The organism is Janthinobacterium aquaticum (assembly GCF_009208565.1).
Taxonomy (GTDB): Bacteria; Pseudomonadota; Gammaproteobacteria; order Burkholderiales; family Burkholderiaceae_D; genus Janthinobacterium.
The window spans coordinates 57,672-173,014 of record NZ_WFLK01000013.1; the positions used below are offsets into that span (position 1 = coordinate 57,672).

Sequence of the window (115,343 nt, forward strand, 5' to 3'; positions counted from 1 at the left end):
ACTTTATTGCCGCACCGATGCTGGCCTCGCTGCCGCCAGGCGCGAAGCTGATTGCCACCGGCGTGGTGTCGCCTTTCCTGATCCCGATGAAGGTCACCTTGCTGGTGGCGTTTATCGTGTCCTTGCCGTGGGTGCTGTACCAGCTGTGGGCGTTTGTTGCCCCTGGCCTGTATACGCATGAAAAGCGGCTGGTGGCGCCGCTGGTGATTTCCTCGTCGCTGCTGTTTATTGCCGGCGTAGCCTTCTGCTATTTCTTTGTTTTTGGCCGGGTGTTTCACTTTATCAGCAACTTTGCGCCCGATTCGATTTCAGTCATGCCCGATATCGAGAACTATCTCGATTTCGTGATGTCGATGTGCCTGGCCTTTGGCGCCACGTTCGAGGTGCCGGTGGTGGTGGTGATCCTGGTGCGCATGGGCATCGTCAGCGTGGCCAAGCTCAAGGAAGTGCGCCCGTATGTCATCGTGGGCGCCTTTGTGATTGCCGCCATCGTCACGCCACCCGATGTGGTCAGCCAGTTCTCGCTGGCGCTGCCGATGTGGTTCCTGTTCGAACTGGGCCTGCTGGTCGCGCCGGTCTTTGTGAAAGCCACGCAGGCGCCTGAAGAAGCATCCTGAGCCACATCCTGCCTGCTGAACAGTAAAAAGCCGCAATACCCGACCGGGATTGCGGCTTTTTTTGCTGCTTGTTGCCGGGCAGCGTGCTCAGTGCAGGATCATTCTGGTCAGTATGCCCAGGTTCAGCAGCAGCACCGTGGCCATCATCCATTGCAGATGCCGTATGTCAGCGCCATGGCGTGCCTCGGAGCGTTCCAGGCGGGCATCGGTTTTCTGTTCCAGGGTATCGAATTTGCTGCTCAGCATGACTGCCAGGTTGTTGAGGCGATCAGTGATCGTTGCCGTGCCATGTTCCACTTGCTGCGCCAGCTGCCTGGCTTTTTGCTCGGCAAGCTGGAATTGCGACATCATATGACGTTCAATGGCGGCCAGTTCGCCTTGCACCACCACGGCAGGCCCCAATACATCATCAAGCACATCGCCCAGCGCTGCCGCGTGGGCTTCGGCCTGCGGCACGGGCACACCTGCCGAAGACAGCTTTTTCGCATAATCGAGCGTATCGAAAGGAATGGGCATATGCATGTGATCTCCTTGTTCTCAGGCTAGCAGAAAAACCGGCAATTGCCAGAAAATTGCGGTCTGCCGTGGTCTGTTCAACAAGCTTATGCCACGTGTGGCGTATCACTTTGATATGGCGCAAGTGCGCGACAGGCAGCAAAAAGGGCGCTTGCGCGCCCTTTCAAGCCAATCGCCGGTTGGCTTTATTGCATCAGTTCCCTGATCACCTTGACCGGGGCGCTGCCATAGCTGAGGAATTGCTCATGGAAGTTTTTCAGAACGAAGCGGTTGCCCAGCGCCTGCTTGCGCTCTTCGCGCAGATCCATGATTTCGCTGTAGCCACTGAAGTAGCTGGTCAGCTGCACCGAACTCAACTGCACGCGGCGCCATTTTTCGGTCGCTTCGCGTTTGGTCTGGAAGGCCTGGCGCGTCAGCAGGTCAATCGCCTGTTCCTGCGTCATGCCCAGCACGTGCACGCTGTAGTCGAGGATGGTATTGGTGACACTGCGCAAATTCCACTTCGAATACATCAGCCACATTTCCGGCTCATTGTTGCCGTAGCCCGATTCAAGCATCATGCGCTCGCCATACACGGCCCAGCCTTCGATCATCGCGCCATTGCCGAAGATCGACTTGATCAGCGACGGCGACTTGTTGGCGTATACCAGTTGCGTGTAGTGGCCGGGAATGGCCTCATGGATATTGAGAATCTGCAAAATCCAGTGATTGTATTCACGCAGGCTGCTTTCCTGCTGCTCCGGCGACTCGCCATCCAATGGCGTCACATTGTAGTAAGTGCGGTCCTGCGGACGATACGGGCCGGGCGCTTCGATGCTGGCACCGGCCACGCCGCGCTGGTAAGGCGGCGTCTCGCGCACCACCAGCGGCTTTTTCGGATCCATCGTCAGCAGGTCGTGGCTGGTGACCCACTCCTGCAGTTGCGGAATCTGATGGCGGATTTCCGAGACAAAGTCAGCCGGCGCCACATGGTTGCTCGACAGCTTGTCGATCACCATGCCGATCTTCTCGTTGCGGTCCTGCGGCTTGGCCGCATTGCCCATGGTTTTCGTCCACAGCTCGTCTGACAGGCGATCCATGTTTTCCAGCAGCTTTTCACGCGCCGCCAGCGCTTTCTGGTACATCTGCTCGGCGCTGACGCCGGCCTGAATATCGTAGTTGAATTTCTGCTCGTACAGCTCCTTGCCGATACGGAAGGAGCGCGCGCCGTTTTGCGCCAGCAGCGCATCCTGCTCGGTCAGCCAGGCGGCATAACCTTGCACGGCAGTGCGGGCGGCAGCGATGCGGGCGTTGTACAGCTGTTTTTCGGTCGGCGACAGGATCGACGCCTGCGCCGTCTTGTTCAGGTCGTCGAGCACCGTCAGCACGCCGGCGCTTTGCGCAATGGCCAGCTGGGTGTGTTCGCGGGTGGGCTGGCTGATGCTGGCGCGCGCGGCCTGGTAATACTGTGGCACGCTGGCGATACGCTTGAGCAAGGTGCGCAGGCGCTGCGGCTGCGAGGCGTATTCGGTATTAAGGATAAAGTCGATCGAGCTGGCCACGTTGTACTGCGCCGGATTCCATTCGAAGTCGCGGAAGGTGGTCAGGTACCAGCGGTCCGACTGCAGCTTGTTGGTCAGCAGGGCCAGGTCGGTACGCTGTTTGTCGGACAGTTTGCTCGCGTCGAGCTTGCTGAACTTGTCGAGCCATTCGTCGATAAAGGCCAGCTGCGCCTGGCGGTGTGCGGCGTCGGGGATGGTCAGATTGGCGGCCCCATCATATTTGCCGGCAGAAATGGCGCCTTCCGGATCGATGCGCCACAGTGCTGTCAGGAACTGGCTCGACAGCGTGTTCATACGGCGGTCATAGCTGTTTTCACCCGCCACGGCGGCTACCGCAGCGGCGGTGGCCGCCGTGGCAACCACGGCTTTCTTGCCGACCGTTTTCTTCTTGCTGCTGCTGGTGTTCGCCTTGCCATTCTTGACCGGTTTTTTGGCGGCCTGGGCCGGGCTCAGCGTGAATGCCATCATCAAGGCGGCCAGCACAACTTTGTTCCTTAGCATCATGAATATTCTCTTGATTATTTGGTTATCGATAAAAATCAGTAAATAATAATCTGATAATTTGCGCGGTAAGCAAGCAATATTGCTTCAACGGCCCAAAGGGTAGCATCAATCATCGCTGCTGCACAGATTTTTAAGTCCCGCTTACAGCACCAGGGCGCGGCTTTGGATCAGTTCCTGCAAGCGAATATTGATGGCGTCGGCGGCTGCCTTGCCATGCGCCATGCCGGTGGCAACGATGGCGGTTTGGCGGGCGCCGTGCGGCTGCACGCGCACCGTATAGGAGCGGCACAGCCAGCTCCAGAAGGTACTGTCGTGCTCGGCCTGCTGCAGGTCGCGCCAGGCGATACCCGTCAATTTCTTCTTCCACGGCAAGATGCCGGCCGCCAGCCAGACGCCGGCTTCGTCGTAATACAGCTGCACGCTGCGGGTGGTCATCACGCGGTAGCCGATAATCAGCGCCGAGCCGACCAGCACCACCAGCGCGGCGCGCGTGTTGTAGCGAAAAGCCAGCGGCAGCGCGGCAAAAAACAGCAGCACCGCAATGACCAGGGTACCGGCATAGGCGGTCCAGGACTTGGCGCACAAAAAGACGGCGCGTGGGGCGGCGTTGCTGGCAAGGTAGTCGGTCATGGTGGCTGGCAATCAAAGCAAACGCTGATCATCGCATGGAAAAACCGGGCAGCGCTATTTTTTCAGGCCCTCCTGCAGCATGCCCAGCATATCGTCGGCCGACATGCGCGCGGCCGCATCGCTGCCTTCGAGCAGGCTGTCGGCCAGGTCGCGCTTGTGCTGGTGCAACTGCACGATGCCTTCCTCGATCGTATGGCGCGCCACCAGGCGATAAATCGTCACCGGGCGCAACTGTCCCATGCGGTGGGCGCGGTCCGAGGCCTGGTCTTCCACCGCCGGATTCCACCACGGATCCATATGGATCACATAGTCGGCCGCCGTCAGGTTGATGCCCATGCCGCCCGCTTTCAGGCTGATCAGGAACACCTCGCCTTGGCCGGCCTGGAACGCGTCGACGCGGCGCTTGCGCTCCTGCATGCTGGTGGCGCCGTCGAGATACTGATACGACACGCCATGCTCTTCCAGGTGCGCGCGGATCAGGCTCAGGTGGTCGACAAACTGGCTGAATACCAGCACCTTGTGGCGGTTTTCCAGCAGCCCCGACAGGAGCTGCGCAAACGCTGCCAGCTTGCTGCTGGCCAGCCCCAGCTCGGGCGCCACCAGCTGCGGATTGCAGCAGGCGCGGCGCAGCTTCATGATCTCGGCCAGGATCTGGATGGCTTTTTTCGAAGCCGGTCCTTCCACCATCGCCAGCTTTTCCAGCGCTTCGCGGCGCAAGGACTCATACAGTGCCGTTTCCTGTGGCGACAGGTCCACTTCCAGCGTGATCTCGGTGCGCGATGGCAATTCGGACAGCACCTGCGTCTTGGTGCGGCGCAAGATAAACGGCGCGATCAGGCGCCGCAGACGCAGCCGGGCGCCGCTGGCCGCGCGCGGGTCCTGGTCTTTCTCGATCGGGCCGGCAAAGCGCAGGTTGAACTGGTCGAGCGTGCCCAGCAGCCCCGGGTTAATGAAGCGGAACAGATTCCACAATTCGCCCAGGTGGTTTTCCAGCGGCGTGCCGCTGGCCACCAGGCGAAAGTCGCCATGCAGGCCCATCACCGCCTGCGAACGCTTGGTGGCGCCATTCTTGATCGCCTGCGCTTCATCGAGCACGATGGTATGCCAGTGCACATCGGCAAACAGCGACGCTTCCTGCTGCAGCAGGCCGTAGCTGGCCACCACCACGTCAAATGGCTGCAGATGCGCGAGCATGCCGGCGCGGTCGCCGCTGCCGAACAGCTTCATGTTCAGGGTTGGTGCGAAGCGCTGCGCCTCGGCCAGCCAGTTCATGCACACCGAGGTGGGGGCGATCACCAGCGTCGGCCCTTGGGGTGCGCGCGACAGCATCAGCGCCAGTGCCTGCAAGGTCTTGCCCAGACCCATGTCGTCGGCCAGGCAGGCGCCCACGCCCCAGTGCGCCAGGCGGGCCAGCCATTCAAAGCCGGCCAGCTGGTAGTCGCGCAGCTCGGCTTGCAGCGTGCTGGGCAGCTGCGGCTGGAAATCGTCGAGCGCACGCAGGCGCTGCAGATGTTCGCGCCACAGTTTGTCGGCTTTCACGCCGCCCACATCATTGGCCAGTTCTTCCAGCGCAAAGGCGGCCAGCGGATGCACGCGCACGCCATCGCCATCGGCTTCGCCATACGCCGCCAGTTCGGACAGGCGGCGATGCAGCTCGTCGCTCAGCGCCAAAAACTGGTTGTCGCCCAGCGCCACGAAGCGGCTCTTGTTGTGTTGCATCAGATCGAGCAGGGCGCGCAGATCGAGCACCTTGTTTTCATCGATCTGCAGTTCGCCGCTGGCGGCAAACCAGTCTTTTTCGCTGCGGATATTGAGGCGCATCTGGCTGCTCTCGATGCGCTTCGAGACGCGCATCGATTCGCCTTCCGGCCAGGCCAGCACCATCGCTTGCTGATCGCATTCCTGCAGTTCGGCCAGCAGCTGCAGCGCCAGCGCCGGCTGGCCCAGCAGCCATTCGCCATGCTCCTCTTCGGCCTGCTCCAGCACCAGGCAGCGCCCGACCAGCTGGCGCTGTGCTTCGCGCTCGGCGTTAAGGTTGCGGCGCGTTTGCACCGCGCGCCCGGCCAGGTCGGCAAACACGCTTTCGGCGCCGCTGCCGGGCGCGTAATAGGCGCCATGATCGGTCAGCGGGCGCACCAGGATTTGCATTTTCAGGCCTTGGTTATACGGCAGCAGATGCACATGCAGGCGCGTGTCGGCAGCGATCATTTCGGCCGCGCTGACGCCACCGATATCGGACTGCACCGTGACGATCGAGGAGATGGCGCCAATCGCCTGCAGCACCTGTTTTTCCGCATGCAGCGGCACCGTCAGGCCGCTGCCGATAATGGCGTTGATGCGCCGGTGTTCATCCTTGATTTCCACCACGCGCAGCCGGCTCGGGGTTTCCTTGACCACGATCACTTCGGTTGCATTGTCCGGCAGCGGCGGTTGCAGGCCCAGCCACAACTGGCCCTTGTGCGACTTGATCAGCAGTTCCGGCGCGCCGCCGATCAGCTCGACGCGCGACTCGGGCGCGTCGAGCCAGAATACCAGCGGGTGGCCGACCAGCAGCAGCGCCGCCTGATCGAGCACCACTTCGTAGCGCAAGGACGAATGGTAATACTGCTTGAAGGCGCTGATGCAGGCCGCCGCGCGCACATCGTGCGGCGACAGGAAATCGATTGCATTGCTCTCTTCGGCCAGGCGCTTGAGGCCCATTGCGCGGCCCTTGCTCCAACTGCCGCGCGCGTCGCGCTTCTGCTCGCGCACTTCCACCTCGGTCAGACCGTAGCGCGGATCAAACGCCACCAGCCACACCAGGCGCGAACCCTTGCCGGTTTCTTCGACCGGGGCGTCTTGCTGCAGCTTGATCAGCGCGCCCAGCTGGCGCTGCCACGCTTCCTGGCGCTCGAACCAGGGCGTCATGTCGGGCAGGCCTGGCGCGTCCACTGCAGTGCCCTGCAGAGACGCAGCCTGCGCGGCAAGCAGCGCGTAGCCACCGGCTTCGGCCTGTTGCTGCAGCGTCTGCAACTGGGCCTTGCGCTGCCCGCCCTGCGGCAGTGACAGCCAGTATTGCACCAGCGCCTGGAACAGCTGCGCCAGCAAGCCCGTTTCCCAGTTGCGCGAAGCCAGCACGTCGGCCTGCATGACGCCGGCGCGTACCATGCGCAGCGCGCTCAGTTGCTGGTAGACCGCGCTGTCGCCATTGGTTTGCGCATTGACGGCAATGTCGAGATACGTTTCAGCACTTTTTGCCTGTTTGGCGTCGTCGCTGCGCAGCATGGCCAGCGCATACAGATAGCCGCCCATGCCGGTAAAAATCTGCTTGCGCTTGCCGCTGGCCTTGCGCAGGGCTTTCAAGGCCGTCTCAAAGCCGGCCAGTGCCTGGCTCGTTTCGCCACGCAGCACGGCCAGAGCGCTGTGCACCAGCAGCGCCGGCGCGCCGTCGACGCTGGCCAGGTACTGCGTGGCGGCGTCGAGTTCGCCGCACAGCAGCGCGTCTTCGGCCAGCGCCAGCGGCAACGCCGGTTCGATAAAGTCGCCGGCCGCCAGTTGCGCCGCATGGTGCGCGCGCGCATAGGTGCGGATGGCCGGCGCGGTGGCCGGTTCGCGCGGCGCGTTATTGAGCAGCACAGCGAGAATTTCATCTTGCAACTGCGGTATGACAAAGGCCAGCATGTCCGGCTCGAACGGCCGGCCAAACAGCTCGATGTAGGGATGCAGTTGCTGCGCTTCATAGCAGGCCAGGCAGGCCAGCAGGATGGCATGCACGGCGCTGGGCTGGTCGGTGCGCAGCAAGGCAATGCGCAGGCGCGTCAGTCCCTGCCGGTAGCTGCGCAATTCCATATAGCCTTGCCAGTTATGGCGCACCGGATTGCGCGTTTCAATCACCTGGCACAGGCGGCGAAATTCCAGCTGCTCGAATGACGCCTGGATGGCCGGCCAGCGCAGTTTGGACTCGCAGCTGTAGCCGCGTCCGACCACTTCGCTGGCCAGCGCCCGGCGCGCCAGCGACTGCAGCATGGCCGTGATACCAGCCTGCTTGAACGGCGCGCCATCGGGATCGAGCAGGCCGGCCTGTTGCACATGCTCCAGCACGGCTTGCTTGCCCAGCGGTTCGCCATGAATCGCCAGCAGCGCCAGCAGCATTTTTTCGGCGTTGGGCAGGGCGTGAAATTCGTCAAGCAGTAACTGATGGCTCATGCAGCTTCCAGGTAAAAATTCTTAAAAAATCAGGCCGGCAGGTTGGCTATCTGTACCGGTGCGGCGGCGGTGGGCGTACCCAGGCCCAGGCCCAGCACGCGCTGGTAGAAATACAGCTCCGCTTCAAGCGTGCGCACGATATTTTCGGCCTTGCGAAAGCCGTGGCCTTCGCCTTCGAGCGGCACGTAAGCCACCGGCACGCCGCGCGCCTTCAAGGCATCGACCATCAGCTCGGACTGCTGCGGCGGCACCACCTTGTCGTCCAGGCCCTGGAAGAAAATCATCGGGCGCGACAGTTTGTCGGTGTGATGAATCGGCGAGCGCTCACGGTACAGTGCTTCGGCCTCGGGCTGCGAGGCGATCAGGTAGTCGGTGTAGCGCGCCTCGAACTTGTGCGAATCGAGGTCGAGTCCCTTCAGGTCGGACACGCCGTAGTAGCTGGCGCCGGCCTTGAATACATCGTGGAAGGTCAGCGCGCACAGGGTGGTCAGGCCACCGGCGCTGCCGCCGCGGATAATCAGGCGCTCGCCGTCGGCCAGCCCTTGCGCCACCAGGTAACGCGCGCCGGCAATGCAGTCCTCCACGTCGACGATGCCCCACTGGCCGCGCAAGGCGTCGCGGTAAGCGCGGCCAAAGCCGCTGCTGCCGCCGTAGTTGACGTCAAGCACGCCGAAGCCGCGGCTGGTCCAGTATTGCGTGGCCAGTTTCAGGGTGTTGCTGGCCATGCTGGTCGGCCCGCCGTGGCCGATCACGATCACCGGCGGCAGCGTGCCGGGCGGCGCCTGCACATCGTCATTGTGCGGCGGGTAAAAGAAGGCCTGCGAGATGCGCCCGTTGACGCTCGGATAGCTGATGCTGCGCGGTACCGACAGATACGCGGCGTCGGGCAGGTCGGCAATCGAGCGGGCCAGTACCTCAAGTTCATTGTTCGACAGGTCGATGCGCGCCAGTTCCAGCGCAATGGTGGGGCTGCCACCGAGCAATACCACGAAGCCGGGGCCAACGCGCAGTTCGCGGATTTCCTGATAAGGGTGGGCAATCGCTTCGAGCTTGGCGCCAGCCACGTTCAGCAGGCCGAGCTGGCTGACACCTTCAGTGATCCAGGTGCAGACGAGCTCGTTATCGGACAGGAAGCCATACATCGAACCGCCAAAAGTCCAGTGCGGCGTGGCGAACTCGGCCTCCATCGGGCACAGCGCTTCAATGGCGGCGCCTTGCAGGCGGTACAGATTCCACCAGCCGCTGCGGTCGGAAACAAAGTGCAGCACGCCGTTGGGCGACCATTCAGGCTGGCAGATCGATTCATGCGCGCTGCCCGCGACCAGGCGCGGCGCACCCAAGCTGCCGTCAGCCAGTACCTCGGCCAGCCACAGCTCGGTACCCTGCCATGGCAGGCGCGGGTGATCCCAGGTGATCCAGGCCAGCTGGCTGCCGTCCGGCGACAGGCGTGGCGCTGCATAAAAGTCGTGGCCGCTGGCCAGCACGGTTTCGCTGCCATCGAATCCCACTGCGCCCAGGGTATTGTCCGGATGCGCATGGCCTTCCTGCGGGTGCTGTTCGCGTACCGTGATCAGGCGTGCATGGGCGTTGTCGACAATAAAGTCGGCATGGCGCGTGGTGCCGCCGGCGCTGATGGCCTGCGCCACGCCGTCGCTGTGCAGCTTGTACAGGCGGTTATCGGCAAAATTGGAGAAATACACGCTCTCGCCATCGACCACATAGGCGCCGCCGCCATACTCATGCACGCGCGTGCGCACATTGAACGGCGCCGGCGTGAGTTCATCGACGCGTGCGCCGCGCTGGCGCAGCAGCGTGTTGCGCCCGGCCTCGCTGGCGCGCCCGGCCAGCCAGCAGATATCGTTGCCATCGGCGCCGGCAATGGCCAGCTGCGTCAGCGGCGAGGCGCCGGCAGCAACGATGGCGGCGCTGAGCGGCGAAGGCCAGGTGCCGTAAGCGATCTCGGCGGTAGTCGGGGAAGTGGTCGATGTCATGTGGAACTCCATGGTGGGTGGGGCAAGCCGGCAGGCGACATGATAAAGGATGGCTCCTGCCGCGCCAAATCATGCAAAGCGGCACCAGAATCAATGAACCGGCAGCGATTGGGTGCGATAATACCCGCTTCATCAAGCTATTGACTGCCTTCCATGCCCCAATTTGCTCCGCTACAGAACGACACCTTCCTGCGCGCGCTGCTGCGCCAGCCGACCGAGCATACCCCTGTCTGGCTGATGCGCCAGGCCGGCCGCTACCTGCCCGAATACCGCGCCACGCGCGAGCGGGCCGGCTCCTTCCTGGGCCTGGCAAAAAATCCCGACTACGCCACCGAAGTGACGCTGCAGCCGCTGGAACGTTTTCCGCTCGACGCCGCCATCCTGTTTTCCGACATCCTGACCGTGCCTGACGCGATGGGCCTGGGCCTGTACTTTGCCGATGGCGAAGGTCCGAAATTCGAGCGCCCGCTGCGTACCGAACAGGACGTGATGGCGCTGCAAGTGCCGGACATGGCGTCGCTCGACTACGTATTCAAGGCCGTCACGCAGATTCGCACCGAACTGAACGGCCGCGTGCCGCTGATCGGCTTTTCCGGCAGCCCGTGGACGCTGGCCTGCTACATGGTCGAAGGCGGCGGCTCGAAAGAGTTCCACACTATCAAGAAGATGCTGTACAACCGCCCCGAACTGATGCACCACATCCTATCGGTCAATGCTACTTCGGTGGCGCAATACCTGAATGCGCAGATCGATGCCGGCGCGCAAGCCGTGATGATCTTCGATTCCTGGGGCGGTGCGCTGGCCGACGGCGCCTACCAGGCGTTTTCGCTGGCCTATATGCAGCAGGTGGTGGCGCAACTGAAGCGCGACAAGGACGGCGTAAAAATTCCGGCGATTGTCTTTACCAAGGGCGGCGGGCAGTGGATCGAGCAGATCGCCGATATCGGCGCCGATGCCGTCGGCCTGGACTGGACCGTCAACCTGACGCGCGCGCGCGAACTGGTCGGCCACAAGGTAGGTCTGCAGGGCAACCTGGACCCGGCCATCCTGTTTGCCAGCCCGGACCAGATCCGCGCCGAAGTGGCCAAGGTGCTCAATGCCTTTGGCGCGCCATCGGCAGGCACCGGCCATGTGTTTAACCTGGGACACGGCATTTCCCAGTTCACGCCGCCGGAGTCGGTGGCGGCGATGGTCGAAGCGGTGCACAGCATGAGCCGCGCCATGCGTGCTGGCTGAACACCATAGCGAGCGAACGTTCGGCGTTCGTGATTGAAAGGCAGGTTTTCCACATGGAGCCTGCCTTTTTTGTTTGCCACGCTGCAGCAAAAAAGCGACTTATGCACATTTTTTTTTGCTGCGGAAATAACAGGCAGCCTGTTTGCGTAGCCCCGCAGCTTGTCGCAAGTATTTGATTTTTAAGTATTAAAAAAGGCATTGGGGACGTGCCTGAAAACGCTTCGGTAAACTTGTTCCCCAGTACGCCAAGTTGCCCATCTCATTGTCCACAAAGTTATCAACAGGATCTGTGGATAAAAAAGAAAAGTATTTTGTTAACCGATACTTAGCGCTGTGCTGCAGGTTTTACCTGAGCTTTGTGTTGCAGTGCATGCTGAAAACAACAATGCTTCAAGCCTGAATTTGTCAAAATGTCAAAGAGAAAATTTGACTCAATTGCCAGCGTCTGGCGAGCGTCATGGCTCAGTTATGCACAGTTGTCGAGAGAAGCCAGCCATTTGTGCCGCCCGGGCAAGCGATTTTTAAGTGATTGATTTAAAACATTTAATTTTCTTTATTTGCGCTACTTGACGACAATGCGGTTTGTGTGCCAGCGCCCAATCGCAAGTTAATTTTTCTTTGTCCACAAAGTTATCCACAGAATTATCTTTCGTTCGCAGGGGTCTGCCAGCGCGCTGACGGCGCTGAGCAAGTATCATTTGCGCTGGCCGGCAGGCATCAGCAGCCTGGCAATTTTCTACAAGGATAGGCAACACCGATGGCGCAGTGTATTTTAAAGATCGCGCTCGATACGCCGCTCAATGCGCTGTTCGATTACCGCTGGCACGACGATACCCAGGACGAGCTGCCGCAAGTGGGGCAGCTGGCGCTGGTGCCGTTTGGCCGGCGTGAAATTACCGGACTGATCGTCGGCGTCAGCGACAGCTCCGATGTGCCTGAAGAGAAGATGAAGCAGGTGCTGGTCGTGCGCAGCCAGCTGGCGCCGTTGTTGCCGCAGTGGCTGGCGCTGGCCGGTTTTGCCGCCGATTACTATCAACGCCCACTGGGCGAGGTGGCGCTGCCGGGCCTGCCCAAGAACCTGCGCGTCTCGACTACGGTGGCGCTCGACCGCGCCATCAAAAAGCTGGCCAAGCTGCCCGAGGCGCACGACGCCAGGCCGCACAATATGCCGCGCCTGAACGCCTCGCAGCAGGAAGCGGCCGACGCGATTGGCGGCGTGCAAGGCTTCAAGCCGACCTTGCTGTATGGCGTGACCGGCAGCGGCAAGACCGAGGTGTATCTGCAATCGTGCGCGCAGGTGCTGGCGCGCGACGACGACGCGCAGATCCTGATCCTGGTGCCGGAAATTAATCTCACGCCCCAGCTGGAAGGCAATATCCGCGCACGGTTTCCCGGCATCATGCTGGCTACCCTGCACAGCAGCCTGTCCGAGGGCGAGCGCATGCTGCACTGGCTGGCGGCCCACCAGGGCCGCGCGCGCATCGTGCTGGGCACGCGCCTGGCGGTGCTGGCGTCCTTGCCGCGCCTCAAGCTGATCGTGATCGACGAAGAGCACGACCCTTCCTACAAGCAGCAGGAAGGCTTGCGCTATTCGGCGCGCGATCTCGCTGTCTGGCGCGCCTGGCAATTGCAGATACCGATTGTGCTCGGATCGGCCACGCCCTCACTGGAAAGCTGGCACCACGCGCAGAGCGGACGCTACCGCAAGCTTGAACTGCGCGAACGCGCTGTCAAGAATGCTGTGCTGCCGCGCGTGACGCTGGTCGACATGGAGCGCGACAAGCCTGTCGATGGCCTCACTGCGCATCTGATTGCAGCATTAAAGCTGCGCATGGAACGCGGCGAGCAGTCGCTGCTGTTCCTGAACCGGCGCGGCTATTCACCGGTGATCTGCTGCGAGTCGTGCGGCTGGATCAGTAACTGCACGCGCTGTACCTCGTTCATGGTGCTGCACAAACCCGAGCACCGGCTGCGTTGTCATCATTGCAGCCTGGAATTGCGCATTCCGCGCCATTGCCCCACTTGCGGCAATGTCGACCTGCAGCCGCTGGGGCGCGGCACGCAGCGCGTGGAAGAGGGCTTGCAGCAGCTGTTTCCCGAGGCGCGCATCCTGCGCATCGATGCTGATTCGACCCGCAGAAAGGGCAGTGCGCAGGAGGCGTTTGACAGCGTGCACCGCGGCGAGGTCGATATCCTGATCGGCACGCAGATGGTGGCCAAGGGACACGACTTCAAAAAGCTCACGCTGGTCGGTATCCTCAATCCCGATACAGCCCTGTTTTCGCAGGATTATCGGGCCAGCGAACGGCTGTTTGCCCAGCTGATGCAGGTGGCGGGGCGCGCCGGGCGCGCTGCGCGCACCGAAGGCGGCAGCGCCAGCGAAGTGCTGATCCAGACGCGCTATGCGCGCCACCCGCTGTACGATGCGGTAGTCAACCATGACTATGATCACTTTGCCACGGCCTTGCTGGAAGAACGTGCGCAGGCGGCCTTGCCGCCTTACCTGTTCCAGGCGCTGCTGCGCGCCGAGGCGCCCGAGCTGGCCACGGCGATTGCGTTTTTGCAGGCGGCCAAGGACAGCCTGGCGCATCCGGCCATTACCATCAACGACCCGATACCGATGAGCATGACGCGCGTGCATAACGTCGACCGCGCCCAGTTGCTGCTCGAATCGGCTTCGCGCCCGGCGCTGCAGGCGTTTCTGAAGGAATGGCTGGCAGCGTTACGGGCCATGAAAAGCCGCGTCAAATGGTCGCTGGAAGTCGACCCGCTCGATATCTGATCAGCGCAGATATTGCTGCGCGGTGCGGATAATCTGTTCCGACAACAGCCTGGTGTAGGGCGTGTCGAGCGTCCAGGCATGCCAGCTCAACGGTAACTCCAGTGTGTGGCCGGGCGCCAGGTCGACCAGCCGGTCACTGGCCAGTGCCTGCGCCGCCAGGCGCTGCGGCAGCAGCCCGTAGGCCAGGCCATCGGTGATGCAGCTGCGGTGCGCCGTTTGCTCGGGCAGCGTATGGTGCGGAAACGTTTCATTAAAGGCCAGCTGCTCGCGCAGAAACCGCGCCAGCAAGCCATGCTGGCTGATTACGGCCGGCGCCAGTTGCAGCGCTTCGCGGCGCAAACCGTCGCCAAACCAGTGTCCGGCAAACTGCGGCGTGGCCACGCACACATAGTGCAGGCTGCCCAGCGCGGTCACGCTGGCAGCAGTAGCAGTATCAGCAGCGGCGTCATCGCTGGCGATACAGCCGAACACGGCGCCGTCGCGCACCAGCTGCAGCGCGGTCTGGCTGTCGGCCAGGCGCACGTCGAGCTGGCAGCGCGGAGGCGCCAGCAGCGCCGGCAAGGCGTCGGCAAACCAGGTGGCCAGGCTGTCGGCATCGACCGCAATCGCGATCTCCGGCAGGCTGACGCTATTGCCCAGGTCGATATCGAGCGACGCTTCCATCAGCTTGACGTTGCGGTGGTGCACGATCAGGCGCTGGCCCAGGCCCGTCGGCACGGCCGGCTGGCCGCGGATGATCAGCAGGCGGCCGCTGGCGTCTTCCAGCGCCTTGATGCGCTGCGATACGGCCGACTGGGTAATGCCCAGCGCCAGCGCGGCCTTGTCAAAGCTGCCATGGCTGGCCACGGCGTCCAGCACTGCCAGCGCCCGATAGTCGAGTGATCCCATTAGCTTGGCTTATAAAAATAGAAAGAAATTAGTTCTACTAATATTGCAGTTTAGTCTAAGAGTTGCCTCTATGTAAAACCTTATTTGCCGCAAGAGAGTAGTATCTGGGACAGCCAATAATTGAGGATACTCAGCACCATGAAAACCTTGCAAGTAGATGTGGCCGTGATCGGCAGTGGAACCGCAGGCCTGACGGCGCACAAGGCAGCGCGCCTGCAGGGCAAGCGCGTGGTGATGATCGAAAGCGGCCCTTACGGCACCACTTGCGCACGCGTCGGCTGCATGCCCAGCAAGCTGCTTATTTCTGCGGCCGAGGCGGCCCACGCGGTAGCGGCGGCACCCGGCTTTGGCGTGCATCCGGGACCGGTGCGCATCGATGGCCAGCAAGTGATGGCGCGCGTGCGCAGCGAGCGCGACCGTTTTGTCGGTTTCGTGCTCGACGGCGTCGAGGCGATTGCCGATGAGGAAAAACTGCGTGGCCATGCGCGCTTTATCGCGCCCGGCAAATTGCAGGTCGACGAGCACACCATCGTCGAAGCGACCAGCGTGGTGATCGCTACCGGCTCCTCGCCCATTGTGCCGCCTGAATGGCGCGCTGCCGGCGAGCGCGTGATCACCAGCGAGGCCGTGTTTGACTGGACCGACCTGCCGCAATCGGTGGCGGTGGTCGGCAGCGGCGTGATCGGCCTGGAACTGGGCCAGGCGCTGGCGCGCCTCGGCGTGCGCGTGACCTTGTTCGCGCGCGGCAACAAGGTAGCGCAACTGACTGATCCGCTGGTGCTGCAGTCGGCCGACGAGGTACTGGCGCGCGAGCTCGATATCCGCTTCCAGACCAGTGTGGCAAAGCTGGCCCGCAGCGAGGCCGGCGACGCCATTGCGCTGACCAGCCGCAATGGCGAAGGCGAGGAAAAAACCGAGCAGTTCGAGTATGTGCTGGTGGCCATCGGCCGCAGTGCGAATGTGGACAAGATCGGCCTGGAAAAAGCGCAGATCGAGCTCGACCGTCATGGCGTGCCGCTGCATGACCGCCACACCATGCAATGCGGCAAAAGCGCGGTGTTTATTGCTGGCGACGCCAGCGATGAAATTCCGCTGCTGCCCGAAGCGGCCGACCAGGGCCGTATTGCCGGCGAGAACGCAGCGCGCTTTCCCGATGTGCAGCCGGGACTGCGCCGCACGGCGCTGGGCGTGGCGTTTACCGATCCGCAGATCGTCACCCTGGGCGCGAGCTACCAGCAACTGTGCGTGACGCATCCGGGACGCTTTGCCATCGGCGCCGTGTCGTTTGACAACCAGGGCCGCAGCCGCGTGATGCTGCAGAACCAGGGGCTGCTGCGCGTGTATGCCGAGTTCGGCAGCCGGCGCTTCCTGGGTGCGGAAATGATCGGCCCGCGCGCCGAGCACCTGGGCCACCTGCTGGCCTGGGCCTGCCAGGCGCAGCTGACGGTGGACGCCATGCTCGACATGCCGTTCTACCATCCGGTGATCGAGGAGGGTGTGCGCACCGCACTGCGCGAGCTGGCGCTGCACCTGGAAAAAAATCCGGACGACGTGCCCGAGTGCGCCGACTGTTCGCCGGGTGTCTAAGGCGGTAGGTTGGATTAGCCGGAACGGCGTAATCCAACAAGATCCTGACGCTTAGTTCAGCAGGCCGCCGTCAAGCCGGCCTGCAGCGGCCAGTTCACGCACGATGCGGATGGTGTCGATGTCCGACTCCTGGTAGGCCGAGCGGCGGAAGTCGTCATACATGGCGTTGGCCGCATCGGTGGCGGCGTCGTGGCCGTCGTCGTACTGGAAGCGCACCCACAGGCTGTTGGCATCGGGCGTCTCGATGGTCATTACCAGCGAGGACGCGCTAATGTCTTTCTGCGCCGCCACTTCATAGCGTACCTGGATTTGTGGCACCAGCACCACCGTGTCGTTGATGACCAGTTCGCCATAGCGCAGGCTGCGCGCAAAACCGTTGTCGCTGCGATCACTGATGGTGCATTCGTCCAGGTGCGGCACGAACAGTTTCGGCGATTCGGCGCGCAGCACCAGGCCGCGCCAGACCTGTTCCACCGACAAGGCGTCGATCAGGGGATTGAGCGGATCGTTGATTTCAATCAGATGTTCAAATTTCATAAGGCAGCCATTTTCCAGAGTGAAGCACGCGAATCAAGGCGCCATGTTACTCCAGGCCAGTACTCGCGATGCGTTTGCAATTGTCCAAGATGGCGCCATTGCTGCAATTATCAATGCCAGGCGATTTTTCGACGCTGGTACAATGGGCTGCTGTTCCCAGCGGAAGTACCTGATGTCCAAAGCACCACAATTCGGTCTGAATGTCCCCCAAAGCGAAGCGGTGACCTACCTCGACGGCCCGTGCCTGGTGCTCGCTGGAGCCGGCTCGGGCAAGACGCGCGTGATCACGCAAAAGATCGCCCATCTGATCGAAGACCGTGGCTACGATCCTCGCACCATTGCCGCGCTGACATTTACCAACAAGGCCGCGCTGGAAATGCAGGAGCGCATCGCCAAGCTGCTCAAGCAGCCGCGCCAGGCCAAGCAGCTGACGGTGTCGACCTTCCATTCGCTGGGCGTCAAAATCCTGCGCCAGGAAGCCAATGGCGTGGGCCTGAAAGACCGCTTTTCCATCATGGACAGCGACGATTGTTTTTCGCTGGTGCAGGACCTGGCCATTACCACCGACAAGCAGATCATCCGCCAGATCCAGACCGCCATGTCGTTGTGGAAAAACGGCCTGATCGATCCCGATACCGCGCTGGCGCAGGCCAAGGATGAAGATGAGGCGAACGCGGCGCGCATCTACCGCAGCTATGTGGCCACGCTGTCGGCCTACCAGGCGGTGGACTTTGACGACCTGATCCGCCTGCCAGTGGAACTGTTTCGCAACAATGACGCCATCCGCGACAAGTGGCAGCGCCGCCTGCGCTATCTGCTGGTCGACGAATACCAGGATACCAACACCTGCCAGTACGAACTGGTGAAACTGATGGTAACGGGCATCGGCAAGAAGCCGATGTTTACTGCTGTGGGCGACGACGACCAGGCCATCTACGCCTGGCGCGGCGCTACGGTGGAGAACCTGAAAACGCTGGAAACGGACTTTCCCGACCTGCGCGTGATCAAGCTCGAGCAGAATTACCGCTCCACCATGCGTGTGCTCAATGCGGCCAACGCCGTTATCAGCAACAACCCCAAGCTGTTTGAAAAGTCGCTGTGGTCCGAGCACGGCCTGGGCGAGCCGATCAAGGTGCTGGGCATGCAGACCGACGAGCAGGAGGCCGAGCAGGTGGCCATCATGATCTCGGCCGACCATTTCGAGCGCAAGAACAAGTTTTCCGATTATGCGATTTTGTACCGGGGCAATCACCAGGCGCGCATTATCGAGCAGTGCCTGCGCAAGGAGCGCATTCCGTACACCATCTCCGGCGGCCAGAGCTTCTTTGACAAGGCTGAAATCAAGGACATCATCAGCTATCTGCGCCTGTTGGCCAACGAGGATGACGACCCGGCCTTTATCCGCGCCGTGACCACCCCGCGCCGTGGCGTGGGCCAGTCGACGCTGGAAGTGCTGGGCGCGTTTTCAGGCCAGTGGCAGTGTTCGCTGTTCCAGGCCGTGTTCAAGGGCGGCATCGAAGCCAAGCTGACCGACCGGCAACTGGGTCCGCTGCGCGACTTCTGCAACTTCATCAACGACCTCGAAGCGCGCGCCAGCCGGCCGGGCCCGGCCGGCAGCGGCGACAATGCCGCTGCCGTGCTGGACGACATGATGAAGGAAATCCACTACGAATCGTATCTGTACGACGCGTTTGAAGAACGCCAGGCCCAGAGCAAATGGCAGAACGTGATGGAATTCGTCAACTGGCTCAAAGAGCGCGGCCGTGGCGGCAAGGAGCGCGATGGCGAAGAAAAGAACGTGCTGGAACTGACGCAGATGGTGGCCCTGATGACCATGCTGGAGGGCAAGGACGAAGAGCAGGACGCGGTGCGCATGTCGACCCTGCATGCGTCCAAGGGCCTGGAGTTTCCGCACGTGTTCCTGGTGGGCGTGGAAGAGGGCATCTTGCCGCACAAAGGCGACGTCGATGCACCGGCCGAAACGCTGGGCGCGCGCATCGAGGAGGAGCGCCGCTTGATGTATGTGGGCATTACGCGTGCCCAGCGCACCTTGCATGTGTCGTGGTGCAAGAAGCGCAAGCGGGCCGGTGAGCAGGTGCACTGCGATCCGTCGCGCTTTATCAAGGAAATGCAGCTCGACGTGGGCGACGCCGTGCCGACCGAGGCCGAAGTGATTTCACCGAAGGAGCGGCTGGCGCGCATGAAGGCGCTGCTGGCCACGCCCAAAGCGTAGTATCAGGCGCCTGCGCAGCAGTCGTCGCTAGATTTTTTGGGCACGATGGCCAGTTGCATATCGAGCGCATCGAGCATTTTCAAAATGGTTTCAAAGCGCGGTTTGCTGCCTTCGCGCAAGGCTTTATAGGCGCCCTCGCGCGTAATATCGGCCCGCGCCGCCACCTTGCCCATGCCGTAAGCACGTACCACATCGCCCATGGCAGCCTGGAACAGCTCGGCGTCGCCAGTCGCCACCACTTCACTCATGTAGGCGGCCACCGCTGCTTTGCTGGTCAGGTGCAAGGTGGGGTCAAAAGGGGCAAGTCCCAGTGCATCGAGGTCGTCGAGATCGAATGATTCGTCGTGTTGATTCATTTTATAGACTCCATGTGAATTACCGCCGCGCAGTTTTGTCCTGCGCCAGGCGCTGCTGTTTTTTCAGCGTTGTCTGCGCCGCCTTCAGTTCATGCAGGATCGCTTGCGCCTGCTTGATGTCGTTTTTCTGGCTTGATTTGTCGCCGCCCAGTAACAGCAAAACCAGGTTGCCCAGATTGGTCTCATGAAAGTAAATGCGCCAGCCGGGATCGGTACGCAGCAGGCGCAACTCGCATACGCCTTCGCCAACAGGGCGCCAATCGCCCTTTTTACCTAATTGCAGATGCCTGATGCGCGCATCGATGGCAGCGGCTGCAACATCGTTCGGGCGTGCTTCCCAGCGCTGGTACTCGACCGTTTTACGGATATCGATCAAACACGGCTGGTTCGAAGTAGATATGTCCATTGTAATCGTTTGTTCTCATTTTTCAAGCGGTTTATGAATCGATTTGAAGCGCGCTCCAGCCATGGCGAAAGACAGTGATGCTTTTTGCATTGCCTATGACTGAAATTAGTCCCGCTGAAAAAACCTGTCTTGATTGTCATCACACCAAGGCGGCCAGGATACCGAGGGCTGAGGCACTGCGGCGGCTGGCGCGTTAAAATGCCGCCCTTAGTCACCAATTACCGGGCATCATGGAAAATGCAGAACAGATGGAAACGCGCTTTGTCGATATCGAGATCAAGCTGGCGCAGCAGGAAGACCTGGTCGAATCGCTGAACCAGATGGTGTACCAGCAGGGCCGCCGTATCGACCAGCTTGAAGCGATGCTGCACAAGCTCGGTGAACACGTGCGCGACGGCGCCCAGCAGGCCAATGCCGGCCAGGTCAATGAACGTCCACCGCATTACTGAGATCAAGCTTGCTGGCAAGCGGACATGAAAACCATGCATCATGCGGCTTGCCTTACCGATAGTCGTTGCGGGTGACGCAACTATGTCATGCTGTTATTATTTCAGGCTGGTCCGCGACACAATCGCGGTTCTCTAGCGCTTTCTGAAAGAAGTCATGACCCGTCCAACCATGCTCGTCATCGCCGCCAGCCTGATGCTGGCCCCAGCGGTCGCCACCTTTGCCGCGACCACTGCGCCCACCACGGCTGCCGCCGCAGCTGCCCTGCCAGCAAGCAATCCGTTTGCCCAGGCCAGCAGCCTGCCTTTCCAGTATCCGCCGTTCGACAAGATCCAGGACGCCGACTATGCACCAGCCTTTACGGCCGGCATGGCAGCTCACCTGGCCGAGATCAACGCGATCGCCAATAACAAAAAGCCGGCCACGTTTGACAACACCATCGTGGCGATGGAGCGCGCGGGTGAATTGCTGGGTCGTGTGCGCACCGTGTTTTCGGTGATGTCGGGTTCGAACACCAACGAGACCATCCAGGGCCTGGAGCGCGAACTGGCGCCGAAAATGGCAGCGCACAGCGATGCGATCATGCTCAACGACAAACTGTACCAGCGCATCAGCACGCTGTACGCCAAGCGCGACAAGCTCGGTCTCGATGCCGAATCGAAACGCCTGCTCGAGCGCTACAACACCGATTTCGTGCGCGCCGGCGCCAAGCTGTCGGCGGCAGACAAGGAAAAGCTGCGCAGCTACAACGCCCAGCTGGCCGCGCTGTCGACCAAGTTTGCCCAGAATGTACTGAAAGAAATGAACGCCTCGGCGGTAGTGGTCGATACGCGTGAAGAGCTTGACGGCTTGAGCCCGGCGGCAATCGAGGTGGCGGCCGGCCTGGCCAAGCAGCGCGGGCAGGACGGCAAATACATGATTGCGCTGGTCAACACCACCGGCCAGGCACCGCTGTCGCAGCTGACCAACCGCGCCGTGCGCGAACGCATCATGGCCGCCTCGCAGGCGCGCGGCAGCCACGGCGGCGAGTTCGACAACCGCCAGGTGGTGCTGGATCTGGCCAAACTGCGCGCCGAACGCGCCGCGCTGATGGGTTACCCGAATTACGCGGCCTATTCGCTGGAAGACCAGACCGCCAAGACCACCACCGCCGTCAATGCGCTGCTGGGCGAACTGGCCAAGCCGGCCGTGCTCAACGCACGCCATGAAGCCGACGATATCCAGAAAGTCATCGACGCGGAAAAAGGCGGCTTCAAAGTGGGCGCTGCCGATTGGGCCTTTTACAGCGACAAAGTGCGCGCCGAGCGCTACAACTTCGACCAGAACCAGTTGAAGCCGTATTTCGAGATGAACAGCGTATTGACCAAGGGCGTATTTTTTGCTGCCGGCAAGCTCTATGGCCTCTCCTTCAAGCAGCGCACCGACCTGCCGGTCTATAACGCTGACATGCAGGTGTATGACGTCTTTAATGAAGACGGCACGCAACTGGCCATCTTTACGCTCGACCCGTATGCGCGCAGCAACAAGCGCGGCGGCGCCTGGGCCAATGCCTATGTCGGCCAGTCGGGCTTGCTCAACCGCAAACCGGTGATTGCCAACAACCTCAATATTCCAAAACCGGAAGCGGGCCAGCCGACCCTGATGACGTTTGACGAAGTGACCACCATGTTCCATGAATTCGGTCACGCGCTGCACGGCATGTTCTCGAACGTGAAATACCCGCGCTTTGCCGGCACCAGCGTGCCGCGCGACTTTGTCGAATACCCGTCGCAAGTCAATGAAATGTGGTCGCTGTGGCCGGAAGTGCTGCAAAACTACGCCAGACACTACCAGACCGGCGCGCCGATTCCGGCCGAACTGCTGGCCAAGGTGACGGCGGCAGACAACTTCAACCAAGGCTACAAGACCACCGAATACCTGGCTTCGGCCCTGCTGGACCAGCGCTGGCACCAGTTGTCGCCGCAGCAGATTCCAACCGACGTGCTGGCGTTTGAAAAAACTGCCCTGAGCGAGGCCGGCGTGGACTTTGCACCGGCGCCGCCGCGCTACCGCACCACCTACTTCTCGCATGCGTTTGCGGGTGGCTATTCGACTGGCTACTACGCCTACTTGTGGTCGGAAAAGCTCGATGCCGATACGGTCGAGTGGTTCAAGGAAAACGGCGGCCTGACGCGCAAGAACGGCGACTGGTTCCGCGCCAAGCTGCTCTCGCGCGGCGGCAGCGCCGATGCGCTGGAGATTTACCGCAACTTCCGCGGCCGCGATGCGAAGATCGAGCCGCTGCTGGAGCGCCGTGGCTTGACGGGCAAGTAAAGCAGATTTTGCCGTAGTGTAAAAAATGGCCGCCAGCTTCTGGCGGCCATTTTTATTTGGATAATTATTTGATTTTCCATGTGAAAGAATGCATTTCCCGCATGCTGCCGTGTTTGATGACGTCTGTATGACAGCCCTGCTATGATCTGCAACTGGTCCGCGACATCGATCGCGGTTCTTCCCCGCGCTTCCTGAAAGATGTCATGATCCGTCCTCAACTGCTCGTCATCGCCGCCAGCGTCATGCTGGCCCACGCCGTACCTTCCGCCATCGCCGCCACCGCAGCGCCAGCGGCTGCCGTTTCGGCCCAGAACCCGTTGCTCAAAGCCAGCCCGCTGCCATTCCAGATGCCGCAGTTCGGCCTGATCAAGGATGCGCACTACGCACCGGCCTTTACCGAAGGCATGAAGCGCCAGCTGGCCGAAGTCAACGCGATTGCCAACAACCGCCAGGCGCCCACGTTCGAGAACACCATCGTGGCCATGGAGCGTACCGGCCAGTTGCTGCACCGCGTACAAAGCATCTTCAGCAACATGACTTCGACCAATACCAACGCGACGCTCGAAGCGGTGGAAGTGGAGATGTCGCCCAAGCTCGCTGCGCATGCTGACGCGATCAGCATGAATCCCAAGCTGTTTGCCCGCATCGACACCTTGTTCCAGCAGCGCGACAAACTCAAGCTGGACGCCGAATCGTTGCGCCTGCTTGAGCGCTACCATACCGACTTCGTGCGCGCCGGCGCGCAGCTGTCGGATGCCGACAAGGAAAAACTGAAGGCCTACAACGCCGAACAGGCCGGCCTGGAAACAGCGTTTGCGCAAAACGTGCTCAAAGAAACCAATGCCCAGGGTCTGGTGGTCGACACGCGCGCCGAACTGGCCGGCATGACCGACAGCGATATTGAAACGGCTGCTGCCGCCGCCAAGGAACGCGGCCTGGATGGCAAGTTCGTCATTGCGCTGGTCAACACCAGCGGTCAGCCGCCGCTGGCGGTATTGACCGATCGCAAGACGCGCCAGCGCCTGATGGACGCGTCGCTCAATCGCGGCAGCCACGGCGGCGAATTCGACAACCGCGCCAATGTACTGAAACTGGCCAAGCTGCGCGCTGAGCGCGCCACTTTGCTCGGCTACCCGAACTACGCAGCCTACTCGCTGGCCGACCAGACCGCCAAGACCACCACGGCGGTCAACAGCCTGCTGTCGGACCTGGCCAAGCCGGCCGTCGCCAATGCTCACCGTGAAGCGGCCGACCTGCAAAAAGTGGTGGATGCTGAAAACGGGGGCTTCCAGGTCGGCGCGGCCGACTGGGCCATCTATACCGACAAGCTGCGCGCCCAGCGCTTCAACTTCGACGAGAACCAGCTCAAGCCTTACCTGGAACTCAACAGCGTACTGAACAATGGCGTGTTTTATGCCGCCAACAAGCTGTACGGCATCAGCTTCAAGGAGCGCAAGGACCTGCCGGTCTATAACCCGGACGTGCGCGTGTATGACGTGATCGACGCCAACGGCAAGCCGCTGGCGCTGTTTATCGCCGACTTCTATGCGCGTGGCAACAAGCACGGCGGCGCCTGGATGAACGAATACGTGTCGCAGTCGAGCCTGATGGGCACCCATCCGGTGGTGGCCAACCAGCTCAATATTCCGAAGCCGCCAGCCGGCCAGCCGACCTTGCTGACGTTTGATGAAGTCACCACCATGTTCCATGAATTCGGCCATGCGCTGCACGGCATGTTCTCGAACGTGAAATACCCGCGCTTTGCCGGTACTGCCGTGCCGAGCGACTTCGTGGAGTATCCATCGCAGGTCAATGAGATGTGGGCCGTGTGGCCGGAAGTGCTGCAAAACTACGCCAAACACTATCAGAGCGGCGCGGCGATGCCGCAGGACCTGCTCGACAAGGTCATGGCAGCGAAGAAATTCAACCAGGGCTTCATGACCACCGAATATATCGCTGCAGCCCTGCTCGACCAGCGCTGGCACCAGCTGACCCCAAGCCAGGTGCCAACCGACGTGCTGGCCTTTGAAGCGCAGTCGCTCAAAGACGTGGGCGTCGACTATGCGCCGGTGCCGCCGCGATACCGCACCACGTATTTCTCGCACAGTTTTTCGGGCGGCTACTCGGCAGCGTATTACGCCTACCTGTGGTCGGAAAAACTCGATGCTGAATCGGTGGACTGGTTCAAGGAAAACGGCGGCCTGACGCGCAAGAATGGCGACTGGTTCCGCACCAAGCTGCTGTCGCGCGGCGGCAGCGTCGATGCACTGCAACTGTTCCGCGATTTCCGTGGCCGCGATGCGACCGTCGAGCCGCTGCTGGAACGCCGTGGCCTGAAAACGCAATAAAGCTCGATTTCCCGCTTGCGCCGTGTCATGACGATACAGCGCAAGCGGGGCGTCGAGCGTGTAAGATAGTTACTGTACAAGCAAAGATGCAAGCGGCAGAGAGAGAGCAATGAGTCAGCACGATTTGAATGGCGTTACCCTGGAAGCGATCGTGACACGGTTGCAAGCCCATTACGGCTGGGATGGTTTGGGCAAGCGCATCGATATCAATTGCTTTATCAGCGACCCCAGCGTCAAGTCGAGCCTGAAATTCTTGCGCAAGACCCCGTGGGCCAGGAGCAAGGTCGAACAGCTGTACCTGGACACGCAATTTACCGACTGACAGGAAGAGACATGGATAGCAAACTCAAGGAATCGTTGCAACAACTGCAAACGAAAATCGAATCGAGCGGTCCCGTCGATCCGGAACTGCAGCTGTTGCTGCAAAAACTCGATGGCGACATCCAGTTGTTGCTGCAAAAACGCGCTGCCCAGGAGCCGGAAGAAGAGTCAACCACCTACGGCTTGGCCGAAAGCAGCCAGGAACTGGCCGCCAAGTTTGCTGTCAAGCATCCGAAGCTGGAGCCGGCACTGCGCGAGCTGGGCGAGATTCTCGCCAATATGGGCATTTGAGGGTTGGGGTCCGGCCCTGCGGGTCGTACCCTACTCCCCAAGTGGTTGAAAAATAAACGTTTTTTGTTCTGAAATCCAACAGTCAAAATCGGGCTGTCAGGTTTGAATACGCCAATTCCGGTACAATCCGGGCCATGAACTCCCCCACCAATTTATTTGCGACCGTCCCCAAGCGGTCTGCCCGCGCTGCTGTTGCGCCTTTCCTGCCGATGTCGCGCGCCGAGATGGATGCGCTCGGCTGGGACCAGTGCGACGTCATTCTCGTTACCGGCGACGCCTATATCGACCATCCGAGTTTCGGCATGGCACTGGTCGGCCGCCTGCTCGAAGCGCAAGGTTACCGGGTCGGCATTATCAGCCAGCCGGACTGGCTGTCGGCCGATGCGTTTCGCGTGCTGGGCAAACCACGGCTGTACTACGGCATTACCGCCGGCAATATGGATTCCATGGTCAACCAGTACACGGCCGACCGCAAGATCCGCTCCGACGACGCGTATACCGCCAATGGCGAGCCGAACAAGCGACCTGACCGCGCCGTGACCGTGTATGCGCAGCGTGCGCGCGAAGCGTATCCGGATGTGCCGATCGTGATCGGCAGTATCGAGGCCTCGCTGCGCCGCATCGCGCACTATGATTACTGGTCCGACAAGGTGCGCCGTTCGGTGTTGCCGGACTCCAAGGCTGACCTGCTGATTTTCGGCAATGCCGAGCGCGCGCTGGTCGATTTGACCCACCGCCTGGCCGCTGGCGAGTCGATCAAGGATATCCGCGACCTGCGCGGTACCGGCTTTATGGTGCCGTCGGGCTGGCTGCCGGGCGCCGACTGGGGCGAGCACAATTCTACCCGCGTCGATGTGCCGGGCAAGATCGACCCGCATTACAGCCCGTATGAAATGGTGCAGGAAGACAAAACCGCCTGCGCCACCGAGAACGCCGCCAAGTCGGCCGAGGTGGTCAAGCCGATCCGCATCATGACGCGCGAAGAGCGCCAGGCGATGGCCAAGGAAAAGCACAACAAGACCGTGGTGCGCCTGCCTGCCTACGAGGTGGTCAAGGACGATCCGGTCATGTATGCGCATGCTTCGCGCGTGTTCCATCTGGAGTCGAACCCTGGCAATGCGCGCGCGATGGTGCAGGCGCATGGCGAGCGCGACGTGTGGCTCAACCCGCCGCCGCTGCCGCTGGCGATGGATGAAATGGACGGCGTGTACGACATGAATTACGCGCGCGCGCCGCATCCAAGCTATGGCAAGGCGCATATTCCGGCCTGGGAAATGATCCGTTTCTCCGTCAATATCATGCGCGGCTGCTTTGGCGGCTGCACCTTCTGCTCGATTACCGAGCATGAAGGTCGGATTATCCAGAGCCGTTCGGAGCCATCGATCCTGCGCGAGATCGAGCATATCCGCGACAAGACCAAGGGCTTTACCGGCACCATTTCCGATATGGGTGGCCCGACTGCCAATATGTACCGTCTGTCGTGCCGCGACAAGGAAATCGAAACCTCGTGCCGCCGTCTGTCGTGCGTCTATCCGTCGATCTGCGTGAACCTCGGTACCGACCACAGCAAGTTGATTTCGCTGTACCGCAAGGCACGCGCGATTCCTGGCATCAAGAAGGTATTGATCAGCTCGGGCCTGCGCTACGACCTGGCCGTGCGTTCGCCTGAATATGTAAAGGAACTGGTCACGCATCACGTGGGCGGCCTGCTGAAGATTGCACCTGAACATACGGAAGAGGGCACGCTGTCGAAGATGATGAAGCCGGGCATCGGCGCCTATGATGAATTCAAGGAAATGTTCGACCGCTTCTCGCTCGAAGCGGGCAAGAAGCAGTACCTGATTCCTTACTTTATCGCCGCCCACCCGGGCACCACCGACCTGGACATGCTGAACCTGGCGCTGTGGCTGAAGAAAAACAACTTCAAGCTCGACCAGGTGCAGACCTTTATGCCGACGCCGATGGCGATGGCCACCACCATGTATCACTCGCGCAAGAATCCGTTGCGCAAGGTGACGGAAGACTCGGAAGTGGTGGAAACGGCGCGCAGCGGCAAGATCCGCCGCACCCACAAGGCCTTCCTGCGCTATCAGGACCCGGCCAACTGGCCGATCCTGCGCGAGGCGCTGGTCAATATGGGCCGTGGCGACCTGATCGGTAATGGCGACAAGCATCTGATCCCGGCCTGGACCTCGTCCGAATCGGGCGGCCTGGCCGCAGGCGAGCGCAGCCGCCAGACCCACGGCGCCGGCACGCCCGACAAGTTCAAGGTCACACCGGGCAAGAACCGTATTGCCCTGGGAGGCACGGCGGCTGCACCGAAAGCCACCGCAGTCGAATCGAAAGTGCGTCCGTCGATCCTGTCGACCATCAAGACCAAGGCCAAGCCGGCTGCAGCACCTGTAGGTCGCGGTGGCAAGCCAGCGGCCAAGGGCGCGGCGCCTGCACGTGGCCGCCGGTAATGACGTCGGATGAGGTCGTAGGTCGGATTAGGCCCTTCGGGCCGTAATCCGACAACATTGTTGGCGCCTGCAGTGTTGTCGGATTACGGCGCTGCGCGCCTAATCCGACCTACCAACCGGCCATTTTGCTGCACCGCACATACAGTTTTGCTTGCACTCGGATAGGGCATTCAGGCACACTTCGCTACGCGCAAACGTTTGCGCATCGAGGATTTTCAAAAAAGCATTGCTCAGACGTGCTTGCCAACCCATTCTGGAGACTGTCATGACTTCCCGTATTCGCCTCAAAATGATCGCCGCTGCCGCCCTGGTATGCGCCCTGCCTGCAGTGCCAGCCATGGCGCAAACGGCTGCCAAGCCAAAAGTTGCACTGGTCATGAAGTCGCTGGCCAACGAGTTTTTCCTGACCATGGAAAACGGCGCCAAGGCCCACCAGAAAGCCAATGCGGCCAAGTACGAACTGCTGTCGAACGGCATCAAGGATGAAACCGACACCTCGAGCCAGATCAAGCTGGTCGAGCAGATGATCGTCTCGCGCGTCAACGCGCTGGTGATTGCGCCAGCCGATTCGAAAGCGTTGGTACCGGTGTTGAAAAAAGCCGTTGATGCCGGCATCCTGGTGGTCAATATCGACAACAAGCTCGATGCCGCCGCTTTGAAAGAAAAAGGCATCAGCGTGCCATTCGTCGGCCCGGACAACCGCAAGGGCGCCAAGCTGGTCGGCGACTACGTGGGCAAGCAGATCAAGAAGGGCGACCAGGTTGCCATTATCGAAGGCGTGTCGACCACCTATAACGCACAGCAACGCACCCTGGGCTTCCAGGACGCGATGGCAGCAGTGGGCGCAAAAGTGGTCAGCCTGCAATCGGGCCAGTGGGAAATCGCCCCGGCCAACACGGTTGCCGCCGCCATGCTGAACGCCAATCCGAATATCACCGCCATCCTGGCTGGCAATGACAATATGGCCATCGGCGCCGTATCGGCCATCAAGGCTGCAGGCAAGACCGGCAAGGTGAAAGTAGTTGGCTACGACAACATCAACGCCATCAAGCCGATGCTGGCTGACGGCCGCGTGCTGGCAACTGCCGACCAGTTCGGTTCGCAGCAAGCCGTGTTCGGTATCGAAGCCGTGCTGAAAGCCCTGGCCGAGAAGAAAAAACAAGCTGAACTCGGTGGCACCATCGAGACCAAAGTCGAGCTGGTCACCAAGGGCACCAAGTCCTGATCGTTTGAACCCCGCCGGAGCCTGCCGGTCGCCTGGCGCGACGGGCAGGCTCCGTTTGTCCTTTATTGCGGAGCTTCCCCATGTCCACCGAGATCCCTCCGGCGCAGTCTGCCGCTACCCCCCTGTTAACGCTCGATAATATCGGCAAATCCTATGTCGGCCCCGTGCTGGGCGGCGTGGCCTTGCGTTTCTACCCCGGCCAGGTGATGGCGCTGACAGGCGAAAACGGCGCGGGCAAGAGCACGCTGTCAAAGATCATCTGTGGCCTGGAGCAGGCGACCACCGGCACCATGTTGCTCGACGGCAAGTCTTACCAGCCAGCTTCGCGCGGCGCGGCCGAGGCGCTCGGTATCCGCATGGTGATGCAGGAACTGAACCTGATTCCGACCCTGTCGATTGCCGAAAACCTGTACCTGAAAAACCTGCCGCAACGTTTCGGCTTTATCGACCGCAGCAAACTCGAGCGTGATGCGCGCGAACAGATGGAAAAAGTCGGCCTGGGCGGCCTGGACCCGTGGACACTGGTGGGCGAGCTCGGTATCGGTCACCAGCAGATGATCGAAATCGCGCGCAACCTGATCGGCACCTGCCGCCTGCTGGTGCTGGACGAGCCGACCGCCATGCTGACGCATCGCGAGGTCGAGCTGCTGTTCCTGCAAATTGAACGCCTGAAAGCCGAAGGCGTCTGCATTATTTATATTTCGCACCGCCTGGAAGAACTCAAGCGCGTGTCCGACCGCATTGCCGTGCTGCGCGATGGCCAGCTGGTATGCGACGACGATATTGCCGGCCATAGCGCGGCCGACCTGGTCAGCCTGATGGTGGGCCGCTCGGCCGATGATGCCGTTGACCTCAGCGGCCGCACCATCGGCGCGCCATTGCTGCGCGTGCGCGGCCTGGCGCGTGGCGAGGTGGTTCATCCGACCTCGTTCGACCTGCGCGCCGGTGAAATCCTCGGCATTGCCGGCCTGATCGGTTCGGGCCGCACCGAGTTGCTGCGCCTGATCTTTGGCGCCGACCAGGCTGACGCCGGCGAGATTTTCCTTGGCGACAGCCAGACGCCGGCGAAGCTGAACTCGCCGCAGGCCGCCGTCAAGGCCGGCATTGCCATGATTACCGAAGACCGCAAGGGCCAGGGCCTGCTGCTGCGCCAGTCGATTGCCATCAATACCACGCTGGCCTCGCTCGATACCGTCAACCGCGCCGGCTGGATGGATCACGGCGCCGAAGCGGCCGTGGCCAACGACTATATCGGCCAGCTCGGCGTGCGTTCGCGCAACTGCGAGCAGGCTGTTGGAGAATTGTCCGGCGGTAACCAGCAAAAAGTCGTGATCGCGCGCTGGCTGTACCGCGATTGCCCTGTGATGCTGTTTGACGAGCCGACCCGCGGCATCGATATCGGCGCCAAGTTCGATATCTACCAGGTGCTGGCCGAACAGGCGCGCCAGGGTAAAGGCCTGGTGATCGTTTCAAGCGACTTGCGCGAACTGATGCTGATCTGCGACCGCATCGCCGTAATGAGCGCGGGCAAGATCGTCGACACCTTCGAGCGTGGCGCCTGGAGCCAGGACGCGCTGCTGTCGGCCGCCTTCTCCGGCTATCTCAATTCTTCTACTGATAACTCCGCCGCTGCGGCCTGATGGAAAGACACCCATGACGACTACAACTTCTCCTTCGTATCTGCAGCGCAGCCTGGCGGATCTGAAAAACTATGCCGGCCTGATCGGCGCGCTGGTGGCCATGTGCGTGCTGTTCTCGTTTGCCAGCGAAAACTTCTTTACGCTCGCTACCCTCAGCACCCTGTCGAACAATATTCCGACGCTGGTGGTGATGGCCGTCGGCATGACCTTTATCCTGATTATCGGCGGCATCGACCTGTCGGTCGGCTCGGTGATGGCGCTGGCCGCCTCGGTGCTGTCGCTGGCCGTGGTGCACTGGGGCTGGCCGGTGTGGAGCGCGGCCATGTTGGGCATGGCGGTAGCTGCCACCTGCGGCGCCATTACCGGCTTTATTTCCGTCGGCTGGCGCATTCCGTCGTTTATCGTGTCGCTGGGCGTGCTGGAAATGGCGCGCGGCCTGGCCTATCAGGTCACCAACTCGCGCACCGAATATATCGGCAGCGCGGTGGAAGGCATCAGCTCGCCGATCGTGCTGGGCCTGTCGCCAGCGTTTATCGCCTCGATCGCCATCGTGATCATCGGCCACCTGGTGCTGACGCGCACCGTGCTGGGCCGCCACTGGATCGGCATCGGCACCAATGAAGAAGCGGTGCGTTTGTCGGGCATCAATACCAAGCCGTCGAAAATCCTGGTGTTCGCACTGATGGGCCTGCTGGCTGGCGTGGGCGCGCTGTTCCAGGTGTCGCGCCTGGAAGCGGCCGACCCGAACGGCGGCGTGGGCATGGAGCTGCAAGTGATTGCGGCCGTGGTGATCGGCGGCACCAGCCTGATGGGCGGGCGCGGCTCGGTCATCAGCACCTTTATCGGCGTGCTGATCATTTCCGTGCTGGAAGCGGGCCTGGCGCAAGTGGGCGTGTCCGAGCCGGTCAAGCGCATCGTGACCGGCCTGGTGATCGTCGCTGCCGTGGTGCTCGACACCTATCGCCGCCGCGGCGAACGCGCTTAAGGCAAGTGCCGAGCTCATGGCCACCATCAAACAGGTAGCGCAGGCGGCCGGGGTATCGTTTACCACCGTGTCGCACGTGCTCAACAAGACGCGCCCCGTCAGCGATGAGGCGCGCCAGGCCGTGCTCAAGGCGGTGGAAGAGCTGCACTATGTGCCCAGCGCACTGGCGCGCTCGCTCAAGAGCCGCAGTACGGCCACCATCGGCCTGATCATTCCCAACAACACCAATCCCTATTTTTCGGAAGTGGCGCGCGGCATCGAAGACAGCTGCTATGCGGCTGGCTACAGCGTGATTTTGTGCAATTCCGACGATGATCCGGTCAAGCAGCGCGACTATCTGAACGTGCTGCTGACCAAGCGCTGCGATGGCCTGATTTTGTCGGCACTGGCCGACAGCGATGGCGAACTGCTGCGCAAGATGAATGTGCCGGCCGTGCTGCTCGACCGCGCGCCCAATGATCTGTCGCTCGATGCGGTGGCGGTCGACAATCGCGCCGGCGGCATGCTGGCGGCCCGGCACCTGCTGGAACTGGGACGCCGGCGTATTGCCTGCATCGCCGGTCCGCGCGAAGTGAGCATTTCCAACGAACGCATCGATGGCGTGCGCGCCGCCATGGGCGAGGCCGGCGTCGCGCTGGCCGATGGCCTGTGCCGGCATGCCGACTTTACCAGCGCCGGCGGCTATGCAGCCGCGCTGGTGCTGCTGGCGCTGCCGGCCATCGAGCGGCCCGACGCCCTGTTCTGCTGCAACGACCTGATGGCGTTTGGCGCGCTGCGCGCCGCCGCCGAGCTGGGCGTGCAGGTACCGGGGCAACTGGCCGTGGTCGGCTTTGACGATATCGACCTGGCCAGTTTCGTGCATCCGCCGCTGTCGAGCGTGGCGCAAAATACGCGCGAGCTGGGCCATATTACGGCCGCCTGTTTGCTGGCGCGCATCGCCGATCCGGCCCTGCCGCGCCAGCAGCGCAGCGTGGCGCCGGAACTGCATGTGCGCGGCAGCACGGGGGTGGCGGCCTCTTCTTCTTTACCTTCATCTCAATTAGCGGGAACTACACCATGATCGTGGTTATCGGCAGTATCAATATGGACCTGGTCTTGCGCGTGCCGCGCATGCCGCTTCCCGGCGAAACCCTGACGGGCGGCGCCTTCCGTACCATTCCTGGCGGCAAAGGCGCCAATCAAGCCGTGGCCTGCGCACGGATGAGCGGCAAGGTTAGCGCCGGCGGCAAGCAGGTGGCGATGGTTGGCTGCGTCGGTGACGATGAGTTCGGCGCCACTCTGCGCGCCGCGCTGGTGGCTGACGGCATTGTCGACAGCCACCTGAGCACCATGTCGGGCGTGGCCTCGGGCATCGCCTCGATCCTGGTCGACGACCAGGGCCAGAACAGCATCGTGCTGGCTGGCGGCGCCAATGACCTGCTGAGCCCGGCGCATATCGATGCCGCCAAAGAGCTGATCGAGCAGGCCGATATCGTCGTGCTGCAGCTGGAAGTGCCGATGGCCACCGTGGTGCATGCCATCAAGCTGGCCCGTTCGCTGGGCAAGACGGTGGTACTGAATCCGGCGCCGGCGGCCAGCGTGCCGGCCGAAGCGCTGGCGCTGGTCGACTACCTGATCCCCAACGAGATCGAAGCGGCCATGCTGACGGGCAACACCGTTGACAGCAGCGACGCCACCGCGCTGGCCGCCGCTCTGCAGGCGCAAGGCAGCGACAACGTTATCATCACGCTCGGTTCAAAAGGCGTGCATGCGGCGCTGTACGGCGGCAACTTCGACTTCCCGGCGCAAGTGGTGCAGGCGGTCGATACCACCGCCGCCGGCGACACCTTTATCGGCGGCTTCGTCGCCGGTCTGGCTTCGGGTCTCGATGAGGCCGAAGCGATTGCCCAGGGCCAGCGTGCTGCAGCCTGGAGTGTGACCAAGCCCGGCGCACAGACGTCGATCCCGCACTTGCACGAATTGTTCTGAGACCATGAAAAAGACTCCCTTATTGAATATCGCGCTGTCGCAACTGGTGGCTTCGCTGGGCCATGGCGACATGGTGGTGATCGGCGACGCCGGCCTGCCATCGCAGCCTGGCGTGCCGCTGATCGACCTGGCCCTGACGCATGGCGTGCCGGGCTTTATCCAGACCGTGCAGACGGTGCTCAGTGAAATGCAGGTCGAGCATCATGTCGTGGCCAGCGAACTGCAGGCCAACAATCCGGCCATGGCGCAGCAGGTGGCTGCGCTGGGCCTGCCGGACGCACGCCAGCTCAGCCATGAAGAATTCAAGCAGCTGAGCAAGCGCGCCCGCGCCATCGTGCGCACCGGCGAGTGCAGCCCGTATGCCAATGTGATTTTGGTGGCCGGCGTCGTATTCTGAGCGTCCGCCACGCCATGATCGCCTGAACATGGCCCTGCTGCAACGGCAGGGCCACCCAGTCTGGATTTCTCTCCACGTTTTTCTCTTGAAAATGCTGTCGTGCAGCCGCAGTTGCGCATGGTCAGCGGTACGCCGCCTGTGCGGCCGGCCGGCTTATACTGCCTTGCCGGAGCCAGGCTCCGCTTTCGCGTCGCCAGTTGTGCAAAACTGGTGCACAGACACTATCCATCCATTTCATGAGGTGTATCCATGGGCATTTTCAGCAATATCTATAACAAGATCTTCCATCATGGTTCGGCTGCCGCCACGCCAGCAACCCCGGCGCCTACCACCGCGCCAGCAGCCCCTGCCGCACCAACCGCCCCGGCCGCTCCCGCTGCACCAGCACCGGCGGCTGCGCCCGTTGCCACCGTTGACGTGGAAGCCGTGCTGACCGATCTGGCCAGCAAGAATCCGGAAAAACTCAACTGGCGCACCTCGATTGTCGACCTGATGAAGCTGCTGCAACTCGACAGCAGCCTGGCCGCGCGCAAGGAGCTGGCGCAGGAGCTGCATTTCAGCGGCGACACCAATGACTCGGCCAGCATGAATATCTGGCTGCACCGCCAGGTGATGACCAAGCTGGCGCAGAACGGCGGCAAGGTGCCGCAAGAACTGCGCGACTAATTGCTATTCAAGCCAGTGGGAACTGCTTATGATGGAGTTCCCATGGCGTCGTGATAGGTAAAAGCAATTGAAACTATTGCGACAATCAATTTTGCATATGGAATGAAACCCTTTACACTAGGGTCTTACTGATTCACCACTCAAAGGAAATGACCATGTCGATCATCAATACTCAAGTCAAACCATTCAAGGCAACTGCTTACCATGCTGGCAAATTCATCGATCTGACCGAAGAGTCGCTGAAAGGCAAGTGGTCGGTCCTGATGTTCTACCCAGCCGACTTCACCTTCGTCTGCCCAACCGAACTGGAAGACCTGGCCGAACAGCAACCAGAATTCGCCAAGCTGGGCGTGGAAGTGTACGGCGTGTCGACCGACACCCACTTCGCGCACAAAGCATGGCATGACACCTCGGACGCGATCAAGAAAGTGAACTACCCACTGATCGGCGACCCAACCGGCGTGCTGTCGCGCAACTTTGAAGTCATGATCGAAGAAGAAGGTCTGGCACTGCGCGGTACCTTCGTGATCAATCCAGACGGCTTCATCAAAGTGATGGAAGTGCATGACAACGGCATCGGCCGCGACGCAACCGAACTGCTGCGCAAAGTCAAAGCAGCAAAATATGTTGCAGAGCATCCAGGCCAGGTTTGCCCAGCCAAATGGACCGAAGGCGCAGCCACGCTGACCCCTTCGCTGGACCTGGTTGGCAAGATCTAAGTCTTGACGCTTTGAAGCAGCAAGCAGCAAACAAGTAGTTACCGCGATGCCGGACCGGGCGTCCGGCCCGGCATACGCCTAAATATTTGTAAAGGAAATACACCATGTTGGACGCCAATCTCCAAGCTCAGTTGAAAACCTACCTGGAAAAGGTAGTGCAGCCCATCGAGATCGTCGCTGCCCTCGATGACAGCGCCAAAGCGCGTGAAATGGAAGAACTGCTCCAGGAAATCGTCCTGTTGAGCGACAAGATTACGCTGGTCAAACGCGTTGACAGCGGTGTGCGCACGCCATCGTTCAGCATCAACCGCCCGGGCACCGATATCGGCGTACGCTTCGCCGGCATCCCGCTGGGCCATGAATTTACTTCGCTGGTACTGGCACTGCTGCAAGTGGGCGGCCATACCATCCGCTTCGACGACGCGGTGATCGAACAGATCCGCAACCTCGACGGCGACTTTGAGTTTGAAACCTTTATTTCGCTGTCCTGCCATAACTGCCCGGAAGTGGTGCAGGCGCTCAACGCCATGGCAGTGATCAACCCGCGCATCAAGGTCACCACCATCGATGGCGGCGTGTTCCCGAAAGAAGTCGAGGAACGCCAGATCATGGCCGTGCCGATGATGTTCCTGAACGGCCAGCACTTCGGCCAGGGCCGCACCAACGTCGAGGAAATCCTCGCCAAGCTCGACACCAACGCCGGCGCCCGCCAGGCCGCCGCGCTGAGCAACAAAGACGTGTTTGACGTGCTGATCGTGGGCGGTGGCCCTGCTGGCGCCGCTTCGGCCATCTATGCAGCGCGCAAGGGCATCAAGACCGGTGTGCTGGCCGAGCGTTTCGGCGGCCAGGTGCTCGACACCATGGCGATCGAGAACTTTATCTCGATCAAGGAAACCGACGGTCCGAAGTTTGCCGTGGCGCTCGAGCAGCACGTCAAGACCTATGAAGTCGACATCATGAACACCCAGCGCGCCGCCAAGCTGACGCCAGGCAAGCTGATTGAAATTGAAACGGCAACCGGTGCGGTGCTGAAAGCGAAAACCGTGATCCTGGCCACTGGCGCCCGCTGGCGCGAAATCAATGTGCCGGGCGAGAAAGAGTACCGCAACAAGGGCGTGGCGTACTGCCCGCATTGCGACGGTCCGCTGTTCAAGGGCAAGCGCGTAGCCGTGATCGGTGGCGGCAATTCGGGCGTGGAAGCGGCAATTGACCTGGCTGGTTTGGTCAAACACGTAACCCTGATCGAATTTGGCACAGAGTTGCGCGCCGACGCCGTGCTGCAGCGCAAGCTGCGCAGCCTGGCCAACGTCACCGTGATTACCTCGGCGCAAACCACCGAGATCCACGGCGACGGCAAGATCGTCAATGGCCTGAGCTATACCGACCGCGTCAGCGGCAGCAACAACAAGGTGGAACTGGAAGGCGTGTTCGTGCAGATCGGCCTGGTGCCGAACACCGAATGGCTGAAAGGCACGATTGCCCTGTCGCGCCACGGCGAGATCGAAGTCGATGCGCGTGGCCAGACCTCGATTCCTGGCGTATTTGCAGCCGGCGACGTGACCACGGTGCCGTACAAGCAGATCATTATCGCCACCGGCGAAGGCGCCAAGGCGGCACTGTCGGCCTTTGATCACCTGATCCGTTCGGGTGACGAGGAAGTGGTCGAGGAATCGGCTGCCAAGGAAGCGTTGCAGGCATAAATCATTGCCCTGTAAAAAAACCGGAACCGCCGCAAGGCTGTTCCGGTTTTTTTTATGGCATGGCGCTTATCCTGCGTAGAGCGGATTGCCGGCGATATAGACCTTGATGCCGTCGGCCTGCATCGACTTCGGTGCGATCTCGGCCAGGGCAAACACGCTGCGGTTGCTGTAAGTGTCGACCTGCCAGGTAAAGCGCTGGCCATCGCGCACGATGGTAATGGTTTCACCGCGCGTGACATTGATATGGCGGGTGCTGCTGTCGATGGTGATCGAGCGCGCGGCAGCGCTGTGGGTGGCTGGCACGCCGTAGTCGGCGGCGCTGCCGCTGGGGCCGGCTGCCTGGGCGTTGAAAGCAAAGGTGGCGCAAAGCACGGCCAGCGCGCTGCGTGGGATAAACAACATGGGTGTCTCCGTCTGTCGGCGTGGTGATACCGCGCCGTGTGTTATTCAAGCGGGCCGGGATCGCCGGCGCACCGGCATCCTAAGCTGTGACAGCTGATCTGCAAAGGGCTATTTCACAATTCGACCGTCGCCGCCAGTGGCAACTGCGGTTCCAGATGGCTGGTCAGCACAATGCACTGGCGCGCCAGGCGGGCCGGGTCGGACAGGCGCTCGCGCAAATACTGCATGGCGGCGGCATCGAGTCCGTTGAACGGTTCATCGATCAGCAGCAGGCGCACCGGCAAGGCCAGCGCCAGTGCCAGTTGCAGCTTTTTGTGCTGGCCCAGCGACAGCGCAGTGACCGACTGGCGCATGCTGTGCGCCAGGCCCAAGGCTTGCAGTTCGCGCTGCAGCAGGGCGTGGTCGCTGCCAGGGTACAGCGCCAGATGCAGCGCGAGAAATTCACTGACGCTCAGCCAGGGCAGGGCCGGCGCCTCGCCGCCGCAATAGAAAACCTGTGCCCGGTAGGCCAGCGGCTCGCTGGCGCTGTCGAGCGTATCAAGGCGGATTGTGCCGTGCAGCGGCTGCAGCGCGCCGCCCGCCAGTTTCAGCAAGGTGGTCTTGCCGGCGCCATTCACACCGCGCAGCCAGCTGATGCCGGGTCCGAACTGCTGATGGTAGGACTGGAATACGCTATGGGTGGCAAAGTGAAAATCGATGCCGTCCAGCTGCAGGACGGGTGAGGCAGGAATCAGGTCCATAGTTCGCTTCCGATGGCGCTCAAGACAAAAATGGAAAACACCACCAGCGCCACGCGTGCGCGGGCAGCGAGGCGCGGCAGGCCGACGATAGCCAGCAGGCAGGTGCCGGCGGTGATGGCATACACCAGGGTGACGCGCTGTTGCAGCACTGCCGGCGCCACGGCGGCCAGCAGCGCGCCGGCGGTGACCAGTAAGCTCAAGGCCGGCAACAGGCTCAGGCCACAGGCAAGGCGGATCAGGCTGCTCGCGCTGATCGGCCAGGCAGCGAATGAAGGGCGCAGCACGGCGATCTGTTCGCGCACCGCCTTGTCGCCACGGTCGGTGATGATCACCAGGCAGGCGCTGGCCAGCAGAGCGAGTAGCGGCGCTGGTATGAAAGGCGTGCGCAGCAGCCAGGCCGCCATGCTGGCCAGCGCGCCTGCCAGCAGCAGCGTTTGCTGCAGCCCGATAACATTATCGTTGCGCCAGAACGGTAGCCAGAACAGATGGCGCCATAGAAACAGCGTGCGCCAGCGTGGCATATGTGGCGTGAATGCATCATGTGCCTGCGTGCTGGCGCGTCGCGCGGGCCGCGGCGGCGCCATGCGCAGCGCCAGGATCCCGATGGTTGCCAGCCATGCCAGCAGGCAGGCCAGCAAGGTTGCACCGATGCCTTGCGCGGCAACCGGGCGTAGCCACAACGGCCATTGATATAGCCAGATGCCAGCCGACAAAGCATAAGCGGCAACCAGCGGCAGCATCAGCATGGCGGCCACGGCCGCATCGGTCCCCCAGCGCAGGCGCGGTGAGATCGGCAGCGAGCGCAGCCAGGCCGACAACGGCGCCGGCAACACGCGCTTGCGCAGCAGCCAGACGGGCAGGCAGGTGGCCAGCGCCTGGGCCAGCACGATGGCCAGCGCGTTCGGCCACGGCAGGCTGGCCGCATACAGGCTGGGCAGGGCAATCATGCTGAGCAGGCCAAACAGGATCGGCCCTGCCAGCAGCAAGGTGATTTCCGCCGAACTGGCCAGGCTGGCCACGAATTGCCGCAATGCGTGCTGGGTCAGGCGCAAGCGCAAGGCAAGATAAGGATGGGTATTGCCAGGCAGGCGCATCGGATGGGCAGGGCAGTTGCGGTGGCGCTGATTTTAACAGGCCCGCTGTGGGCGCGAAGCGATGGCAGTTCGGGTTGGCTGCTGAAAAAATCGGGCCTGGAATGGGAAAAGCCCTTCGGTTCAGAGAACCAAAGGGCTTTTCTTTTATTGGCGGAGCGGACGGGACTCGAACCCGCGACCCCCGACGTGACAGGCCGGTATTCTAACCAACTGAACTACCACTCCAAGCTCGTATGATCTGTGTTGCTGATCCATGAAGCACTGGATAATTTTCTGTATTTGGTGGGTGCTGAGAGGGTCGAACTCCCGACCTACGCCTTGTAAGGGCGCCGCTCTACCAACTGAGCTAAGCACCCAATATGCTTACTTCAGAAAACTATCCCGACGTTTGTCACCACGTCTGGAAGAGGCACTATTATAGGTGCCGTCTGCGCGCTTGTGCAAGGGCTGTGGCAAGAAAAGTGAAAATTATTTCAAAACAGGAATTTTGACGCTGAAATGGGAAAAGCCCTTCGGTTCAGAGAACCAAAGGGCTTTTCTTTTATTGGCGGAGCGGACGGGACTCGAACCCGCGACCCCCGACGTGACAGGCCGGTATTCTAACCAACTGAACTACCACTCCAAGCTCGTATGATCTGTGTTGCTGATCCATGAAGCACTGGACAGTTTTCTGATTTTGGTGGGTGCTGAGAGGGTCGAACTCCCGACCTACGCCTTGTAAGGGCGCCGCTCTACCAACTGAGCTAAGCACCCGATATCTGCTTGTCTCAGAAAACTATCCTGACGTTTGTCACCACGTCTGGAAGAGGCGCTATTATAGGATGGCAAAAATCCTGATGCAAGCGTTTTTCCGGTTTTTTTAGATTTATTCCCTGATGCCCCATTGATCGAGCATCCAGGCCATATTGAAAGCGCCTTCGGCAATCGCATTGTAGCGGCCGGACGCACCGCCATGGCCGGCGCCCATATTGGTTTTCAGCAGCAGCGGGTTATGGTCGGTTTTATAGGCGCGCAGCTTGGCCACATACTTGGCCGGCTCCCAGTACATCACCTGGCTGTCGTTCAGGCCGGTGGTGACCAGCATCGCCGGATAGTCCTTGCGCGCGATATTGTCGTATGGCGAATAGCTGAGCATGTAGTCATACGCTGCTTTCTGGTTCGGGTCGCCCCACTCCAGGTATTCGCCGGTGGTCAACGGCAGGCTGGCGTCCATCATGGTATTCATCACGTCGACAAACGGCACCGCCGCATGCACCGCGTGGAACAGCTCGGGGCGCTGGTTGACGACTGCGCCCATCAGCAGGCCGCCGGCGCTGCCGCCCTGGATAATCAACCGGTTCGGGCTGGTCCATTTTTCGCTGATCAGATATTCGGCGCTGTCGATAAAGTCGTTGAAGGTGTTTTTCTTCTTCATCAGCATGCCGTCTTCATGCCAGGCTTCGCCCATGTCGGTGCCGCCGCGGATATGCGCCTGGGCATAGATCACGCCACGCTCGAGCAGGCTGATGCGGCTCAGGCCGAAACTCGCTTCCGTCGAAATGCCATACGAACCATACGAATACAGCAGCAGCGGCGCCTTGCCGTCGCGCTTGACGTCTTTCTTGTAGACGATCCACAGCGGCACCTTGACGCCGTCGCGCGCCGTCGCCCACAGGCGTTCGGTGGCGTAGCGGCTGGGGTCATAGCCGCCGACGACTTCCTGCTGCTTGAGCACCGTGCGCTTGCCGTCGGCCATCGCCACGTCGATGACGGTTGGTGGCGTCACCGGCGACTGATAGGCCATGCGAAATTGCGTGGCGGTAAATTCAGGCGTGCCGGCTGCCGTGGCCAGATAGACCGGATCGTCGAACTGCACGGTTTTCCAGTTCTTTTTGGCAAAGTCGTAGATGCGCGCCCGGTTCAGTGCCTGCGATTTTTCCATCACCACCAGGTAGTTCTGGAATACGTCCAGTGACTTGATCACCGCTTCCGGGTTGTGCGCCACCAGCGGCTGCCAGTTCTTCGGCTGCGCCGCATTCAGGGGCGCCGTCACGATGCGGAAATTTTTGGCGTCCTTGTTGGTCAGGATATACAGCTGGCCATCGCGGTGCTCGACGCTGTAGCGGTGGCCTTTTTCACGCACCAGCACCGGCTTGAACTGGCCTTTGGGCTTGCTGGTGGACAGCAGCCGGACTTCTCTGGTATCGGTGCTGCCGATATCGAGCGTGAAAAATTGCTTGTCCTGCGTGCGGCTGATGCCGATGGAAAACTGCTCGACCGGTTCGTGATAGACCTGCACCGGCGTCTGGCCCAGGGCAAGGCGGAACAATCGGTCCGAACGCTTGGTGGTGGCGTCTTCCTGCGCCAGCATCAGCGTGGCGTTGTCGGCAGCCCAGGCCAGCGAAGTCACGCGCGGCATGGCGTCCGTCAGCAGCTTGCCGGTTTTCAAGTCCTTGATATGCAGTTCATACTGGCGAAAGCCGGTGGTGTCGGTGGTGTAGGCCAGCAGCTGCTCGTTCGGGCTGACGGCAAACGCGCGCACGGAGAAAAACTTGTGGCCTTCGGCCAACTGGTTCTGGTCGAGCAGGATTTCTTCGGTCAGCGTGGCGTCGTAGACGCCATCGGCGCCCAGCGGACGGCGGCAATGAATCGGGTACTGCTTGCCCGCTTCGGTGCGCGTGTAATAGTAGAAGTTGCCATTGCGTGCAGGCACCGACAGATCGACCTCCTGCATGCGGCCCTTGACCTCGGCAAACAGCTTGTCGGCCAGCGGCTGGATCGGCGCGGTCACGGCGGCCGTATAGGCGTTTTCGGCATTGAGATAATCGATCACGGCCGGGTCGGTCTTTTTCTGCAGCCAGCGGTAGTCGTCGGTGACGACTGTGCCATGGCGGGTTTCCTGCCACGCTGTCTTGGCAGCAACAGGTGGGATCGGCAGATCAGCAGCCAGCGCGAAGGGCGCCGCAGCAGACAAAAGCAAGGCAGCCAGATGGCGTGCCGTTGGGGAAGCAATAGACAAGGCAACTCCTTTGTAGTGTTGTAGCAAGAGTGTAATCTTGCTATGAAGAAAAGCAACTGCCTTGCAACTTGCGGAAATCGTTATTTGCAGTAATACTGTACGCATTTACAGTATTTGCGCCGCGAGGTGTTCTTGACTCCATCAGCTACTCCGCCGACTACGCCAACTGCGCCGCGCCGCCATATTGCCCATCTCGATATGGATGCGTTTTTTGCGTCCGTCGAGCTGCTCAAGTATCCCGAGCTGCGCGGCGAAGCGGTGGTGATCGGTGGCGGGCGCCTGCAACAGCCCGAGTTGCAGCCTGACGGCACGCGCAAGTTTGCCCGCATGCGCGACTATGTGGGGCGTGGCGTGGTCACCACTTCGACCTATGCGGCGCGCGCGTTTGGCGTGTTTTCCGCCATGGGCATCATGAAGGCGGCCAAGCTGGCGCCCGACAGCATCTTGTTGCCAGCCAACTTTGACGCGTATCGCGAGTATTCAGGCCGCTTCAAGCAGGCCGTGGCGGCAATTGCGCCGATTATCCAGAACGTGGGCATCGATGAAATCTATATCGACCTGAGCGAATACGGTGACGCAGCACCGGCGGTGGCGGCGCAGCTCAGGGCGGCGGTATTCGAGGCAACCGGGCTGACCTGTTCGGTGGGCCTGGCGCCCAACAAGCTGCTGGCAAAGATCTGTTCCGACCTGGAAAAGCCCAATGGCCTGACCATTTTGCAGCCGGACGAAGTTGCTACGCGTGTCTGGCCGCTGCCGGCGAAAAAGATCAACGGCATCGGCCCCAAGGCCACCGCCAAGCTCGAAGCGATGGGCATCCATACCATCGGCGACCTGGCTGCTGCCGATGTGGGCCTGCTGCGCAGCCAGTTTGGCGACCTGTACACCAGCTGGCTGCACCAGGTGGCGCACGGCATCGATGACCGGCCGGTGCAGACCAGCCGTGAAATCAAGTCGGTCAGCCGCGAAACCACGTTCGAGCGCGACCTGCAGGTGGTGCGCGACCGCGCCATCCTGTCGGAAAAACTCGAAAGCCTGTGCACGCGGGTGGCGGCCGACCTGGAAAAGCATGGCATTGCGGGCCGCACGGTGGGCATCAAGTTGCGCTTCGAGGACTTCAGCACGGTGACGCGCGATATCACCTTGCCCGGCGCCACCGCAGACGCGGCCGCCATCCTGCGCGCCAGCCGCGATTGCCTGAAGCGGGTGCCGTTTGAAAAGCGCATCCGCCTGCTCGGTGTGCGCATGTCCACCCTGTGCGACCCGCATGCCAGCGTGCTGCAACAGCCTGTGCAGGCCGAATTATTCCCGGCTTTGTAACGGGCGCAAAACTGTCATACCGCCGCGCGCCTTTGACCGATACAGCGTGTCAAAAGTGTAGAATGGCATCCTATTGGCCTTACTGAAATTACCGGAAGACAAAAATTATGTGGTTCAAGAATCTTCAGATTTACCGCCTGCCCGCACCTTGGGCTTACACGCCAGAACAACTGGAAGAGGCGCTGTCGTCGAACAAATTTACACCGGCCACCAGCATGGACCTGATGCGCCAGGGCTGGGATACGCCGCGCCCGAACGGCGGTCTGGTGCATGTCGTCAACAAGCAGATGCTGATCGTGCTGGGCACGGAAAAGAAACTGCTGCCAGCGTCGGTGATCAACCAGGTGGCCAAGGCCCGCGCTGCCGAAATGGAAGAAGCGCAAGGTTTTGCACCAGGCAAGAAAGCCATGAAGGAACTGAAAGAGCGCGTCGCCGACGAACTGCTGCCGCGCGCCTTCAGCATCCGCAGCAATATCTGGACCTGGATCGATCCGGTCAACGGCTGGCTGGTGGTCGATGCGGCCAGCCCGGCCAAGGCCGATGAAGTGATCAAGCTGCTGCTGAAGGCGGTTGACAAGCTGCCGCTGGAAAGCCTGCGCGTACAGCGTTCGCCGGTGGCCGTGATGACCGAATGGCTGCAGGCCGACGATGCGCCGGCCGGCTTTACGGTCGACATGGATACCGAACTGCGCGCCACCGGCGAGAGCAAGGCCACCGTGCGCTATGTGCGCCATACGCTCGAGGCGGACGATGTACGTCGCCATATCGCGGCCGGCAAGCAATGCACGCGCCTGGCCATGACCTGGAACGACAAGATCTCGTTCGTGCTGACCGAGTCGCTGGCCATCAAGAGCGTCAAGCCGCTCGACGTGATCAAGGAAACCGAATCGAGCACCAAGAACGACGACGAGCGTTTCGATGGCGACCTGATGCTGATGACGGGCGAACTGTCCAAGCTGATGGCCGATGTGGTCGAAGCGCTGGGTGGCGAAGCGACGGCATAAGCGCCGCGTATTGCTAAAAAAAGAGCCGCATGCGGCTCTTTTTTTACGCCCGCGTTGTGCTGGAATAAAAAAAGCGCCTTGCACGGTGAAGTGCAAGGCGCTTTTGCCAGCTAGTTCAGAGCGTCAGCTTAGAACTTGTAGTTGCCGGTGATATAGAAAGAACGCATCATCGGATCGGCGTAGCGTGGGTCGAAACCAATCTGGTGACCCGACGAAGCGCGCAGCGACAGAGGCGGCTCGCGGTCGAACAGGTTTTTGATGCCAGCGCGGATGGTGGTCGACTTGCTGTAGGCAAAACGTGCTTGCCAGTCCACCGTGGTGTACGACGGTACTTCCAGACGGATCTTTTCGTTCAGGCCGGTGCCCAGGTTTCGCACGGTGCCTTCAGCATCGGTGTAGCCATTGCGGTAGCTGACGATGAAGCTGTTGGTCAGGCGGCCGCTTTCAAAGCTCACATTCAGCTTCATCAGGTTGCGGAACGTTACGGCATCGGTGATGCCGTAGTAGTTCATGTTGCTGGTCCACTGATTGCTGGTGCCTGGCACGGTGTAGTCAGCCTTGAGCATATGGGTGCCGCTCAGGTTGGCCGTCAGCTTGCCGGTCGAGAACTTGTGGTTCGCCGTCATGTCCCAGTCGATACCGCGGTTATGCGTTTTGCCGATGTTCATCGACAGCGACTTGAATGCATAGTAGGTATTGCCGGTCGATGGCTCGGTGTACAGGCCGAACAGCGAGCTGTACAGGGCTGGGTTGCCGAACGCCTGCGCTTCGCTGACTGCCGAAACAGCATCGGTAATCTTCACATCCCACAGGTCGGCGCCGAACGAGAACGCTGGCACTGGCTCAACGCGGAAGCCCACGGTGAACTGTTTCGATTTTTCCGATTTCAGGTTTTCGTTACCACCCGACAGTTCGTTGTACTGGGTCGACGACGAACGGCAGTATTGCGTGCCTGGGAACGGGCAGTCATACGACTTGGCGGTAAAGCCGGCATTGACCAGCGGCTGGCCGATGTCGAGCATGTCCGGTGCCTTGAAGCCGGTGCCGTAGGAACCGCGGATCAGCACGGTCTGCACTGGCTGCCAGCGTGCCGATACTTTATAGGTGTTGGCGCTGTCGCTCTTGCCGACTTTCGTGTGGGTGATGCCATTGTCGATTTCCGACACGTTGTCATAGCGGCCGCCGACGGTCACTTCCAGGTTCTTGGTGACAGGCGCCAGCAACTCGACGAATACGCCGTAGGTGTCACGACTCATGTCGTAAGCGGCTTTTTCGTTGAAGTTGTAGATGGTGCTGTCGTTGGCGGTGCTGCCTGGCGACTGCTCATAGCTGTAGTTGCGGAAGTCGCCGCCCACGCCGATGCTGGCCTTGCCGCCTGGCAGGTCGAACAGTTCGCGCGAACCATGGGTATCGATGCCGCGCATGGTGGTCGACGCGGTGCGTACCGAACCGACGTATTGCGACGCGTCGATTTGCGACTGCAGCGCTGCCGATTGCTGGGCAGCAAACGGGTTGAACAGCGGACTGGCGACGATGGCGCGGAAGTCCGCGTTCTTCGCGTAGCCACCGGTGTAGCGCTCGTCGATCGCGTTTTGCGACCAGGTCAGGCCACTTTCAAAGTTCCAGGCGCCGAGTTCACCTTCGACACCAACCACCAGATGCTTGGTCTCGGTAATGGTGTTGCTGGCGCGCAGGCCCCAGTCGATGCTGCGGTAGTTGGCCGTGACCGATTTGACGTCGGCTTGCTGGGCTGGCGTCAGGTAAGGCTTGACGTAGGTGTTGTACAGCGCGCTGTCTTTGGCGATCGCGATCGGTACTGGATTGGCGGCGATACGTGCGGTCAGGTCAAAACGCGACAGTGCCATTTCGGCAAACGCGTTCATGTTGTCGTTGAGCTTGTAGGTACCCTTGACGAACAGGCTGTCGCGTTTCGATTGCGGCACGATCTCCACGGTCGAACCGGTATCGAAACCGCAGGCGCGCGAATTGGCCAGCGTGACGTAATTGTTCGGTGCGCAATTGCCGTTTGCCAGCAGGTAAGGGCTGAAAGCGGTCGATGGGGTGTTGACGTTTTTGTAGGCAACCGTTGCGCCGGCAGGCGATGCCGAGGTGCTGGTGCGGTCCCAGACATAGTTCTTGCCATTGCGGCTGAACGGCAGGAACGAGCTTTTTGCAAACGAGCGGTCGGTTGCGCGCACTTTTTCCTGCTCGTCGTGACGATACGAGAACAGCACGTTGTAGCGGTCTTCGTCCAGGTCGCCGAAACCGGCGGTAACGTTGGTGTTCCAGGCGCTGCCGCCCTTGTCTTCAGGACCACCGTAGGTCGCTTCCAGGGTTACGCCCTGGACATTTTTCTTCAGGATGAAGTTGATCACGCCGGCAATCGCGTCCGAGCCGTACAGGGCCGAAGCGCCGTCGGTCAGGATTTCCACGCGCTCGATGGCGCTCATTGGAATGGCGTTCAGGTTGACCGAGGTACCCGAGCCTTGTGGCGCAATGCGGCGGCCGTTCAGCAGGACCAGGGTATAGCTCTCGCCGATATCGTGGATCGAGGCGCTGGTGCGGCCGCCCGAGTCGGAACCGGCAGCAACGGCGCCGATGGTGAAGCCTTGCATCGCTGGCAGTGCCTGCATCAGGTCAGCCACGGTGGTGGCGCCGGTCTTGGCGATGGCTTCTTGCGACAGGCGCTGCACTGGCAGGGCGCCTTCAACGGCGATACGTTTGATACTCGAGCCGGTAATTTCGACTTTCTGGATCGCTTCTTGTTCCTGTGCCATGGATTGGCCAGCGAACATCATGCTGCCTGCCAGGACGGTCAGGGCCAGGCGCACGCTGCGTACGCCGATTTTTTCTTGAAATGCCATTCTAACAATTACTCCGTAGTAGTTTTAATAACGACAAGCGGCATACGAACACCTGTCTGGCCAACCGGTAAGCGGCCTTCGGTGATGTATGCGGTAGACACGCCAGCCTCTGAGACGAGGGGAAGAGACCACGTCGCGCAATATTGTTATAAATGCACTTTTTTGCTTGTCGAGACAAACATTATGTCGTCTCACCAATAAAAAATGGACGATAACCATGTCATATTTGGCAATAAAATCAAGATGACGGAGATTGTTTTGATAAAAATGTTAAATAAGGATTTAAATTTACAAATTTAAATATTTGTAAAAATTATCAATGGCGTTTTTTTACAACAAAAAATGAAAATCTTGATAACTTGCAGTTTTTCTTGCAAAAATTCGTCAGTTTTTGTTGTTGACTCGAATATTTAACGGCGAAAAAAAAGCCCGCTGGGCGGGCTTTGGTGGGAAAGCGTGAGATTTTACAAAGGCTGGAACACGCCGGCTGCGCGGTTTTTCTGTACATTGTCCCAGGCAAAGATCTGCCCGTTCATGGCCACATACACGCCAGCGGGCAGCGTTTGCGCCACGCCGCAGGCAAAACCCAGGTTGAACAGGGCGTCGGAGTTGTCGATCTCGTAGGGAATCATGGCGCCGGTGAGTATCACCGTTTGCTGCAGATTGGCTGCACCGAGCACTTGCGCCGTTTCGCGCATGGTGTCGGTGCCGTGAATAATGACGATGGCTTTTTCCTGCGCGGCGCGGCACGAGGCCAGCACGCGCTGGCGGTCGGCGTCCTGCATGTCGAGTGAGTCGAGCAGCGGCAGTTGCTCCAGCGCCACTGGCGCCGTCATGCGCGCGCGCGCAATCGCAGCGGGCAAATGACTATCCGAAAAGCCCAGGGTGCCGTTCAATTCGTTGTAGTGTTTGTCGAATGTGCCGCCGGTGGCGAGTATGCGCAAGGTCATGGTGTGGTCACGATGTCAGTGGAGAATGACGCGCATGATAGCGTGGATTGGCGCCGCTGTGGCTGGCCCGGATGGCATGCTTGTTTTTCTGTCAGTCTGGAAAAATTGCATATCTGTGCGTACACTTGTTTCTTTGTTTGCTGTCCAGTTCCCATGAAAGCGCTCGCTCCCGGTACCGTTATTTTTCATCGCCATCGCGGTTATGGCGTGATTACGGCCGTCAATCTGCTGACGGGCTGGATCGCTGCGCGTTTCGGCAGCGAGTCGCGCACGCTGGACCTGAACCTGTCGACTGACGACGTACAGTTTGCCGATGGCGAAGCGATCCTGTTCCGGCGCGCACCACCGGATCGCATGCCGCATGCGCGGCTGATGGCGATGGTGCGCGAACTGCATGCGGCCGGCTACCAGAAGCTGTATCTGTACGCATGGCCCAAGGCGTCGGGCCTGCACTGGCGCTGGCATTTGTTTACCGGCGCGCGCGACTGGATGCAGCGGCCCTGGCGCGAAGGCTGGTATGGCTCGGGTGCCGATTACAACGTCAATCCGGTCATGGGCTGGGGCGATACGCCAGGCGCCTCGACGGGCGAACTGATCGATGCCCTGGCGCGCTTCGATCCGCAAGGGCTGGCGCAGGCGCTGGGGCGCGATGAGGATCATACGGCCTGGTTTGCGCGCGTGTGCGAGCATCTGCTGCCCAACTATATGTACAGCCTGGACATGCCGCGCGAGCCCGGTGCCCCGCTGCAGGAGAAGCCGCCGGTGCCGGTGGTCGCTGTGCGCGCCGGCCTGCCGGCCTATGCCGGGCCGGCCATCGACTGGCCGCCCGGCTGGTCAGGCCTTTGGCTGCATGAGCATGTGCTGCCCGCGCCCGCCATCCGCATTACCGGTGAAGCGGAGCTGGTCAAAGGGTATCAACCGCCCTGACTGCCGCCCTGGCGTGCATGCGCCAGCACTTCCGGGTTCAGCAGGCGCGTGCAGTTACCCTGCGCAAAGTCGACGATATTTTGCAGCGCATAGCGGAAATACAGCTCGTAGCTGTCCTGCTCGACATAGCCCAGGTGCGGCGTGGCCAGCACATTGGGCAGCTTGAGCAAAATCGAAGTGGGCGGCAATGGCTCTTCGGCAAATACGTCGAGCGCGGCCGCGCCCGGACGACCCTGCTGCAGGGCTGCCTCCAGCGCACCGTCCGCTACCAGTTCGGCGCGGCTGGTATTGACGAACAGGGCGCCTGGCTTCATGCGCGCCAGGTCTTCGGCAGTCACCAGCCCTCGTGTCGCCGGGGCCAGGCGCAAATGCAGGCTCAACACATCGGCTGCTTCAAAAAACTCCTCGCGCGAGGCCGCAGCCTTGTCGCCGGCAGCCACCGCTGCAGCGCGGCTCGCTTCGCTGCCCCACACCAGGATCTGCATGCCGAACGCCCGGCCATAGCCGGCAATCATCTGGCCGATCTTGCCATAGCCCCAGATCGCCAGCGTGCGGCCCTTGAGTACGCTGCCGAGCGTATTGCGCGCCGGCTCGATCGACGAGGTCTGCCACAAGCCTTCCTGCAGATGCTGTGCATACGGCAAAATCTTGCGCTGCGCCGCCATGATCAGCGCCCAGGTCAGCTCGGCCGGCGCGACAGGCGAACCGACACCTTCGGCAATGGCAATGCCCAGCTCGCTGGCCGCCACCACATCGATATGCCCGGCCACCTTGCCCGTTTGGGAAATCAGTTTCAGGTTGGGCAGTTTGGCCAGCAGTGCGCGATTGAAGGCAGTGCGCTCGCGGATCAGCACCAGCGCATCGAAGGGCGCAAGCCGGATGGCCAGCTGCCCGAGCCCGCGCGCGCTGTTATTGAATACTTTGACCTCGTGATCTGAGACTAATTTGAAACAGTCGAGCCCACGCACGGCATCCTGATAATCATCGAGTATGGCAATTTTCATGGTAGTTAAGCGATCTTGTGAAGAATCTGGTAGGTAAATAACACGATATGGGGATTGCTGAATAGCCTACTACATTAGTCGGATTAATCTCCTACATTTTTGACGAAACCACTGTTTTCCGGGTGTACAATCGCCGACACTTCGACGCTTTACCCGGCGCGTAATGGTGGTCAATCCCATGTTGCGCCTGTGTAAGAAGTGGTCGCATGACACGATCAGCCTGCTTGCGCGAGTACACCGCAGCAGTGATTTGCAGCCTCGTCAACGACGCTGCCCAGTCTTGCCGGAGCCAACCGAATTCTTATTGGTATTGGAGGTAACATGAATCAGCCCGTCATGGGTGGCATCGCCACACTGAACGTCCCAGCGTACATTAAACAACAGAAACTGATCAATTGGGTGGCAGAAGTTGCCGCACTGACCAAGCCTGATCGTATCTACTGGTGTGATGGTTCGCAGGAAGAGTACGAGCGCCTGTGCGCCGAGATGGTGGCCAGCGGCACCATGAAAAAACTCAATCCGGAAAAACGCCCGAATTCCTACCTGGCCTGCTCCGATCCGAGCGATGTGGCGCGGGTTGAAGACCGTACTTATATCTGCTCGGCAACCAAGGAAGGCGCCGGCCCGACCAATAACTGGACCGAACCTGGCGAAATGCGCCAGACCCTGAACGGCCTGTTCGACGGCTGCATGCAGGGCCGTACCATGTACGTGGTGCCGTTCTCGATGGGCCCACTCGGCTCGCCGATCGCCCATATCGGCGTGGAACTGTCCGACTCGCCTTATGTCGCCGTCAACATGAAAATCATGACGCGCATGGGCCGCGCCGTGTATGACGTGCTGGGTACCGATGGCGAATTCGTGCCGTGCGTGCACAGCGTGGGCGCGCCGCTCGCTGCCGGCCAGGCCGACGTCAAATGGCCATGCAACAACACCAAGTACATCGTGCATTTCCCGGAAACGCGTGAAATCTGGTCCTACGGTTCGGGCTACGGCGGCAACGCGCTGCTGGGCAAGAAGTGCTTTGCACTGCGCATCGCCTCGAACATGGGCTACCAGGAAGCGCAAGAAGCTGGCGACAAGCCGGGCTGGCTGGCCGAACACATGCTGATTCTTGGCGTCGAGTCGCCGGAAGGCAAAAAGCATTATGTGGCAGCGGCCTTCCCGTCGGCCTGCGGCAAGACCAATTTTGCCATGCTGATTCCGCCGGCCAGCTTCAACGGCTGGAAAGTCACCACCATCGGTGACGATATCGCCTGGATCAAACCGGGCGCCGACGGCCGCCTGTACGCGATCAACCCGGAAGCGGGCTACTTTGGCGTGGCCCCCGGCACCAACGAAAAAACCAACTTCAATTGCATGGCCTCGATGCGTGAAAACACCATCTTCACCAACGTCGCGCTGACCGACGATGGCGATGTCTGGTGGGAAGGTTTGAGCAAGGAAGCACCGAGCCATCTGATCGACTGGCAAGGCAAGGACTGGACCCCGCAGTCAGGCACCAAGGCTGCCCATCCGAACGCGCGCTTCACGGTTGCCGCTACGCAAAACCCGGTGATCGATGCAGCCTGGGACGACCCGGCCGGCGTGCCGATCTCGGCCTTCATCTTCGGCGGCCGCCGCTCGACCACCGTACCGCTGGTGACCGAAGCGCGCAACTGGGTCGAAGGCGTCTACATGGCTGCCACCATGGGCTCGGAAACCACTGCTGCTGCCGTCGGCCAGATGGGCGTGGTGCGCCGCGATCCATTTGCCATGCTGCCATTTATCGGCTATAACATGAGCGACTATTTCCAGCACTGGCTGGACATGGGCGTGAAAGTGGGCAAGCTCAACGGCGCTGCACTGCCGAAGATCTACTGCGTCAACTGGTTCCGTACCGACGAGGCGGGCAAGTTTGTCTGGCCCGGCTTCGGCGACAATATGCGCGTGCTCAAATGGATGCTCGAGCGTATCGAAGGCAAGACCGGTGGCGTGGAAAACCTGTTTGGCACCACTCCGGAATATGGCGACCTGAACTGGGACGGCCTGCCGTTCACGCAAGAGCAATTCGACACCATCACCTCGATCGACAAGGCTGCGTGGATGGAAGAATTGCAATTACATGCACAATTGTTTGACAAGCTCGCGTATCATCTGCCCAAAGAATTGGCAGACCATAAAGCCACGCTGGAAAAGCGCCTGGCTGACTAAAGAGTAATGTGGGGGAGAAACACGCCGGCGCAGACTGGCGTGCTATAAATGACACGCCGGCAATGACTGGCGTGCTTTAAAAAGAGGAACGGCGTGGATTGCATGAGCAGTCCGCGCCGTTTTTTATTGCCTGATGGTTTTACTGTTTAAGCAGTGGCCCCAGGTATTTACCCGTCACGCTGGCCGGATTGGTGGCCACTTCCTCGGGCGAACCGGTGGCGATGATCTGCCCGCCGCCGGCGCCGCCTTCGGGGCCCAGATCGACGATCCAGTCGGCCGTCTTGATCACGTCGAGGTTGTGCTCGATGATCACCAGCGTATTGCCCTGGTCGCGCAGGCGGTGGATGACTTTGAGCAGCAGGTCGATATCGTGGAAGTGCAGGCCGGTGGTCGGCTCGTCCAGGATATACAGGGTGCGTCCCGTATCGCGCTTGGATAGTTCCAGCGACAGCTTGACGCGCTGCGCTTCGCCACCTGACAGCGTGGTGGCGCTCTGGCCCAGCTTGATATAGCCGAGACCCACGTCAAGCAGCGTCTGCAGCTTGCGCGCAATCAGCGGCACCGGCTTGAAGAACTCGTGCGCCTCTTCCACCGTCATGCCCAGCACTTCGGTAATGTTCTTGCCCTTGTACTGCACTTCCAGCGTTTCGCGGTTGTAACGCTTGCCGTGGCACACATCGCACGGCACATACACGTCCGGCAGGAAGTGCATTTCCACCTTGAGCACGCCATCGCCCTGGCACGCTTCGCAGCGCCCGCCCTTGACGTTGAACGAGAAGCGGCCTGCACTGTAGCCGCGTTCCTTGGCCGTCGGCACGGTCGAGAACAGGTCGCGGATCGGCGTAAACAAGCCCGTGTAGGTGGCCGGGTTCGAGCGCGGCGTACGGCCGATCGGCGCCTGGTCGACCGAGATCACCTTGTCAAAATGCTCGAGGCCGCTGATCGACTCGTGCGGCGCCGGTTCCGTCTGCGAGCCGTACAGATGGCGCGACAGGGCTGGGTACAGCGTGTCGTTGACCAGCGAGGATTTGCCGGAACCGGACACGCCGGTCACGCAGGTCATCAGGCCGACCGGCAGGTTAAGCGACACGTTTTTCAGGTTGTTGCCGGTCGCGCCGGTAATGACCAGCTGCTTTTCCGGATCGCTCTGATGGCGCTTTTTCGGCACCACGATCTTCATCTTGCCGTTCAGATACTGCGCCGTCAGCGACTTCTTGTTTTTCAGAATGTCCGACAGCGTGCCTTCGGCAATGATCTCGCCGCCATGCACGCCGGCGCCCACGCCCATGTCGACGATATAGTCGGCGGTGCGGATGGCGTCTTCATCGTGCTCGACGACCAGCACGCTGTTGCCGATATCGCGCAGGTGCTTGAGCGTTTCAATCAGGCGGTCGTTGTCGCGCTGGTGCAGGCCGATCGACGGTTCATCGAGTACATACATCACGCCAGTCAGGCCCGAACCGATCTGCGAAGCCAGGCGGATGCGCTGCGCTTCGCCGCCCGACAGGGTGTCGGCGCTGCGGTCGAGCGACAAATAATCGAGGCCCACGTTGTTCAGGAATTTCAGGCGCGAAATAATTTCCTTGACGACGCGGTCGGCAATTTCCTTCTTGGCGCCCGTCAGTTTCAGTTTCTCAAAGAAATCGAGCGTGTCGCGCAGTGGCTTTTCGGCCACCTCGTAAATCGCACGCTGCTGCTTGCCGGTGCCCACTTTCACATGGCGCGCTTCCACGCGCAGGCGCGCACCGTCACAGGACGGACAGCATTTCTCATTGATGAACTTGGCCAGCTCTTCCTTGACGGCCATCGAATCGGTTTCACGGTAGCGGCGCTGCAGATTGTTGACCACGCCTTCAAACGTGTGCTCCTTGATCACGGTGCGGCCGCGCTCGTTCACATAGGTAAACGGGATCGACTGCTTGCCCGAACCGTACAGCACGGCCTGCTGCGAATTGAGGTCGAGCTGCTCGAACGGCAAGTCGAGGTCGAATTCGTAAAAGGCGGCCAGGTTCGACAGCATCTGGAAGTAGAACTGGTTGCGGCGATCCCAGCCCTTGACGGCGCCCGAGGCCAGCGACAGGTTCGGGAACGCGACGATGCGTTTCGGGTCGAAGAACTCGATATGGCCGAGGCCATCGCATTCCGGGCAGGCGCCCATCGGGTTGTTGAACGAGAACAGGCGCGGTTCGAGTTCCTGCAGCGAGTAGCCGCACTCATTACAGGCAAACTTGTTGGAAAACACATGTTCCTGGGCGGTATCCATTTCATAGGCCACTGCGCGGCCATCGGCCAGGCGCAGCGCCGTCTCGAAACTTTCCGCCAGGCGCTGCTTGATCTCCTGGTTGACCTTGACGCGGTCGATCACCACGTCGATCGTGTGTTTTTCAGTCTTTTTCAGCTTCGGCAGATCATCGACTTCATAGATTTTTGCCTCGTGGGTGCCGCTTTGCACGCGAAAACGCACGAAGCCCTGCGCCTGCATCTGCTCGAACAGGTCGACATGCTCACCCTTGCGGTTGGCCACCACCGGCGCCAGGATCATCAGCTTGGTGTCTTCGGGCATGGCCAGCACCGCGTCGACCATCTGCGACACCGTCTGCGCGGCCAGTGCATGCTGCGGGTGATTGATGCAATACGGCGTACCCACGCGGGCATACAGCAGGCGCAGGTAATCGTGGATTTCGGTCACCGTGCCCACGGTGGAGCGCGGATTGTGCGAAGTGGCTTTTTGCTCGATGGAAATGGCCGGCGACAGGCCTTCGATCAAGTCGACGTCGGGCTTTTCCATCAGCTGCAAAAACTGGCGTGCATAAGCCGACAGCGACTCGACATAGCGGCGCTGGCCTTCGGCGTACAGCGTGTCGAACGCCAGCGAGGACTTGCCGGAGCCGGACAGGCCGGTAATCACGATCAGCTTGTTGCGCGGCAAATCGAGATTGATATTCTTGAGGTTATGCGTGCGAGCACCGCGAATGCGGATCTGTTCCATGTGATTGCCTTGCTTTGAGTAGGGTGCGATGGGCACGTACCGACTGGACGCGGCCACAACGGGTCATCTTGGTACTATAGCCGGGATTTGCTCCGCACGCAGTCAGTCGTGGCAAGCGGATTGTTGCGCTTGCCAGAGCTGCTTGAACAAAGCTTGATACAGATGCGTGCAGAGATTTGAACACTGTATATAATACCAGTATTCAAGTTTTTTGTTTTTGATTGCCGTGAAAAAACATGCGTGCCGCACACCGCACGGCTGGCTGATAAAGCCATATGCTTTGCGCCGTCTGCTCGCTTATAATCGCTGTCTGGACGTCGACTACGTCACTTACACCAAAATCCAACTGGCGGGCAGAGCACGGTATATGTGGCTGCTTTGCTGCAGTTCAACAGGAGTTATTCATGGCATCAGTCAACAAAGTCATTATCGTCGGCAATCTGGGCCGTGATCCGGAAATCCGCTACATGCCTAGCGGCGACGCGATCGCCAATATCGCCGTCGCCACCTCGTACAAGTCGAAAGACCGCAACACCGGCGAGCAAAAAGAAACCACCGAATGGCACCGCATCTCGTTTTTCGGCCGCCTGGCTGAAATCGTCGGCCAGTACCTGAAAAAAGGCTCGTCGGTCTACGTCGAAGGCCGCCTGCAGACCCGCAAATACACCGACAAGGACGGCGTCGAGAAATACGCAACCGATATCGTGGCTGAAAACATGCAAATGCTGGGCGGCCGTTCCGGCATGGGCGGCGACAGCGGCGGTGACGACAGCTACGGTGGCGGCTACGACGCTCCGGCGCCACGCCAGGCGCCAGCCCCACGTCCAGCCCCGGCGCCAGCACCACGCCCTGCACCGAAGCCAGCACCGAATTTCTCGGATATGGATGACGATATTCCGTTCTGATAAGTCAGATCACCATGCTGCATTAAAAAAGCCCGCGTCTGTGAAGTGACGCGGGCTTTTTTTATTTCGGGTACTGCCTGAATTGCTGGCCAGGCAGCCTGATTCCAGGCATGGCGATGGCGCGCTAGCTCTGCTTGAGTCTGGTTATTATCTGGTCAATACATTGCTTGAAATGTGCCCGCCACCCTTGCTGGAAGCATCAGAACCGGTGCTGCATGCCCGCCATCAGGCCATGCTGGGTGTCGCCAAATCCTTCGCTGTCGCGTGACAGGCTGACCCGCTGATTGTGCTTCGCTCTGGCATAAGCGCCCGTCAGATACAGGTCGGTGCGTTTTGACAGTGCGTAGCGGAAGCGGGCCACCAGCATGGCCGGATCAGCGTCGGTGCCGGGCGCGACATTTTTCACGTCCTGGTAATACAGCACGCTGGTCAGCGTAATGGCCGGCGTGGCCTGGTAGCTGCCACCGGCCCAGTACAGATTGGCCTGGACTTCCGGCGTATTGACCCGGGCGGCCTCCTGCAGATACGCGCGCATGGCGGCCTGCAGCTTGTAGCCGCTGCCGGCATACGACAGGCCGAAGTGGACGGCGCGCGCCTGGTCGCGTTTTCCAGTCGCTGGCAGTACGTTGCCGTTGATCTGCTCCCATGTCAGCGTGGTGGCAAACGGGCCTCTGGCCCAGGTAACCGCAGTGGCCAGCTTGCGGCTGTCGGCCAGGCCGGTCGTCTGTTCGCCGGCGCCGTACGATGCGCCGAATTTGAAGTCGCCCGCCTGGCCGGCGTATTTGACCAGGTTATCGAAACCGGTGGTCATGCCGTACTTGTTGACGACGCCGTTGGCGCGGTTCGATGCATTACCGGTCGTGGCCCACGAATAGTAGGGCGCATAGGACATCGGATCGTAGCCGATCATGAAGTCGTAGACGGTGGTGAATGAGCGTCCGATCAATACCTTGCCAAAGCTGCCCTGCAGGCCGACGTTGGCCTGGCGCTTGAACAGTGCGCTGTCGCCGGCGCCCGTGTCGAGCGACAGGGCACCTTCGAGGTTGAAGTTCGCCTGCAGGCCGCCGCCCAGGTCTTCCACCCCGCGAAAACCAAAGCGCGAGGTGTTCATGCCGCCCGAAGACACGCGTGTGACCGTGCCGCCGCCGACGGCATTGTTGTTGGACGTCTCCACGCCTACGTCGAGCAGGCCGTAGACGGTGACGCCGGTGGCTTCTTTGGATTGAGCGTGTGCGTTGGTGGTGCACAGCAGTGCGCCTGCCGAGAGGGCCAGGGCCCTGGTCAGTTGTTTCATGTTATCTCCTGAGTATCGTTATTGTGGTGTTGCAGACTGCTGCAGCCGGCGCGTGACGCCGGCTGCTTTTTTACATCAGGAGCCTTTGCGGCTCTTGATGCTGTCAATGAACAGCTCGGACCAGGTTTTCGGCCGCGTCTTGATGGTGCCGGCCAGGCCCATGAAGTCGACGTACTGCATGATGCCGACCGGGGTGGTTGAAAACTGGTTGTCAGGGTCGGCCAGCATGGCTTCCACTTCGGCTTGCGTCAGCTTGATTTTCGAGATGCGCAAAAACGTTTCAGCCGCGCCTTTGCGGTCGCGCGCAATATAGGCATTGGCTTCTTCCTGCGCGGCCGTGAATGCCTGCGTCAGTTTCGGGTTCTGCACGGTGAACTGCTTCATCGCGAAGACTACGTCGAGCGTGATATTGCCCAGCGTGGCAGTCGAGCTCAGCACCCTCGTGATGCGCGGGTCCTTTGCTTCCTGGTACGAGAATGGCGGCGAGGTGAAGTGCGCAGTAATCTCGGTCTTGCCCGACAGCAGCGCGCCGACCGCCTCCGGGTGACCCAGGCTTACCGTCATCGGATCGAGCTTGGCATAGTTGGGGTGGCCGAACTCCTTGGCTGCGGCCATCTGCAGCACCACGGCCGACAGCGAGGTCTTGATGCCGGGGATGGCGATCTTGTCTTTCGGCGTGAAGTCCTTGAGCGACTTGATTTTCGGGTTGTTGGTGTTCAGCCACAGCGACGCGGTGCTCAGTGCGCCCAGGCCGATGACTTCGGAGCGCGGAATGCCGTTTGCTTTCGACCACAGCGTGATGAAGCCCGGCGCACCCGTGCCGGCGATATCGAGGTTGCCCGACAACATGGCGTCATTGATGACGTTGCCGCCGTCGAGCGTTGCCCAGTTGGTCGTCACATCGCCGAGACCCGCTGCCTTGGCGTGTTTCTCGATCAGTTTCTGGTCGCGCATGACCATCAGCGGCAGGTACAGCATGCCGTAGCCGTGCGACAGGCGCACCGTATTGGCTTCGGCGTTGGCATTGCCGGCCAGCAGGGACAAGGACAGGGCGGCGCCGATGGCCAGTTTGGAAAAATTCGTCATATTCATGTTGTCTCCGTATTTTTATAAGGTAAATCAGTGGTTCTGCATGCCCCAGCGGCGGATGGTTTTCCGTTCGATGGTGGCGAAAATGAAGTTCTCGACGCACAGGCCGATCAGGATCACGAAAAACAGGCCGGCAAACACGTTGGCCGTTTCAAGCTGATTGCGGTTTTCAAAGATGAACCAGCCCAGGCCACCGCTGCCGGACGACACGCCGAAGACCAGTTCGGCAGCGATCAGCGTACGCCAGGCAAACGCCCAGCCCACTTTCAGGCCGGTCAGGATGCTGCCGAAGGCGGCAGGAATCAGGATCAGGCGCACCAGCTTGAAGCCCTTCAAGCCGTAATTCTGCCCAACCATGCGCATGGTCTGCGATACGCCGCGAAAGCCGGCATGCGTGTTCAGCGCCACGGCCCACAGGACTGAATGGACCAGCACGAAGACGATACTGCCGTTGCCCAGGCCAAACCAGATCAGCGCCAGCGGCAGCAGTGCAATCGCTGGCAGCGGATTGAACATCGATGTCAGCGTTTCCAGGAAATCGGTACCGATGCGCGAGCTGATTGCCAGGGTGGTGAGCAAGGTCGCCAGTGCGATGCCGATGCTGTAGCCGATCAGCAGGGTTTTCATCGAGACGGCGGCGCGGTCGATCAGTACGCCGCTGCCGATACCGCCAAAAAAGGCGCGCACGGTGTCGCTGAAACTGGGGAACAGCAGCGCGTTGTCGAGCCAGCGGCCATACACTTCCCACACCAATGCCAGCAGCAGCAGGATCATGACCTTGCGCACGCCGCTGTGGCGGTACAGGTTTTCAAAGGTCGACAACGGGCGCTGGATGGCGGCGCTGTCGTGGACGGCCGGCTGGCGCACGATTTCCGGGCGCTCGTACGGTTGCGGCTGGCCGGCAGGCGGCACGGTTTTCAAGACTGCGTTCATGGTCGTGTCCACTTTCAATGTTGTGCAAACAGCATGTCGTTAATGCGGGTTTCAAGCGCCACCTGGCTGGTGCTGCCCATCTCGGCGGCCGGAATGCTGTTCAGCTCTGCCTTGACCTGGCCAGGGTGAGGCGTCAGCAGCAGGATGCGCGTGCCGATGCGGATCGCTTCCTCGATCGAGTGGGTTACGAACAGCACCGTAAAGTGCGTGTCATCCCACAGGCGCAGCAGTTCATCCTGCATTTTGCGGCGGGTCAGCGCATCGAGTGCGGCAAACGGTTCGTCCATCAGCAGCACGGCCGGCTCCATCGCCATGCCGCGGGCAATCGACACGCGCTGCTTCATGCCGCCCGACAGCGTATGCGGATAGCTGTCGATGAACTTCGACAGGCCCACCTTGTCAATATAGTAGGCGGCGCGTTCGGCGGCGGCCTTGCCATGCAGGCGGCCGCTCGCTTCGAGTGCAAACTCGACGTTCTCTCGCACGGTTTTCCAAGGCAACAGCTGGTCGAACTCCTGGAACACCATCATGCGTTCCGGATTTGGCTCGCGCACTTCGGTGCCGTTCAGTAGAATGCGGCCCTGCACCGGCTTCATGTAGCCGCCGATGGCCTTGAGCAGCGTCGATTTGCCGCAGCCCGATGGGCCGAGCAGGATATAGCGATCGGCCGGGTATACCTTGAAACTGACGTCCTGCGCGGCCGTGACGAGATGTTCGGTGGTCTTGTACTGGAGGGTAACCTTGTCGATTTCAAGCAAGGGTACCGGCGCGGAACCGGCCTGGCTGGCAAGTTCTGTGTTTTTCATATAGTCTCCATACGGTTTGTGAATGTTTGTCAGATCTTGCACCGCGAACCTGTAATGAAACTGACAAAAATGGAGCGGAGTAATGCGAATTCTGGTTGTGGAAGACACGGTGGATGTGGCCGAAGCCATTGTTGCTTCGCTCACGCGCATCGGCCATGTGGTCGACTGGGAAGCGCATGGCGGGCGCGCTGCGGCGCGCGTGCTCGATCCGCATTACGACCTGCTGATTCTCGACATCATGCTGCCCGGCACCGACGGTTTCGAGCTGCTCAGGCAGGTACGGTCCAAGGGACTGGCCACCAGCGTGCTGATGCTCACGGCCTGCGCCGAAATCGAGGAACGCGTCACCGCACTTGACCTCGGTGCGGATGATTATCTGGTCAAGCCCTTCGACTACCGCGAACTCGACGCGCGCATACGCATGCTGCTGCGGCGCGACGGCGGTGGCACCACCAATTTGATGGTGGTGGGCAAGGTCAGTGTCGACCGCAAGACCCGTAGCGTGCTGCTCGACGGCCGTCCGCTCGAACTGATGCGGCGTGAAGTGACGCTGCTGGAAATCCTGCTGTCGCGCCCGGGTCGCATTTTCGGCAAGGACGAGCTGATCGACCGGCTGTTTACTGTCGACGACAACCCGAGCGCCAATGCGGTGGAGCAGTACGTGGCGCGCCTGCGCAAAAAGCTGGTCGACGCCGGTTTTGAAATCCGCACCTTGCGCGGACTCGGCTATCAGGTGGTGCTGGCATGAGGGCGGCCCCATGATCGTGGCACGGGGCTCGCTGTACACGCGCCTGGCGCTGCGTGTCAGCATGGTGATTGCCGCCAGCGCGGCAGTGCTGCTGGCGGCGATGTGGTACACCACGCAAGTGGCGGCAAACGAAGCGTATGACCGCCTGCTGACCGGCAACGCGCTGCAGATTGCCGAAAACACCTGGCTGCAGGGTGACAACGTGACAGTCGACGTGCCGGTGGCGGCCTTTATGCTCACGCCCGGTGTGCGCACTTTCTATACGGTGCTCGATCCGCAGGGGCGCAGCATCGCCGGCGACCCCGATTTCAAGCCGCCCATTCCGTGGGAACGCCTGGCCGAAGGGCCGCTGCTGTTTGACGGTGTCTACCAGGACGTCGACGTGCGGATCGCCGTGCTGGGCCGGCGTCTGGCCATCGACCATGAACATCCGTGGGCAGTGGTGGCCGTGGCGCAGACCAAGGCTGCACGGCTGTCGTTTGCAAAAAGCCTGTCGGGCAATGCGCTGATCGTGATCGCCGTGATGGCCATCCTGACAGTGCTGGCCGCCACCTTCACGCTGTACCAGACGCTGGCGCCGCTCGAACGCATCGAGCGGGCGCTGGCCGAACGCGACCCAAATGACCTGGCGCCGCTGAAGATGGAGGTGCCGGCCGAAATCCATGCGCTGGTCAGCGCCATCAACGGCTTCATGCAGCGCCTGTCGCTGCACCAGGGCTTGCTGCGCCGCGTGATCGGCGACGCCGCGCACCAGCTGCGCACACCGGTCGCCGCGCTGCTCTCGCAGGTGGAGCTGCTCTCGACCCAGTCCGATGAAACGCGCAAGCAGGCGCACCTGGTGCGCTTGCGAACGCTGACCACCAATATGGGGCGCCAGATCGGGCAACTGATCAACCACGCCATGGTGCAGCACCGGGCCGACAGCGCCATCCCGGCACGCCTGGATCTGGCCGAACTGGTACGCGGTGAAATGGCCGACATGCTCTCGTCCTGGCACGAGCGGGACCTGCAGGCGCTCGACGTCGGCATGGACATGCCCGATCAGCCCTGCCTGATCGATGGCGACGCCACCACCTTGCGCGAGGCGGTCAAGAACGTGCTGGGCAATGCATTGCTGTATGGCGCGCCGGGCCTGCTGCATGTCAATATCGTGGCCGCTGGACCCTACTGGGAAGTGCACTTCATCGACGACGGCCCCGGTATTGCGCTTGCCAGCCAGGCCAGCGTGCGTGCGCCTTTTTCACCGCGCAGCGGCAACCGCGCGGGTGGCAGCCTGGGCTTGTCGATCGTCGAACAGGTGATGGCAGCGCACGGCGGCGCCATGCTGTTCAGCCATGACGAGGCCGGTCACTTTACTGTGGTGCTGCGTTTGCGGGCGGCACCAGCCTGAGCTGGCGGGCAGGCCAGGCTCACGTCATGTTCCCGCCATGATAGGAAGACGATGGCGTCGGGTCCGCTGCCGCCAGCTTGCGCTCCTCGCCTTTTTCCACCAGCAGATGGAACATCAATATCGCGGTCAGCCGTTCCACCGCCGGTGAGGTGTCGAGCAGCACGATGCTGTGGCGCGTGCGAATGGTCAGCAGCTCGGACTGCGCCCGGGCCAGCACCTGGCCGTGGTGGGTCAGCTCGAAATTCATGTCGAACAGGCTGCCTTTGAGCACGGCGCCGTCAAACGGGCCGCCGACCACGGTGACCTGCCGGCGCCAGCTCCACAGCTTGCCGCGCAGCAGATAGCTGGGGTAGCTGGCGTTGCGGCTTTCCACCTCCCAGATCGGCGCAAATGACCACAGCTTGCGCGCGAGCACTGCCACTTCCTGTTCGCCTTGCGTAATGTTCCAGGGCTTGCGCAGCCAGCCCCATTTGCCTTTTGCCTCGTACAGCACGGTATCGTCGTCGTCGGTAATCTGTATCTTGCCCAGCAGGCTGACCAGTTTTCTGGCGATATGCAGCGTCTTCGGAGCGGTGGCTGAGGTCATGGGGAGCCTTCAAAGCTGTCGATGTGACCGATTGTACAAGCCATATTGAAACCGCGTAGCGCTGCAAAATGGCGGCATGGGCGCAGCAGGGCGCAGCGTCTGGCACGCGCCCTGTATAGTCTGCCGGCATTGTTATCCGACAACTTATCCGATAAAGGAGTTCGGCTTGCATTCCGAATTTATAGAGCGGCAAATTGCCCTGGTCAGTTACGGCACGCAGTTTTTGCGCAACGGCCTGGCGCTGGAGGACTGGTACCGGCACGGGATCTTTTTTGGCGCACGCCTGCAGTTCCGGCAACTGGCCGGCAACGCCTTGCTGGCCGACGACTTTACCTGGTGGCTGGGCGTATTGCAGCAAACGGGCGCAGTGCGTCTGTCGCTGCACCGGCTGGCGCAGTTCGGTATCGACAGCCCCAGCGTGCTGCAATACCGCGAGCGCGCGGTGGTGGTGCACTTTCGCGACCGCTACCAGATCTGGGCTGTCGGTGAAGAGCGGGCCGCGTGGCTCGAGCACCCGCAACTTCCGCCCATGTCGCAGATGCCGAGGTTTCCTGATGCGACGTCCTGGGGAGGCGATATCGACAGCTACTGGTGTGTCGACGAGCGGCCAGGGCAGCTCGAGATCCCGGAGACGGACTGGAAGGCGCTGGCCAGGACCATTGCCACCGATCTCGATATCAACCTGCCCTCGAGCCGTGTGCCTGCCGGGCCGCTGTTCCTGCCGGTGTCCTCACCCGCGCCCTGGGCCAGGTTTCCATTGTTTGTCAGTGGCCCGGCGTCGTCGCTGGCGCATGGCGTGCTGGCCACCCTGTACTCGCAATATGGCACGTACGATAACGACATGAACCCCAAGAACGAAAACAGCGACTACAGGATGGCCGACGAAGCCGGCGCGCAGCGCATCGAAGACTGGGGCCGGCGCCTGGAAGCATGGATAGGCGAAGTGCAGTTGCGCTGCGCAAACGAGATGCGCCAGAAGATGGAGCCAGGAAAATACGGGCTGGCGGCACGCGAGATGCCTGCCGAGCCTGAGCCCGCCAGGCCGGCTGCACCGGACACCAACCGGGCCGCCATATCGCATGTCGAGGCTGCCAGCGAGCAGGCATCGCCTTCCAAAGGCAAGTGGCTGCGCCGGATTGCCTTTGTTGTGGTGCTGGCGATGATGTGCGTGCTGCTGCTGGCCGGTGCACATCTGCTGGTCGACTGGCCGTGGCTTGCGGTCGTGCCGGCCTTGCCGTGGGTGCTGCATCGGTTTCGCAAGGATTCCTGACGCTGGCAGGGCCTGATCGTGATTGTCTTGACCTGGCTCGCCGTTTTCAGCATTGCTCTATCGAACACCCTGTTCAGCCTCGCCAAAAAGGTTTGTGATGGAACCGGAACGCAGCCTGCCTGTTGCAGGCGTGCTTATTTCGGGAGAAATCACTATGAGAGTCAATGGAAAAGTCGCCCTCGTTACGGGCGCAGCCCAGGGCATCGGCAAGGCGATTGCGCTGCGCCTGGCAAAAGACGGCGCCGATATCGCGCTGGTCGACCTGAACCAGGAAAAACTCGAGGCTGCTGCCGCCGAAGTGCGCGCGCTGGGTCGCAAGGCCGTCACCTTTATTGCCGATGTATCGCAACTGGCGCAAGTCACCGAGGCGGTCGCTTATGCACAGGCCGAACTGGGCGGTTTCGATATCATGGTCAACAACGCCGGCATTGCGCAGGTGCAGCCACTGCTGGACGTCACGCCCGACGAGGTCGACCGCATTATGCGCATCAACGTGCAAGGCACGCTGTGGGGCATCCAGGCGGCCGCCAAAAGCTTCAAGGCGCGCGGGCAGAAGGGCAAGATCATCAACGCCTGCTCGATTGCCGGCCATGACGGTTTTGCCCTGCTGGGCGTGTACTGCGCCACCAAGTTTGCCGTGCGCGCACTGACCCAGTCGGCCGCGCGCGAACTGGCCGGCGACGGCATTACCGTCAACGCCTATTGCCCGGGCGTGGTCGGCACCGACATGTGGGTCGAGATCGACAAGCGCATGGCCGAAGTGACCGGCGCCGAGCTGGGCGCCACCTACAAGAAATTTGTCGACGGCATCGCCCTGGGCCGCGCCGAAACGCCCGACGACGTGGCCGGCCTGGTATCGTTCCTGGCCGGCCCGGATTCGGACTATATGACCGGGCAGGCGCCGCTGATCGATGGCGGCATGGTGTACCGCTAGGCGCCGCCCACCCCGTCGCCCACCATCGTACTGGCGTCCACCACGCGGTCGAATGTTGCCGCGTCTACATAGCCGGACGCCAGTGCCGCTTCGCGCAGCGTGCTGCCGCTGGCGTCGGCCTGTTCGGCGATATGCGCGGCCTTCTGGTAGCCGATCACGGGCGACAGCGCCGTGACCAGCATCAGGCTGTTGTTGACGAAGCTGGCAATCCTGCTTTCATCGAGCTGCGTGCCTTCGACCGAGTAGGTACGGAATTTCTCGCAACCATCGGCCAGGATGGTGGCTGAATGCAGGAAGGCATTGATGATGATGGGGCGCATCGCATTGAGCTCGAAATTGCCTTGCGAGCCGGCAAATGCCACGGCGCTATCGTCGCCCATTACCTGGATGGCGATCATCACGATGGCTTCGCACTGGGTCGGATTGACCTTGCCCGGCATGATGGACGAACCCGGCTCGTTTGGCGGCAGCTTGAGTTCGCCGAAACCGCAGCGCGGCCCCGAAGCCAGCCAGCGCATGTCGTTGGCGATTTTCATCATCGCCACGGCCAGGCCGCGCAGCGCCGCATGGGCCCGCACCATCGCGTCAAGCGAACCTTGCGCCATGAATTTGTTCGGTGCGGTGACAAACGGCTTGCCGGTCAGCGTGGCGATCTGCTGCGCCACCTTGACCGAAAATCCTGGCGGCGCATTGATGCCGGTGCCCACTGCCGTGCCGCCCAGGGCCAGCTCGTACAGATCCTGCCGGCTGTCTTCGATGGTGCGCAGCGCGGCGCGCAGCTGGGCCGCGTAGCCTGACCATTCCTGGCCTACCGTCAGCGGCGTGGCGTCCTGCAGGTGCGTGCGGCCGATCTTTACTATTTGCATCCACGCTGCCGACTTGGTCTCGATCACGCCGGCCAGGCGGTCCAGCTCGGGCAACAGGCGGCGGTCGATCAGGTCGAGTGCGGCGATGTGCATGGCGGTTGGAAAGGTGTCGTTCGAGCTTTGGCCCAGATTGACGTCATCGTTGGGGCCAACTGGCTGCTGGCTGCCCAGCGTGCCGCCTAATAACTGAATCGCACGGTTGGACAGCACCTCGTTGACGTTCATGTTCGACTGCGTGCCGGAGCCGGTTTGCCACACATACAGCGGAAAATGCTCGTCGAGGCTGCCGGCAATCGCTTCGTCGGCAGCGCGGATAATTGCCTGCGCCTTCCATGCTGGCAGGCGGCCTTCCTGCTGGTTGACCAGCGCGCAGGCTTTCTTGACGATGCCGTAGGCGTGATAGATCGCCTTGGGCATGCGGTCCTCGCCTATCGAAAAATGCACCAGCGAGCGCGCCGTCTGCGCGCCATAATATTTGTCGGCCGGCACGTCGACCGTACCCATCGAGTCAAATTCCTGGCGTACGCCAGTTGCTGTCAGGCCGATTGGCAGGTCCAGCAGCACTACCGGCACCTTGCCTGAGGTCGTATCAGTCATGCCGTTTCTCCTGCCTTGCCGATATCATGGATATTGAGCAGCGCGGCTGTGGCGGCGCGGGTGCGGCGGCAAGCCTCGGCATCTGCTTTCAGGTCGACGCCATAGGTCGGAATCACGGTTTTCAGGCGCTCCAGCCAGGCACCGTCCTGCAGGCGCTCGTCAAAGCAGCGCTGCAGCACTTCCAGTGCGATATAGGCAGCTGTGGAGGCGCCCGGCGAGGCGCCCAGCAGCGCGACCAGCGACTTGTCGGCGGCCGAGACCACTTCCGTGCCGAACTCCAGCTTGCCCTCTTCATGCTTGAACCAGCCGGTGCTTTCATGCGGTGCGATGGTTTGCACGCGCTGGCCGGCAATGGCTTTTTTCCAGTCCTGCTGATTGGCCAGCGGGAAAAATTCTTTCAGCGTTGCAAACTGATGATCGGCGCTTTGCATTACCTGGCCGATCAGGTATTCGGTCAGGTCGGCATTGTCGCGCGCCACGTCGAGCAGCGGGATGATGTTGTCGTGCCTGAGCGTGCCAAACAGATCGAGCAGCGAGCCGTGTTTCAGCAGCTTGGTGGAAAAACCGGCATACGGCCCGAACAGCAGCGACTGCTTGCCATCGATAATGCGGGTATCCAGATGCGGCACCGACATCGGCGGCGAGCCACTCGCAGCCTTGCCATACACCTTGGCGTGATGGCGATGGCTGACTGCATCGATATCGCAGCGCAGCCAGATGCCGCTGACAGGGAAGCCGCCATAGCCTTTGGCTTCCGGTATGCGCGATTTCTGCAGCAGCGGCAGGGCGCCGCCGCCGGCGCCGATAAACACGAACTTTGCCGATACCGTCTGGCCCGGTCCGCCGCGGGTGTTTTCTACCTTGACGCGCCACAGCGCCTCTTCCCGCTCCAGCCCGACCACCTTGCTGTTGTAATGCACCTTGAAGCCAGGCTGCTTGTTCAGATGGCCCACCAGCAGATGGGTCAGGGCGCCATAGTCGACGTCGGTGCCGGTGATGATGCGGGTGGCGGCGACCGGCTGGCTTTCGTCGCGCCCTTCGATCACCAGTGGAGCCCATTGCGCGATGGTGGCGCGGTCTTCGCTGTATTCCATGCCGTGGTAGCAGTGGTGCGCCGACATCGCCTTGTAGCGCGCGCGCAGGAAGGCAACATTGTCTTCGCCCCAGACAAAACTCATGTGCGGGCATGGGTGGATAAAGGCCTGTGGGTCGGGAATCGCCCCCTGCTTGACCAGGTAGGCCCACAGCTGGCGCGAGATATCGAATTCGGTATTGACATCGAGCGCCTTGCTGATGTCGATGCTGCCGTCGTCGCGCTGTGGCGTGTAGTTCATTTCGCAGTTGGCGGCGTGGCCGGTACCGGCGTTGTTCCAGCCGCTGGAGCTTTCCTGGGCGCAGTCTTCCAGCGTTTCGTACATGACGATGGACAATGCCGGGTCGAGCTCCTTGAGCAGGACGCCCAGCGTTGCACTCATGATGCCGCCGCCGATCAGCACGATGTCGTGCACAGGGTTGTTGGTGGTGTCGGTCAAGATATTCTCCAGGGATGAGGGACTGCTTCAGTGCTTCACGAAGCCGGCGTCGGTATTGGCGCCAAGGATGATGTAGGCGCGCCGCCAGGGCTGGTCGTCCACCAGGCGCCAGCTGTGGCCGCTGCCGGTGGTGTCTTCGGCCAGCAGCACGTCGCCGGGATAGATCAGGAAGGTAGCGCCATCGGCGCAGCGAAATTCCAGCGTGCCGCTGAGGGTCAGCACGAACTGGCGCACGGGTGCGTCATGCGGTGCAAAGGCGCCGCCACTGCTGGTTTCGCGGTAGGAAATACTGGTTGCGCCAAGCTTGTCGCCGAGGATGTCGCCGCGCTCGCCCCGAAGCAGGGCAATGCTGCCTTCCTCGAACCGGGAGTTGCCGTCGGCGCCAGTCCAGATACGTACACATCGGATCATCGGGTTTCTCCTGTGGTATGGGTTACCGGAGAACTGTACGCCTCGTGCTAAGGTGTTTGACCTGCCTTTCGGCAAGGTGGGCTACCTGACCAAAGGCCGGTCATGCTTGATACCTTATACCTTATGCGTTTGCCAGCGCTGCGCGCCATTGCTGCCGGTAATCCTGCCAGCCCTGCAGCGCCAATGGCGGCGCCTCGGTGCTGTCCAGTTCGGGCGTCTGCCCCCAGCGATGCAGCATCCAGCCGCCACAGGTGGTGCCGCTGGCGTCGCTGGTGACGGTTACGTCGGTATTGCGCAGGCTGGCCAGCAGGCCGGCAAAGAACGGGTTGTCGCCCAGGCTGCCTTCGATGGTGACGGGGCCGTCGGCCTGCAGCTGCTCCAGGCAGTAGTCGCTCATCAGTACGCAGTACAGCGTGGCCAGCGCATAGCGCTCGGCCGGCGTTTGCGGTTGCGGTCCGGTGATGCTGCCGCTGCGCCCGACAAACGGGCCGCCCGACTCGGCAAAGCAGGGCAGCGCGTGCGTGCCCTGGTCGATCAGGCGCTGCAGGTCGTCGATGGTGCAGGCGACCGGTTCAGCGCCGGCAATGGCCGCAAATTCACGCCCTCCCATAAAGCGCATGCAGGCTACCGGCTGGCCCAGCGCATTGACGTTGGCCAGCATGTCGGCGCCAGCTGACAGATGGCCCAGCGGCGTGTCTAACGCGGCGGCAATCAGCCAGGTGCCGCTCGACAAAATGCTGCGCTTGCCGCCGTTCAGGTGGCGCAGCAGGGACGCGTTGCTGTCATGGATGCCGCACAGTACCTGGCAATCGGCTGGCAGGCCGGTGCGCGCCGCCAGGTCGGCGTGGATCGCGCCCAGCGGCGTCCAGGCCGCTTGCAGCGGCGGCATCAACGGCTGCCAGCCCATCTGTTCGACCAGGCTCGAATACGTGCCCGCGGTGGGCTGCCACAGATCGGTATGGCAGCCCAGCGACGTCACTTCGCTGGCGGCCACGCCCGAGAGGCGCCAGGCCCAGTATTGCGGGTAGGTCAGGATATGGCGCGTGCGTGCAAACTGTTCGGGATAGGTGCGCGCCAGCCAGTACAGCTGGCGGCCCAGGTTCAGCCCCAGCGGCAGATCGGGCGAAAAGCTGTCGGCAAAGCCGGGGCGCAGTGCGCCATAGTCGTGGTTCAGGCTTTCCGGCAAGGCGCACTCATAATCGAGCACCGGCAGCACCAGGCCGGTGTCGTCCACCAGCGCGGCGGTGGCGCCATGCGTCACCGGTACGATGGCTTTGACATGGGCGATGGCGGCAAAGCTGTGCAGGGTATCGACCAGCCAGTGCCAGATGCCGTCCACATCGTGCTGCGGGTACGGTTCGGCCTGCAGCACGGTATTGGCGCGGCGGCGCGTGGCCAGGGTGGCGCCCTGGCCGTCGAGCAAGGTCAACTTGACGTTGGTCTTGCCGATATCGATCACGGCGGTGGCGCTCATGGCAGATGAAACACGGGCAAGAGGGGAATCGACACCGGCTCGTTGTCGCTATGCGTTTCCATCAGGTCGGCCATATGGGCCCACCAGCGCTGCATGACCGGCTCCTGCGCCAGCGTGGCCATGCGGTGGCCGTCGCTGCGCCGCAGCACGCCGAACAGCGCGCCGCTGGCCTGGTCGAGAAAGATGCTGTAGTCGCTGATGCCGGCCTCTTTGAGCAGGCTCGACAGCTCCGGCCAGATCGCGTCGTGGCGGCGCTGGTATTCGGCCGCGTGACCGGGTTTCAACTGCATTTTGAAGGCGATCTGTTCCATAGTGTTTTATTTTTTGGTCGTGCGTTTTTTCAGCAGGCGCGGCAGGGCGATGGTCACCAGCAGCAGCAAACCCACCACGATGGTCATGATGATGCCGGGAATATTGAGCAGCGCCATGCCGTAGCCGACCATGCCCAGCGTCAGCACGGCCAGCATCACGCCAGCCATGCTGCCAGCGCCGCCGGCAATGCTGATGCCGCCCAGGATCACCATGGTGATCACTTCCAGTTCCCAGCCCATGGCAATATTGGGCCGCGTGCTGCCGATGCGTCCCGTCAGCAAAAAGGCGGCCAGGCCGGCCATGGCGCCGGTCAGCATGAACAGCGCCAGGCGGTAGCGGTCCACGGCAATGCCGGAAAAGCGTGCCGCTACCGGGTTGTTGCCGATCGCATAGATGCGCCGGCCCCAGCTGGTCGCATGCAGCAGCACCGCAAACAGCGCGGCAAAGCCCAGCAGCACGATGAATTCACGCGGTATCACCTCGAAGAAATAGCCCTGGCCCCAGTCGGCCATCAGCTGCGGATAGCCGGTAAAGGCCTGGTCGCCCAGCACCACGCTGGCCAGGCCGCGAAACAGCGACACCGTGCCGATGGTTACCACGATGGACGGCAGGTCGAAGCGCGTGACCAGGTAGCCATTGAGAAAGCCGCAGGCCGTGCCCACAGCCAGTGCAACGACCACCAGGCCATGCGGCGGCATGCCGGCCTGGTGCGCCAGGCCCATGGTGACAGACGCCAGCGCCAGCGTACCAGCCACCGAAATATCGATTTCGCGGCAGATGATCAGCAGCGCCATCGGCAGCGCAATCAGCGCTTTTTCGCTGAAATTGAAGGTGGCGTCGGCCAGGTTGTAGCCGTCAAAGAAGTTGGGAATAAACACGCTGCCGCCGATAAACATGGCCACCAGCAGCAGGCCCAGCAGCGTTTCCCAGCGGCCCAGAAAGCTTTTCAGCTGGAAAGGCTGGCGGTCGGCCACGCTGTAGCGCGTGGTGCTTTTGCTGGCGCTGTCGGCCGGTTCCGGGGCGATCAGGGTCGCGCTGTGCGGTAGGCGTGCGTTCATGCCGCGCTCCTTGTAGGCAAATGAAGTGGAAGAATCTGGCGCCCGGCCTTGCGGTTGCTGCGCGCATTGATGATCACGGCCGACAGAATCACCAGGCCCGTCAGCGCGCTTTGCCAGAATGGCGACACCTTGATGATCGGCAGCGCATTGTTGATCACCGCCAGGAACAATCCGCCCAGCACGGCGCCGGTGACGGTGCCGGCGCCGCCGGCAATGCTGATGCCGCCGATCACGCAGGCGGCGATCACGGTAAATTCAAAGCCATAGGCAATTTCGGAATACGCCACCGCATAGCGCGCCACCCACAGGTAGCCGCACAGGCCGGCCATGGCGCCGGAAAACGCATACACCATCAGCAGGCGCTGCGCGCTGTTGATGCCCACGTAACGCGCCGAGGTCGGGGCATTGCCGATCGCATACAGGTCGCGGCCATAGCGCGTATAGCGCGCCATATACCAGGTCAGCAGGATCACGCCCAGCGCTATCCACACCAAGTGCGTTACGCCGAGGAACTGGCTCAGCGGAAAGGCGATAAAGGCCGGCGGCATATGGTGCGACGAGACCCAGGCGCCGCCCGATAGCACGAACACCAGGCCGCGATAGACGCTCATGGTACCCAGCGTGACGACGATGGGCGGCAGTTCCAGGTAGCCGATCAGCCAGCCGTTCAGCAGGCCCAGCACCAGGCCGATCGACACGGCCACCAGGATGATCACCGGTACCGGCAGGGCCGGCATCTTGGCCGCCAGCAGGGCGGCCATCATGCCCGACAGGGCCAGGTTGGAGGCCACCGACAGGTCGATGCCGCGTGTAATGATGACGAACATCTGCGCCAGCGCCAGCATGATCAGCAGCGTGCTGTCGGTCAGCAGGTTGTGCAGGCTCGAGGCGCTGATAAACAGCGGCGCGCGCAGGCCCACTGCGCAGATCAGCAGGACGATCACCAGCGCCAGCAGCGCCTCGCGCTGTTTGGCCAGATGGGTAATAAGATGTTTCATGCTGCGTCCTTTTCGGTGTGGCCGGCGCCGGAGGCGGCCGCCACCACGTTTTCGGGCGTCGCTTTCTGGCGCGAAAAAGTGCGCTGGATGCGGCCCTGGTGCATGACAACGATGCGGTCGGCCATGCCGAGCACTTCCGGCAATTCCGACGACACCAGGATGACGGACAAGCCTTGCCCGACCAGCTCGCTGATAAAGCGGTGTACGGCCGCTTTCGAGCCGATATCGATGCCCTTGGTCGGCTCGTCGAGGATAATGACTTTGGGTGCGGTGGCCAGCCATTTGGCCAGCACCACTTTTTGCTGGTTGCCGCCGGACAGCTCGGACACATGCTGGCCGAAGTGATTGGCTTTCAGTTCGAGCTGCTCGCAGTAGCGACGCGCAATCGCCGTCTCGGCGCCGCTGCGGCCACCAAGGAAAAAGCCGATACCGGGCAAAATCGGCAAGGTCACGTTGTGCACGATGGGCAGCGACAGATGCGCGCCCTGGTGCTGGCGGTCTTCCGGCACATAGGCAATGCCGTGGGCAATCGCCTCGCTGGCGCTGCTGACATGAATGCGCTGGCCGTTGAGCTTGACGGTGCCGCGCGCGGCGGGCGTCAGGCCAAACAGCGCCTGCATCACTTCCGAGCGCCCGGCGCCCACCAGGCCGTAAAAGCCGAGGATTTCGCCTTGCCTGACGGTAAAGCTTACATCGTCAAATTCGCTCGGATGGCAGAAGTTGGCCACTTCGAGCAACGGTGCGCCGGCTTCCCGCTCGATCTTGGGAAACACCTGCGCGATATTGCGCCCGACCATCAGCGATACCAGCCGCGCTTCGTCGATTTCAGCCAGCGAACCGGCCGCCACGAAACAGCCATCGCGCAGCACCGTATAGCTGTCGGCCACGGCAAAGATTTCATCGAATTTGTGCGAGATGAAAATCACGGCCGTGCCGGCTGCTTTCAATTGCCCGACAATCCGGTACAACTCGTGGATTTCATGGCGCGACAGCGACGCCGTCGGTTCGTCCATGATCACCACGCGCGCCTGCTGCGACAGCGCGCGTGCAATTTCCACGAAGTGGCGCTGCGCCACGCTCAGGTCTTTCACCTTGGTGCGCACCGGCAGGCTTACTTCCAGGCGTGCAAACAGCTTTTCCGCCTCGGCTTCGATCAGCGGCCAGTTGATGCGTGGTGGAAAACCATGGCGCGGCTGGCGGCCGATATAGATATTTTCCGCCACCGTCAGTTCATCGAACATCACCGTTTCCTGGTGCACGGCCGTCACGCCGGCGTCCATCGCCGCTTGCGGACTGGCAAAGGACACCGGCTGGCCGGCCAGCTCGATGGCGCCGTCGTCCGGCTGGTAAATCCCGGTCAGGGTCTTGACCAGGGTGGACTTGCCGGCGCCGTTCTCGCCGATCAGCGCCATGACTTCACCGGCGCGCACGCAAAGCGAAACATTGTTGAGCGCGACGATGCCGTGAAAGCGCTTGGAAATACCCGACAGGCGCAACACGGGCGGCGAGTCGGCAGGGATGGTCGATGACATGATGGCTGGCTCGCTAAGCTGGATTAGAAAATTTTGGCGAACTTGTCGACGTTGTCCTTGTCATAGGTAAATGGCGGTGCAAGCGCGGCTTCACCGTTGGCATCGACCGCGATCTTGCCCATGCGGCCTACAGCGATGTTGTCGCCTGCCTTGCCATTGGCCTTGCCTTTGACGAACTCATAGGCAGCGTAGGTGGCGGCGTAGCCCAGGTCGATCGGGTTCCAGATGGCAAAACTTTTTACGGCGCCGCTCTTCACGTGGCCGGCCATTTCCGACGGCAGGCCCAGGCCCGTGACATACACCTTGCCGACCAGTTTTTCATCGACCACGGCCTTGGCGGCGGCGTTGATGCCGACGGTGGTAGGCGCAATGATGACTTTCAGATTCGGGTTGCTGCGCAACAGGCCAATCGCTTCGCGGTAGCTCTTGTCGGACTGGTCGTCGCCATACACGGTCGACACCAGTTTGAGTTTGGCAAACTCCGGCTTGGCCAGCGCTTTTTTCATTTCGCCGATCCAGATATTCTGGTTGGTGGCCTGCGCCGTAGCTGACAGGATGGCGATATCGCCGCCATTGCCGCCGGTGGCGTCCTGCGCCATCTGCAGTTGTTTCACGCCGATCAGTTCGGCATTCGACGGGTTCAGTTGCAGCAAGCGACCTTCCTTGGCCACGCCGCTGTCGAACGACAGTACCTTGATGCCGCGCTGCATGGCTTTCTTGGTGATCGGCACCAGTGCATTGGCGTCGTTGGCGGAAATGACGATGGCGCCTACCTTCTGGCTGATGAGCGAATTGATAATGTCGATCTGGCCTTCGGCCGTCGGCGTGGTCGGGCCGGTATAGATGATCTCCACGTCGCCCAGCTGCTTGGCCGCTTCCTTGGCGCCTTCGTGGGCGGCGTCAAAGAAGCCGTTGCCCAGGCTCTTGACGACCATCGCGATCTTGACCTTGTCGGCCGCATGGGCCGCCATCGGCAGGGCGCCCAGCATGGCGCAGCTGAAGCAGGCAAGCAGTATTTTTTTGATTCTCATGGCAGTGTCTCCTGTGTGGATAAAGGCAGCGGAATATTTCCGTCAACCGTGGGTAAAACCTGATTCGATTTTGATTGGATTTGATCAGTCTGATGCGTCGTCTACGGCGTCGGCGTCCGGCGTGACCGTCACCACCTTGACGCCCGCCTGGCGCAGCATATTCAGTGCGCTCTCGGGGGCGCCGGTATCGGTAATCACGCACGACACGCGGTTCAGCCCGCACAGGATCAGCCCGGCCTTGCGTGCAAACTTGGAGCTGTCGACCAGCACGATCAGCTCTTCGGCCTGGCCGATCAGGCGCTTCTCGGCCTGGATCAGCAGCGGATCGGCTTCCATCAGGCCCAGCATCGACAGGCCGTAGACGCCCATGAACATCTTGCCCGCATAGTGGTGCTGGGTAATGTCGTTGTCGAACGGGCTGAGGATCACGTTCTGTTCGCGGTACACCTGGCCGCCGGGCAGGATGATCTCGTTTTCGCTCGAGGTCAGCAGGCGCTCGGCCATCAGAAAGGAATTGGTGAGGATTTTCAGGCGCGTCTCGGCCAGAAACTCCGCCATCATGAAGGTGGTGGTGCCGCCGTTGATAATGATGGTCTCGCCTTCGCTGCACAGGCCCACGGCATGGCGCGCAATGGCGCGCTTGGCGCCAGCGCAGCTGGCCAGGTTGTTCTGGAACGTTTCACCCGACAGCGCAAACGCCGGCTTCTTGCCCGGCAGGTTCTCGGCGCCGCCCCGCGTGCGCAGCAGCATATTGCGCTCGGCCAGCCAGGCGATATCGCGCCGTACCGTGGCCGGCGAGGCATTGAGCCACTCGACCAGCTGTTCGACGCTGGCCGCATGATGCTCGGCGAGCAGCCGCAACAATCCCTTGCGGCGTTTGTGATTGACCATCTTGTCTCCTCTGGCCTGTCTCCGTCGCTGCCTCATCGGGTGGGCAGTCGATCTGTGGACCGGCTCTGTATCGGTGATTCAGGCTAAGCATTTGCTGCAACGATGTCAATCAGCAATCAATCAACTTGATGATTATTTGAATTCCAATCAGCCAAAAGGCCGGGTTTCAATCAACTTGATGATTGTTTGCGTTTCGCTCACGATTTTGAGCGAAGTTGAATTGACACTGATCGGTGACTGTTTTCTACTGAGCGCAGAAGTCGCAGTGAAATCACATAAAGCCATAAAAATACCGGAGACCAGTCATGCAAGCAGAACCGATCCAGTCGCGCTGGGACGATGCCGTCGCAGCCACCTTAAGCGAACCCGAACTCCTGTTATACCGCTCGAACCTGCTCGGTTCGGATATGCGCATTACCAACTTTGGCGGTGGCAATACCTCCGCCAAGATCATGATGACCGACCCGCTCGACGGCCAGCAGGTCGAAGTGCTGTGGGTCAAGGGCTCCGGCGGCGACCTGGGCAGCATCAAGCTCGATGGCTTTTCCACGCTGTATATGGACAAGCTGCGCGCGCTGAAAAACCGCTATCGCGGCCTGGCGCTGGAAGACGAGATGGTGGCCTACCTGCCGCACTGCACGTTCAACCTGAACCCGCGCGCGGCCAGTATCGATACGCCCCTGCATGCCTATATCAAGCAGGCCCATGTCGACCATATGCACCCGGATGCGGTGATTGCGATTGCCGCCTGCGCCAACAGCAAGTCGCTGACGGCAAAAATTTTTGAAGGCGAACTGGGCTGGCTGCCATGGCAGCGCCCCGGCTACGACCTGGGCCTGAAACTCGAAGCGCTGTCGAGCGAACAGCCGCACCTGAAAGGCATTATCCTCGAAGGCCATGGCCTGTTTACCTGGGGCGATACGGCCAAATCCTGCTATGAAACCACGCTGGCCATTATCCGCCGCGCCGACGACTGGCTCGCTGCCAACAGCCGCCAGCCGGCCTTTGGCGGCAGCCGCAGCGCACCATTGCCGGCAGAGGAGCGCACATCGATTGCCGCACGCCTGATGCCCCTGTTGCGCGGCAAGATCAGCCAGCAGGAATACAAGCTCGGCCACTTTGACGACAGCGCCGCAGTGCTCGAGTTTGTCTGCAGCGCCGACCTGCAGCCACTTGCTGCGCTCGGCACCTCCTGCCCCGACCATTTCCTGCGCACCAAGATCCGTCCGTTCGTGGTTGACTTCGATCCATTGAACCAGGATCTCGACAAGCTGGTAGCCGGCCTTGACGATGCGCTGGCCGCCTACCGCGCCGACTACACCGCCTACTACCAGCGCTGCAGGCACGACAACAGCCCGGCCGTGCGCGACGCCAACCCGATCATCTACCTGATCCCGGGCGTGGGCATGCTGAGCTTTGCCAAGGACAAGGCCACCGCCCGCATTGCCGGCGAGTTCTATGTCAACGCAATCAACGTGATGCGCGGCGCCAATGGCGTCGATACCTATGTCGGCCTGCCCGAGCAGGAAGCGTTCGATATCGAATACTGGCTGCTCGAAGAAGCCAAGCTGCAGCGCATGCCCAAACCGAAAAGCCTCGCTGGCCGCATTGCGCTGGTCACCGGCGGCGCCGGCGGCATTGGCCAGGCAGTAGCGCGCCAGCTGCTGCAGGAAGGCGCCTGCGTGATGCTGACCGATATCGACAGCGAAGCGCTGGCACAGGCGAAAGAAGCGCTGCGCAAAGTGGCCGGCCCGGACAACCTGGCCACCGTGCGCGCCGACATTACCAGCGAAGAACAGGTGGAGACGATCCTGAACGCCTCGGCGCTGGCCTTTGGCGGTCTGGACCTGCTGGTGTCGAACGCCGGCATCGCTTCGTCGGCGCCGTTTGAAGAGACGTCGCTGGCGCTGTGGGAACGCAATCAGTCGATTCTGGTGACCGGCTACTTCCTGGCCAGCCGTGGCGCCTACCGCATGATGCAGCAGCAAAAGCTGGGCGGCAGCATGGTGTTTGTGGCCAGCAAAAATGGCCTGGTCGCCTCCGGTGGCGCCGCCGCCTACTGCACCGCCAAGGCGGCTGAAATCCATCTGGCGCGCTGCCTGGCGCTTGAAGGCGCCGCGCACGGCATCCGCGTCAATGTCGTCAATCCGGACGCCGTCATTCGCGGTTCGCGCATCTGGGACGGCAAGTGGAAGGAAGAGCGCGCCGCCTCCAACAAGATCGACAGCGACGATATCGAAGACTTCTACCGCCAGCGCAGCATGCTCAAACGCAGCGTGCTGCCGGAAGACATCTCGGAGGCCGTGTATTTCCTGCTCAGCGAAAAAGCGGGCAAGAGCACCGGCAATATCATCAACGTCGACGCCGGCAATGCGGCAGCGTTCACGCGATAATATTCACGCAGCAAGTTCATAACGTACGGACGGCGCGACCATGAGCGCGCCGCCATTCCCAAGGAGACAACCATGAGCACCATCATCGACAGCGGCCTGGTGGCCGAACACAACGCCAAACTGCGCAGCAACCTCGAGGCCGACTATGCGGCGCTGGGCGGCATGCTGGAGCGGCGCGGCCAGAATATCGAACAGCTGACCACACTGGCGCAAGGCTTTGCAGTGGCCGTACCGAGCTGGGGCGTGGGCACCGGCGGCACGCGTTTTGCGCGCTTTCCCGGCCCGGGCGAGCCGCGCAATATCTTTGAAAAAATGGATGACTGCGGCGTGATCCATCAGCTGACGGCCGCCACGCCGGGCGTCTCGCTGCACTTCCCGTGGGACAAGACCGATGACGTCGCTGCGCTGCGCGAAGCGGCCACGCGCCATGGGCTGTATTTCGACGCCGTCAATTCCAATACCTTCCAGGACCAGGCAGGCCAGGAACACAGCTACAAATTCGGCAGCCTGACGGCGGCCAGTGCGCAAGTGAGGGCGCAGGCGGTGCAGCACAATATCGACTGTATCGAGCTGGGCCATGCGCTGGGCTCGAAAGCGCTGACGGTATGGGTCGGCGACGGCGCCAACTTCCCCGGCCAGCACAATCTGCGCGCCGTGCTGGAGCGTTACCTCGACAGCATGCGCGGCGTGGTCAGCGCTTTGCCAGCCGACTGGCAGGTGTTTATCGAGCACAAGCTGTTCGAGCCGGCCTTTTACGCTACCGCGATTGCCGACTGGGGCACCAGCTACGCGTGCGCCACCGAGCTGGGACCGCAGGCCAAATGCCTGGTCGACCTCGGTCACCATGCGCCGAACACGAATATCGAAATGATAGTGGCGCGCCTGGCGCAGTTCGGCAAGTTGGGCGGCTTCCATTTCAACGACAGCAAATACGGTGACGACGATCTCGACGCCGGCAGCATCAACCCGTTCCAGCTGTTCCTGGTGTTTAACGAGCTGGCCGATGCGGCCCTGCGCGAGGGCGAGGCGTTCAAGCCGGCCTATATGCTCGATCAGTCGCACAACGTGACGGACCCGATTGAAAGCCTGATGAGCAGCGCCATCGAAGTGCAGCGCGCCTATATCCAGTCGGCGCTGGTCGACCGCATCGCCCTGGCCCATCATCAGGAACAGCACGATGTGCTGCAGTCGGCGCAGGCGCTCAAACAGGCGTTCCGCACTGACGTGGCGCCGATCCTGGCGATGGCGCGCCTGCGTTCGGGCGGCGCGATCGACCCGGTCGCGGCCTACCGCAGCAGCGGCTATCGCCGCCAGAAAGCCGAAGAACGTCCGGCGCGCGCAGGTGCCAGCGGTAGCGGTATCGTATAAGTTCGTGTAAGTTTTGGTGAGTTTCAAGCTGCAGCAGGTCAAGCGTGTGCGCGCTTGACCTGCTGCGCCACTAATGAAACACTGCTGTCAGGCAAACCAACTTTCATGACACATGAGCCTGGCAAATCCTGCATCGTGGATGGAACCACCAACGCCGCCTGACGAAGCGCAGCGCATGGTCAGCCTGTGCGCACTCAATGTGCTCGACGGTCCGGCCGTGCCGGAACTGGACCGTATCACGCGCCTGGCAGCGCGCCTGTTCCAGGTGCCGATCGCACTGGTGTCGCTGGTTGACAAGGAGCGCCAGTGGTTCATGTCGCGCGTGGGGCTGATGGCCACCGAGACCGCGCGCAATATCTCGTTCTGCGGTCACGCCATCCTCGGGCAAGGCGCACTGGTGGTGGAAGACGCCTCGAAGGATCCGCGCTTTGCCGGCAACCCGGTGGTGACCGGCGAGATGCACGTGCGCTTTTATGCGGGCCAGCCGATCCGCAGCCGCGCCGGCCATGCGCTGGGTACGGTCTGCCTGATCGACACCGCGCCGCGCCGCATGTCGGCCGACGACCTGCTGGCGCTGAACGACTTTGCGCAGATGGTCGAGCAGTATTTCCATGCCGCCGAGATCGACGCCGAAGCGCGCCGCTACCAGCAGCGCTATACGCGTTCCGAAGCCTTGCTCAACAATACTTTTGCCCAGGCTGCCGTCGGCATGGCGCTACTGTCGTTTGACGGCGCCTGGCTGCAGGTCAATCCACGCCTGTGCGAGATGCTCGGCTACAGCGAGCACGATCTGCTGCAGACAAGCTTTCAGCAGATCACCTATGCGGACGACCTGGCCGCAGACCTGGAGCAGGTGCAGCAATTATTGGCTGGCAAGATCGCCACCTACACCCTGGACAAGCGCTATCTGCACGCCAACGGCGCCATTATCTGGGGCGAACTGACGGTGTCGCTGCTGCGCGACCAGCATGGCCAGCCGCTGCATTTCCTGTCGGTGATTAACGATATCAACGAGCGCAAGCATGCGCAGGAAGCGCTGGCGCGCCTGCACGACGAACTGGAAAGCCGGGTCCGGTCGCGCACTGTCGAGCTGGAGTCGGCATTGCAGCAGCTGCAGCTGGCCAAGCGCGACGCCGAGGCCAATGCCGAGCGCTTTATCAGCGCGGCCGAGTCGCACCTGGACGCCTACACCCTGTTTTCCAGCGTGCGCGACGAGCGCGGCCAGGTGGTCGATTTCCGCTTTGCCTACGTCAATGAAGTGGCGCAGCGTTTCCTGGACCTGCCGCAGCAACGCATCGTGGGCCAGTTGCTGAGCACGACCATGCCGCAGCACATGGCGCCTGGCATGCTCGGCAAATTCATTCATACCGCCAATACCGGCGAGCCGCTGGCCGAGCAGTTTACGCTCGATGATGGCCAGGGCCATCTGCGCTGGATTTACCAGGAGGTGGTCAAGGTCGGCGACGGCATCAGCGCCAGCGCACGCGATATCAGCGAGCGCATCCGCGCCGAAGAGGCGCTGCGCCTGAAGGAGGCCATGCTGCGCCAGCTGACCGATGCGATACCGGCGGTGGTCGCCTTTGTCGATGACCAGCAGCGCTACCGTTATTGCAACCTGGCCTATTTCCAGTCGTTTGAAGCGGCGCAGCAGCAAAAGCAGATTATCGGCCATACCGTGCGCGATTTTCTCGGCGACGCCATCTACGCGCCGCTGCGCGAGCATATCGAACTGGCGCTGCAGGGTGCCAGCGTGGCGTTCGACCATCGCCGCCTGAAGGACGGCCAGCCGTGCATGTTCCAGGTACATTATTTGCCACAGCGCGAGGCCGACGGCCAGGTCACCGGTTTTTATATTGTCGGCTGGGATGTAACGGAGCAGCGCCTGCGCGAAGATAACCTGCGCGACCGCGCCACCATCGATGAAATGAGCGGCCTGCCGAACCGTTCTGCCTTTATGGCGCTGCTCGAAGAGCGGCTGCTGCGCGCGCCGCCGTCAGGCGAGGGCGTGGCCGTGCTGTTTCTCGATATCGATTATTTCAAGCAGGTCAACGACTTGCACGGCCATGCGATAGGGGACGAACTGATCCGGGAATTTGCGCGCCGCGCGCGCGCCGCGGTGCGCAGTGCCGATGTGGTGGCGCGGCTTGGTGGCGATGAATTCGTGGTGCTGCTGCCGCAGGTCGCTTCCCGCGCCGACGCCGAACTGGTGGCCGAGAAAATCCTGCAGGCCATGCGCGAACCGGCCATCCTGCAAACGCTGGTGTACCAGATATCGAGCAGCATCGGCGTGGCCTATGCTGCTGCCGGCGTCGCACCGCGCTACAGCGCCGCCGCCCTGCTGGCGCAGGCCGACGAGGCGCTGTATGCCGCCAAGGCGGGCGGGCGGGGGTGCTGGCGGGCCAGGGAGTTGAGCTGATCGAGCTGATGCCGGGAATGCCAAAGCACCCCCGGCATGCCTGCAAGCTAGTTGATACTGACCTCCTTGCGGTTATCGCCTGACACCCGGTCGATCATCTTGTTGTAAGGATCGACGCCCACTTCAAACGGCTGCTCCTTGACCGTGATGGTCACCACCGGATTGGCACCGTCGAGCTTGCGCTTGTCGGTAAACAGGACTTTTTCGTCCTTTTCCTTGCCGCCGGGCGGGCGCGAGAAGATGGCGATCTCGACCGGCTCATCGTAGACGCGCGGGCTTTCCTTGCCCTTGCCGTCAGACTCGAGCTTGGCCAGGTGCAGCTGCATCGTCACATCCCACTGGCCGTCGGCGCGCTTGACGGCCTTGGCCGAGGTCACGCGGTTGTCGTAGAAGACGATCTTTTCAAACAGGTCGGTAATCAGGTCCTGCTTGTCCTGCGGTGCTTCGGCGCGAATATAGCTTAGTAACTCCTGCGTGGTGGTAAATGGCGCCTGCTGGTAGCCTTTGTCTTGCAGGAAGCGCTTGAGCGCGCGGTTGACGGCCGCCTCGCCGATCTCGTCGCGCAGGCGATAGAAGATCAGGCTGCCTTTGCGGTAGTGGATATATTGCTGGTTTTCCACACGCGCCAGCGGCAGTTCTTCGATCACTTCGCCACCGCGTCCGTTCAGGTAGCGGTCAAGCTCATAGCGCAGGAAGCGGCGCAGTTTTCCACGGCCGTATTCCTTCTCCATCACCATCAGCGCCGAGTATTGCGCCAGCGACTCCATCAGCATGCTGGCGCCCTGCACATTGGCGCCGATCACCTGGTGGCCCCACCACTGATGCGCCATTTCATGCGCCGTCACGTAGTACACATAGTCCACGTCATCGTCCTTGCGCAGGTCGGCAATAAAGCCGATACCTTCCGAATACGGGATCGTATTGGCAAACGACTGCGCAAAGCTCTGGTAGCCCGGAAACTCGAGGATACGCACCTGCTTGTGCTGGTAGGGCGTGAACTCGGTGGTGTAGTAGTCGAGCGACTTCTGTACCGAACGGATCATGCGGTCGACGTTGTAGAGGTGCTTTTTATCGGCATAAATTTCGATCGGCACGCCATGCCAGTCGCCTTTTTTCACTTCCCAGCGCGCCGACAGATAGGCAAAGAACGGCATCATCGGCTGATCCATCTTGTACTGGTAATAGCGGCGGCCATTTTCTTCCCAGCTCTTCTGCAGATAGCCTGGCGCCAGCGCGATCTGGTCGCCGCTGGTCGACACGGTGGTATCGAAATGAATCCAGTCCGCTTCGTTGCCGAAGACCGTGTTGCCGTAGGCCGACTTGTCTTCCAGCTTGGCCATGCGCTGCGGTTCGCCCAGGCCGCGCTTGCGCCGTTCGTTGCGGTCTTGCAGTTCCATTTCCTTCTTGTAGCCGAAGTGCGGAAAATAGGCCATGTTGCTGAAGAAGGTGCCGTTCAGGTTGACTTCGTCGGGCTTGCCGTCGTTGGTAAAGCCCTGGTGCGTGACGGCAACCGTAAAGTCGAGCGGCAAGGTGGCGCCCGGCGCCAGCGGTTGGGCCAGCTTCAGGATGGAAAAGCCCAGGTCCTTGTCGTCCAGTTCCACCTTGTGCGCCGGCAGGTTCAGCCACTTGGTATCGAGGTCGGGATTGAGCTGGATGCGCAGCGTATCGAGGGCGGCCGCGGTCTTGTTCTGCAGCACATAGTGGCCACGGATCAGTACCTTGCGCTGGTCCGGATAAATATCGACCTTGGCCTCGATATCGGTGATTTTCGGCTGCGGCAGGTCCTTGTACTGGCGATACTGTTTTTCATAGCGCGCCAACTTGTCCATGCCGATATTGGCCGGCTCGTAGTCGTTGAGCACATTGGTGTTGTAATAGACCCAGCTGCCGGTGCCAGCCCAGGCCAGCAGCACCAGCGCCAGCGCGGCGCCGCTGCGGCCCTTCAGGCGCTGGCCAGCGAGCTGCATGCGGTTGCGCCAGCCGGTCGACAGGCCGCGCACCCAGAACGCCTGCGCCAGCATCAGCAGCGCCACCGTAAACAGGCTCCAGTACAGCGCAAACCAGCGCCAGCCGGTCAGGAAGTGGCCGTAGCCGTTCATGTCCGAATAAGCGATCGACGGCGTCGCGCCAAACGTGTACAGATTGTGCTCGAGGTGCATCAGCGGCATCACGGTCTGCAACACCATCAGCAGGATCACCAGCAGGTAGCCGACGAACTTGTTGTTGGAAAACACCTGCAGGGCGACTGCGCACAAACCCATCAGCACAAAGAAAAGCGAACTGAGCAATGTGCCTTGCAGGTACAACCCCAGCTCTACCGGCGCACCGCCCTTGACCAGCTGGAAGCCGATGGCGGCAAGTACGCCTACCAGCAGGTAGCCGGCAATCACGCCCAGCAGCGCCGTGCTCTTGGCCAGCAGCGGTACCCAGTCTGGCACCGGCATGGCGTCGCTGACGTCGGCGATCTTGACCTGGCGCTCCTTGAAGATCAGTTCGCCGGCATAGAAGCTGACGATAATGATCAGCATGAAACTGAAGCTCTGGTTGATATGGTCGAGCATCAGATGCGTCATCGGATAGACGGCGGTGCCGAACAGCTTGCCGCCCAGGCTGCTCGACGACAACAGGTTGATCACGCCAAACAGCAGCATCACCAGGAAGGGCACGCTCTTGAAGACGCCCACGGCGTCAAAGCGCAGGATCTGCCACCACTGGCGCCAGGCGCTGGCGGTGCTGAAATGCGGCGTAATGCGCGGCAGATGGAGCGGCGCCGTAAAAGTTGAGGCGGCTTGTACCTTGGCCTTGCCGAACAGGCGCTTGCCGGTGCCGGTGCGCTGCGGCTTGAACAGTACCACGGTAGCGGCAAACAGCACGGCGGTAACGCCCAGCCACAGCAGGCGATTGGCCAGCAGGAAGCTTTCGAAAGGCGGCAGGCTGGCGTTCGATTCGGCGGCAGTGAAATAGCGCGTCATGCGACCCATGGCGCGCAGGCCGAACGGGTCGATCAGCGCGGCGATCCATTCGTTGTTGATATCTTTGGTAAAGGCGCCAGCGACCGCCCACAGCACGAAAAAGCCCAGCACGCCCACATACACCAGCATCATCGAGCGGGTGGTGGCGGCCAGCAGCATCAGCAGCGCGCCGATAAACAGCAGGTTCGGGATCACGATCACGGCAAAGGTCCAGCCGTAGGTGGCCAGCGAAAACGGCCCCACGCGCTGCGGATCGATCCACGGCATGATGGGCCCGAGCATGGTGCCCAGCGCAATGACCGCAAAGATCGCCAGGCAGGCGACAAAACCGGCGGCAAAGCGGCCGAACAGATAGTCGAGCTTGCGCATCGGCGTGGCAAACAACATGTCGGCCATGCCGAATTCGCTGTCGCGCAGCACGGCGCCGGCAATAAAGACGGTCACCAGAAACATCGACATCAGGCTGAACAGCGCCAGCATCTGCGCCACCACCGTCGGCGCATTGCGGTTGACGTTGCCGATTGCGCCGCCGATCTGGATCGAGTCGCTGGTGGTGGCGCCAAAGGCCATCAGGCCCAGCACAACGGCAAATACCCACAGCAGCGGCTGTTTGAGCTGATAGCCGAGGTCAAACTTGAAAAATTCCTTCCACATGGCGCGCTCCTTATGCCGCTACTGCCGGCATGCCAGCGCGGGTTGCGTGGCGTACATGCAAGAAGTACACGTCTTCCAGGTCCGGGGCAATATGCACGAAGCCGCTGTCGGGCTGGCTGTCTGCATAGACATTGATCTGCGGCTTGCCGCCCACCAGGCGCGTCGACAGCACATTCAGGCTCTGCTGGTAGTGCGCCAGTTCCTCGTTGGTCACGCTGCGGCGCCAGACCTTGCCCTGTAGCGTGTCGATGGCGGCCTGCGGCTCGCCCTGCACCAGCACTTCGCCCTTGACGATCATGGCCATGCGCGGGCACAGGTCGGTCACGTCATCGACGATATGGGTCGACAGTATCACCACCACCTGCTCGCCGATCCTGGCCAGCAGGTTCAGGAAACGGTTGCGCTCGTCCGGATCGAGGCCGGCCGTCGGTTCATCGACAATCACCAGCCGCGGCGCACCAAGCAAAGCCTGGGCAATGCCGAAACGCTGGCGCATGCCGCCCGAGTACGTGCCCAGGTTGCGCTTGCGCGCTTCCCACAGATTGGTCTGCTGCAGCAGCGCTTCGACCGCTTCCTTGCGCGGGCCTTTTTCGGTCAGGCCCTTGAGCACGGCAAAGTGGTTGAGCAGGGTTTCCGCGCTCACTTTCGGATACACGCCGAAGTCCTGCGGCAGGTAGCCGAGCTGGCGGCGCAGGCCTTCCTTGTCCTTCAGCACATCGAGGCCATCGAAATGAATGCTGCCGCTATCGGGTTCCTGCAAGGTGGCGATAGTGCGCATCAGCGACGATTTGCCGGCGCCGTTGGGGCCCAGCAAGCCGAACATGCCGTTGGGTATTTCCAGGCTGACGTTGTTGGTGGCTTTGACGCCGTTGGAATAGGTTTTGTTCAGCTGTTTGATCGATAGCATTGCAACACTCTCCTGAGCTTGATGGTGGTCAATTCTTTTTATCCGCGATAGCAGATATTACTATTGAGCAATATCATACTGCCAATTAAAAAGTAAATAATCTTTTTGCGACCAGCGGTGGAAATATCAGGATGAAATGCGCACTGGCGTGACCAGCGACGAACGGGCGCTACCAATGACGAAGCGCCGGTCTTGCCCTGAAGGCAAGCCGGCGCCGGCGAATACACGTAGGTCGGGTAGGTCGGCTTAGCGCGCAGCGCGTAAGCCGACATGCGGCATAGTCATCAGAAGCGCATCTTGACGTAAGCCGAAGGGCCGGTCAGGCGGATATTGAGGTCGGCGTCGCGCGTGCTGTCGCGGCGCAGGGTGATTTTGGAGATGCCGTAGTCGGCCACGAAACCGACATTCTTGAACGGAAACCATTCGACGCCGATATTGCCGCCGTAGATATGGCCGTTGATGCTGCCGCCGTTTTTCTTGATGCCCGACGCTTCCATATACATGCGCAGGTCCGGCGTAAACGAATGGCGCCAGGCCAGTTCAATCAATGGTGCAAAGGCATGCTCGCTGACCGAATCGCGCGCGGTCGCACTGATGCCATTGACCAGGCCGGTCGCCGTGCCATCGAGCTTGGCGGCGTAGTAGGCAGCGCCCAGGCCGATGCCGAAGGTGTCTTTTTCCTGGCCCATCCACCATTTATACGACAGCTTGGCCAGGTCCAGCGTCAGGTCGGCGTTGGCGGTGGCGGTGCCCGATACCGGCTGGCCGTCGATAATGGTCTGACCGGTCAGCGTCGGCGTATAGTTCTTGTCGTAACGGTAGTAATCGAAGGCGATGCCATGACGGTCGCCGATCAGCAGGTCGGCCTTGACGCGTGGAATGGTGGTGTGTTTCGGATTCGATTCCGGCGAGTCGATGCGGCCGAACTGGGTGTCGGCGCCAATGTCGATGCGCGGATCGGCATAAAAGGCGCCCAGCGAGATGCTGGCGCGGTCCAGCGGCATCGCCGGCTCGGCATGCGCAGTGCTGCTGACAGCGGCAATGCCAGCCATGCCCAGCAGCATGGCGCTGCGCGTGGCAAGGTGGCGCAGGCGGGGTGGCGACAGGCGGATGGACGTGGCAAACATGAAAACTCCTCAAAAAAGTTGAATAGCACAGCCGGCTATAAATGCAATGAGGAAATAGTAGCAATTGTTACAGTTCGACCACGTAGCCGCACGTCTTCATTTTTCGTCGGAATTGTCCTACTTTGATATCTTGGGGCATTAACAATGTTTTCGGGTTACTAATCCGACCTAATCAGGGGCTTCGGCGTAGGTCGGATTAGGCCGCAGGCCGTAATCCGACAACACCTGTGGCGCCAACAATGTTGTCGGATTACGGCCCCTGCGGGGCCTAATCCGACCTACGCCAACTGCCGGGCCTGATTCGGGTTACGTCATGCGACAACATGGTTGGCGTCAACAACGTTTACGCCGTCACCACCTTTACCTAAACTCTTCGGCCACCAGGTTGTACTTCTGCATCTTGTGATACAGCGTCTGCTTCGGCAGCCCCAGCACGTTACTGACCTCGCTGACGTTGCCCGCATAGTTGCGCAGTTCCTGTTCGATCAGCGCGCGCTCGAAGCCGTTCACTTGCTCGGCCAGCGACAACGTAACGCCCTGGCCAGCGGCCAGCAGGCCGTTGCCGCCGGCAATGCCGAGCACGAAGCGCTCGGCGATATTGCGCAGCTCGCGCACATTGCCGGGCCAGTTGTGCGCCATCAGGTTGTGCATCTGCGCGCTGCTGACAATCGGCGGCGCGCGGTTGTAGCGGGCGGCGGCGGCCAGCACGAAGTGCTCGAACAGCATCGGGATGTCTTCGCGCCGTTCGCGCAGCGGCGGCAGGTGCAGCACGATCAGGTTCAGACGGTAATACAGGTCGCTGCGAAACTTTTGCTGCTGCGACAGCTCTTCCAGGTCCAGCTTGGCGGCGGCTACCACGCGCACATCGACCGGCGTGGCAATGTTCGAGCCCAGCCGCTCGATATAGCGCTCCTGCAGCACCCGCAGCAGCTTGACCTGCAGCGACAGCGGCAGGCTTTCGATTTCATCGAGGAAAAACGTGCCATGGTCGGCGTGCTCGATCTTGCCGACCTGGCGCTTGGCCGCACCGGTAAAGGCGCCCGTTTCATGGCCGAACACTTCGCTCTCGAAGATGTTCTCGGGAATCGCGCCGCAGTTGACGGCCACGAAATTGTGCTTGCGGCGATGGCTGAAGTCATGCAGGCAGCGCGCCACCATTTCCTTGCCGGTGCCGGTGTCGCCATAGATCAGCACGTCGGCCGGTTCGTTGGCCACATCGAGAATCAGGCGGCGGATATCGCGCATGGCCAGCGAGTTGCCCAGCAAACGCGATTCGATGCCGCCGCCGTCTTCAAGCTGGCGGCGTAGGCTGTGCACTTCCAGCGTCAGGCGCCGCGTTTCCAGCGCGCGCAGGATCACATCGACCAGTTGCTCGGACGAATACGGCTTTTCGATAAAGTCGTAGGCGCCGGTGCGCATCGCCTGCACGGCCATGGTGATATCGCCGTGGCCGGTTACCAGGATCACCGGCAGGTTGGCGTCGAGCGCCTTGACGGCCGCCAGCAGCTCCAGCCCGCTCATGCCGGGCAGGCGCACATCGCTGACGACGATGCCGGGAAAATCCGGCGCCAGCACCTTGTAGGCCAGCTCGGCCGAGTGAAAGGCCTGCACGTCCAGGCCGGCCAGTTGCAGCGCCTGTTCGCTGCCTTCGCGCACGGTCGGGTCATCTTCCACCAGCAAGACCTTCAAACCTTCAAACATGTTTCTCCTCCTGCGTTGCCATCTGTAGTTCGATGGTAAATATGGCGCCGCCGCCCGGGGCATTGCTTGCGCGTAGCACGCCGCCGAACTGGCGCGTGATCTGTTCCGAAATGGCCAGTCCCAGCCCCAGCCCCAGGCCCTGCGGCTTGGTGGTAAAGAAGGGCTCGAACAGGCGCTCGAGCACCTCGTCGGCCAGCCCCGGCCCGGTGTCGGCCACATGGATCAGCACCAGGCCATCGCGCGCTTCGACTTCCACCCGCAGGCTGCGCACCTCGCTGCCGTTCATGGCGTCGAGCGCATTGGCGTACAGGTTGACCAGCACCTGTTCGAGCCGGTTGCTTTCGCACATGGCAAAGATATCATCGGGCGGCAGGTGCAGGGTAAAGCGCACGTTTTCCACCTGCAGTCGCCGTTCGACCAGGAATAGCGCATTGCTGATGGCCGTCGGAATCGAGACCGACGTCAGGCTGGTGGTGGACTTGCGCGCAAACACTTTCAACTGGCCGGTAATGGCGCCCATGCGCGCGGCAATATCGGAAATCTTGCCCAGGTTGCGCCGCGCATCATCAAGCCGCCCGCGTTCAAGCAAAATCACGGCATTGTCGGACATGGTGCGCAGCGCCGTCAGCGGCTGATTCAGCTCGTGGGTAATGCTGGCCGACATCTGGCCCAGCACGGCCATCTTGCCAGCCTGGAACAGCTCGTTTTGCGTGATATGCAGTTTTTGCTCGGCCTTGCTGCGCACTTCGATTTCCTGGCTCAGGCTTTGCGTCATGGCGTTCAGTTCGGAGGTGCGTTCCTCGACCATGGTTTCCAGGTTGTCATACGCATGCTGCAGGTCGACCCGCGCGCGCAGTTTTTGCGCCACGGCGGCGCGGCGCTGGCGCAGGTAGAAAAACAGCAGCATGAAAAAGCCCAGCAGCACGCAGGAAAATGCTGCCGCCGAACGCGCGCTGGCCCTGGCCTGGCTGATATCGGACAGATAGATAAAGGTCCAGCCGCGCGGCGATTTGAGTTTGATCTGCGTCATCACGCTGGAGGTGATTTTTTGCGGTGCGTCAAAGCGTTCCTGCTCGCGCACGCTGATCACGCGCGCGCCGTTGCCCCATTGCCGGTCCGACAAAAACGGTATCGGTGCCAGCTCCTTGGAATAATACTGGCGCGTGCGGTTGAGCAGCGCCAGCACATCGGGCGCCAGCGGCGCCAGCGTCTTGTATTTCCAGTCCGGCATCGAGCTCAGAAAGATCACGCCGTGCTCGTCGGCCAGCATCACTTTGTCGGCGCCTTGCACCCAGCGTTTCTCAAGGCTTTCCAGGTTGACCTTGACGGTGGCCAGGCCCAGCATGCGCCCGTTCTGGTAGATGCCGTGCGCAAAAAAGTAGCCGGGCTCGAGCCGCGTGGTGCCCACTCCGTAAAAGCGCCCCGGCGTGCCGCGCAGCGCATCCTGCGCATACGGGCGAAAGGCGATATTGTCGCCAATAAAACTGTCGGGCTGGCGCCAGTTGCTGGCTGCGCGCGTGTTGCCGTCGAGGTTGCTGATAAAGATGGTCGAGGACTTGGCCTGGTCGTTCATCTGCTCCAGGTAGTGGTTGACGGCATCGATCAGCTGCGGATCTTCCGGCTGCTGCAGCAGCCGGATCACGTCGCGATTGAGTTCCAGCGTCTTGGGCAGGAAATCGTATTTTTCCAGCGCATTTTCCAGGCTGCTGACATACACCTCCAGCCGCTGCGCGCCGCTGGCCTGCAACTTGCCGATGGCCAGGCGCTCGGTCCAGAAATACACCTGCCAGACAATCGCCACGCAGGCCAGCAGCACCACGCCCCAGGCCAGTAGCTTGTGATTCGACGGTTGTTCCATGCGCTGGCGCCAGTAAAGAGGGGAGTTGTTGCTATCCATAATGTGGTCCGACTGCAAGGGCCACAGTATCGCATTTTGCCAGCCCTGGAAATTAAAAAGCCGCCGGAGTGTTCCGGCGGCCTGCAAGATGATGTCTTTAACCTGTCTGCTTTATCGACGTCATCAGAAGGTGTGGCGCATGCCCAGGTTAAAGCCGGAGTTGCCGGTACCGTCATCGGTGGCATTGCCCACCACAAACGCTGCGCCATTCTTGTTGCTGATATGGCCGTAAGCGGTGTACAGATCGGTGCGCTTGGACAGCGCGTAGAACGCACCGATGGCCCATTGCTGCGCGTCACGATTGAGGGCGCTCTTGTCGTTGTGGCGGATATACGAGGCCACCAGCTTGGTGGCGCCAAACGGCGCCGTCAGGCCCAGCAGCACATCGTTGCTTTTGGTATTGGTCAGCGTGCGGTTGTCGGCATAGGCCAGGTGGCCTTGCAGCATGCCAAAGTCGTAGCGCGTGGCCAGCAGCGTGTTGCGCGTGTCGGCGGTGCCGGTGACGTTTTCCTTGCGGTGATGCGTCAGCGTCACGTTGAGCGGGCCGTCGATATAGTGCACGGCGCCGCCCAGGCTGCGGTTTTTCTTGTTGTCATCGGCCACTTCGCCAAAGCCGTAGGCCACATCGGCCGTCAGCTTGTTCCAGCTCGGCGTCGAGTACTGCACCATGTTGTCGACGCGGTAACCGGTCGTTGCCATGACGTTCGAGGCGGTACCGGCCAGGCCGATCACGAACGGGTCGGCCACGTCGCGCAGGGCCAGGTAGTACGGCGAATACTGGCGGCCCAGCGTGATGGCACCGGCGCTGCCGGTCAGGCCCACATACGCCTGGCGGCCGAACAGCCGGCCGCCCTGGCCGGAAGTACCCGTATCGATATTGAAACCGCTTTCCAGCACAAAGGTAGCGGCCAGGCCGCCGCCCAGGTCTTCCTTGCCCTTGAAGCCCAGGCGCGAACCGGAAGCGACGCCGGAAGCGACGCGGCTCAGGCGATCGCCATTGGCGTCTTTGTCAAACACCAGGCCCGCGTCAGCCACGCCATACACGGTGACAGTCGATTGGGCCATCGCGCCTTGTGTTGCAGCGCCCAGCGCCAGCACGGTCAACAGGATTTTTTTCATGAAAATCTCTCTCTTGTTTGTTGGGGTTAATAATTGATCACACTATTGAACTACTTGTTACTACACATCGAGACCAAAGAAATGGCCCGCTTGTGGCGGGCCATGGTGTTTAAGCCTTGTTAGCGTGATCAGCTTCGCCCCAATGGCTTTCCGTATTCATGTTCGCTGCATTGGCTGCAGCTGCTTCTTCTTCGGTGGCCAGGCCACCTTCCCACTTGGCCACCACGGCCGTGGCAACCGCATTGCCCACGGCGTTCGTTGCCGAGCGGCCCATGTCGAGGAACTGGTCCACGCCCATCAGCAGCAGCAGGCCGGCTTCAGGGATGTTGAACTGGTTCAGGGTGGCGGCAATCACCACCAGCGAGGCGCGTGGCACGCCGGCAATCCCTTTCGAGGTCAGCATCAGCAACAGCAGCATGGTGATCTGGGTGCCGATCGACAGGTCGATGCCATAAGCCTGGGCAATGAACAGCACGGCAAAGGTGCAGTACATCATCGAGCCGTCGAGGTTGAACGAGTAGCCCAGTGGCATCACGAAGCTCGAGATTTTGCGGTCCACGCCGAACTGGTCAAGCGCGGTCAGCAGTTTTGGATAAGCCGCTTCCGAGCTCGCAGTTGAGAACGCCAGCAGGAACGGTTCGCGGATCAGGCCGACCAGCTTGAAGATGCGCGGGCCGATCACCACCAGGCCGGCGCCGATCAGCAGCGCCCACAGGCAGATCAGGCCGACGTAGAAGCCGCCCATGAATTTGGCAAACGTGACCAGCACGCCCAGGCCGTGGGTAGTGACAACCGAGGCGATGGCGGCAAATACGGCCAGCGGGGCCAGGTTCATGATGGTGCCGGTAATGCGCAGCATGACTTGCGCCAGCTGGTCGATCACGTTGGTGAGCGCCTTGCCCGACTCGCCCAGGCCGGCCAGTGCGCCGCCAAAGAAGATCGAGAACACCAGCACTTGCAGGATTTCATTGTTGGCCATCGCCTCGATCGGCGACTTCGGTACCAGATGGGTAAAGAAGTCCTTCATGGTGAAGGCGGCCGTTTTCAGATTGGTCGAGGCATGCACGTCCGGCAGCGGCAGGCCCAGGTTGGTACCGAGCTGCATGATGTTCGACAGGATCATGCCCAGCGCCAGCGATACCAGCGAAGCCACCAGGAACCAGCACATGGCTTTCAGGCCGATGCGCCCGGCCGTCTTGCCATCGCCCATGTGGGCGATGCCGACCGTCAGCGTGGAAAACACCAGCAGCGCAATGATCATCTTGATCAGGCGCAGGAAGACGTCGGTGATGATGGAAATATTGCCCGAGATTTTCTTGGTCATTTCCGCATCGGGAAACGCGGTATGACAACCGTAGCCCACCAGAATGCCAAGGATCATGGCAACCAGGATATACAGGGTTAATGGCCGTTTCTTTTTCATTGCTACTCCTCCAGGAAAAGCGCCGCTTGAGCGGATTATTAATTGCGAGCAACTACTTAAGCTTGGAGAAAGTATTGCCTATTAACAAGCTCTTGCATGCCAGCGTTTTTGTGCTGCAGTCTTTACTTAGCAAAGGATATGCCTGAAACAGGCGGTAGGTAAAAAACTTGGTAACTATATGATTTTTCTGCCATTTTCTGTTGTGCGCCAGCCGCAGGCGCAGCATTTTGCGCGAAATCTTGGACGATGCACGACATGGCTGTATGAGTTTTCATACAGGGCCGGGCGCCTTAAAAAGCAAGATTGTCAGGACAATAAAAAAGGCCCTTCTTGCGAAGGGCCCCGGTGTACCACAAGTGGTTCAGGTGTTTAGAACTTGACGTTGGCCGTTACGCTGAACGAACGTGGCTGGCCTGGCGTGTAGCGGTAGCCGCTCTTGTTGATGGCCGCAACATACGTCTTGTCGGCCAGGTTGTAGGCGTTCAGCTGCAGGTCCAGGTTCTTGTTGACCGAATAGCTGGCCATGGCGTCCATGACCCAGTACGAATCGATCTTGGCCGGGGTGCCATAGGCGCCGTCGGTGCCGCGCAGCATTTCGCCGACGTAACGTGCGCCGCCGCCGATTTTCAGGCCGAAGGGCAGGGTGTACGAAGTCCAGCTGGTGAAGGTGTTTTTCGGCGTGTAGGACAGGTTGTTGACGCCGCTGGCGGTGACCACGCGACCCGATTCCACGCTGGTGTTCATGCGGGCATAGCCGGCGCTGACCAGCCAGTTGTGCATGACTTCACCGACCACGCCCAGTTCCAGGCCTTGCACGCGCTTCTTGCCGGTCTGGTAGTAGATGGTCGAGATGACAGGGTCCTGTTCAACTTCGTTTTTCACTTCGGTCTGGTACACGGCGGCCGTCAGCGACAGTTTCTGTTTCAGGAAGTCCCACTTGGTGCCGATTTCCTTGGTGGTTGTTTCCTGTGGATCGTAGCTCAGGTTCTGCGCGCTGCTCGCTGCCGTGCTCAGCGTGAAGTTGGTGCCTGGCGGCGCTTTCGAGGTCGAGTACAGCGCATAGACGCTGCTGTCCGGCGTCGGTTTGTACAGGGCTGAAATCTTGCCGTTATAAACCGTATCGCTGAGCGAGAGGCTGGTGCCCAGTGGCGTGCCGACAGGAATCAGCTGAGGCGCAGGCGCCGTGACGGCCGTTTGCAGCGTAATGGCGTTGTACTTGGTGCTGAAATGGTCGGCACGCACGCCGCCGCTGATCTGCCACTGGTCGTTGAATTTGACCGTATCGAACAGGTAGGCGCTTTGCGTGTCGATCGCACCGTCGGTGGTGGCGCCGCTGCGTACCGGCTTGAAGACGGTGGTGCTTTCATGCGGGTTCGGGTTGTACAGGTTGGCCAGTGGAATGGTACGGGTCGCAGCAGCAACAGTCGACGCGCCCAGGCTGGCGGCAACGTAGCTGTAGTTGGTCTGTTTCTCTGACGTAAATTCCACGCCGCCCACCAGCGAGTGGCTGATGGCGCCGGTGTTGAGCTGCGCTGTAATCGTGCTCTGGTTGGTCAGGACCGTGTTTTTCTGGTCCTTGATGGTGCGGTTCGAGCGCGCCAGCAGCCAGGTCGACGGATTGGACGGCACAGCGCCCAGGGCCGCGTTGTTGGTCACCAGGTTGGCAGCCGAGCCCATGAAAGCCGACAGCAGGTAATCCTGCTTGGTCTTGCCATAGCGGGTGATGTTCTGCAGCTTCACGTTCGGCGAGAAATCATGATCGACCTTGACGGTCACCATGTCGGCCTTGACCTTGTCATAGTCCGATGCCAGGCCGTAGAAGTTTTTCGGATCGACTTTCGGCGCCGAATTGATATAGGTGCGCACCGGATTGGTGGCGGTGGCGGTGGCCGGATTGTCCGGGCCGACGTAGCCAGGCAGGCCGATGGTCGGCACGCCGCCGTCGGGCACGTTGTCCTGGTCCACGTGCAGGAAGCTGGCCGTGACGCGCGTTGGCTTGCCCAGGCCGAAGGTGACCGACGGGGCGATCGCCCAGCGCTCGTTCTTGACTTCATCGCGCGCGGCATTGCCGCTGTCCTGTTTCAGCAGGTTCAGGCGGAAGGCGGTGCCGCTGTCGGCGTCGATCACGCGGTTCCAGTCGGCGGTGGCACGTTTTTGCTTGCCGCTGCCAACGGTGATCAGCGAATTGAACGCATTTTCCAGTTGTGGCGTCTTGGACACCAGGTTGATCGAGCCGGTTGGCGAACCACGGCCGCTGTCGGTGCCGGCCGGGCCTTTCAGCACGTCGATCTGTTCGATATTGAACACGTCGCGCGAGATCGAGCCGATGTCGCGCACGCCATCGACATAGATGCTGCTCGATGCATCGAAGCCGCGCATATACACCGCGTCGCCGGTATTGGTGTTGCCGTTTTCACCGAGGAAGAAGGTGCCCACGCCCGGGGTGTTGCGCAGTGCATCGGTCAGCGTCAGCGCGCCTTGTTGTTCGATCAGTTCTTTTTTGATGACAACGATGGTTTGCGGCGTATTGACCAGCGCTTCGGTGTACTTCGGCGACGAGGCCTTGTCGGCCTTGAAGTCGTTTTCCTGGGTGCCGATTACTTTGACTTCGTTCAGCGTCTGCTGCGATGCGTTCTGGCCTGCGGCTTGCGCGGCGACGGGCAGCAGCATCACGGCCAGGGCGGCGCCGACGTGCTGGTTGAAACGGGATGGGGCGTGTTTGCGGCTCTTGATTGCCATCTTGCTCTCTCGGTATGGTCAGGGAAGGTGTTCCTGGCTGGCGCGGCAGCAAGGCTTGCTGCCGGTCGTCGGTCTGGATACGAACTGTATGCCATTGTAATAATTGGTGGGATTTACGTAAATGAGAATCGTTATCAGTCTTGTTTAGAGTCGCATTTATGCAGCGTTTACGCAACGTTCCAATGTCTTATAAAAAAACGCTGTTACGACCACTTGCCTTGCGTGCCATTTGCGCCGCGCGCAGGCATCGGCGTGCCGGAGTATGATGAAACACCACGATTTCCTGCGAGCTTGCATGCTGCATACGCCTGACACTTTTCTGCCCCTGATCGACGCGCCCGTACCGCCGCCGGCGCCGGCCGATACCTCGACCTTTGTGTTTCACCGCGGCCGCCTGCTGCTGCATACGCCCACCTTCAAGCTGGCCACGGCCGATGAACTGGCCGCGCTGGGGCTGGACCTGACGCCGGCGCAACCGGTCGGATCATGGAGTGGCTGCTATTACCAGACCGTGGCCGTCGACGACGAAGCCGTGCTGCAAGGGCAGCACGCCACGCTGGCCTGGCAAAGCCTGCGCTCGCTGTTCAATGTGGTCGACGATGCCTTCCTGGGCCTGGCCAGCCGCGCCGCGCAACTGGCTGAATGGGCGCGCACGCACCGTTATTGCGGCGTGTGCGCCGGCGCCATGGTGCGCCAGCCGGGTGAGCGCTGCTTCAAGTGCATGGCCTGCGGCATGATGGCGTATCCGCGCATCTCGCCGGCCATGATGGTACTGATACGCAAGGGTGAACAGGTGCTGCTGGCGCTGCACAAGCATTCGCCGTCGCAGCGCTACAGCCCGCTGGCCGGCTTCCTCGAAGCGGGCGAATCGGTAGAGGAAGCCATCCACCGCGAAGTGATGGAAGAGGTGGGCTTGCGCGTGCACAATCTGCAGTATTTCATGAGCCAGTCGTGGCCGTTCCCCCATTCGCTGATGCTGGCCTTTACCGCCGATTATCTCGATGGCGAGATACGGCTCGATGAAAATGAAATTGCCGAAGCGCGCTGGTTCGGGCCCGGCGACGCGTGGCCGGAGCCGACCTCCAGCGTGTCGATTTCGGCCTTGCTGGTGCAGGCGCACCGGCCGCCTGGCGTCTGATCAAAAGCAGGGCAAGCCGGGCAGTTGCGAGAGATTTCTATATACTGTCGGCAATTAAAAATTTTAGGATAAGTAGCATGTCTCAAGAAGAATTTACCGAGAACGACTGGCGCCGCCTGATCGCCAGCATCGGCGAAGACCCGCAGCGTCCCGGCCTGCTGGAAACCCCGGCGCGCGTGGCGAAAGCCTGGAAACACTGGACCTCGGGCTACGGCCAGGACCCGATTACGCTGCTCAAGGCGTTCGAGGACGGCGCCGAGCAATACAACGAGCTGATCGTGGTACGCGGCATTCCCGTCTACAGCCATTGCGAACATCACCTGGCGCCGTTTTTCGGCAAGGCCACCATCGGCTATGTGCCCAATGGCAAAATCGTTGGCCTGTCCAAGCTGACGCGCCTGGTCGATTGCTTCTCCAAGCGCCTGCAGGTGCAGGAACGCATGACCATGCAGATCGCCAACGCGCTGATGGAAGTGCTGGAACCAAAGTCGGTTGGCGTGGTCGTACGCTGCCGTCACCTGTGCATGGAAAGCCGCGGCATCCGCACGCCGGGCGAAGAAACCATCACCTCGGCCATGCTGGGCCAGATGCAAACCAATCTGGGCATGCGCACCGAATTTCTGGCGCTGGCGCGCGAGAGTTAATACCGGTATTCGCTCACCAGATGCTTGGTGAAGTTGTACTTGCTGCCACCGTCAAGCAGATCAATCAGGCGCTTTGGTGCGCTGGCTGACATGAAGGCGTCGGCCGCGCCGTCGGTGCTGCGAAACTTCATGCCCGGACTCAGTATCTGGCCGGCGCCGATCTTCAGGTGCTGGAAGCTCTTGGTTTTCTCATTGTTCAAAATGAAATGCAGTTCCTGGCGAAACGTCAGGAACGGTATCTTCAGCCACCATCCCTCATCCGTACCATAGTTCGTCACGCTGGAAAAATGCGTATTCTTGTCCGTCAGAGTCGGCTTGCCCAGCCGGTCGTTGATGCGTTTGATGGCGTCGTTCTTGTTCATGGCGTTCTCTTGTGTGCTGCAGCAAAGCAAACGCGCATTCTGACACAATTTTCGGCTACCCAAAATTGCCGGATGATCATGTTTGTTGTTGCTGCATTCTATGCAACTATTTAACAACACCTGAAAAAAATTCATTGCCCAAAGGCATTGTAAATGGCCTTCAATCAAGCGTATGCTGAAAGCGTCCGTACCGCGCCGACAGAGCGCCGGCGCCGCCGCATGGCCTGCTTTGCAGCAGCCTTGCGCGCTATCCATGCCACTGCAAAATACGATAAGAGTTGGAGACAAGCATGAGTAAAATGACGTTCAAGCAGAAGTTATGGATCCCCCTGATTTGCAGCCTGCTGTGCATCACGGCCATCTTTATCGTCAACGCGGTCGAGGTGCGCAAGATCCGCATCGACGAGCGCAGCGCCGATATCGCCAACGCCGCCGACCTGGGCCTGGGCGCCGTCAAGATGCTGGGCGAGCAGGCCGCCAGCGGCGCGCTCACCACGGCCGAAGCGCAAAAGCGCGCGCTTGATGTGATCCGCAGCATGCGTTTTGGCGAAACCGGCTACCTGGCCGTCATCAATTCGGACGCGGTGGTGGTGATGAACCCGGCCGCGCCCAAGACCGACGGCAAGAACATGACCGACTTCAAGGACGCCAACGGCGTCTATCTCTACCGCGATATCGTGGCCGTGGGCAAGAGCGAAACCGGCAAGGGTTTTGTGCGCTACGCGTTTCCGCGCCCGGGCCAGCAGCAGCCTGAACCGAAGCTCTCGCGCGTGGCCGCCTACAAGCCATGGAACTGGAATATCGTGGTGGGTGTGTATATGGACGACATCGACGCCGCCTTCCGCCAGTCGCTGTTAGCGTCGCTGGGCCTGCTGGTGCTGGTCGGCCTGCTGCTGGCCGGCGTGGTCACCATGATCAACCGCAGCCTGCGCCGTGCGCTGGGCGGCGACCCCGAATATGCAGCTGGCGTGGCCGAAAAAATTGCCGGCAATGACCTGAGCGTGGCAATCCATACGCATGCCAAAGACCAGCACAGCGTGCTGTTTGCCATGAAAACCATGCAGCACAACCTGGCTTCGGCGATTACCGAAATCCGCCATAGCGCCGAGACGATCGCCACCGCATCGAGCGAAATTGCCAGCGGCAATATGGATCTGTCGGCGCGTACTGAAATGCAGGCCAGCTCGCTCGAAGAAACGGCTGCATCGATGGAAGAGCTGACCTCGACTGTGACGCAGAACGCCGGCCACGCGGTGCAGGCCAACGAGCTGGCGCAATCGGCCTCGACCGTGGCGCGCCAGGGCGGTGCGGTGGTCTCGCAGGTGATCGGCACCATGGACACCATCAACGCGTCGTCGCGCAAGATCGTCGATATTATCGGCGTGATTGATGGCATTGCCTTCCAGACCAATATCCTGGCGCTGAACGCAGCGGTCGAGGCGGCGCGCGCCGGCGAACAGGGTCGCGGCTTTGCCGTGGTGGCCACCGAAGTGCGCAACCTGGCGCAGCGCTCGGCTGGCGCGGCCAAGGAAATCAAGGCGTTGATCGGCGCCTCGGTCGACAGCATTGCGGCCGGCAGCACGCTGGTCGCGCAAGCGGGCACGACGATGGATCAGGTGGTGGCCAGTGTCTCGCGCGTAACCGACATCATGGCCGATATCGCCGCCGCCTCGCATGAGCAAAGCACCGGCATCGGTCACGTGAACCAGGCCATTACGGAAATGGATACGGTCACGCAGCAGAATGCGGCGCTGGTCGAACAGGCGGCGGCGGCCGCCGGCAGCATGCAGGAGCAGGCCGCGGTGCTGGCACAACTGGTATCGCGCTTCAAATTGTCGGCCCAGGATGCGGCAGCGCCCCTGCGTGTGGTGGCAAGCAGTGCGCCGGCGCTGCGGCCTGCCGTCAAGCGGAGCCTGCGCAGCGTAGCGGTTGGTTGAGAATTATTGCGCCGGTGCCGGCCTGGCAGCCGCTGCCGGCGTAAATTCCAGCTTGTCGTCCAGTACTTCGATCTTGCCCACCGCTTGGCCCAGATCGGCTTTCGGATCGTTTTCCATTTCGGTCAGGTTGTTGCAGGCATTGGTATCGGCCTGCCACAACTGATCGTCCATGCGGATATTGAAGATACCGCCGCCGGCTGAATACAGCTCGACCGTGATATCGGCCGGCGCATCGAGCGACAGCGTATGCAGGCGCTGGCAGTCGGGCAGGTTGGTGACCATCAGCTGCACTTCCACCGTATCTTGCCAAAAGTAATTTTGCTGGCGGCGCACCGTCAGCGAATGGTCCTGGCCATCGATCATGAAAATGGCGAAGTCTTTGACGCAGCCAGACAGCAGCAGGCATAGCGAGACGATCAGGATTTTGCGCATGGTCGGCTTTCGTTGGGTTCAAAGGCGCAGCTGGCCAGCAGCCGTCTTGTTTTCCGCATACGTGGCATTATATCCATGCACACCAGTTGCGGCGCGAATAACTCTTTCGTGTAAGCAACTGCCATCCCGCATAGTTTAGAAAGAGCGCCATGATCGATCTGTATTACTGGACCACGCCCAACGGGCACAAGGTGACGATGTTCCTGGAAGAAGCCGGCATCGACTACAACATTATTCCTGTGCGCATCGGCGAGGGCGACCAGTTCAAGCCTGAGTTCCTGGCCATTGCGCCCAATAACCGCATTCCCGCCATTGTCGACCAGGCGCCTGCCGACGGCGGCGCGCCGCTGCCGCTGTTCGAGTCGGGCGCCATCCTGCAATACCTGGCGGAAAAAACCGGCCAGTTCCTGCCATCGGACGCGCGCGAACGCGCCGAAGTGATGCAGTGGCTGTTCTGGCAGATGGGCGGCCTGGGCCCCATGGCCGGCCAGAACCACCATTTCGTGCAATACGCGCCCGAGCAGATCGAGTACGCGATCAACCGCTACGTGAATGAAACGAACCGCCTGTATGGCGTGCTCAACAAGCGCCTGGCCGACCGCGCCTATGTAGCTGGCGAGCACTACACCATTGCCGATATGGCGATCTACCCGTGGATCGCGCCGCACGCGCGCCAACGCCAGAACCTGGCCGACTTCCCGCACCTGGCGCGCTGGTTTGCCGACATTGCCGCCCGCCCGGCCACCGTGCGTGCCTACGCCCGCGCCGCCGAAGTCAATACCCAACCCACCGTCAGCGGCGACGCCAAAAACGTGCTGTTCGGCCAGACCGCCAAATCGCTCGGTTGATTCCCTGCGCCGTGGTTCGACTTGCCTGGCTCAATTGCCCTGATACGTCGAGTCGCGTAGGTCGGATTAGCTGCGCCACAGGCGCAGCGTAATCCGACAATTGCCATCTTCAATTGCCCCGATAAGTGGAAAATCCGAAAGGACTGAGCAGCAGCGGAATATGGTAATGCTGTTCGGTCTTTTCCACATGGAACTGCACCGGTATCTCCGGGAAGAAGGTCTCCTGTTTCAGCCGCGCATAGTGTTCGCCCGTCTTGAACACGATGCGGTAGTCGCCCGCCTGCATGGTCTTGTCGGCCGGATACATTTCCGTAATGCGCCCCTGCGCGTTGGTCACGCCGCTGGCCAGTTGCTGCCAGCCATCCTCCGATTGTTGTTCCAGCGTGACCGTCACGCCAGCGGTAGGCTGGCCGGTTTGCAGGTCGAGAATATGCACGCTCAGCGGGTTGGCCGCCAGCGCGCTGCCGGCCAGGGCGGCCAGGGAAATGGCCAGGGTCAGTTGTCGCAAGGTTTTCATGGGTATCCTTTAATTATGGGTTAACGGTATCGAGGTCAGGCAGTGCGGCAATTGCTGCCATGGCGCAGGCGCGGTCGGGCAGGGCGCCGCCGCCACCGGCCACGCCGATGGCACCGACCACTTGTCCATGCGCCTTCAACTGCAGGCCGCCGCCGAGCAGCAGCAGTTCTGGCATGCTGGCCAGGTTCTGCATGTCGGGGTTGTTGCGCGCCGCATTGGCCAGCGCCCAGGTGTCGCTTTTGGTCGACAGCGCCGTATAGGCCTTGCGCCGGCTCGCTTCGGTGTTGTGCGGGCCGACGCTGTCGGCGCGCTGCACGCTGACGATATTGCCGCCGCGGTCCAGCACGGTGACCACGATCTGCCGTCCCTGCGCCTGGCAGGCAGCCAGCGCCGCATCGCCAAGCTTGCGCGCAGCAGCGGAAGAAATATCGGCCGCGCCCAGCAACTGTGCGTGCGCCGTTGATGCAGCCAGCACAATGCTGGCCAATAACAGTGGTTTCATAAGGCATCCTTCAAACAGATGGCGCCATTATGTGCAGGCGTGCCCGACAGGAAGATGACCGGTACATGACGTCTTTATCATCTGCCAGCGCGCGGCGCGGGCGTAAAATGGCCGCAATTTCCTCAAGAAAGCCGCCATGCGCATCCTGGTCATAGAAGACGAACCGAAGACGGGCGACTACCTGCTGCGCGGTCTGGCCGAGTCCGGCTTTGCGGTCAGCCTGGCGCGCAACGGCCGCGACGGCCTGCACATGGCTACCACCGAAGCGCCCGACCTGATCGTGCTCGACGTGATGTTGCCGGTGATGGATGGCTGGCAGGTGCTGCGCGCGCTGCGTCAGCAGGCGGCCGGGGCCGACGTACCGGTGCTGTTCCTGACCGCGCGCGACGAAGTGCAGGACCGCGTCAAGGGCCTGGAGCTGGGCGCCGACGACTATCTGGTCAAGCCGTTTGCGTTTGCCGAACTGGTGGCGCGCATCCGCACCCTGCTGCGGCGCGGGCCGCCGCGCGAGGACGAATTCATCCGCATCGGCGATATGGAAATCGATGTCATGAAGCGCAAGGTCAGCCGGCGCGGCCAGCGCATTGCACTGACGGCCAAGGAGTTCGGCCTGCTGCATCTGCTGGCGCGCCGCCAGGGCGAAGTGCTGTCGCGCCAGACGATTGCCTCGCAGGTGTGGGACATCAATTTCGAGACCGACACCAATGTGATCGACGCGGCCATCCGCCGCCTGCGCAGTAAACTTGACGACCCGTTCGAGCCCAAGCTGATCCATACGCTGCGCGGCATGGGCTATGTCTGCGAACTGCGTGCGCCATGAGCAAGTCCAGCCATTCGCTGACGCTGCGCGTCACGCTGGTGTTCGTGCTGATCGTGGTGCTGCTGTCGGCCGGGTTGGGCGTCTATCTGTATCGCTCGTTCGTGATGGAAATCGAGCGGCGCGACGACATTTTGCTGTTGGGGAAAATGCGTCAGATCCAGCAGTTGCTGGGCAATGCCGGTACGCTCGATATTATCCGCGAGCGGCCGCAGTATTTCCGCGACACCATGAGCGGCCAGGAAAATTCGCTGGTACGCATCGTGCGCGCCGACGGCACGCGGTTGATCGACGTCAACCCGCACGATGAAAACCTGGTGCTGCCGCCGGCGGCAGCACCGGATGCACCGTTGACGGCGCGCGATATCGTCAGCTGGACCAGCCGTGACGGTTACCCGGCGCGGCTGGTGGTGGCCAGCGCGCGCATCGGCCAGCCGGCGCAGATGGCCGATATTTCCGTGGCGCGCGTGTATGGCGACCGCAGCGCCATGTTTGCCGCCTACCGCTGGCAGATCGTTATTGCCGTGGCCGTCAGCGCCGTGCTGGCGGCCCTGCTGGCTGCGCTGATGTTGCGGCGCGGCCTGCGTCCGCTGCACAGCATTGCCGCGCATGCGGCGCTGGTGCGCCCGGGCAAGCTGGAGCAGCAGCTTGACGCGCGCGGCGCGCCGACCGAACTGCTGCCGCTGATCGGCGCCTTGAACGCCATGCTGGCGCGTCTGCAGGAGGGCTATGCGCGCCTGTCGCAATTCTCGGCCGACCTGGCGCACGAGTTCCGCACGCCGGTCACCAATCTGCTCGGGCAAAGCCAGGTGATGCTGGCGCGCCCGCGCAGCAGCGGCGAATACGAGCAGCTGGTGTCGTCGAACGTGGAAGAACTGGAACGCCTGTCGCGCATGATTGACAGCATGCTGTTCCTGGCGCGCGCACAGCATGAAGAGATGCTGCCGGACAAGCAGGCGCTGTCCATTGCCGAGGAATTTGCGCGGCTGGCTGATTTCTACGAAGGCCTGGCCGAGGAACGCCAGCTGGCGCTGGTGTGCCATGGCAGCGGCACGGTGCAGGCCGAGCCGCAACTGCTGCGCCGCGCGCTGGGCAATCTGCTGTCAAACGCGATACGCCACGCCACGCCCGGCAGCCGCATCGTGCTGCGCGCCGATCCTGGCACGGGCGGCGGCATGGCGCTCAGTGTGACCAATATCGGGCCAGCCATTGCCGCGCAGCATCTGCCGCACCTGTTCGAGCGCTTTTACCGCGCCGACCCCTCGCGCACCGATTCGGCCGCCTCCAGCGGCCTGGGCCTGGCAATCGTCAAAGCCATTATGGCGCTGCATGGGGGCGAGGCCAGCGTGGTGTCCGATGCGGGCGGCACCACGTTTGCGTTGCGGTTCCCGCGGTAGCCCCGGATGGTTGTGTTGCATCGTTTTTCGTAGGTCGGGTTAGCCGGCACGGCGTAACCCGACATGGTGTTGCTGCCGAAACGTCGGCTTACGCTACGCTAAGCCGACCTACGGCCGAGGCCGTGTCGCAATGGCGGAACTGACCCCGCGTTAGGCCATCTCCACCAAAAACTCATGCACATCGGTATGCGCAAGCTGGGCGCAGGCGGCGGAGAAATGCGGCAGTTGGCCCCAGACGCGCGGGTTGCCGACGATGTAGATGTAGTGCTGGGCGCGTGTCAGCGCCACGTTGAGCAGGTTCGGGGTGGCGGCTGCCCATTGCGCGGCGCCCATCGTGCTGTCGTCGGCGCCCAGCACCAGCATCACCACGCCTTGTTCCTTGCCCTGGAAGGTGTGCACGGTGCCGACCATCTTGCTGCACCACTGGCGCAGTTCGTGCGTGGTCGGTGACCTGCCGTAGCCGAGGCGGCGGTCCCAGTCCAGGTCCATGATGCGCGCGCGCAGTTCGTTGCGCATGGCCTTGAACGGCGTGATCAGATACAGGGCCGGCAGCTTGCCGTCGCGGCGGTACAGTTTGAGCAGCACTTCCAGCACGAACTCGACCTGCAGCGGCACCACCTGCTTGTAGCTGACGGGCGCGGCCACGTCGATCCAGCGGCTCGGGCCGCGCGTCAGGCCACGGCTGCCTGCCGGTGGCATACGTTCGGCCAGGCCATAGACCATCTTGTCTTCATAGGCAATCGCATTGGCCAGCGAGAACATCGGCTCGACGCAGCGGCGATGCACACGCAGTGGGCTGCCGATCCACAGCGGCTGGGTGCTGTGGGCGCCGACCAGCGCGCCGTGGCGGTTGGCCTGGTCGGCCAGGCTTTGCACCGATACGCCGGTCGGCGCATAGCGGCCGTCCTGGGTATGCGGCGACAGGTTCGACAGGAACTGCACCAGCCTGCCCGGCACCGTAAATACCGGCTCGATCTGCAGCGGATCGCCCACCACCACCGCGCGCCTGGCGCGCCACAGGCTGCCCACGGCCGACTGCGGCGGCGCCTGGCCGGCTTCGTCGATAAACAGCCAGCCCAACGACTCCGGCCCCATGCCCCGGAACTGGCGTGCAAACGAGGCAAAGGTGGTCGACACCACCGGCACCACCATGAACAGGCTCTGCCAGACCATCGGAATATGCGACTGGTCATAGGCGCGCTTGTTCTTCAGCAGCTTGGACACGGCCAGCAGGTTGCCGCCAAAGCCGGGGCCGCCCTTTTTGGCCACTTCGGCCAGCCATGCTTCATGCAGCGCCAGCGCCTTGGCAAACAGGCGCGAGCGCAGGCGCGCCAGCGCCGGTTCATGCCACAGGCCGTTGATCTGCAACTTTTCGCTGTCGAGTTCTTCGAGCGAATCGGGCGCCACCAGCGTGGTAAAGCGCAGGCGCGCGCGGCGCAGCATTTCGGTATTGTCTTCCCATTCGCGACTGCGCGACTGGGCAATCCTCAGCGCATCGTGCAGGCCGTTGCGGCCGCGCTCGCAGCGCGGCTCCAGTTCGCCCTTGAGCAGCAGCTTGACGGCGGAAATGTCGCGTGCCGTCTGGCGTTGCGCTTCGGCATTGGCCTGCACGGCCGCCTGGTAGGCGCGCGCCTTGGCGGTGCGAAACAGGCGCGCAAAAAAGCCCGGCTGCGTCAGGCCTACCAGGCGCTCGTCTTCCTGCAACGCTTTCTTGGCAGCCAGCAAAGTGTCCTGTTGCGTCAGCGCCTGTTCCAGCGCCTCGCTGCTCGCTTGCATTTCCTGTTCGGCCAGCGCCAGCGCCTCGACGCTGTTTTGCAGGAACTGTTCTTCGGTACAGGTCCCCACCGATTGCCACAGCGCTGCGTATTGCGCCTGCTCGGCCAGCGCCTTTTCCACCACATGTTCGGTTTCGCGGAACTCACGCGCCGCCTGCGCAAAACTGATGCCCTGGTGGCTGGCCAGCCACTGGCGGATATTTTGCATATGCACCGTCTTGCGCGGCGTGGTCTTGTCCCAGTCGTCGTCGTAGAAATTGCTGATAAAGCGGTGGCGGTTGCGGCCGTTGCCGAGCGCGCAGGAAATCAAACCCCACGGCGCTTCTTCGTCGGTCAACTGGTGATTGGCGCCGTTGCCGTCGGCCGCCACGCGCCGCGCCACGCTTTCAAAATAGCGCGTGCGCGCCCATTCCTTGCCCAGCTGTTTGGGTTTGGGCAGGTCGGTCGAGATGTTTTCCACCGCCGCATTGTTGGACGACGTCACCACCATCTCGAAGCCGGTCAGCTCCGGGCGCAGACGGGCGATCGTGATCGGATCGCGCACGCCCTCGAAGGCGACCGCGACCTTGCCGATAAAGGCGTCGGCTGCGCGGTCCAGGCAGGCCAGCACGCTGGCGCGGCGCACGATATTGTCGGCAAACAGTTCGCGCAGCAAGGTGGTCTTGCCGGTACCTGGCGGGCCGTTGACGGAAAAGATGCCGCGCTCGGCCACGCCGGTGCGCGCACCGTTGATGGCGAACTGCTGCATCAGCGACAGTGCATAGCCGGAGTCTTCCAGCCAGTGGCCGCGCTGCATATTGGCCGGATTGAGCATGGCGGCCAGCGCGCTGCGTCCGGCCGGGCTGTACAGGTCGATACGCTCTTCCTGCGCCAGCGGCGTCAGGTAGGCGGCCAGCGTGGCGGGCACCTTGCCGCCACGCAAGGCGCGGATAATCTGTTCCAGGTCGTCCAGGTAGAAACTGTTGAGAATATCGATGGACGGCTCGACCGGGTCGCCAAAGTCGAGCGTGCGGTTGGCCTCGGGTGCATCGGCATCCTTTGGTGGGCGTTTTTTTCGCGTGCGTACTTCGAGCACGGCCAGCGGCTGCGCTGCCGACGGGTGGAAATTGGCCCAGTCGCGCAGCAGGTCGGCCAGCGCGGCGATTTCCATGCCCGACAGCGGCGTCGACGTATTGCCGGCTTCATCGCTGACCACCATCGGCGTGCGTGCGGCGGCAAAGTCGCGCAGGCTGTCCTGCAGCGCCAGCTGGCTGTCGGCAAAGGCGTCGAGGTTCAGGCCGCTCCAGGCCACGTCGCGCGGGCGGCCCAGCGCCCATGGCAGGGTCGATACCGACACCGGATCGAACAGCGGCTCGCCCAGCGCATTGAGATTGATGCGGGCAAAACAGGTGCGGCCGGCCAGTTCGGTCTTTTCCAGTTCGGCCATCGATTCGGGCGCGCCCGAGGCGGTGCAGACGCGGTTCACTTCCGATTTGTCGAACACGCCCAGGAACAGGCCGAAGCTGTCGATCTCGTAGCCGGACGGCACCTGCCAGTTCAGGAAGAACTGCGGCGGCAGGGCAGCCAGGTGTTCGCGCTGCAGCAGGCGCACGCTGGACTGGTCTTCCACGTCCGTAATCTGATTCAGGTCAAACGGGATAAAGAATTCGATCTTGTGCCAATACTCCAGGATAGCCAGGAGGCGCTGCTGTTCTGCCTGATTCATGATGACCAATAATTTGTAAAGCGAGCGGGGATTGTAAAGCGTATGCGGCCCGCGTGTTTTATGCGTTTGTGCCCGGGGGGTCTTTTCAGGGCAAAAAAGTCGAAAAAAAAGCCAGGCGGAAACTTCTGCCTGGCTTTCATTGTTTCAAGCGTAACGACTGCTTAAAATTCTTCCCACTCGCTTTCGGCTGGCTTGCTGCTGGCCGGCGCTGCTGCCGTTGCCGTTGCGGCCACTTTGCGCGCCGGACGCGCCAGCTTTGCCCTGGCTGGCGCTGATGTGACCAATGGCGCCAATGGCACGCTGCGTGCTGCCGGCCGGCTGCTGCGTACGGCGGCCAGCTTGGGTGCGGCCACCGCATGGCCGGTCTTGAAAAAGCCCACCACATGGGCCAGCTCGCCGGCCTGCTCCTGCATGCTTTGCGAGGCCGCCGCCGCTTCTTCCACCAGCGCCGCGTTTTGCTGGGTCACTTCATCCATCTGCGTAATGGCCAGGTTGATCTGCTCGATGCCGATCGTCTGTTCATGCGTGGCCGAAGTGATTTCACCCATGATGTCGGTCACGCGCACAATGCTGTCAACGATATCGCCCATGGTCTGGCCGGCGTCGTTGACCAGGCGCGAGCCGGTTTCCACGTTCGCCACCGAGGCGGCGATCAGTTCCTTGATTTCCTTGGCGGCCTGGCTCGAGCGGTGCGCCAGGTTGCGCACTTCCGACGCCACCACCGCAAAACCGCGACCCTGCTCGCCGGCGCGCGCCGCTTCCACGGCCGCGTTCAGGGCCAGGATATTGGTCTGGAAAGCAATGCCGTCAATCACGCCGATAATATCGACAATCTTGTTCGACGACGCATTGATGGTGCCCATGGTGTCGACCACCTGCGAGACGATATTGCCGCCGCGCACTGCCACTTCGGAGGCGTTTTGCGCCAGCACATTGGCCTGGCGCGCATTGTCGGCGTTCTGCTTGACGGTGGAGGTCAGTTCTTCCATGGCCGACGCAGTTTCTTCCAGCGAGCTGGCCTGCTCTTCGGTGCGCGACGACAGGTCGTGATTGCCCGAGGCAATTTCGCTCGACGCGGTAGCAATTGCATCGGTGCCGTGGCGCACTTGCGCCACGACGCCCAGCAGGCTGTCGTTCATGGCTTTGAGCGCACCGAGCAGGCGGCCGGTCTCATCGCTGGAGTCGACCACGATCTGCGACGACAGGTCGCCCGAGGCCACCGTTTCGGCCACCGCCACGGCCGCATTGATCGGATGGGTGATCGAGCGCGTAATGATCCAGGCAACAAAAGCGCCCAGCAGCACCGCCACCGAACCGAGTATCAGCATGAAATTGCGCGCGCTGTGGCTGACGGCTTCCGCATCCATGGCCGCCTGCGCCGCCTGTTCGCCTTCATAGGCCACCAGGCTGTCGAGCGCCTTGAGCACGCGGTTCAGGCTGGGCGCCGCTTCGCGGGTCAGGTAGCTGACGGCTTCTTCTGTCTGGCCCGCCTTGCGCAGCTCGACCACCTTGTTGTTCATCGGTGCGCCCGCTTTCAAGGCGGCGTCGAGTTCGCTCATCAAGGCCGCCTCGCGGTCGGTCGATACTTTCTGCTGCAGCGTTTCCTTGGCCGCACCATATTTTTTGCGCGCGTCGCCGATCTTGTCGAGCTGAGCCTGTACCTGCGCATCATCGGCAGCAACCACCACGCTGGTAATGGCCAGCGTAATGCTGCGCACGTTGTCACTCATGGTATTGGCCGCCGCCATCTTGACGTTTTTATCGGTCACGATGTCATGCGTGCGCTCGCTCAGTTTTGCCACGGAATACAGGCCGACCAGCAATACGGCCACCAGCAGGCCAAGGACGACAGCGAAGCCAATACCGAGCCGCGTGCCAATATTGAATTTTTTAAGGGACATGATTGCTTTCGTTTTTGCGGGAACGTGGAGGCCAGGCGCTACGTGTTATCACTTAGCGCGGCAAGGCTGCAATTGTTCCTCAAAAAAACACAGGGCAATACAAAAAAATGTATCAGATCAAAAAATAGTTAGAAAAAATGCAGTATTGAAACTGAGTTGTCGTGTGGAAACAACGAGAAAACGCTTAAGCGAACTCGTCGTTTTAGATATGCCGGCGCCTGCCATTGCAAGGGTGTGCAGAGGGCAGTCAGCCTGGCAACTGGCTCGGTATGCAAAACAGCAAATCGGTATCGCCAAGTTCGGCGCCAGCCTGCGACAGCAGGGTGCTGGCCTGGCCGCGATGGTGGGTCTGGTGATTAAAGAAATGCATCAGCAGGCTGAAGAAATGGCGCCGGTTCGGCCCCTTGCTGTTGCGGTAGTCGAGCAGGTGGTCAAGCTCGTCTTCGTTGATCGACGCCGCCCAGTCGACAATCACCTGATCGAGCCATAGCCGGTGCGCATGCATGGCGGCAAAGTCGTCAAACAGCGGCTCGGTCAGCGAGGCGGGCGGACGGATCGCGCGTACCGGGTCGAGCAAGGGGAAGCCGGCCGGGTGCGCGGCAAAGCGCTGCAGCCACAGGGTGTCACCGCACAGCAGGTGGTTCAGCGTGCCCAGCAGCGAGCCGAAAAAGGCGCCGCGTTCGCGCTGCAGCTCGCCAGGGGCGAGACCCGCTGCCGCCGCATACACCTTGGCGTTCATCCACTGGTTGTACTGTGCCATCAGGCAAATATGCGCGGTGCGGCTCATGGTTGGCTCCCGTCAGATCGATTTCAAAAAGGCCCGTATGCCGGCCAGCAGCATTTCAATCGCCATTGCCGTCAGGATCAGGCCCATCAGGCGCTCGAAGGCTGTCATCACACGTGGCCCCAGCGCGCGCTGCAGCCGCTCGGCGCTCAAAAACACCGCCAGCCAGACCATGGCCACGGCGCTCAAACCGGCAACGTGCGCAATCACTTCGTCGATTTCATGCGAGGAAAACAGCAGCACCGTGGCCAGTGCCGACGGGCCCGCCAAGGCGGGAATGGCCAGCGGCACGATAAATGGCTCGTCGGCCAGGTCGGCTTCCGCATTGCCGTTCGAGGGCTGTGGAAACACCATGCGCATGGCGATCAGAAACAGAATCACGCCGCCGCCGATGCGCAGCGCCACTTCCGACAATTGCATGGCTTTCAGGAAATGGCGGCCAAAAAACATAAAGACCAGCAAGATGCCAAAGGCAATCGCGCATTCGCGCACCACCACCTTCCAGCGGCGCGCCACCGGCACGCGTTTCAGGGCATTGACGAACAGCGACACGTTGCCAAATGGATCGGTGACAAGCAACAGCAGGATAAAGGTCTGGAAAAAATTCTGGGTCATGGCAAGGCTAAGATCGACAGCGCCGCAAGTAGGGTGTGCGCTATGGCGAGGCTCGCGATGATAACAAGCTCTGCAGTTATCTCCCATCATTACATAACAATATGATTGATAATGGTTGATTATTGCGATTTTATTATTTCTTCTCGGAAAAACATCATCCTGATGTGATAAAGCGTGATTTTTTTCAGCGATTTATTGATACGCGTAAATATTCCCTGTAACCTTGTAAGTCAGAAATAGCAATGCGTGGCCACCTTACTCTGTTGCCGCGCGACCTCCGAATCGAGTGGGCCGCCTTCCCCCTGCCGCCATCGCACTCCTTCCGATCCAACCAAGAATAAATGTTATGCCATGACCTGCGTGCGTCCTGTGGATGCGTGTTGCGCTGGTGTTTCACCAAGGAAAAATCATGTCCGCCAAAATTACCATCAAATTGCGCCTGATCGCCACCATGTGCGTGCTGGGCCTGCTCATTGCCGTGCTCGGCATCATGAGCATTATCGGCCTGAAGTCGGCCAACGGTGCCCTCAATGAGGTCTATACCAACCAGCTGGCCTCGACCCAGGCCATCGGCGAATCGCAGATCGCGCTGGGCCGCGCACGCTTTACCATGGACCGCGCCGTGCTGCATCCGGAATCGCCCGCCGGCAAGGAAGCACTGGGCAATGCCGAAAAGTTTATTGAAAAATCCGATACCGCCTGGAAGCGCTACCTGGCGCTGCCGCAAAGCGCCGACGAAAAAATCCTGTCCGACGAGATGGACAAGAAGCGCATCGACTACATCAACAATGGCCTGCTGCAGATCCTCAAAGCGCTGCGTGAAAACAAGGTAGCCGAGGCCGACCAACTGGTGATGGCGGGCGTGCTGCCGCTGTCGCGCACGCTGGAAGATTCGGTGGCCAAGCTGACCGCCTTCCAGGTCTCGGGTGCGGAAAAAATGTATGAAGACAGCCAGGCCAGCTACCAGACGCAATTTGCCGCCGCGATTGCCGGTCTGGTCATCGGTTTGCTGATTATTGTGGTGTCCACTGTATTGCTGTTGCGCGCCATCTTTACGCCGCTGGAGCAGGCGCTGCGCCACTTCGACGCGATTGCCGACGGCAACCTGGCCAACGATATCGTGATTGCCCGCCACGATGAAATGGGCGCCTTGCTGTCGGGTCTGCAGCAGATGCAGGAACGCCTGTCGACTACCGTGCGCGGCGTGCGCGACGGCAGTGGCGCGATTGCCACCGCCAGCAATGAAATTGCCTCGGGCAACCTGGACCTGTCGAGCCGTACCGAACAGCAGGCATCGAGCCTCGAAGAAACTGCGTCGTCGCTGGAAGAGCTGACCTCGACCGTCAAGCAGAACTCCGACAATGCGCGCCAGGCCAACCAGCTGGCCGTGTCGGCCTCGGACGTGGCCGTCAAGGGCGGTGCGCTGGTGCAGGAAGTGGTGGCCACCATGGGCACTATCAGCGAGTCGTCGAAAAAGATTGCCGACATTATCGGCGTGATCGATGGGATTGCCTTCCAGACCAATATCCTGGCGCTGAACGCAGCCGTGGAAGCGGCGCGCGCCGGCGAGCAGGGCCGTGGCTTCGCGGTGGTGGCCACCGAAGTGCGCAACCTGGCGCACCGCTCGGCTTCTGCCGCCAAGGACATCAAGCAGCTGATCGAAGCGTCGGTGCAGAACGTGGGCACCGGCAGCGACCTGGTAGCGCAGACCGGCACCACCATGGAAGAGATCGTGTCGAGCATCCGTCGCGTGACCGACATCATGGGTGAAATCAGCGCCGCCGGCCGCGAGCAGGAGCTTGGCATCGGCCAGATCAACCAGGCCGTCGCCGAGATGGACACCGTCACCCAGCAGAACGCCGCGCTGGTAGAAGAGGCGGCCGCCGCCTCCGAATCGATGCAGGAGCAAGCTGCCGCGCTGGCCGAAATGGTCAGCCGCTTCAAGCTTGACGCCAACCACAGCGCACCAACTGCTGCGCCCGTACTGCGCAAGCCGGCAGTGAAGGTTGTACCGGCAGCCCCGGCTGCAGTGAAACGCCCGTCGCTGCGCCTGGCTTCGACGCGCCCGGCAGCCGCTGCTGCAGCCCCGGCAGCTGCCGCCAGGCCGCGTCCGGCCAAGCCCGCCGCTGACAACAGCGGCGAGTGGGAAGAGTTCTAACTCAGGCCAGCTTCCCCGTGGCGCTGCTGCTCGGCCAGCAGCGCCGCTTCGGCCGCCGCCCTGGCGCGCTTCTCCTCTGCCAGGGCTTCCGCTTTCTCAAGTGCATCGTGGCGCGCCTGCAAGGCCGCCCGCGCCCGCACAAATACGATCTTGATCGCCGCCATCACCGGCACCGACAGGAAAATGCCCACCACGCCACCGAGCTGATCGCCAGCCAGCAGGCCGATAATCACCATCAGCGGGCTTACTTCCACGCCTTCGCTCATCAGGTAAGGATTGAGCACGTAATCCTGGAACAGGCGGTAGGCGGCAATAAAGCCGATCAGCCAGAACACATGTTCAAAGCCGCTGAAGCCGGCCACGATCACCGCAATTACGGCCGCCGCTAGCGGGCCGGCAAACGGAATAAATTCAAGCAAGGCCGCAGCGCCGGCCAGCAGCAGGCTGTACGGCACGCCCATCAAG

88 protein-coding genes and 4 tRNA genes (2 of these 92 cut by a window edge) are annotated in these 115,343 nt (G+C 61.4%); 39 read left to right on the forward strand and 53 right to left on the reverse strand.

Going from position 1 to position 115,343, the window contains the following annotated elements:
* Positions 1-617 carry the 3' portion of a twin-arginine translocase subunit TatC gene (gene tatC, locus GCM43_RS19280; protein WP_152247294.1) on the forward strand. It extends 139 nt beyond the left edge of the window, so the window shows 617 of its 756 coding nt (coding positions 140-756); its start codon lies off the left edge, out of view; it ends in the stop codon at positions 615-617.
* An 87-nt stretch (positions 618-704) separates the two neighbouring features.
* Here the strand turns inward: tatC and GCM43_RS19285 are convergent, their stop codons facing one another.
* From GCM43_RS19285 to GCM43_RS19305, 5 genes are all read right to left on the reverse strand, one after another.
* Positions 705-1,139, reverse strand: coding sequence for a hypothetical protein (locus tag GCM43_RS19285; protein ID WP_152247296.1), 435 nt, complete (start codon positions 1,137-1,139; stop codon positions 705-707).
* Positions 1,140-1,318: 179 nt separating this feature from the next.
* Positions 1,319-3,175, reverse strand: a complete 1,857-nt coding sequence (locus GCM43_RS19290) for a DUF885 domain-containing protein (protein ID WP_152247525.1) — start codon at positions 3,173-3,175, stop codon at positions 1,319-1,321.
* Between the two features lie 144 nt (positions 3,176-3,319).
* Positions 3,320-3,808: a hypothetical protein gene (locus GCM43_RS19295; RefSeq protein WP_152247298.1), complete on the reverse strand. Its 489-nt coding sequence runs from the start codon at positions 3,806-3,808 to the stop codon at positions 3,320-3,322.
* A 54-nt stretch (positions 3,809-3,862) separates the two neighbouring features.
* On the reverse strand, positions 3,863-7,993 hold the full coding sequence (locus GCM43_RS19300) for a DEAD/DEAH box helicase (RefSeq protein WP_152247300.1): 4,131 nt from the start codon (positions 7,991-7,993) through the stop codon (positions 3,863-3,865).
* Positions 7,994-8,022: 29 nt separating this feature from the next.
* Positions 8,023-9,984 carry a dipeptidyl-peptidase 5 gene (locus GCM43_RS19305; protein WP_152247302.1) on the reverse strand — a complete coding sequence of 654 codons (1,962 nt, stop codon included), beginning with the start codon at positions 9,982-9,984 and terminating at the stop codon, positions 8,023-8,025.
* 153 nt (positions 9,985-10,137) lie between these two features.
* Here GCM43_RS19305 and hemE point away from each other — a divergent pair, with 153 nt between their 5' ends.
* On the forward strand, positions 10,138-11,220 hold the full coding sequence (gene hemE / locus GCM43_RS19310; RefSeq protein ID WP_152247304.1) for a uroporphyrinogen decarboxylase: 1,083 nt from the start codon (positions 10,138-10,140) through the stop codon (positions 11,218-11,220).
* A gap of 757 nt (positions 11,221-11,977) precedes the next feature.
* A complete protein-coding gene (locus GCM43_RS19315) occupies positions 11,978-14,002 on the forward strand; it encodes a primosomal protein N' (protein WP_152247306.1) in 2,025 nt (674 codons plus the stop codon).
* Here GCM43_RS19315 and GCM43_RS19320 read toward each other — a convergent pair whose 3' ends face one another.
* Complete coding sequence (locus GCM43_RS19320; RefSeq protein ID WP_152247308.1) at positions 14,003-14,890, reverse strand: ArgP/LysG family DNA-binding transcriptional regulator; 888 nt, start codon at positions 14,888-14,890, stop codon at positions 14,003-14,005.
* Between the two features lie 138 nt (positions 14,891-15,028).
* Between GCM43_RS19320 and GCM43_RS19325 the strand changes: the two genes are divergently transcribed.
* On the forward strand, positions 15,029-16,477 hold the full coding sequence (locus tag GCM43_RS19325; RefSeq protein ID WP_152247310.1) for a dihydrolipoyl dehydrogenase: 1,449 nt from the start codon (positions 15,029-15,031) through the stop codon (positions 16,475-16,477).
* 51 nt (positions 16,478-16,528) lie between these two features.
* Here the strand turns inward: GCM43_RS19325 and GCM43_RS19330 are convergent, their stop codons facing one another.
* Positions 16,529-17,014, reverse strand: coding sequence for an SRPBCC family protein (locus GCM43_RS19330; RefSeq protein ID WP_152247312.1), 486 nt, complete (start codon positions 17,012-17,014; stop codon positions 16,529-16,531).
* A gap of 172 nt (positions 17,015-17,186) precedes the next feature.
* Here GCM43_RS19330 and GCM43_RS19335 point away from each other — a divergent pair, with 172 nt between their 5' ends.
* Positions 17,187-19,247 (forward strand): UvrD-helicase domain-containing protein, encoded by a 2,061-nt coding sequence (locus tag GCM43_RS19335; RefSeq protein ID WP_152247314.1) that lies wholly within the window; start codon positions 17,187-17,189, stop codon positions 19,245-19,247.
* A gap of 2 nt (positions 19,248-19,249) precedes the next feature.
* Here the strand turns inward: GCM43_RS19335 and GCM43_RS19340 are convergent, their stop codons facing one another.
* Entirely contained in the window at positions 19,250-19,603 is a 354-nt protein-coding gene (locus GCM43_RS19340; protein WP_152247316.1) for an addiction module antidote protein, read from the reverse strand.
* Between the two features lie 19 nt (positions 19,604-19,622).
* Positions 19,623-20,009 (reverse strand): type II toxin-antitoxin system RelE/ParE family toxin, encoded by a 387-nt coding sequence (locus GCM43_RS19345; RefSeq protein WP_226929566.1) that lies wholly within the window; start codon positions 20,007-20,009, stop codon positions 19,623-19,625.
* 230 nt (positions 20,010-20,239) lie between these two features.
* On the opposite strand from GCM43_RS19345, the gene GCM43_RS19350 reads away from it, so the two are divergent.
* The 15 genes from GCM43_RS19350 (at position 20,240) to ahpF (ending at position 37,491) form a co-directional block, all read left to right on the forward strand.
* Positions 20,240-20,458: a SlyX family protein gene (locus GCM43_RS19350; RefSeq protein WP_152247318.1), complete on the forward strand. Its 219-nt coding sequence runs from the start codon at positions 20,240-20,242 to the stop codon at positions 20,456-20,458.
* 169 nt (positions 20,459-20,627) lie between these two features.
* Entirely contained in the window at positions 20,628-22,769 is a 2,142-nt protein-coding gene (locus GCM43_RS19355) for a M3 family metallopeptidase (RefSeq protein WP_152247529.1), read from the forward strand.
* Positions 22,770-22,972: 203 nt separating this feature from the next.
* Positions 22,973-25,117 carry a M3 family metallopeptidase gene (locus GCM43_RS19360; RefSeq protein WP_152247320.1) on the forward strand — a complete coding sequence of 715 codons (2,145 nt, stop codon included), beginning with the start codon at positions 22,973-22,975 and terminating at the stop codon, positions 25,115-25,117.
* 109 nt (positions 25,118-25,226) lie between these two features.
* Complete coding sequence (locus GCM43_RS19365; protein ID WP_152247322.1) at positions 25,227-25,439, forward strand: VF530 family protein; 213 nt, start codon at positions 25,227-25,229, stop codon at positions 25,437-25,439.
* 11 nt (positions 25,440-25,450) lie between these two features.
* Positions 25,451-25,729, forward strand: coding sequence for a DUF4404 family protein (locus GCM43_RS19370; protein WP_152247324.1), 279 nt, complete (start codon positions 25,451-25,453; stop codon positions 25,727-25,729).
* A 209-nt stretch (positions 25,730-25,938) separates the two neighbouring features.
* Positions 25,939-28,191, forward strand: a complete 2,253-nt coding sequence (locus tag GCM43_RS19375) for a YgiQ family radical SAM protein (protein WP_226929573.1) — start codon at positions 25,939-25,941, stop codon at positions 28,189-28,191.
* Between the two features lie 265 nt (positions 28,192-28,456).
* Positions 28,457-29,416: a sugar ABC transporter substrate-binding protein gene (locus GCM43_RS19380; protein ID WP_152247328.1), complete on the forward strand. Its 960-nt coding sequence runs from the start codon at positions 28,457-28,459 to the stop codon at positions 29,414-29,416.
* Positions 29,417-29,496: 80 nt separating this feature from the next.
* A complete protein-coding gene (locus GCM43_RS19385; protein WP_152247330.1) occupies positions 29,497-31,056 on the forward strand; it encodes a sugar ABC transporter ATP-binding protein in 1,560 nt (519 codons plus the stop codon).
* A 13-nt stretch (positions 31,057-31,069) separates the two neighbouring features.
* On the forward strand, positions 31,070-32,041 hold the full coding sequence (locus GCM43_RS19390) for an ABC transporter permease (protein ID WP_152247332.1): 972 nt from the start codon (positions 31,070-31,072) through the stop codon (positions 32,039-32,041).
* 16 nt (positions 32,042-32,057) lie between these two features.
* Positions 32,058-33,101 carry a LacI family DNA-binding transcriptional regulator gene (locus GCM43_RS19395; RefSeq protein ID WP_152247334.1) on the forward strand — a complete coding sequence of 348 codons (1,044 nt, stop codon included), beginning with the start codon at positions 32,058-32,060 and terminating at the stop codon, positions 33,099-33,101.
* Positions 33,098-34,009, forward strand: a complete 912-nt coding sequence (rbsK, locus tag GCM43_RS19400; protein ID WP_152247336.1) for a ribokinase — start codon at positions 33,098-33,100, stop codon at positions 34,007-34,009. The genes GCM43_RS19395 and rbsK overlap by 4 nt, the downstream gene beginning before the upstream one ends.
* Before the next feature lie 4 nt (positions 34,010-34,013).
* The gene (gene rbsD / locus GCM43_RS19405; RefSeq protein WP_152247338.1) at positions 34,014-34,406 is read left to right on the forward strand and encodes a D-ribose pyranase; all 393 of its coding nucleotides are present in this window, start codon (positions 34,014-34,016) and stop codon (positions 34,404-34,406) included.
* A gap of 249 nt (positions 34,407-34,655) precedes the next feature.
* Positions 34,656-35,072 (forward strand): DUF3597 domain-containing protein, encoded by a 417-nt coding sequence (locus GCM43_RS19410; protein WP_152247340.1) that lies wholly within the window; start codon positions 34,656-34,658, stop codon positions 35,070-35,072.
* A 155-nt stretch (positions 35,073-35,227) separates the two neighbouring features.
* On the forward strand, positions 35,228-35,791 hold the full coding sequence (gene ahpC, locus GCM43_RS19415) for an alkyl hydroperoxide reductase subunit C (protein WP_152247342.1): 564 nt from the start codon (positions 35,228-35,230) through the stop codon (positions 35,789-35,791).
* 104 nt (positions 35,792-35,895) lie between these two features.
* Positions 35,896-37,491 (forward strand): alkyl hydroperoxide reductase subunit F, encoded by a 1,596-nt coding sequence (gene ahpF / locus GCM43_RS19420; RefSeq protein ID WP_152247344.1) that lies wholly within the window; start codon positions 35,896-35,898, stop codon positions 37,489-37,491.
* A gap of 66 nt (positions 37,492-37,557) precedes the next feature.
* Here ahpF and GCM43_RS19425 read toward each other — a convergent pair whose 3' ends face one another.
* The 8 genes from GCM43_RS19425 to GCM43_RS19460 form a co-directional block, all read right to left on the reverse strand.
* The gene (locus GCM43_RS19425; protein ID WP_152247346.1) at positions 37,558-37,893 is read right to left on the reverse strand and encodes a CzcE family metal-binding protein; all 336 of its coding nucleotides are present in this window, start codon (positions 37,891-37,893) and stop codon (positions 37,558-37,560) included.
* 113 nt (positions 37,894-38,006) lie between these two features.
* Positions 38,007-38,633 (reverse strand): ABC transporter ATP-binding protein, encoded by a 627-nt coding sequence (locus GCM43_RS19430; RefSeq protein ID WP_226929567.1) that lies wholly within the window; start codon positions 38,631-38,633, stop codon positions 38,007-38,009.
* Positions 38,624-39,727, reverse strand: a complete 1,104-nt coding sequence (locus GCM43_RS19435; RefSeq protein ID WP_152247348.1) for a hypothetical protein — start codon at positions 39,725-39,727, stop codon at positions 38,624-38,626. Before GCM43_RS19435 ends, GCM43_RS19430 begins: the two co-directional genes overlap by 10 nt.
* 148 nt (positions 39,728-39,875) lie before the next feature.
* Positions 39,876-39,952: transfer RNA gene (locus tag GCM43_RS19440), tRNA-Asp, on the reverse strand.
* Between the two features lie 55 nt (positions 39,953-40,007).
* Positions 40,008-40,083 (reverse strand) — tRNA-Val (locus GCM43_RS19445).
* A 189-nt stretch (positions 40,084-40,272) separates the two neighbouring features.
* A tRNA-Asp gene (locus GCM43_RS19450) sits at positions 40,273-40,349 on the reverse strand.
* A 55-nt stretch (positions 40,350-40,404) separates the two neighbouring features.
* Positions 40,405-40,480 (reverse strand) — tRNA-Val (locus GCM43_RS19455).
* Positions 40,481-40,592: 112 nt separating this feature from the next.
* Positions 40,593-42,725 (reverse strand): S9 family peptidase, encoded by a 2,133-nt coding sequence (locus GCM43_RS19460; protein ID WP_226929568.1) that lies wholly within the window; start codon positions 42,723-42,725, stop codon positions 40,593-40,595.
* Between the two features lie 132 nt (positions 42,726-42,857).
* Between GCM43_RS19460 and dinB the strand changes: the two genes are divergently transcribed.
* Both dinB and GCM43_RS19470 read left to right on the forward strand, forming a co-directional pair.
* Positions 42,858-44,042 (forward strand): DNA polymerase IV, encoded by a 1,185-nt coding sequence (gene dinB / locus GCM43_RS19465; RefSeq protein ID WP_226929569.1) that lies wholly within the window; start codon positions 42,858-42,860, stop codon positions 44,040-44,042.
* Between the two features lie 107 nt (positions 44,043-44,149).
* On the forward strand, positions 44,150-45,046 hold the full coding sequence (locus GCM43_RS19470; RefSeq protein ID WP_152247352.1) for a recombination-associated protein RdgC: 897 nt from the start codon (positions 44,150-44,152) through the stop codon (positions 45,044-45,046).
* Between the two features lie 128 nt (positions 45,047-45,174).
* On the opposite strand, the gene GCM43_RS19475 is transcribed toward GCM43_RS19470, so the two are convergent.
* Entirely contained in the window at positions 45,175-47,910 is a 2,736-nt protein-coding gene (locus tag GCM43_RS19475) for a TonB-dependent receptor (RefSeq protein ID WP_152247354.1), read from the reverse strand.
* A 464-nt stretch (positions 47,911-48,374) separates the two neighbouring features.
* A complete protein-coding gene (locus GCM43_RS19480) occupies positions 48,375-48,860 on the reverse strand; it encodes an asparaginase domain-containing protein (RefSeq protein WP_034781194.1) in 486 nt (161 codons plus the stop codon).
* Between the two features lie 153 nt (positions 48,861-49,013).
* On the opposite strand from GCM43_RS19480, the gene GCM43_RS19485 reads away from it, so the two are divergent.
* Positions 49,014-49,787, forward strand: coding sequence for an L-asparaginase (locus GCM43_RS19485; RefSeq protein ID WP_152247356.1), 774 nt, complete (start codon positions 49,014-49,016; stop codon positions 49,785-49,787).
* Here the strand turns inward: GCM43_RS19485 and GCM43_RS19490 are convergent.
* Positions 49,775-50,791 (reverse strand): D-2-hydroxyacid dehydrogenase family protein, encoded by a 1,017-nt coding sequence (locus GCM43_RS19490; protein WP_152247358.1) that lies wholly within the window; start codon positions 50,789-50,791, stop codon positions 49,775-49,777. The genes GCM43_RS19485 and GCM43_RS19490 overlap by 13 nt on opposite strands.
* A 321-nt stretch (positions 50,792-51,112) precedes the next feature.
* Here GCM43_RS19490 and GCM43_RS19495 point away from each other — a divergent pair, with 321 nt between their 5' ends.
* The gene (locus tag GCM43_RS19495; protein ID WP_152247360.1) at positions 51,113-52,984 is read left to right on the forward strand and encodes a phosphoenolpyruvate carboxykinase (GTP); all 1,872 of its coding nucleotides are present in this window, start codon (positions 51,113-51,115) and stop codon (positions 52,982-52,984) included.
* A gap of 139 nt (positions 52,985-53,123) precedes the next feature.
* On the opposite strand, the gene uvrA is transcribed toward GCM43_RS19495, so the two are convergent.
* Complete coding sequence (uvrA, locus tag GCM43_RS19500) at positions 53,124-55,973, reverse strand: excinuclease ABC subunit UvrA (protein WP_152247362.1); 2,850 nt, start codon at positions 55,971-55,973, stop codon at positions 53,124-53,126.
* A gap of 404 nt (positions 55,974-56,377) precedes the next feature.
* Here uvrA and ssb point away from each other — a divergent pair, with 404 nt between their 5' ends.
* A complete protein-coding gene (gene ssb, locus GCM43_RS19505; protein WP_152247364.1) occupies positions 56,378-56,878 on the forward strand; it encodes a single-stranded DNA-binding protein in 501 nt (166 codons plus the stop codon).
* Between the two features lie 199 nt (positions 56,879-57,077).
* Here ssb and GCM43_RS19510 read toward each other — a convergent pair whose 3' ends face one another.
* The 4 genes from GCM43_RS19510 to GCM43_RS19525 form a co-directional block, all read right to left on the reverse strand.
* A complete protein-coding gene (locus GCM43_RS19510) occupies positions 57,078-58,172 on the reverse strand; it encodes a porin (RefSeq protein WP_152247366.1) in 1,095 nt (364 codons plus the stop codon).
* A 75-nt stretch (positions 58,173-58,247) separates the two neighbouring features.
* The gene (locus GCM43_RS19515; RefSeq protein WP_152247368.1) at positions 58,248-59,264 is read right to left on the reverse strand and encodes an ABC transporter substrate-binding protein; all 1,017 of its coding nucleotides are present in this window, start codon (positions 59,262-59,264) and stop codon (positions 58,248-58,250) included.
* A 27-nt stretch (positions 59,265-59,291) separates the two neighbouring features.
* Positions 59,292-60,194: an ABC transporter permease gene (locus GCM43_RS19520; protein ID WP_152247370.1), complete on the reverse strand. Its 903-nt coding sequence runs from the start codon at positions 60,192-60,194 to the stop codon at positions 59,292-59,294.
* A gap of 14 nt (positions 60,195-60,208) precedes the next feature.
* Positions 60,209-61,000: an ABC transporter ATP-binding protein gene (locus GCM43_RS19525; protein WP_152247372.1), complete on the reverse strand. Its 792-nt coding sequence runs from the start codon at positions 60,998-61,000 to the stop codon at positions 60,209-60,211.
* Positions 61,001-61,082: 82 nt separating this feature from the next.
* Between GCM43_RS19525 and GCM43_RS19530 the strand changes: the two genes are divergently transcribed.
* Complete coding sequence (locus GCM43_RS19530) at positions 61,083-61,748, forward strand: response regulator transcription factor (protein WP_152247374.1); 666 nt, start codon at positions 61,083-61,085, stop codon at positions 61,746-61,748.
* A gap of 10 nt (positions 61,749-61,758) precedes the next feature.
* Entirely contained in the window at positions 61,759-63,138 is a 1,380-nt protein-coding gene (locus tag GCM43_RS19535) for a sensor histidine kinase (protein ID WP_152247376.1), read from the forward strand.
* Positions 63,139-63,157: 19 nt separating this feature from the next.
* Here the strand turns inward: GCM43_RS19535 and GCM43_RS19540 are convergent, their stop codons facing one another.
* Positions 63,158-63,724 (reverse strand): LURP-one-related/scramblase family protein, encoded by a 567-nt coding sequence (locus tag GCM43_RS19540; protein WP_152247378.1) that lies wholly within the window; start codon positions 63,722-63,724, stop codon positions 63,158-63,160.
* Between the two features lie 166 nt (positions 63,725-63,890).
* Between GCM43_RS19540 and GCM43_RS19545 the strand changes: the two genes are divergently transcribed.
* Positions 63,891-64,994: a hypothetical protein gene (locus tag GCM43_RS19545; RefSeq protein WP_152247380.1), complete on the forward strand. Its 1,104-nt coding sequence runs from the start codon at positions 63,891-63,893 to the stop codon at positions 64,992-64,994.
* Between the two features lie 154 nt (positions 64,995-65,148).
* Positions 65,149-65,928: an acetoin reductase gene (locus GCM43_RS19550; protein ID WP_152247382.1), complete on the forward strand. Its 780-nt coding sequence runs from the start codon at positions 65,149-65,151 to the stop codon at positions 65,926-65,928.
* Here GCM43_RS19550 and fumC read toward each other — a convergent pair.
* From fumC to GCM43_RS19600, 10 genes are all read right to left on the reverse strand, one after another.
* Positions 65,925-67,391, reverse strand: coding sequence for a class II fumarate hydratase (gene fumC / locus GCM43_RS19555; protein ID WP_152247384.1), 1,467 nt, complete (start codon positions 67,389-67,391; stop codon positions 65,925-65,927). The two genes, GCM43_RS19550 and fumC, sit on opposite strands and share 4 nt — an antisense overlap.
* Positions 67,388-68,923 (reverse strand): malate dehydrogenase (quinone), encoded by a 1,536-nt coding sequence (mqo, locus tag GCM43_RS19560; RefSeq protein WP_152247386.1) that lies wholly within the window; start codon positions 68,921-68,923, stop codon positions 67,388-67,390. Before mqo ends, fumC begins: the two co-directional genes overlap by 4 nt.
* A gap of 27 nt (positions 68,924-68,950) precedes the next feature.
* Entirely contained in the window at positions 68,951-69,334 is a 384-nt protein-coding gene (locus tag GCM43_RS19565; protein WP_152247388.1) for a cupin domain-containing protein, read from the reverse strand.
* Positions 69,335-69,455: 121 nt separating this feature from the next.
* Positions 69,456-70,808, reverse strand: coding sequence for an FGGY-family carbohydrate kinase (locus GCM43_RS19570; protein ID WP_152247390.1), 1,353 nt, complete (start codon positions 70,806-70,808; stop codon positions 69,456-69,458).
* Positions 70,805-71,119: an L-rhamnose mutarotase gene (gene rhaM / locus GCM43_RS19575; protein ID WP_152247392.1), complete on the reverse strand. Its 315-nt coding sequence runs from the start codon at positions 71,117-71,119 to the stop codon at positions 70,805-70,807. Before rhaM ends, GCM43_RS19570 begins: the two co-directional genes overlap by 4 nt.
* Positions 71,120-71,125: 6 nt before the next feature.
* Complete coding sequence (locus GCM43_RS19580) at positions 71,126-72,178, reverse strand: ABC transporter permease (RefSeq protein WP_152247394.1); 1,053 nt, start codon at positions 72,176-72,178, stop codon at positions 71,126-71,128.
* On the reverse strand, positions 72,175-73,176 hold the full coding sequence (locus GCM43_RS19585; RefSeq protein ID WP_152247396.1) for an ABC transporter permease: 1,002 nt from the start codon (positions 73,174-73,176) through the stop codon (positions 72,175-72,177). Before GCM43_RS19585 ends, GCM43_RS19580 begins: the two co-directional genes overlap by 4 nt.
* Positions 73,173-74,708 carry a sugar ABC transporter ATP-binding protein gene (locus GCM43_RS19590; protein WP_152247398.1) on the reverse strand — a complete coding sequence of 512 codons (1,536 nt, stop codon included), beginning with the start codon at positions 74,706-74,708 and terminating at the stop codon, positions 73,173-73,175. Before GCM43_RS19590 ends, GCM43_RS19585 begins: the two co-directional genes overlap by 4 nt.
* A gap of 23 nt (positions 74,709-74,731) precedes the next feature.
* Entirely contained in the window at positions 74,732-75,697 is a 966-nt protein-coding gene (gene rhaS, locus GCM43_RS19595) for a rhamnose ABC transporter substrate-binding protein (RefSeq protein WP_226929574.1), read from the reverse strand.
* Between the two features lie 126 nt (positions 75,698-75,823).
* Positions 75,824-76,630: a DeoR/GlpR family DNA-binding transcription regulator gene (locus GCM43_RS19600; RefSeq protein ID WP_152247402.1), complete on the reverse strand. Its 807-nt coding sequence runs from the start codon at positions 76,628-76,630 to the stop codon at positions 75,824-75,826.
* Between the two features lie 305 nt (positions 76,631-76,935).
* On the opposite strand from GCM43_RS19600, the gene GCM43_RS19605 reads away from it, so the two are divergent.
* The 3 genes from GCM43_RS19605 (at position 76,936) to GCM43_RS19615 (ending at position 82,807) form a co-directional block, all read left to right on the forward strand.
* On the forward strand, positions 76,936-79,023 hold the full coding sequence (locus GCM43_RS19605) for a bifunctional rhamnulose-1-phosphate aldolase/short-chain dehydrogenase (RefSeq protein ID WP_152247404.1): 2,088 nt from the start codon (positions 76,936-76,938) through the stop codon (positions 79,021-79,023).
* 72 nt (positions 79,024-79,095) lie between these two features.
* A complete protein-coding gene (gene rhaI, locus GCM43_RS19610) occupies positions 79,096-80,391 on the forward strand; it encodes an L-rhamnose catabolism isomerase (protein WP_152247406.1) in 1,296 nt (431 codons plus the stop codon).
* 139 nt (positions 80,392-80,530) lie between these two features.
* Positions 80,531-82,807: a diguanylate cyclase domain-containing protein gene (locus tag GCM43_RS19615; RefSeq protein ID WP_193315685.1), complete on the forward strand. Its 2,277-nt coding sequence runs from the start codon at positions 80,531-80,533 to the stop codon at positions 82,805-82,807.
* Between the two features lie 47 nt (positions 82,808-82,854).
* On the opposite strand, the gene GCM43_RS19620 is transcribed toward GCM43_RS19615, so the two are convergent.
* The 8 genes from GCM43_RS19620 to GCM43_RS19655 all read right to left on the reverse strand — a co-directional run bounded on the left by GCM43_RS19620 (position 82,855) and on the right by GCM43_RS19655 (position 97,346).
* Complete coding sequence (locus GCM43_RS19620) at positions 82,855-86,433, reverse strand: M1 family aminopeptidase (RefSeq protein WP_152247410.1); 3,579 nt, start codon at positions 86,431-86,433, stop codon at positions 82,855-82,857.
* A 10-nt stretch (positions 86,434-86,443) separates the two neighbouring features.
* Positions 86,444-87,340 carry an ABC transporter ATP-binding protein gene (locus GCM43_RS19625; protein WP_152247412.1) on the reverse strand — a complete coding sequence of 299 codons (897 nt, stop codon included), beginning with the start codon at positions 87,338-87,340 and terminating at the stop codon, positions 86,444-86,446.
* 284 nt (positions 87,341-87,624) lie between these two features.
* On the reverse strand, positions 87,625-88,467 hold the full coding sequence (locus GCM43_RS19630) for a porin family protein (RefSeq protein WP_152247414.1): 843 nt from the start codon (positions 88,465-88,467) through the stop codon (positions 87,625-87,627).
* A gap of 360 nt (positions 88,468-88,827) precedes the next feature.
* Positions 88,828-90,168: a sigma-54-dependent transcriptional regulator gene (locus GCM43_RS19635; RefSeq protein ID WP_152247416.1), complete on the reverse strand. Its 1,341-nt coding sequence runs from the start codon at positions 90,166-90,168 to the stop codon at positions 88,828-88,830.
* Complete coding sequence (locus tag GCM43_RS19640; protein ID WP_152247418.1) at positions 90,161-92,065, reverse strand: sensor histidine kinase; 1,905 nt, start codon at positions 92,063-92,065, stop codon at positions 90,161-90,163. Before GCM43_RS19640 ends, GCM43_RS19635 begins: the two co-directional genes overlap by 8 nt.
* Positions 92,066-92,188: 123 nt before the next feature.
* Positions 92,189-93,184, reverse strand: a complete 996-nt coding sequence (locus GCM43_RS19645) for a porin (protein ID WP_152247420.1) — start codon at positions 93,182-93,184, stop codon at positions 92,189-92,191.
* A gap of 109 nt (positions 93,185-93,293) precedes the next feature.
* Entirely contained in the window at positions 93,294-94,607 is a 1,314-nt protein-coding gene (locus GCM43_RS19650; protein ID WP_152247422.1) for a dicarboxylate/amino acid:cation symporter, read from the reverse strand.
* A 369-nt stretch (positions 94,608-94,976) separates the two neighbouring features.
* Positions 94,977-97,346, reverse strand: a complete 2,370-nt coding sequence (locus GCM43_RS19655) for a catecholate siderophore receptor Fiu (RefSeq protein ID WP_152247423.1) — start codon at positions 97,344-97,346, stop codon at positions 94,977-94,979.
* Between the two features lie 295 nt (positions 97,347-97,641).
* Between GCM43_RS19655 and nudC the strand changes: the two genes are divergently transcribed.
* Positions 97,642-98,484, forward strand: coding sequence for an NAD(+) diphosphatase (gene nudC / locus GCM43_RS19660; protein WP_152247425.1), 843 nt, complete (start codon positions 97,642-97,644; stop codon positions 98,482-98,484).
* A gap of 77 nt (positions 98,485-98,561) precedes the next feature.
* The gene (folE, locus tag GCM43_RS19665; protein WP_152247427.1) at positions 98,562-99,128 is read left to right on the forward strand and encodes a GTP cyclohydrolase I FolE; all 567 of its coding nucleotides are present in this window, start codon (positions 98,562-98,564) and stop codon (positions 99,126-99,128) included.
* On the opposite strand, the gene GCM43_RS19670 is transcribed toward folE, so the two are convergent.
* Positions 99,125-99,490: a hypothetical protein gene (locus tag GCM43_RS19670; RefSeq protein WP_152247429.1), complete on the reverse strand. Its 366-nt coding sequence runs from the start codon at positions 99,488-99,490 to the stop codon at positions 99,125-99,127. The genes folE and GCM43_RS19670 overlap by 4 nt on opposite strands.
* 290 nt (positions 99,491-99,780) lie before the next feature.
* Between GCM43_RS19670 and GCM43_RS19675 the strand changes: the two genes are divergently transcribed.
* Entirely contained in the window at positions 99,781-101,427 is a 1,647-nt protein-coding gene (locus GCM43_RS19675) for a methyl-accepting chemotaxis protein (protein ID WP_152247431.1), read from the forward strand.
* Between the two features lie 3 nt (positions 101,428-101,430).
* Here the strand turns inward: GCM43_RS19675 and GCM43_RS19680 are convergent, their stop codons facing one another.
* Positions 101,431-101,859 (reverse strand): YdgH/BhsA/McbA family protein, encoded by a 429-nt coding sequence (locus GCM43_RS19680; protein WP_152247433.1) that lies wholly within the window; start codon positions 101,857-101,859, stop codon positions 101,431-101,433.
* Between the two features lie 149 nt (positions 101,860-102,008).
* On the opposite strand from GCM43_RS19680, the gene GCM43_RS19685 reads away from it, so the two are divergent.
* Positions 102,009-102,707 (forward strand): glutathione binding-like protein, encoded by a 699-nt coding sequence (locus GCM43_RS19685; RefSeq protein WP_152247435.1) that lies wholly within the window; start codon positions 102,009-102,011, stop codon positions 102,705-102,707.
* Between the two features lie 109 nt (positions 102,708-102,816).
* On the opposite strand, the gene uraH is transcribed toward GCM43_RS19685, so the two are convergent.
* Positions 102,817-103,224, reverse strand: a complete 408-nt coding sequence (gene uraH, locus GCM43_RS19690) for a hydroxyisourate hydrolase (protein WP_152247437.1) — start codon at positions 103,222-103,224, stop codon at positions 102,817-102,819.
* A 13-nt stretch (positions 103,225-103,237) separates the two neighbouring features.
* Entirely contained in the window at positions 103,238-103,726 is a 489-nt protein-coding gene (locus GCM43_RS19695; RefSeq protein ID WP_152247439.1) for a GlcG/HbpS family heme-binding protein, read from the reverse strand.
* Between the two features lie 136 nt (positions 103,727-103,862).
* Between GCM43_RS19695 and GCM43_RS19700 the strand changes: the two genes are divergently transcribed.
* Together GCM43_RS19700 and GCM43_RS19705 are read left to right on the forward strand one after the other, a co-directional pair.
* Positions 103,863-104,546: a heavy metal response regulator transcription factor gene (locus tag GCM43_RS19700; protein WP_152247441.1), complete on the forward strand. Its 684-nt coding sequence runs from the start codon at positions 103,863-103,865 to the stop codon at positions 104,544-104,546.
* Complete coding sequence (locus GCM43_RS19705; protein ID WP_152247443.1) at positions 104,543-105,940, forward strand: heavy metal sensor histidine kinase; 1,398 nt, start codon at positions 104,543-104,545, stop codon at positions 105,938-105,940. Before GCM43_RS19700 ends, GCM43_RS19705 begins: the two co-directional genes overlap by 4 nt.
* A 150-nt stretch (positions 105,941-106,090) precedes the next feature.
* Here the strand turns inward: GCM43_RS19705 and GCM43_RS19710 are convergent, their stop codons facing one another.
* The 4 genes from GCM43_RS19710 to GCM43_RS19725 all read right to left on the reverse strand — a co-directional run bounded on the left by GCM43_RS19710 (position 106,091) and on the right by GCM43_RS19725 (position 112,720).
* On the reverse strand, positions 106,091-109,420 hold the full coding sequence (locus tag GCM43_RS19710) for a DEAD/DEAH box helicase (RefSeq protein WP_226929570.1): 3,330 nt from the start codon (positions 109,418-109,420) through the stop codon (positions 106,091-106,093).
* 161 nt (positions 109,421-109,581) lie between these two features.
* Complete coding sequence (locus tag GCM43_RS19715; protein WP_152247447.1) at positions 109,582-111,321, reverse strand: methyl-accepting chemotaxis protein; 1,740 nt, start codon at positions 111,319-111,321, stop codon at positions 109,582-109,584.
* Positions 111,322-111,568: 247 nt separating this feature from the next.
* Positions 111,569-112,108 (reverse strand): DinB family protein, encoded by a 540-nt coding sequence (locus tag GCM43_RS19720; protein WP_152247449.1) that lies wholly within the window; start codon positions 112,106-112,108, stop codon positions 111,569-111,571.
* A 12-nt stretch (positions 112,109-112,120) separates the two neighbouring features.
* A complete protein-coding gene (locus GCM43_RS19725) occupies positions 112,121-112,720 on the reverse strand; it encodes a MarC family protein (RefSeq protein ID WP_152247451.1) in 600 nt (199 codons plus the stop codon).
* Positions 112,721-113,129: 409 nt separating this feature from the next.
* Between GCM43_RS19725 and GCM43_RS19730 the strand changes: the two genes are divergently transcribed.
* Complete coding sequence (locus GCM43_RS19730; protein WP_152247453.1) at positions 113,130-114,878, forward strand: methyl-accepting chemotaxis protein; 1,749 nt, start codon at positions 113,130-113,132, stop codon at positions 114,876-114,878.
* Here GCM43_RS19730 and GCM43_RS19735 read toward each other — a convergent pair.
* A protein-coding gene (locus GCM43_RS19735) for an AI-2E family transporter (protein WP_152247455.1) crosses the window boundary here: on the reverse strand, positions 114,875-115,343 show its end. Its footprint extends 683 nt past the window's final position; only the last 469 of its 1,152 coding nucleotides appear in the window; its start codon lies off the right edge, out of view; its stop codon occupies positions 114,875-114,877. The genes GCM43_RS19730 and GCM43_RS19735 overlap by 4 nt on opposite strands.

Coding starts and splice junctions, on each gene's coding strand:
- GCM43_RS19330 (WP_152247312.1), bottom strand. CDS start 17,014: ATGAAATTTGAACATCTGATTGAAATCAACGATCCGCTCAATCCCCTG.
- GCM43_RS19720 (WP_152247449.1), bottom strand. CDS start 112,108: ATGAGCCGCACCGCGCATATTTGCCTGATGGCACAGTACAACCAGTGG.
- GCM43_RS19680 (WP_152247433.1), bottom strand. CDS start 101,859: ATGCGCAAAATCCTGATCGTCTCGCTATGCCTGCTGCTGTCTGGCTGC.
- rhaM (WP_152247392.1), bottom strand. CDS start 71,119: ATGGAACAGATCGCCTTCAAAATGCAGTTGAAACCCGGTCACGCGGCC.
- GCM43_RS19585 (WP_152247396.1), bottom strand. CDS start 73,176: ATGAAACATCTTATTACCCATCTGGCCAAACAGCGCGAGGCGCTGCTG.
- GCM43_RS19570 (WP_152247390.1), bottom strand. CDS start 70,808: ATGAGCGCCACCGCCGTGATCGATATCGGCAAGACCAACGTCAAGTTG.
- GCM43_RS19655 (WP_152247423.1), bottom strand. CDS start 97,346: ATGGCAATCAAGAGCCGCAAACACGCCCCATCCCGTTTCAACCAGCAC.
- GCM43_RS19375 (WP_226929573.1), top strand. CDS start 25,939: ATGTCGCGCGCCGAGATGGATGCGCTCGGCTGGGACCAGTGCGACGTC.
- uvrA (WP_152247362.1), bottom strand. CDS start 55,973: ATGGAACAGATCCGCATTCGCGGTGCTCGCACGCATAACCTCAAGAAT.
- GCM43_RS19600 (WP_152247402.1), bottom strand. CDS start 76,630: ATGGTCAATCACAAACGCCGCAAGGGATTGTTGCGGCTGCTCGCCGAG.
- GCM43_RS19325 (WP_152247310.1), top strand. CDS start 15,029: ATGAAAACCTTGCAAGTAGATGTGGCCGTGATCGGCAGTGGAACCGCA.
- GCM43_RS19730 (WP_152247453.1), top strand. CDS start 113,130: ATGTCCGCCAAAATTACCATCAAATTGCGCCTGATCGCCACCATGTGC.
- GCM43_RS19700 (WP_152247441.1), top strand. CDS start 103,863: ATGCGCATCCTGGTCATAGAAGACGAACCGAAGACGGGCGACTACCTG.
- GCM43_RS19430 (WP_226929567.1), bottom strand. CDS start 38,633: ATGGACCTGATTCCTGCCTCACCCGTCCTGCAGCTGGACGGCATCGAT.
- GCM43_RS19340 (WP_152247316.1), bottom strand. CDS start 19,603: ATGAATCAACACGACGAATCATTCGATCTCGACGACCTCGATGCACTG.
- GCM43_RS19285 (WP_152247296.1), bottom strand. CDS start 1,139: ATGCATATGCCCATTCCTTTCGATACGCTCGATTATGCGAAAAAGCTG.
- GCM43_RS19710 (WP_226929570.1), bottom strand. CDS start 109,420: ATGAATCAGGCAGAACAGCAGCGCCTCCTGGCTATCCTGGAGTATTGG.
- GCM43_RS19470 (WP_152247352.1), top strand. CDS start 44,150: ATGTGGTTCAAGAATCTTCAGATTTACCGCCTGCCCGCACCTTGGGCT.
- GCM43_RS19670 (WP_152247429.1), bottom strand. CDS start 99,490: ATGAACAAGAACGACGCCATCAAACGCATCAACGACCGGCTGGGCAAG.
- GCM43_RS19380 (WP_152247328.1), top strand. CDS start 28,457: ATGACTTCCCGTATTCGCCTCAAAATGATCGCCGCTGCCGCCCTGGTA.
- rhaI (WP_152247406.1), top strand. CDS start 79,096: ATGAGCACCATCATCGACAGCGGCCTGGTGGCCGAACACAACGCCAAA.
- GCM43_RS19550 (WP_152247382.1), top strand. CDS start 65,149: ATGAGAGTCAATGGAAAAGTCGCCCTCGTTACGGGCGCAGCCCAGGGC.
- GCM43_RS19580 (WP_152247394.1), bottom strand. CDS start 72,178: ATGAACGCACGCCTACCGCACAGCGCGACCCTGATCGCCCCGGAACCG.
- GCM43_RS19685 (WP_152247435.1), top strand. CDS start 102,009: ATGATCGATCTGTATTACTGGACCACGCCCAACGGGCACAAGGTGACG.
- GCM43_RS19675 (WP_152247431.1), top strand. CDS start 99,781: ATGAGTAAAATGACGTTCAAGCAGAAGTTATGGATCCCCCTGATTTGC.
- GCM43_RS19565 (WP_152247388.1), bottom strand. CDS start 69,334: ATGATCCGATGTGTACGTATCTGGACTGGCGCCGACGGCAACTCCCGG.
- GCM43_RS19410 (WP_152247340.1), top strand. CDS start 34,656: ATGGGCATTTTCAGCAATATCTATAACAAGATCTTCCATCATGGTTCG.
- GCM43_RS19425 (WP_152247346.1), bottom strand. CDS start 37,893: ATGTTGTTTATCCCACGCAGCGCGCTGGCCGTGCTTTGCGCCACCTTT.
- GCM43_RS19625 (WP_152247412.1), bottom strand. CDS start 87,340: ATGCTATCGATCAAACAGCTGAACAAAACCTATTCCAACGGCGTCAAA.
- GCM43_RS19295 (WP_152247298.1), bottom strand. CDS start 3,808: ATGACCGACTACCTTGCCAGCAACGCCGCCCCACGCGCCGTCTTTTTG.
- GCM43_RS19290 (WP_152247525.1), bottom strand. CDS start 3,175: ATGCTAAGGAACAAAGTTGTGCTGGCCGCCTTGATGATGGCATTCACG.
- GCM43_RS19520 (WP_152247370.1), bottom strand. CDS start 60,194: ATGAACGCAGTCTTGAAAACCGTGCCGCCTGCCGGCCAGCCGCAACCG.
- GCM43_RS19715 (WP_152247447.1), bottom strand. CDS start 111,321: ATGTCCCTTAAAAAATTCAATATTGGCACGCGGCTCGGTATTGGCTTC.
- GCM43_RS19695 (WP_152247439.1), bottom strand. CDS start 103,726: ATGAAACCACTGTTATTGGCCAGCATTGTGCTGGCTGCATCAACGGCG.
- GCM43_RS19530 (WP_152247374.1), top strand. CDS start 61,083: ATGCGAATTCTGGTTGTGGAAGACACGGTGGATGTGGCCGAAGCCATT.
- GCM43_RS19305 (WP_152247302.1), bottom strand. CDS start 9,984: ATGACATCGACCACTTCCCCGACTACCGCCGAGATCGCTTACGGCACC.
- uraH (WP_152247437.1), bottom strand. CDS start 103,224: ATGAAAACCTTGCGACAACTGACCCTGGCCATTTCCCTGGCCGCCCTG.
- GCM43_RS19635 (WP_152247416.1), bottom strand. CDS start 90,168: ATGTTTGAAGGTTTGAAGGTCTTGCTGGTGGAAGATGACCCGACCGTG.
- fumC (WP_152247384.1), bottom strand. CDS start 67,391: ATGACTGATACGACCTCAGGCAAGGTGCCGGTAGTGCTGCTGGACCTG.
- GCM43_RS19395 (WP_152247334.1), top strand. CDS start 32,058: ATGGCCACCATCAAACAGGTAGCGCAGGCGGCCGGGGTATCGTTTACC.
- GCM43_RS19335 (WP_152247314.1), top strand. CDS start 17,187: ATGTCCAAAGCACCACAATTCGGTCTGAATGTCCCCCAAAGCGAAGCG.
- ahpC (WP_152247342.1), top strand. CDS start 35,228: ATGTCGATCATCAATACTCAAGTCAAACCATTCAAGGCAACTGCTTAC.
- GCM43_RS19320 (WP_152247308.1), bottom strand. CDS start 14,890: ATGGGATCACTCGACTATCGGGCGCTGGCAGTGCTGGACGCCGTGGCC.
- GCM43_RS19630 (WP_152247414.1), bottom strand. CDS start 88,467: ATGTTTGCCACGTCCATCCGCCTGTCGCCACCCCGCCTGCGCCACCTT.
- GCM43_RS19385 (WP_152247330.1), top strand. CDS start 29,497: ATGTCCACCGAGATCCCTCCGGCGCAGTCTGCCGCTACCCCCCTGTTA.
- GCM43_RS19435 (WP_152247348.1), bottom strand. CDS start 39,727: ATGCGCCTGCCTGGCAATACCCATCCTTATCTTGCCTTGCGCTTGCGC.
- GCM43_RS19605 (WP_152247404.1), top strand. CDS start 76,936: ATGCAAGCAGAACCGATCCAGTCGCGCTGGGACGATGCCGTCGCAGCC.
- GCM43_RS19355 (WP_152247529.1), top strand. CDS start 20,628: ATGCTCGTCATCGCCGCCAGCCTGATGCTGGCCCCAGCGGTCGCCACC.
- GCM43_RS19300 (WP_152247300.1), bottom strand. CDS start 7,993: ATGAGCCATCAGTTACTGCTTGACGAATTTCACGCCCTGCCCAACGCC.
- GCM43_RS19365 (WP_152247322.1), top strand. CDS start 25,227: ATGAGTCAGCACGATTTGAATGGCGTTACCCTGGAAGCGATCGTGACA.
- GCM43_RS19650 (WP_152247422.1), bottom strand. CDS start 94,607: ATGAAAAAGAAACGGCCATTAACCCTGTATATCCTGGTTGCCATGATC.
- GCM43_RS19370 (WP_152247324.1), top strand. CDS start 25,451: ATGGATAGCAAACTCAAGGAATCGTTGCAACAACTGCAAACGAAAATC.
- GCM43_RS19590 (WP_152247398.1), bottom strand. CDS start 74,708: ATGTCATCGACCATCCCTGCCGACTCGCCGCCCGTGTTGCGCCTGTCG.
- GCM43_RS19615 (WP_193315685.1), top strand. CDS start 80,531: ATGGAACCACCAACGCCGCCTGACGAAGCGCAGCGCATGGTCAGCCTG.
- rhaS (WP_226929574.1), bottom strand. CDS start 75,697: ATGCTGGGCGCCCTGCCGATGGCGGCCCATGCGGCCGACAAGGTCAAG.
- GCM43_RS19315 (WP_152247306.1), top strand. CDS start 11,978: ATGGCGCAGTGTATTTTAAAGATCGCGCTCGATACGCCGCTCAATGCG.
- ssb (WP_152247364.1), top strand. CDS start 56,378: ATGGCATCAGTCAACAAAGTCATTATCGTCGGCAATCTGGGCCGTGAT.
- GCM43_RS19645 (WP_152247420.1), bottom strand. CDS start 93,184: ATGAAAAAAATCCTGTTGACCGTGCTGGCGCTGGGCGCTGCAACACAA.
- GCM43_RS19705 (WP_152247443.1), top strand. CDS start 104,543: ATGAGCAAGTCCAGCCATTCGCTGACGCTGCGCGTCACGCTGGTGTTC.
- GCM43_RS19525 (WP_152247372.1), bottom strand. CDS start 61,000: ATGAAAAACACAGAACTTGCCAGCCAGGCCGGTTCCGCGCCGGTACCC.
- GCM43_RS19620 (WP_152247410.1), bottom strand. CDS start 86,433: ATGTGGAAGGAATTTTTCAAGTTTGACCTCGGCTATCAGCTCAAACAG.
- GCM43_RS19535 (WP_152247376.1), top strand. CDS start 61,759: ATGATCGTGGCACGGGGCTCGCTGTACACGCGCCTGGCGCTGCGTGTC.
- rbsK (WP_152247336.1), top strand. CDS start 33,098: ATGATCGTGGTTATCGGCAGTATCAATATGGACCTGGTCTTGCGCGTG.
- GCM43_RS19495 (WP_152247360.1), top strand. CDS start 51,113: ATGAATCAGCCCGTCATGGGTGGCATCGCCACACTGAACGTCCCAGCG.
- GCM43_RS19510 (WP_152247366.1), bottom strand. CDS start 58,172: ATGAAACAACTGACCAGGGCCCTGGCCCTCTCGGCAGGCGCACTGCTG.
- GCM43_RS19515 (WP_152247368.1), bottom strand. CDS start 59,264: ATGAATATGACGAATTTTTCCAAACTGGCCATCGGCGCCGCCCTGTCC.
- GCM43_RS19485 (WP_152247356.1), top strand. CDS start 49,014: ATGAAAGCGCTCGCTCCCGGTACCGTTATTTTTCATCGCCATCGCGGT.
- GCM43_RS19725 (WP_152247451.1), bottom strand. CDS start 112,720: ATGACCCAGAATTTTTTCCAGACCTTTATCCTGCTGTTGCTTGTCACC.
- GCM43_RS19490 (WP_152247358.1), bottom strand. CDS start 50,791: ATGAAAATTGCCATACTCGATGATTATCAGGATGCCGTGCGTGGGCTC.
- nudC (WP_152247425.1), top strand. CDS start 97,642: ATGCTGCATACGCCTGACACTTTTCTGCCCCTGATCGACGCGCCCGTA.
- GCM43_RS19540 (WP_152247378.1), bottom strand. CDS start 63,724: ATGACCTCAGCCACCGCTCCGAAGACGCTGCATATCGCCAGAAAACTG.
- GCM43_RS19345 (WP_226929566.1), bottom strand. CDS start 20,009: ATGGACATATCTACTTCGAACCAGCCGTGTTTGATCGATATCCGTAAA.
- GCM43_RS19640 (WP_152247418.1), bottom strand. CDS start 92,065: ATGGATAGCAACAACTCCCCTCTTTACTGGCGCCAGCGCATGGAACAA.
- hemE (WP_152247304.1), top strand. CDS start 10,138: ATGCCCCAATTTGCTCCGCTACAGAACGACACCTTCCTGCGCGCGCTG.
- GCM43_RS19480 (WP_034781194.1), bottom strand. CDS start 48,860: ATGACCTTGCGCATACTCGCCACCGGCGGCACATTCGACAAACACTAC.
- GCM43_RS19390 (WP_152247332.1), top strand. CDS start 31,070: ATGACGACTACAACTTCTCCTTCGTATCTGCAGCGCAGCCTGGCGGAT.
- GCM43_RS19350 (WP_152247318.1), top strand. CDS start 20,240: ATGGAAAATGCAGAACAGATGGAAACGCGCTTTGTCGATATCGAGATC.
- GCM43_RS19360 (WP_152247320.1), top strand. CDS start 22,973: ATGATCCGTCCTCAACTGCTCGTCATCGCCGCCAGCGTCATGCTGGCC.
- folE (WP_152247427.1), top strand. CDS start 98,562: ATGTCTCAAGAAGAATTTACCGAGAACGACTGGCGCCGCCTGATCGCC.
- ahpF (WP_152247344.1), top strand. CDS start 35,896: ATGTTGGACGCCAATCTCCAAGCTCAGTTGAAAACCTACCTGGAAAAG.
- GCM43_RS19475 (WP_152247354.1), bottom strand. CDS start 47,910: ATGGCATTTCAAGAAAAAATCGGCGTACGCAGCGTGCGCCTGGCCCTG.
- rbsD (WP_152247338.1), top strand. CDS start 34,014: ATGAAAAAGACTCCCTTATTGAATATCGCGCTGTCGCAACTGGTGGCT.